Here is a 93,909-nt window from a genome sequence, read left to right as displayed (position 1 = left end):
GGATTGGTTTCAATACCTATAGGTGCAATTCAGACCCGTTACCTCTGGCCGGAGATGCTCCGCGTTATCAAAGGAGTTTCAATACCTATAGGTGCAATTCAGACAAGAGGGAAGAAAAATTGTAATTCCTCCTTCGGGAAAAGGTTTCAATACCTATAGGTGCAATTCAGACTAGAAGACGCTGATTTCGTGCTTGCAGAAATGGATGGTACGTTTCAATACCTATAGGTGCAATTCAGACTTCGGGAAAGACCCCGTAGCGGACGGATGCTGTAAATGTTTCAATACCTATAGGTGCAATTCAGACCGAAAGAACGGCGGAAGTGATTGACATCGTCAGATGTTTCAATACCTATAGGTGCAATTCAGACCGGGATATCGTCTCGAAAGATCTGGGAGTCGATATCTCAGTTTCAATACCTATAGGTGCAATTCAGACGCTGGAAGAAGAAGCTAGATTTCGTCGCGCGCGTCAGTTTCAATACCTATAGGTGCAATTCAGACCTAATGGTGAGCAAGAAGATCAAGCTGAACGATCGCTTGGTTTCAATACCTATAGGTGCAATTCAGACATAGCTTGGTGGAAGCGTTAATCTCCCATCTGGGGTTTCAATACCTATAGGTGCAATTCAGACGTAGCGGCACAGAAACAGCACATCTCCACAGACGGTTTCAATACCTATAGGTGCAATTCAGACGGTATCCGATTTCGGTCCCGTTTCGGCCTAAATAAGGCAAAAAACGGGGTTGAGTCAAGGGGAAAGCAACAAAAAAACCGTCGGGGTCAAAAAGGCCATTTTACCCGGGAGGTCGACGGCATGAATTAAGTTGTTTTAAAACAATATTTTATGTCGAACGAGAAAGGCCTTTTCGGCGCAAAAGAGGCGGCGAAAGCGCGCAGGCGGGGTAGGGCGACGGCGGCGAAATGGAGTTATGTTCTTTTTAATCAATGATTTGGATGAAGTGGGGCTGACGCCGGGCGGAAGGGCGATTGCCCGGCCGAGACGCGGCCGTTCAGACGATCTCTTTCCCGAAAGGCATCAGGGCGAGGCGGGCGAGCTTCAGGTGTTGCCGGGCGAAGGGGAGGCCGATAATCGTCAGCGCGCAGAGCAGGCCGAAGACGAGGTGCGTCAGCGCCAGCCAGACGCCGCCGAAGAGGATCCACAGCACGTTCATCGTCACGGCGAGGCAACCCGTGGCCGCAGGCGTCTCCCGGATCTCCCGCCCGAACGGCGCCAGCCCGAGCACGGAAAGCTTGATGCACTGCACCCCGAACGGGATGCCGACGATGGTCAGGCATAGCGCGAGACCGCCGATGAGGTATTCAAAGAAAATGAAGATGCCGCCCCCGAGGGTGATCCAGAGCAGGTTGGCCAACAGTCGCATGAAACCTCCGCGTTTGGGCTGGAAAGAGAGGGCCGGCGATACGACCCGGGGTGAAGATACGACCCCGGGCGAAGATACGGCCCGGGGCGGCAGGAGATGCGCCGGAGCGGGGAAGAAAACAGGGAAAACGCCGCGGCTCCGTGCGGATTCGGAGCGCGCGGCGTTCGGGAGGGAAGCCGGGGCCCTGACGGGACGGGAAAAAGCCTAGCGGAGCTTGAACAGGATCGGCAGGCTCATGCGCACCTTCACGGGGCGCCCACGTTGCTTGCCGGGCGTGAACCGGGCGGAGCTGATCACGCGGAGCGCCTCTTCGTCGCACCCGCCGCCTATGCCGCGGATGACGGTGGCGTTCTCCACGCGACCCTGCTCGTTGACGACGAACTGCACGATGACGCGCCCCTCGACGCCCGCCTTCTTGGCCATCTCCGGATAGGTGATCTTCGCCTGCAGGCCCTTCAGCCCGCCGATGAGCACGGGCATCTCCTCGACCACCACGAAGATCTCCGGCTCCGGCTCTTCGACCTTCTCCTCCTCTTTGGGAGCGGGCGGCGGCGGCAGTTCGGCCAGCGGCTCGTCGAAGTCGAGCGTGGCGTCGAGGTTGAGGTCCACGTCGTCGAGCACCACGTCGTTCGGCACCTCGACGGGCACCGGCGGGCGCGGCGGCGGCGGCGGCTTGACCTCCTGCTGCGTCTGTTTGATCTCCTCGACCTGCACCACCTCCTGTTGCGCCAGCGTGATATCGAAGCCCTCGTCGTCGGGCCGGATCGGGGCGCGGAAGAGGAGGATCAGCGCCGCGAGGGCCAGGATGAGGCCGATCTCCAGATAAAGCCCATAGTAGCGCCGGAGGTTGGCGCGCGGATTTTTTTTGTGCAGAAACCCTGCCCCCTGTGAGCGCCGGGGCGCGGGTGCGGCGGCCGGCGGCTGCGAAACGCGGGCGACTTCCCCGTAGTCGTTTGCCGCTTCCGCCGGATGCTCGATGACGTTCCCTCGTTGCATGGCGGCCTCCATGGTCTGTGGTGAACAGGGATCCGGTCCGCCTTTCCGCGTCGCGCTCCCTCAAAAGCGGCCGGACGGGGTGGAGGAGCGACCCTTCGAGGCCGGAAGCTCTTCCGGGTTTCCCTCACGATACCATAGTAAAAGAAGAGCGTTGAGGTGTTGACAGTAAAGGTCGATGCGCCGTGTAAGGTTTGCATTGTTGGCGGTGTAAGGGAATCTCCCGCGCCCGTCGTTTCCGCGGCCTCTTGAGAAGCGTCTCGGCGTTGGCTACCTTCCGGCAACCCTCGCCATGCACGCGTCCCATGAAACGCCGCGACTTTGTCCGCGCCGGCCTCGCCGCGACGCCGGCCGCCCTCTTTGCTCCGGCCCGGAGCCTGCCGCCCGCCGCGTCCGTCGGCGCGGGGCGCCTCCGTCAGTCCGTGTGCAAATGGTGCTATCCCGGCCTTTCGGTGGAGGAGCTGGCCGTCGCCGCCGCGGCGATGGGGCTGCGCTCGGTCGAGCTCCTCGGCCCGGAGGACTGGCCCGCCGTGATGCGCCAGGGGCTGATCTGCGCGATGGCCAACGGCCCGGAGGCGCCCGAGGGCCTGCACTTCCTCAGGCACGGCTTCAACCGCGTCGAACACCACGCCTGGCTCGTTCCGGGCTATCGCAAGCGCCTCGCGGAAGTGGCCGAGGCCGGCTTCCCGAACGTCATCTGCTTCTCCGGCAACCGCGACGGCCTCGACGACGAGGAAGGCCTCGAGAACTGCGCCGCCGGGCTCGAGCGCATCCTCCCGATGGCCGAACGTCTCGGCGTGACGGTGTGCATGGAACTGCTCAACAGCAAGGTGGACCACCCCGGCTATCAATGCGACCACACGGCGTGGGGCGTCGCCCTCGTCGACCGCCTCGGGTCGGACCGTTTCAAGCTGCTCTACGACATCTATCACATGCAGATCATGGAGGGCGACGTGATCCGAACCATCCGGAACCACCGCGACTATCTGGCGCACTTCCACACGGGCGGCAATCCGGGACGGCACGAGATCGACGAGACGCAGGAACTGAACTATGCCGCGATCATGCGGGCCATTGCCGAGGGCGGCTTCACCGGATACGTGGCGCAGGAGTTCATCCCCACCCGCGACCCGCTGGCGTCGCTGCGGGAGGCGGTGGCGATCTGCGACGTGTGAACCCCGGGCCGCCGTCATTCATCCGGGCGCGAGGAGGACTTTCCATGCTGTATGCGGTCGATTTGCTGGGCACGTTCGTGTTCGCCGTTTCGGGGGCGCTTCAGGCGAACCGTCATGAGCTCGATTTTCTCGGCTTCATGGTGCTGGCCGTGGCCACGGGCGTCGGGGGCGGGATGATCCGCGACGTGTTGCTCGGGGCGACGCCGCCGGCCGTCTTCGAGGATGAGTTGTATCTGATCGTGTGTCTCGCGGGCGGGGCGCTCGTGTTCTGGGCCGCCCCGCCGATCGCGAAGCGGTGGAACCGCGTCATGGTGGCGGACGCCGTCGGGCTCGGCGTCTTCGCGGCGATGGGCGCGGCGAAGGCGGCCGCGTTCGGTCTCGGCCCGATCGGCGTCGTCATGATGGCGGCGACGACGGCCACGGGCGGCGGCGTGGTGCGGGACGTGCTCGTGCGCGAGGTGCCCGCCGTCATCAAGGGCGGCTTCTATGCCACGGCGGCGCTGCTCGGAGGCGCGGCGTACCTCGGCGCGGAAGCGCTCGGCCTCGGCGAACCGTTCCGCCTCGCCGCCGCGATGGTCGTCACCACGGGCCTGCGCGCCTGGGCCATGGCGCACAAGGTCAGCCTCCCCACGGCCCGTCGGACGCATGCGCCGGACGGGCCGGGATGAGACGGCCCCCGCTCAGCCAAGCTCGCGCACGACGGACGCCAGCTTCTGAACCTTTGCCGCATCGCCGGAGGCGCGGGCCTGCGCCTCGAGCGTGTCGGCGAGCCTGGTCAGCGCCGCGCGCCGGGCCTCGCCCGAGGCGGCTTCGGCGGCGGAGAGGGCCTGTCGGGCCGCCGCGACCCGGTCGGCGGCGAGGCCCTTCGAGCGCTCCAGCTGGTCCAGATAGGCCCGCGCCAGCGCAAACGTGGCGGGCCAGACGTACTTCGGCTGGCCCTGGGCGTTGAGGTAGTCGAGGCGGACCGTGTTGGCGGCGGCGATCTCGTTTTCGCTCAGGTACGCGCTCGGCGTCAGTTCGAAGACGTCGAGCCCTCGGGCGATCTCCGAGCTGACGAGGAGGCCGTTGTACCAGTAGACGGACCAGCTTCCACCCATCTCCATGTGATCGGCCGCGATGGGGCCGCGGTCGTGGAAAGCGATCTCCACGGGATGCTTCGGGTCGGTCCAGTCGAAGACGGAGATGCCGCCCTGGTACCATGCCTGCACCATCACGTCGCGTCCGGGGATGGGGATGAGCGAGCCGTTGTGCGCCACACAGTTCTCCATCGGGGTCTGCGGGGCGGAGAGCTTGTAATAATTCTGGAACCGCATCTTTCCGTCCTCGATGGTAAAGATGGCGTCCGCCCCCCATTCTTTCGGGTCGGTGGCCCGGCATTTCGGTTGCCCGCCGCCGCCCCATTCGTCGGAGAAGAGGATCTTGCTGCCGTCGTTGTTGAACGTGGCCGAGTGCCAGTACGAGAAGTTCGAGTCGGCGACGGCATCCATGCGTTTGGGGTGGATGGGGTCGGTGATGTCGAGCAGGAGGCCGTAGCCTTCGCAGGCGCCGCCGGCCCTTCCGATCTCCGGATAGAGCGTGATGTCGTGGCACTGGGTGGGGCCGGGTTTCGGTGCGGCGTCCTCGCCCTGGTCGTCCTCCTTGATGCCGAAGCGCTGTTTGATGATCTCGGGAAGCGCTTCTCGGAAGGCGGCGCTGTCGGCGGCGGTGGGCGCGTCGTTGCCGCGCTGCTTGGCGAAGGCCGCGAGCATGGGGGCCACGAAGCCGTCGGGCAAGACGCGCTCCTGCCCGAAGATCTCGACGATGAACGCGCCGCGGGCCCGCGCGGCTTCGATTTCGGCGAGGTCGTCGGGGGCCATGCCGTGCCGGGGCGGGGCGACGAGGCCCTCGAAGATGCGAGGCGAGCTGACGACGGCGGCCTGCTCGGGATGCGCCAGCGGCACCTTGATGATCTCGATGCGGAAGAGCGCCGAGTTGGGGTCCTCATCCGGCGGGGCGGCGGAGCACCCCGGCAACTCCTCTTCCGGGCGCACCGGGGCGGAGCCGGAGACGTAGACGTACACGTTCTCGTCGTCGTTCGGGTCCTTGAGCACCGAGTGCGTGTGGGAGCCGCGACAGGTCTGCACGTTGGCGACGTATTGGGGATCGCGGATGTCGGTGATGTCGAAGATGCGGATGCCGCGCAGGCGGTCCTTGCTCACCGCCTCCGGCACGCCCTCGGTGCCGCAGTCCAGACGCCCGCCCAGCCCTTCGCCCGAGACGAAGAGGAGGTTGCCGTAGACCGAGACGTCGCTCTGTGAGGCGGGGCAGACGTATGCCGTGACCAGGCTCGGCGAAGCGGGGTTCGTCAGGTCCCACACCTGGATGCCGTTGTAGTTGCCCTGAATGGCGTAGTGGTCCTTGAAGGCCAGGTCGGAGTTGGTGACGCCGAGGAAGGCCTCCGGGGGCGGGGTCGAAGAGAGCTTGCGCAGGTTCCAGATGGCTTCTTCGGCGTCGAACAGGCCCGCACGGAGGCCTACGCGCGGATCGGGGCGGGGGGCCACGGCCGGGGCAGGAGCGGGGGCGGTCATGGCGGTGGAGGCCGTCTGTGCGACGGGCCGGGGCGCGCACGCCGAGAGGCCCAGAAGGGCCACGGCAAGCAACGAGAGGGTCCAGGAAATCGGGCGGCGAAGGAAGACGTGGCCTTTCATAAAGGGGGCACCAGGGGATTGGAATGGGAAAAAGGAAGCGCGCCGAAACCTCACCGATCCCGGCTTTCACCGGAGAGCCGACGGAGCATACGCTCCATCCGGGCGATTTCGGTGCGCTGATCTACGTTGATGTCGGAGGCAAGTTTGAACGCCAACTCGTCCTGACCGGCGCCGTCGGTTCGGAAGAGTTCATCGACCATGCTGACGGCGCCGCGATGATGCTGGATCATGTACTTGAGAAAGAGGCGGTCGAAGTCCGGGCCGCGCGCGGCGTCGAGCTCGCGCAACTGTTCGTCGGTGAGCATGCCGGGCATGTGCATCATGTGCTCGTCCACGCCGGAGACCTTCAGCGTGAGCCCGTCGATCTCGATCTCGGGCACGACCTGCCCGCGCGCGCGGAGCCAGTGCTGCATGGTGGCGATCTCGTCCCGCTGTGCGTTGAGGATCCGGGCCGTGAGCGTGCGCACTTCCGGGCCGGCGTCGTGCGTGGGGGCCAGCGCCGACATGACCAGCGCCTGCGCGTGGTGGACGATCATGCCGGTCATGAATCGGACGTCGGCGCTCGTGAACCGGGTGCGGGCGCTGTCGCGACGCGCCCAGTAGAGCGACTCCAACTCGGCCGTCGCGCCGGTTGCGGTGTCGGCCTCCGACGGGGGCGATGCGGCGGGCCCGGTAGCCGGCGGACGCGTGCTGCGGCATCCCCCCACCATTGATCCCAGAAGTATTGCCACCGCCATCCAACCCGCACGCCGTATGTTCATCGTTCTCTCATGCTCCATGTTGACGGGCGACAAGATACACATTTGTCGATGCGTTGGGAAGGGCAATCAGGGAGGAAGAACAACAGGGGCGAGGACCTCCACCCACCCCCGAACAATGGGCGCATGACGAATGGCGCTTTGCATCGTATGTCTCCTGGAGGTAAGCTCCGTTTTTCGCTCAATATCGACGATTTCTGAAGTCTTGCACGCGCCCAATGCGGAACCCCTTCCCTCCTTCGGAGGACTCCCCCCTGGGCAAGGGGAAGCATCACGGAGCGGATTGGAGGAGTGGGAGGCGGTTCATGAAAGCCCTGGAGATCCTCCCCTTGAGAAGGGGAGGTGGCCCCGGAGGGGTATTGTTTGCTTCGGTTTGCAGGGTCGTATGGGGAACCCCGTCCCTTCTTCGGAGGACTCCCTCTAAGGGGGAGGGTTGCGAGGCGGGGTTGGAGGCGGTCCATGCGCACGGTCAAACGCGCGTGCCTCGTCCGGCATGCGCAGGGAGTCGTTCCGGTTCGTCCATCTCCGGCTGTCCGACCGGCTCCGGAGTCGGTTCGTTGGCCGGGAGCCGGGAAGAGGAGGTCGACAGCGTGCGATGAAGCTGGTTGGCCAATCTCTTGAGCCGTTCCTTTTCGCGTTTCGTCCACGAGGAAACAAACGCTCGGGTGATTGCAAACGTCCCGATCACGCTTCCGGCGGCGAGCGCGAATTTCATGAGGTCGAGCGGTTCGGAGAGCAGGACGAGCGTGAAAAAGACGCTCAAAAGCAGGGGCGCCGCGTACAAGATCGCGAATGCCCCATAATGCTTTTTTATTTGGATCGACGTGCGGTCATCCTCGGGACGGATGACAACCTGCGTTTTCTGGAAATTGACGCCGTTCGGACCTTCCCCCGTATAGTGCGCCCACTCCCGCAGGCTTCCCATCCGGTCGATTTGCCCCTTCTTGCCGGTGAATGCCCGGAGTTCCATCACGACCTGCTTCCATTGCTCCTCGGTCATCGTCTCGTTGACGACTCGCGTCTGGTTGATGACGAAGGGACGACCCAGCAAGCTGAAGGCTCTGCCCGAACGCGGGCGGTCCTCGAACTCGAGCGCCGCCGTTCGTATGTACTCCGTCGGAAGACCCAGCTCCGCGGCGATGTGCTCGATCTCTTCCAGCGAGAGGCCGCGCTCCGGGGCGCCCGTCGCCTCTTCATGCAGCTCGGTCGCGCGCTGGATCAGTGCGCCGATCTCTTTTTCATTGTAACTGCGTCGGGCGGGGGGGCCGTGGTCCATGGATGGCGACTCTCTTCGTTGGTTGGAGGTGCTTCTACGGAGCGGCTCTCTTCCGGTTGCCCGGCGCGCGATCCCGCGACTGATGCGGCTGAGGGAGGGGCATTTCTGAAAACCGCAAGCAGCGTCATGCACGTCGCTCATCCAGGCCTACGCTCGAAAACGGATCTCCGGAGTCGGAGATGACCTGTTTTCGCGGCGTATGGTGGAGCGGTCGGGGCCGCTTCATCGGAGCAACCGAAAGCGGCCCGGAGGACGGGGTTCGACACGTCCTCCGGGCCGCCTTGTGCGGGGAAAGCATTCCCTTCAGTTCGCCTTGAGGGTTGCGAAGGAGGTGAAGCCTGCCGCCTCCAACACTTCATTGTCGAAAGGCTCGACGGCTGCATTGCGCGCCTGAACGCCGAAGTCCACCCCCACAACCGAGCGGAAAGGACGAGAACCGGCGTCCATTTCGACGAGTTCGACGAGCCGATCCGCGAGCAGGTCCGGATCGGTCGGGATGGACGGATCGCGGAACAACCCCTCGAACATCCCCTCCATCGCTGCGAAGGTTTCATGCACCACCTCGGGATAGCTGCCGGCGCGTCCCTCGGCATCCACCGGCCGCTGCATGCCGGGAAAGAGCTCCGTGGTAAAGGGGCCGGGTTCGACGACGACCACATCGATGCCGGATGACGCCAGCTCGGTTCGAAGCGCCAGGGAGTATCCCTCCACGGCCCATTTGCTCGCGTGATAGATGCTGTAGAACGGAACGCCGAAGCGACCGGCGATGGAACTGAGGTTGATGAACAGCCCGGATCCGCGTTCTCGCATGGCCGGCAGAAAGGCCCGCGTTACGCGATGTATACCCACCAGATTGACATTGAGCTGGTTCATTAGCTCCTCTGCCGTAAACGCTTCCGTGATCCCTACGAACATCTGTCCCGCGTTGTTGATCACGACGTCGGGCGCACCCGACTCCGCCAGCACTTGCGAGGCAGCCGCGTCAACCGACGGGGTCGAGGTCACGTCCATCTCCAGCACGCGCAGGTCAAGGCCTTCGGCGGCAGCCCAGTGCTTCAGCGTCTCGGCTACGGAGGCGTTTTTGCCTTCGACGCCGCGCATGGTGGCGTATACGCGATCCCCCTTCCGGGCCAGTGATTCCGACACCAGACGGCCAAACCCGGAACTGCTTCCGGTAACAACGATAGTCTTGCTCATTTAATATGCCTCATGAGGTTTGTGGTTGATGTTGCGCGGAGGAGCATCTGCGCGAAGGTGGTCTCTTGTGTCTGACAGGTTTATTTTCGAAATGCCTCTGAAGGTGTCCACGTCTCGCGCGGCTTCTCGGGCGTCAACGGCCGGATCCGGCGTCGGCCGTAGCGGCAGCTGTTGAGGGGGGCGTCCTTTTCGCAGAGTCGAGCGTCGGTTGCTCGGGGCGCTCGTTCAAAAACGCCCGGCGTCCACGTCGTGGACGAAGCGGATGACGCCGTCGACGTACGTTTGCTGGTCGTCGTACATCGCCATGTGGCTGCCGTTGGGGCAGAAGAGGTAGCGTCCCCGTTGCACCTTGTCCGCCATCATCTCCATGTGCGCCGGGTCCATCGTGTCGTACCGGGCGCCGATGACCAGCGTCGGCACGGCGATTTTTTCCAGATCGGCCGTTCGATCCCAGTGGAGGAGCTTTCCGCCGGCTCCGAGTTCGCTCGGTCCCTGCATGGGGACGTAGATCTTCGGATTGATGTGCGCGAAGGCCCGGTTCACCGGGTCGGGCCACTGGTCGGCGGGCATGCGCAGGATGTGCTGTTCGTAGTGATGGGGGACGAGCAATTCCATGTAGCGCGGGTTGTCGGTGTCGCCGGAGGCTTCCATCTCCTTGATCTCCGCCAGCACCTCCGGGTCCATGGCGGGCATGAGCACGTTTTCGGCGTATTCATTGTAGGCCGGGATGCTCGCCATCATGTTCGAGATGATGAGTCCCTTGAGGTTTTGCTGGTATTTCAGGGCGTACTCGATGGCCAGGATGCCGCCCCACGAGTGTCCGAGGAGGTAGAAGTTGTCGGCATCGAGGTTCAGGGCCTTCCGCACCTGCTCGACTTCCTCCACGAAGCGCGAGGTCTCCCACAGTTCCGGCGCGTCCGGCTGGTCGCTGTAGGCCGAGCCGAGTTGGTCGTAGTAGTAATACTCGATGCCGGCGGCGGGGAAGTAGCTGTCGAACGCTTCGAAGTACTCGTGGGTCGCGCCCGGACCGCCGTGGAGCAGCAGCACCTTTACGGTGGGGTTGTTGCCGATGCGTTTGGTCCATACGCGAAAGTCGCCGGCGGGCGTTTGCACGCGGATCAGCTTCACGCCTCCGCTGAGCACGTCGTCTCGGCCGGAGTAGTCGAGATACGCTTCGGTCGCGCCGCGATGCGGCTCGGAGCCGGGGTTGCAGGCCGCCCAGAAGAGCGCGACCACAGTGAACAGGGCAAATCGCTTCATGAAACACTCCAGCCTGGTTGATGCAACAAAAGAACCCATCCGGGCTTCACGGGCCGGGTAGACGGCCTTCTCTTCTTTAAACGATGCTCTTTCAAAATCGGCTCATCGGGAGGAAGAAGCAACGCCGATTCTGCCGGATCCGGGTCATGAGGCGCAGCGGGCAATCCCGGCTCAAGACGTGGTCAGCGCAAGGCGCTTTGCTCGAAGCGCTCGGGCATCATCGCTTCCGAGGGCGGACGCCGCACGTTTTTCATGGCGAACGCTTCCGCCCGGGGATGGTCCGCCGCGCGTCACCCGTCGAGCGCCCGGCTTCCCGAACGGCATCCCGACGCTCCCCACGTTCCCCACGCAGACCTTCCCGACCCGCCGGTCGAGCGGAATGTGCGTGTGACCGCAGACCACCACCGCGGCATCGACGGGCTCGAAAACTGCTCGGAGCCGGTCTTCAGGCGCCAGCCGGGTGAAGCGTTCGGCATCGCTTCGGGGGGTGTGGCAGAAGAGCACCACGCTCAGGTCGGGGACGTCGAGAGTGAGCGTTTGCGGCCAGCGCGCGTGATCGTCGGAGAGTTGCTCAGCCGTCCACCGCATGACCTCGTGGAAGGGCTCCGGGATGGTCTTGCTCATGGCGCCTTCCCGAGCGGCGAGCGCTTCCCGCGCGCCGTGGCCCCGGATGAAGCGGACGGGGCGTTCGAGATGCTTCAGCGCAGCCGGCGTCTCCCCGGCATGGGACCGGGGAGGACGTCCTCGCCCGACCACGACCGGGTCCACCGAGACTTCCCGAACGTCCCGGTGGGCTGCCACGAGCGCCGGGCGGTTGCCGTGGATGTCATAGAGGGCAGCATTGCGCATGGCCGGCGGGGAGGAATCGAACCGGCGTTCACTTCACCACTTCCATCATCCGGTACTGCACGAGCCGTCCGGCCTGAAGGCGATAGACATACACACCGCTGGGGAGGTGCGCCGCCGAGAAGTCGAAGATGTGCGTTCCTCCCGTGAAAGGGCGGTCCACCACCGTGGCGACGATTCTGCCCAGGACGTCGAAGATGCTCAGGTTAACGTGCATGGAAACGGGGATCGAGAAGGTAATCCGGGTGGAATGGTTGAAGGGGTTGGGATAATTTTGATTCAGACTGAGGTCGTCGGGTGGGGGCGCCGAGGCGGGATCTGTGTCGGTTCGCACCACCGGCGACCGCTTCCGGTAGTATACACGGAGGCCGGAGGAGGTCGGTTGTGTGCTCTCGTAATTGATCGCGTAGCTTCCGTCGGGCAAGAGTATCCCGGCCTTGAAACCGATTGTGAGCGTGTCGTGGTCGGTTGCAAACTCCGGCGCGCTCCAGGTGAGCCCGCGGTCCGTGGAATAGCTGAGCACGACATCGGCGCGCGCCTGCCCACTTCCGAAGTCGAAGTCTCGCTCGTCCTTCCACATGCACCACAGCGTATTCCGCACCGGATCGTACAGGTTGCCTTCGGTCAGGTGGCTGCGATACAGCGGGTCGGAGAGCGGGCGTTCGGTCCAGGTGGCTCCGAGGTCGGTGCTCACGGCATAGTGCACGCCGGCAGAGAAGGGACTGAAGACCGGATACCGATGAAAGAAGAGGTGGAAATTGTTTCGGTCATCAATGACAACGTCCGGGTCGCTGTCGGTGTGCGGTGTTTCAATCATGGGGACGGGCGGGCTCCAGTGGGCTCCGCCGTCGGTGCTTAGAGCCATGAGCACGTCCCACTGGTTTAGGGTGGAAACCGAGTCCCTCCACACGATGGCCAGGGTGTCCCCGGCGGCGTCGAACCGGCCCCGGGGGAACGCCGAGTGATGGCCGTCCTGGTCGCTCAAGGGGAGGGGAGGGCTCCAGGTTTGCCCTCCATCCGTAGATCGGGTATAGAACACCTCCATCGTTTCCCCGAAATTACCGTCTCCCTCATGCCACATCACATGGAGCCGGTTTTCCCGGTCGATTGTCAGGTGTGTGGACTTGAAGCGGTTGTACAGGGTATACGAAGCGACGCGGACGGTGTCCGAGAGGAGCGTGAGGCTCGTGTCATATCGGGCAATGAACAGCGCGCCGGGAAGATGGGACGAGAAGAGGACGTACAGGTTGTCGTCGGCATCCATCTCCAGCTTCGGACTCGCGCCGCCGATGACCTCGGACATGGGGGCGATAGGGATCGGCGTTTGCCAGAGGAGGCCGTCATCCGAATAGGTGAGGTAATAGCCCAGCGTGTTATGCGTATCCGGGTCTTCCTCCTCCGTGGCGATGAACACCCTGCCTCCGGAGGAAACGGCCATGTTGTTGTACAGGACGCCGCGCTGAGAGGCTTCCGGATTGGCGAGCGGGAGCGCAACTTCTTCACTCCACTCCGGCGCGACGCCGTGTTGTGCCAGCCCGCCGCGCGCGAAGAGGACAAGCTCCAGAGAAGCGACGAGCGCAAAGGTAAGAATCCGCATCGTAGAAACAACGAGTTGGGTGTGCCCGTCCCCCGAAGCTTCCCGGAGACCTCCAAGGTCGCATGTTTTGCACCGACGGCTCACACACCTTCTTGAGAAACGAGCAGCCGTGTCGATCGGGAGGAAGGGGCCTTTCCGGGGCCGGCGCCCTCCCCCTTTATCGCTCGGAACGGCCGAGACGGTTCGGGAGAACATCAACGAGTGTGCCGGTTCTTCAGCGAATGCTCCGGAGGTAAAATAAATATCATTTATCTATTAGAAACGAATACTTTTTGTTGTGAAAAGGGGAGGAGAGTTGATCAATGCCCTTCGGACAGGGTGTAATTTTTTCCGGGAAAGAGTTTCCGAATGACGGTCTCGAAAAGGGGCGAAGCATACCCGGTAGGCCTGCAGGCTTAGAATCCGCGCATCCGGTTCCGGAGTTCGTCTTGCGTACAAGGCGCTCACAGGCAACACATTCGCCCGATCCGGATGTTCGCTGACCGGATTGCATCTACGAGGCGTGGTCCGGGAGGCCTTCCTGGTTGCAATACGACGTGAGGGCGTCGATCCAGGCCGGGTGGTCGTTCAGGCAGGGGATCAGGCGCAGGTCTTCGCCGCCGGCTTTCAGAAAAGTCTCGCGCCCGCGCAGGCCGATCTCTTCGAGAGTTTCCAGGCAGTCGGCTACGAAGGAGGGGCATAGAACGAGCAATCGCTTGACGCCGCGTTGCGCCAGCCGTTCAAGTTCGCGCGCAGTGGCCGGCGCCAGCCAGGCATCAAGGCCAAGGCGCGATTGGAAGGCCACCGAGTAGCGCTCTCTGGAAATCCCCAGACGGGTGGTGAGCGCTTCCGTGGTGCGATAGACCTGGTGGCGGTAACACGTCGCGTGCGCTTCCGAAGGCACGATACAACACGCATCGTGCCTCAAGCAATGGACGCCGGTCGGGTCTGTTTTTGTGATGTGTCGCTCCGGCACGCCATGATAGCTGAAGAGCAGATGGTCGTAGTCCCATTTCAGGCTTTCGGCGGCGCTTTCCGCGAGCGCCTCGAGGTAGGCCGGGTCGGCATAAAAGGGCGGCATCACCTTCAGCCGAGCGTCCGTTCCCATGGCTTCCAGGACCGCCCGTGTTTGATCCACGACCGTTTGCACCGTGGCCATGGCGTAGTGCGGATACAGCGGCACGAGGAAGACGTCCCTGACGCCCTGATCGAGCAGTTCGGTCAATGCGGTTCTGATGGACGGTTTCCCGTAACGCATGCCGAGGGCAACCGGTCGATCCAACCGTCGGCGGATCGCCGGGAGACAGATGACTTAGAGACATGATCCTGTACGCATGGTTGCGGTACGGCAGTGCGTCGGGGTTTGTCTCGAAACGCTCCAGATCGGGGCCGTATCCGGGAGGCTCCGGAATCCTCTGAAAGATCACATTTTCGCTTCGAAAGGGGGCGTCGGGCAAGGAGTAGCGAGTTCGTTCGGTTTGACGAAAGGGACATCCGGGGATCGTCCGCCGCGCGTCACCCGTCGAGCGTCTCGAAGCTCAGGTTCAGGATGGGATAATGCCGCCAGTCCTTGTAGTCGAAGTGCCACCACTCCTTGTCGTAGACCGTGAAGCCGTTGGCTTCCATGGCGTCGCGGAGGAGTTCGCGGTGGCGGCGGGCGCGTTCGGAGCCGCCGGGATAGTCGGCATAGGCGCGGGGGGTGAACTCGTCGTATCCGCTCGGCATCGCCACGGGACGGCCCGTGGCGAGGTCGTAGAGTCCCACGTCGGCGGCGCAACCCCGGTTGTGTCGGGAGCCGTGGGCGGGGTCGGCCACGAAGTCCTTCAGTTCGTCCGGCGTGGCATCCCAGAACATTTTCGTCACGGCCCAGGGACGATAGGCGTCATGGACGATCAGGCCGAGGCCGTGGGCGTGGAGGGCGGCGTTGGCGCGGACAAGCGCCTCGGCGGCGGGACGCTGGAGGAAGGCGCGGGGCTCCTCATAGAAAGCCGCGCCCATGAAGTTGTTCGTCGTCGCATACCGGATGTCGAAGCGGAGCGAGGGATCGAGCAGGGCGAGGTCCACGAGGTCGGGCGTGCGGAAGTCGCCCGTCTCTTCGGGTGGGGTGGCGGCCAGGGCCTCGGCGCGCAGTTCGTCGATCGGGCGCACCGGGGTGATGCGGAACGTGTTGCCTGGATCGGGGGGCACGGCTCTCCGGTGAAAGACGACGCCTTCGAGCGAGGCGGCGGTGGCCCGCCCGGCGGCGTCGCGGGTGAAGGTGAGGGTCTCTCCCGTATACAGCCCGTAGTCGGGGAACTGGTACACGTCGGGGGAGACTTCGGTAAGGGGGTAATAGAAAAACCATTCGATCAGCGCCCAGGGCCGCCCCTCGCGTTCGAGGACATAGAGGGTGTTGTGGTCCCACCCGTATTCGCCGATGAGCCCTTCGAGGGCGGGCTTCGGCGGCGGAGGCACGGGCGTGGGGATGCGGTGGAAGACGCCGTCGTCGGCGAGGAGCGAGTCGCCGCGCGGCAGGAGGCGGTAGCCGTGCCCGAGGCGCGCGTCGGTCACGAGGGTGTCGCCGCGCGCGTGGAGGCGGAGGCGCTCGGTTCCGTTGAAGAGGAGGAGTCGGCCGTCGCGTTCGATGAGGTCGATCGTGTGGGGGCCGGCGTACCGTCCGTCGAGCCGCCGGGCACGGGCGGAATCGACGGGGTCGAGGCGCTCGAAGTCGGGAAGGGCGCGTCCGTCGCGCTCGGCGAGGAGGAGGCGGAGGGCATAGTCGCCGATGCGGTCGACGACGTCGTTCGTGGCGTCCATGTTGTCCACGAGGGCGACGCCGAGCTTACGGTCGGGGAGGGCATAGACGCGCGTGGCATAGCCGTACATGACGCCGCTGTGCTGCACGCGCCGCTCCCCTTCGAAGTCGGACACGTAGAACCCGATCCCGAAGCCGTTCGCGCGTCCCGGCTCGGCGAAAGCGACGGTCCACATTCGTTCGAGCGTCTCCGGCGCGACGATCCGCCCGCCCGGCCCCTCCCCGCCCGCGAAGAGCGTCTGCAGGAAGCGCGTCAGGTCGGTCATCGTCGTGTACAGCCCGGCGGCGGGCATCATGCCGAGTTCGAAAACCGGCGCTTCGAAGACGCGTCCGTCGTACGTCCACATGTAGCCGGTGGCGAGGGCCTCGCGGAGGTCGGGGCGCGGCGTGAAGGCGCTCTTCGTCATGCCCATCGGCCCGAGGATCTCCCGCGCCATGTAGTCGGCGAACGGTTCGCCCGTCACCACCTCGACGACCCGCCCCGCCACGCTCACGCCCGCATTCGAGTATTTCGTGCGCAGGGTGGGCGGATACACGATGCGCGAGCGGTTCAGGCTCTCGACGAGGGCTTCGAGCGAAGGCTCGGTGGGGTCGAAGTAGTGGCCCACGGGCGGCTCGCGGACGAGCCCGGAGCGGTGCGCAAGCAGTTGCCGGAGCGTGATCGGCGTGCCGAAAGGGTTCGCCGGGTGGAAGTCCGGGAGGTAGTCCGTGATCGGCGCGTCGAGGTCGAGCGCGCCTTGCTCGACGAGCCGCATGACGGCCGTCGCGGTGAAGAGCTTCGACACCGAGGCGACGCGGTAGACGGTCTCGCCCGTCGCCGGGATTGCCCGCTCGGGGTCCGCCTGCCCGAAGCCCTTCGCCCAGAGTATCCGCTGATCTTCGACCACGGCGATCGAGAGCGTGGGGATATCTTTGTCCGCCATCTCATAGGCGATGTAGGCTTCGAGTTTGTCGAAGACCGGGCTGTGCTCCGGCGCCTCGGCGCACCCGCCGCCGAAAAGCATGCAGATGAGAACGGGCAGAAACAGGCGGAGACGCATGGGCCGAGGGGGATGATGAGCGGTGGAAGAGGATAACGATTCCTCCGGCATCATGGCAAGGGAGAACAGGATCGGCGTCCTGGAGCTTCCGGCGTTGGGCTCGCGTCATGGGGCGCACTGCCTTCGCCGTCATGGGCTCGCCCTCTTCGGCCGTTCGGGGCGCGGAGCGTCCCCGGTGGCGTTCCCACGCAGCGCATGGGAACGAGCGCTTCAGGAAGGATGTCGCCATTCTCCGAATGAGCGTCCGCAGGGGCGACCGGCGGTTCGCCCGATGCGTCACGAATGGCGTATCGCCGGGAAACGAGCGCTTATGCAGCCTGCACCGTGACGGCGTCCGGGTCCAGTTCGACGCGTTTGACGGACAGGCCAAGCGACCGCGTCTTTTCTATGGCATTGCGGATGGCCTCCTCCATAGAGGGCGCGTCGAGATGCACGTAAAGAACCGGCGTTCCATTGACGAGAGCCGGGGAAACGCGGCCTTCGAAATGGGTGAACACCCGTTCTTCTTCCGCTTCGGTAGGAGGAGCCTCCAGGATCAGTTCGAAATGATACGTTTTCATGGCCGCCTCTTTTTAGCAGTGTGCACAGCGATCCACGGTGCGTCGTAAGTCTTGGGCATGCGCTTCGGGAATGGCCGGTGTTCCATAAATCGTAAACCGGCAACCCTCACGGTTTTCAAGCGGGCAATAAAGCTTTCCCCACGCATGGCCTTTCCCGGTGGCTTTCTCGAATCGCCATCCCTTGCTCACGGCATATTCAATGGCCGCGCGAATGGTTTTGTTCTTGTGCTTCGGGATGGCCGCCATATGCTCCCCATCGTTTCGAAGAAGAATAACGAACGTCCTTGCTTCGTTTCAAGACTGAGCGCGCATCAAACACACACCCTCGCATTGCTTCGACGTCTTCGGACGTTCGGGACGCGGGTATGTGTTTAGCGCAGGGTATTTTTCATTGAAGTCCCATTTCAGCCGTTTTTACCCCCTTCCGTGTCATGCTGAACTTGTTTACTTCGTCAGTCGGCTGCGCCTCGTGTCAGCATCTCCGCCTCACCCGAGATCCCGAAAGATCCCGGATCAGGTCCGGGGCAGGGTTCGGGATGACGCTCCCAAACAAACGAATGAGGCGTAAATGGGCCTGTTTTCGAATCCAGCCTCACGCTAAACACATACGGACGCGGAGCGTCCCCGGTGGGCGTTCCCGCGCAGCGCATGGGAACGAGCGCTTCAGGAAGGATGTCGCCATTCTCCAAACGAGCGCCCGCAGGGGCGACCGGCGGTTCGCCCAATGCGTCACGAATGGCGTGTCGCCGGGAATCGAGCGCCGAGACCCGGGACGTGGACCCTCCCCCGTGGACGTTCCCCCGCAGCGCCGCCGGGTAGAGGCGACCGGCCGGTCGCCCCTTTGAGGAGCGCCGTCACCCCCCGAAATCCTTCCTGCTCAGGCTTTCCCGGACGGCGCCTATGCCGGGAAACGAGCGCTGATTTCCGTGCGAAGCGTAGGAATGGGAGAAAGCATTTTATTTGCCTCATAAAATCGTTTAATTCCACTTTCGAACGGAGTGAGTTCAAAAGGCCGCCGCGAACATGAAGAAAATCACCATCGATGAGGTCGCCAGGCTGGCGTTTGTCTCGCGTTCGGTTGTCTCGCGGGTGCTGAACAACCACCCGAACGTGAGCAAGGAGGCGCGGGCGCGGGTGCTCAAGGTCATCGAGGAATACAACTATCGCCCCAGCTCGGTGGCGCGCAGCCTGGTGACGGACCGCACGTTCGAGTTGTGCGTGCTCGCGCCGCGCCGCCGCGACGACGTGCTGGCGACCGGCTACTGGACGCTCGTCCTGCTCGGCATCTCCGAGCGCAGCCTTCAGCGCGGCTACTTCGTCTCGATCACGATGGTCTCGGCGGATATGGGCGACGAGATCAACAACCGGATGCTGGCCAGCCACGCTTTCGACGGCTTCATCCTCATCGCGCACGACGTGATCAAGCTCGTCGCCAACGGCCTTCGGTCGCGCCGGACGCCCATCGTGCTCATCGGACACGATCCCAACTTCCCCGACCTGAACTCCGTCGACGGCGACAACTTCGACGGGGCGTATCAGGCGGGCGCGCACCTCGTCGGGCTGGGCTACCGGCGCATGGGGCTCATGCTCGGGCCGCTCGACCTGCAGGAGACCATCGACCGCCGCGACGGGTTCGTCAAGGCGCTTCGGGAGGCCGGGCGTTCGATCACCGAGGAGCACATCGCGGTGGGCGACTACTCACAGCAGAGCGGGTACGATTTGATGCGTCGGTGGATCGATACGGGCCGCCCGCCCGAGGCCGTCTTTTGCACGAGCGACGTGCAGGCCATCGGCGTCTTGCTGGCGCTCTACCGGGCAGGGCTGCGTGTGCCCGAAGACGTGGCGCTCGTCGGCTTCGACGACCTGCCCAACTCGCGCTACACCACGCCCCCGCTGACGACGGTGCACCAGCCCGTCTACGGCAAGGGCGAGCAGGCCGCCAACATCATCATCGACCAGATCGAGGGGAAACGGAGCGGGGTGGTGCACGAGAACCTGCCCGTCCGGCTCGTGGTGCGCGAAACGTGCGGCGCGCGGCAACGGGTCGTGTGAGACGGGCGGTTTATTCGAAGCGGAGACGGGGCCAGAGCTTGTAGATGCCCAGGAAGGAGCCCGCGGCGACGGCGACGAAGAACAGCCCGGTGAGCGGTCGTTCGTAGAGGAAGAAGCCGGTGGCGAAGAGCACCGAATAGATGCCGAGTGCGCCGCAGACCGCCGCCGCCAGCCCGTAGGGGAGGTCGGACGCTTCGCTCTCCACGGCGACGCCCTCGCGACGGAGGGCGGCCTGCACCGCGCGCCAGCCCGGCCCGCCCGGGCGGATGCGCCGGTAGAAACGCATCAGCACCTCCGGGTCCGTGGGCGCCGTCGTATAGGCCACGATCACCCACGCCGCCGTCGTCAGCGCCACGATGTAGAGCAGCCGTTCCCAGTCTTCCAGCCCGCCGCCCGGCCATCCCATGCGTCCCGCCACCTGAAAATAGACGGCCAGCAGGAACGAGACGACCATCGCCGTCAGCTCGGTGGCCGCGTTGATGCGCCACCAGAACCACCGCAGGAGGAAGAGCAGCCCCGTGCCCGCGCCGATCTGGAGCAGGATGTTGAAGACCTGCAGGGCGTTCTCGAGGAAGAGCGCCAGCGTGCACGCCACCACCATCAGCGCCACGGTCGCCGCGCGGCCCACCCACACCTGCTGCCGTTCGGTGGCCTCCGGGTTGAGAAACCGGTGATACACGTCGTTGACGATGATCGACGACCCCCAGTTGACCTGCGTGGACATCGTGGACATATAGGCCGCCGCCAGCGAGGTGACCACGAGCCCGAGGAGGCCGGAGGGCAGAAACGTGAGCATGGCCGGATAACCGAGGTCGTTGCGGATCACCTGCTCGGACAGGTCCGGGAAACGCTCGGCCATCATGCTCAACTCGGGGAAGACGATCAGCGAGGCGAGTCCGACCAGGATCCACGGCCACGGGCGCAGCGCATAGTGCAGGCCGTTGAAGAGGAGCGTGGCCCCCACGGCGTGCTTTTCGTTCTTTGCCGAGAGCATGCGCTGCACGATGTAGCCGCCGCCGCCCGGCTCGGCCCCCGGATAGTACGCCGCCCACCACTGCACCGCGAGGGGGATGAAGAAGACCGGCAGCATCTCCTGCCACGTCAACTCCTCGAACGAAGGCCAGAACGAGAGCGCCGACCGCACGTTCTCGTGCGAGAAGAGCCCGTCGAGGCCGCCGACCTCCGGCATGTTCAGGATGTAGACCGCCGCGGCGATGGAGCCGCCGATGGCGATGACGAACTGCACGAGGTCGGTCAGCACAACCCCGCGCAGGCCTCCGAGTGCGCTGTAGATCATCGTCACCGTGGCCGCCACCACCACCGTCTCGAGGGCCGACCACCCCATCATCACGCCTCCGATCTTGATGGCCGCCAGCGTCACCGACGCCATGATGATGATGTTGAACAGGATGCCGAGGTACACGGCCCGGAAGCCGCGCAGAAAAGCCGCCAGCTTGCCCGAATACCGGATCTCGTAGAACTCGACGTCGGTCAGCACCTCGGAGCGCCGCCAGAGCTTGGCGTAGAGGAATACCGTAAGCATGCCCGTCAGGAGGAAGGCCCACCACGTCCAGTTGCCGAAGATGCCGTCCGTTCGGATGATGTCCGTGACCAGGTTCGGCGTGTCGGTCGAGAAGGTGGTGGCGACCATCGAGACGCCGAGGAGCCACCACGGCATGTCGCGTCCGCCCAGGAAGAAAGCATTGAAATCTTTCCCGGAGCGACCGGAGACGGCCAGGCCGATGACGAGCGAAAGGGCAAAGAAGACGGCCATGATGGCCCAGTCGATACCGCCAAGCTGCATGTGCGTATCCCCGTTGAGTGACGTGTGCGGTGGAGGGACGAAGCGAGGACGGCGGAGGCGCCCCGCGAAACGATGCGTGAAAATAGGGCACGGAAGGGGAGGAGACCGCATGGAAACGCTTCCAGTTTGCCGTGGAAGCGTTTCCTAAGTGGGGGCGATGGTTGTTCCAACACCGGAAGGAGGCGTATCATATTGGCAATCAACGTGATGCCTCGCCGCGAAGCGCGAGGTGCGAGGCACAAGAGGTCGGCGTCCGTGGGACAAGGGAGGCGTCCCACGACGCGATGCGCAACGGGACGCTCTCCCTTCCGGCCCCTCCTCTGATCCACATGCGTCCGTCCCTCCTCGCCGCCGACACGCGCCCCCGCAAACACCGAAAACGTACAAACCTCTCGTAATCCATATGGTGACCCTTCCCTCCGCTCTTCCCACCCTCGTCCCGGAGCCGCTGGATCCTTCCTCACATACCGGCAACAGACTCGAACGCGTGCCGACGTTCATCTTCGAGACGCCCGAGCAGGTCGCCTATCAGGTGGCGCGGCGCGTGGCCAACCTGATCGAAGAGCGGCAGGCCGTCGGCAAAAACGTCGTGCTCGGACTGCCCACCGGCTCGACGCCCATCGGCGTCTACGGCCACCTCGTCCGGATGCACCGGGAGCAGGGACTCGACTTCTCGAACGTCGTCACGTTTAACCTCGACGAATATTATCCCATGAACCCGGACAGCTTGCAAAGCTATCACCGGTTCATGTATGAACATTTTTTCAACCACGTGAACATCCCCCGCGAAAACATCCACATCCCGCGCGGGGACCTTCCCATCGAGGAGGTGGAGGACTACTGCCTGCACTACGAGCGCGCCATCGTGAAGGCGGGCGGACTGGACCTCGTGCTGCTGGGCATCGGGCGGAGCGGACACATCGGCTTCAACGAGCCCGGCTCCGGCCCCGAGACGCGCACGCGCCTGGTCATGCTCGACGAGATCACGCGGAAGGACGCCGCGAGCGACTTTTTCGGCGAGGAGAACGTGCCGAGGCGGGCCATCACGATGGGGGTGGGCACCATCCTGGACGCCCGTGAGGTGATCCTCATGGCCACCGGCGAGCACAAGGCGCTCATCATCCGCCGCGCCGTCGAAGAAGAGCCCACGCGCCAGGTGACGGCCTCGTACCTGCAACTCCACCGCGACGCCACGTTCTATGTGGATCGCCCCGCCGCCGGCGAACTGACCCGCGAAAAAACACCGTGGCTCGTGCAGGAGGTGACCTGGGACGAAGGCCTCTCCAAGCGGGCCGTCATCTGGCTCTCGGAGAAGCTCGGCAAGGCGATCCTCCAGCTCGAAGCCGCCGACTTTTACCGCCATCATCTGCAGGGCCTCCTGCACGCCGCCGGCGACGTGGATGCGCTGTGCCTCCGGGTCTTCGAGGATCTCCGGCAGCGGATCCGCTATCCGGATAGCCTGGCCAGGAACGAGCGCGTGATCGTCTTCAGCCCCCACCCGGACGACGACGTCATCTCCATGGGCGGCATGCTCGACAAGCTCGTGCGCAACCGGAACGACGTCACCGTGGCCTACATGACCAACGGCTCGATGGCCGTCTTCGACGCGGACGTGCGCCGCATGCTCCGCTTCGTGGAGATGAGTGTGCCGGCGCTCGGCATCGACGAGGCGAACCGGGAGGCGTTTCGAAAGACGAAAGAGCGTTACCTCCGCTTTCTCAAGAAGAAAAAACCCGGCGAGGTGGATCTGGAGCCGATTCAGCAGATCAAGGCTCACATCCGCTATGCCGAAGCCGTGGCTGCCATCGAGGTGCTGGGCCTCGACGACGCCAACGCGCGCTTCCTCGATATGCCCTTCTATAAGACGGGTACGGTGCGCAAGGACCCCATCGGCGAGGCGGACGTGCAGGTGGTGCTCGGCCTGCTCCGCGAGATCGAACCGGCCCATATCTTCGTGGCGGGCGACCTGTCGGATCCCCACGGCACGCACCGGATGTGCTACCGCGCCATCGAAGAGGCCCTGCTTCGGTACAACGCCGAACGCGGCGGCGAAGCGGAGACGACCCCGCACAACGGCGAAGCCGCCGGGGCCGAGAAACCGAAGAAGACCCGGAAAGGACGGAAGCGGCAAGCCGAACGCCCGCTCGTGTGGCTCTATCGGGGCGCGTGGCAAGAGTGGGAGATCGACAAAACGGACATCTTCATCCCGCTCTCGAAGGCCGACCTCGACCGGAAGATCGAGGCCATCTTCAAGCACGAGAGCCAGAAGGACCGCGCCATGTTTCCCGGAGCGTACGACGAACGGGAGTTCTGGGAACGCGCCAAGGATCGCAACCGCGAAACCGCCGCGGCGCTGAACCGATTGGGCCTGCCCGAGTTTTACGCCGCCGAGGCCTTTGTCACCACGTATGAGATGCCCTAGCCTTCGAGAGGTCCCGGCCTCATCCTCCGTCCGGAAGCATTGACGAAAAGCAGCATGTCCCTTTCTTCGCCGCCCCGGCTTCTGGCCGGCATTGACATCGGAGGCACGAACGTACGGTGTGCGCTGGCGCCCGTGGACCACCCGCAGGAGATCCTCGTCCGGAAGACCGGAGCCACGCCGGAGGTGCCGGAGCCGGAGCGCTTCGTGGCGTTCATCGCGGAGGAGGTGCGCGGGTGTCTCCGCTCGCTCGGGCGGGAGCCGGAGGCGCTCGCGGGCGTCGGCTGTGTGGCGCCGGGCATCACCGACGTGGGCGCGGGCGTGGTGCTCTATGCGGCCAACCTGGACTGGTCGGACGTGCCGCTGACGGCGCTGCTCGAACAACGCCTCGACGCCCCCGCAACCATCGAGAACGACGTCAACGCCGCCGCCATGGCGGAGTATACCTTCGGCGCCGGGCGGGAGGCGCGCTCGCTCGTGTACCTGACCGTGAGCACGGGCGTGGCCGCGGGCATCGTGGTCGAGGGGCGGGTGTGGCGCGGCGCGCATCACGCCGCGGGCGAACTCGGCTTCTTCGTCCCCGACCCCGATCATCTCGGCAGGGACTGGGGCCGCAACGGCTGCCTCGAACTGACGGCGGGCGGCGTCGGGCTGGCCCGCACGTGGGCCAAACGGCACGGCGGCAACGGCGCACCCGGCGAGGCCGTGGAGGTCTTCGCACAGGCCCGCGACGGCAACGCCGAGGCCATCGCTCTCGTCCATCGCGCCGCCGACTATCTGGCGCAGGCGGTGGTGGCCGTCGGCGCGCTCCTCGACCCCGAGGTGCTCGTGCTCGGCGGCAGCATCGCGCAGAACGAGGCGTGGATCGCCGGGCGCATCCGCGAGGTCGTCGCCGGAACGCTTCCGTTCCCGATGAAGATCGTGCACTCCAGGCTCGGCGGCGACGCTCCGCTCCTCGGCGCGCTGGCCCTCGCCGCCCGAAACACCCCCGCCGAAACGCCGCGCGTCGCCTCGTGACGCCGCCCGCGCGTGACCTCGCGCAGGGCAAACGCATGTTTTCGAGAGGTTCTCGCCGCCCGGCACGCGCGCCTCGGCGGGGCGTTCCTCATCCGCACACCCACACAAACCCTACCCACCCCGTGAACCCCCTTCGTCTCGCCTGGATGCTCGCCGCGCTCGGGAGCCTCGTTCCGGCGCTCGCGGTCGTGGCGCAGCCCGCGCCCCGGCAGTACGTCTGCTACCGCGCGCCCGCGCCGCCGGTCATCGACGGGCGCGTGGACGAGGCGGCGTGGGCCGAAGCGCCGTGGACGGAAGCCTTCGTCGACATCGAGGGGGACGCGCGGCCCGCGCCCCGCTTCCGCACCCGCGCCAAAATGCTCTGGGACGACGACTACTTCTACGTGGCCGCCGTAATGGAGGAGCCGGACGTCTGGGCCACGCTCACCGAACGCGACGCCGTCATCTTCCACGACAACGACTTCGAGGTCTTCATCGACCCCGACGGCGACACGCACGACTACTATGAGATCGAGGTCAACGCCCTCGCCACGGTGTGGGATCTGATGCTCCTCAAACCCTACCGCGACGGCGGTCCGCCCCTCGACGCATGGGACGTGCGCGGGCTGAAGACGGGCATCGACATCGACGGCACGCTCAACCGCCCCGGCGACGCGGACCGGGGCTGGTCGGTGGAGCTGGCGATCCCGTGGCGCGTGCTTCGCGAGGCCGCGCCCGAACGCCGAAGGCCGCGCCCCGGCGAACAGTGGCGCGTCAACTTCTCCCGCGTCGAGTGGCGCGTGGAGGTCGCCGACGGCGCGTACGTGAAGCGCCGCGACCCGGACACGGGCAAGCCCCTGCCCGAGGACAACTGGGTGTGGTCGCCGCAGGGGGCCATCGCCATGCACCGGCCCGAGCACTGGGGCTTCGTGCAGTTCTCGGGCCTCGTCGCCGGGACGGGGGAGGAGCTTTTCGCGCCGGATTCGAACGAGCGGGTGAAACGGGCGCTCCGGAGGCTGTACGAGCGGCAGCGCGCCTACCGGGAGGTCCACGGGCATTATGCCGCCGACCTCGCCGCGCTCCATGCCGGGGACCTCACGGTGGAGGGCCTCGCCTTCGCGCCGAAGCTCTTCGTCACGGCGAGCCTGTACGAGATCGTCGCCCCCGGCTTCGGCGGCGCGACGGTGCACATCCGAGACGACGGAAAGGTGTGGGTGGACGAACACGAACCTGTGGAGGACACACGATGAATCGAAAGCAGTTTCTGGCGCTCATGGCTTCGGGCGCGCTCGGTGTGGCGGGGCGGCGGCTGCCGGCCTTTGCGGCTCCGACGGGCGCGGCTCCGGCCGATTTTCCGCAAAAAAACTGGGCCTGGGTCGGCGGCGATTTCTCGGATATAGAGTCGCTGAAGCCGAAGTTCGCGCAGTGGCGCGCCGCCGGCATCGACGCGCTCCTCGTGCACGTGCGTGAGCCGGACGCGCTCGCGGGGGTGGCGCCCGTGGCCGAGGCGGAAGGGCTGGAGACGCATGCCTGGATCCCCACGATGATGCGCGGCGGCATGGAGGAGACGCACCCCGAGTGGTACGCCGTCAACCGGCTCGGGAAGTCCACCGCCACCGACCCGCCGTACGTGCCCTATTACAAGTTCCTCTGCCCCACCCGCGAGCCGGTGCGCGCCTATCTCGCCGAAGACTACCGCCGCATGGCCGAGGTCCCCGGCGTGACGAGCCTCCACCTCGACTACATCCGCTACCCCGACGTCATCCTCCCCGTCGCGCTGTGGGAGAAATACGACCTCGTTCAGGACAAGGAATACCCCGAGTTCGACTATTGTTATTGCGACGTGTGCCGCGCATCGTTCAGGGACGAGCACGGCGTCGATCCGCTCGACCTCGAAGACCCGCCCGCTTCGGAGGCCTGGCGGCGATTCCGGTACGACCGCATCACCGAGGTGGTGGCGCGCCTGGCGGACGTGGCGCATGCCGGAGACCGGCAGCTCACGGCGGCGGTCTTTCCCACGCCCGACATCGCGCGGCGGCTCGTCCGGCAGGACTGGCCCCGGTGGGACCTCGACGCGGTGATGCCCATGATCTACCACAGTTTTTACGAAAAGCCCGTGGCGTGGATCGAGGAGGCGACGCGGGAAGGCGTGACGGCGCTCGGCGGCCGCATCCCGCTCTATGCCGGGTTGTTCGTCCCCGCCCTCACCCCCGACGAACTGGCCGAGGCCGCCCGGCGCGCGCGGGCCGGCGGCGCCTCCGGCATCGTGATCTTCGAAGCCAATGCCCCCACGCCCGAACACTGGACCAAACTCTCCGCGGTGATCCAATCATGACTCCCGCACAGACCACGGCCCCTGCCTCCACGGCGGCTCCGGCCTCCGAGGCACTCGCGGACAGCCCCCTCCTCAAAAAGCGCTTCGTCGCGCTCGACGCCTTTCGCGGCCTCACCATCGCCGGGATGATCCTCGTCAACACCCCGGGAAGCTGGTCGTACGTGTACGCGCCGCTTCGCCATGCGGAATGGCACGGCGCCACACCCACCGACCTCGTCTTCCCCTTCTTCCTCTTCATCGTCGGCGCGGCGATGTGGTTCTCTTTCGCCAAATACGACCACCGGCCCACTCCGGCGGCGCTCAAGAAGACGGCGCGGCGTGTGGTGATCATCTTCGCCATCGGGATGCTCGTCCTCAACGGCTTCCCGTACGTCCGCGACTATGCGACGCTCCGCATCATGGGCGTGCTTCAGCGGATCGCGCTGGCGTACGGCCTCGGCGCGTTGCTCTGTCTCTACCTCAAGCCGAAGCAACTCGTCGTGGCGGCGGCGGGCATCCTCGTGGGGTACTGGCTGTTGCTGTGGGGCTTCGGCGGGGCGGACCCGTACGGGCTGGAGACGAACCTTCCCCGGCGCATCGACCTCTTCGTCTTCGGAGAGAACCACGTGTACAAAGGCTTCGGCGTGCCGTTCGACCCGGAAGGGCTGCTCAGCACCCTCCCCGCCGCCGTGACGGTCGTCCTCGGCTACCTCACCGGGCGGCTCATACAGTCCGAGGCCCGGCTCGAAGACGCCGTGCTCAAGATGTTGCTCGCGGGCACGGCGCTGATCTTCGGCGGGCTGGTGTGGGACCTTGCCTTCCCCATCAACAAGCCGCTGTGGACGAGCTCGTACGTGCTCTATACCGGCGGCATCGCGATGGTGTGCCTGGCATGGTTCGTCTGGCTGATCGACGTGAAGGGGTACAAGGCATGGACGCACCCGCTCCGGGTCTTCGGCATGAACCCGCTCTTCGTGTACGTGCTCTCGATCTTCTGGGTGCTCGTGCTGATCTACTGGGTGCGTGTGCCGACCGGCGGCGGCGAGACGACGAGCGCCTACGGATGGTTGTACCGGAACGTCTTCGCGGCCCTCGCCGGTCCGATGAACGGCTCGCTCCTCTTCGCCCTCGCCCACGTCGTCCTCTTCTGGTTTGTCGCCTGGGTGCTCTACCGGCGACGCATCTTCATCAAGATATGAACGGCAAAAGACGACCTCTGCGGGCGGTGGCCTGCGCGTTCGCCCTGACGGCGCTCGCCGTCGGCCTGACCGCGTGCGACGAGGCGCGGGAAGGTGGTGCGCCGGCGGAGACCTACCGGCTCGTCGGCTACCTCTTCGGCCCGCGCGGGGGGGACGTGCGCGAGGCCGACGCGGCCCGCCTCACACATATCAACTATGCCTTCGCCAACGTGCGGAACGACTCCGTGGTGCTCGAAAACCCCGACGACCCCACCCGTCTGGCGACGCTCCGGGCCGGGCATCCGGAGCTCAGAATTCTGCTCTCCGTCGGCGGATGGGCATGGTCGGAAAACTTCTCCGACGCCGCGCTCACCGAGGCGTCCCGCGAGACGTTCGCGCAAAGCGCCGTGGCGCTGATGACCCGCTTCGCACTCGACGGCCTCGACATCGACTGGGAGTATCCGGGGCAGCCCGGCGAGGACAACGTGTATCGCGAAGCGGACCGGGAGAACTTCACGTTGCTCCTCCGGACGCTCCGCGAGCACCTCGACCGGCAGAGCGTCCGCGACGGTCGCGCCGAAGGGCGCCGCTACGAACTGAGCATCGCCGCCGGGGCGGGCGAGGAGTATCTGGCGCACACCGACCTCCGCGCCGCCGTCGCCTACCTCGACTTCATCAACCTGATGACGTACGATTTCCACGGCCCGTGGACGGAGCGCACGGGGCATCACGCCAACCTGTATCCGCCCTCGGGCGTCGCGGCGCCGTCGGGTGCGGAGGCGGTGGAGGCGCTGCTTCGGGCGGGCGTTCCGGCGCGGAAGGTCGTGCTCGGGGCGGCCTTCTACGGCTACGGATGGCACGGCGTCCGTCCGGAGAACGACGGGTTGTATCAGCCTTATGAGGGCCGGGTCGAAAGCTATCCCTACCACGTTCTCGCCGACCGGTACATCGGCAAGAACGGCTACGAGCGGCACTGGGACGACGCCGCAAAAGCGCCGTATCTCTGGCAGCCGGACTCGCTCGTTTTTATCTCCTACGAAGACGAGGCCTCGCTCCGGGAGAAGGCCCGGTACGCGCGGACCCGCGGGCTGGGCGGCGTCATGTACTGGGAGCACACCGGCGACGCGAACGGGACGCTCCTGAAGGCGCTGTATGAGGCTCTTCGGGGCTAGCCACGCCGGCTTTTGTGGGGCAGGCTTGCCATTCTCCGTTCGGCATTTCTTATATAGACCAACAAGCAAGTGGTTTTTCCATTCCTCCGCTGCCGCTTCTCATGTGGAATCCCGTCCTTGCGGTAACCCTGCCGTTTCTCGGCGAGATCGTGGCGCTCCTGACCGGGAGCGTGCTGATCGCCTACCTGTGTTATCGCATTCGGTTGGTGCCCATCGTTGGATTTCTGCTGGCGGGCGTGGTCATCGGTCCGACGGCGCTGGGACTGGTAACGAACCAGGCCCTCATCGACGGGATGGCCGAGGTGGGGGTGATCCTGCTGCTCTTCACCATCGGCGTCGAGTTCAGCCTGGAGCGGCTCAGCCGCATCCGTCGCCTGATCTTCTTCGCCGGCGGTCTGCAGGTGGGACTGACGGTGTCGGTGACGGTGCTTCTTCTGCTCATCATCGGAGTGGCCTGGCCCGTGGGCGTCTTCACGGGCTGTCTGGTGGCGCTCAGCAGCACGGCCATCGTGCTCAAGTTGCTCGACGACCATGACGAAACGGACACCCCTCAGGGACGAGTGGCTCTGGCCATCCTCATCTTTCAAGACCTGGCCATCATCCTTATGGTGCTTCTCGTGCCGACGCTCGGGGGGCAGGGCGGCACGCCGCTGGCGCTCGTCCGGGCGCTCGTCGAGGCGGTGCTGTTGATCGCCGCGGTGCTGGTGGTGGCCCGCAAGCTGCTGCCGCCCCTGCTCGAGCGCATCGCCCGCACGGAGCGGTCCGAGTTGTTCCTCCCCACCGTGGTGACGATCTGCTTCGGGACGGCGTGGCTGACGAGTCTGGCCGGCGTGAGCCTGGCTCTGGGCGCCTTCCTGGGCGGGCTCGTGGTGAGTGAGAGCCGCTACAGCGCCTACGCCCTGAGCGAGATCCTGCCGCTGAGGACGCTGTTCAACGCCGTCTTCTTCGTCTCCGTCGGCATGCTGCTTGACCTCGGTTTTCTGGTGGATAACCTGCCGCTGGTGCTCGGGGTGGCGGGGGTGGTGCTCCTGGTGAAAGCGGGGTTGACGACGGCCACGGTACGGTTTGTGGGGTATCCGATGCGTGTGGCGGTGGTGGCCGGGCTGGGACTGGCTCAGATCGGCGAGTTCTCGTTTGTGCTGGCCCGGGCCGGAGAGCGCGTCGGGCTGACGCCGGCGGGTCTGGGCGTGGAAGGCGTGCAAACATTCATCGCCGTGACGGTGCTGCTGATGGCCGCCACGCCCTTCCTGATGAATGTCGGGCAGGGTCTGGCCGGGTGGATGATCCGGACGGACCGTTTTTCGGACGACCTGTCGGGTGGAGGGGAGGCTTCTGTGCCGCCGCTGGAGGACCATGTCATCATTGTCGGGTACGGTCCTGCCGGCGAACGCCTGGCGCAGGTGCTCAAGGACACGGGCCTTCCGTTCGAGGTCATCGAGATGGACCCGGTGCTGGCGGATCGTGCCGAGAAGGCCGACATCTACGTGGTGCGGGGCGATGCCGGTCGCCCCCACCTCCTCGAGCACGCGGGCATCAACCGGGCCAAACTGCTCGTGGTAGCCATCAACGACGAGGCGGCCACCCTTCGCACCGTCGAGGTGGCCCACTACCTCAACCCCACCGTCCAGATCATCGCCCGCACCCGCTTCCTCGACCACATCGAACGGCTTCACCGGGCCGGGGCGGACATCGTGGTGCCGGAAGAGCTGGAGACGTCCGTGCGCATCTTCACCAATGTGCTGGCGGCCTACATGATTCCTCCGGACGAGATCAATCGGAAGGTGGCGGCTCTCCGCTCGGGGGACTATCAGGTCTTTCGCAGCCAGCTTCAGGAGGCCCACATGATGGTGCTGCAGGGGCTCGATGAGGAAGGGCTGCATACCCGCGCCGTGGCCGTGCGCCCGGGCGCCCCCGTGGCCGGCAAGACGCTCGCCGAGGTGGGCTTGCGGCAGCGCTATAACCTCACCGTCCTGGCCGTCCGCCGCGACGGTCGCACCATCGCCAACCCCTCGGGCGACTTTCGCATCGAGCCCGGTGACCGGCTGGTGCTCATCGGCGAGGCCGAACGGTTTGCAAGGTGTGCCGATCTCTTCCGGGACCTACCGCCGCCGGATGGGTCAGCCGTCTGAAGTTTCGTAGCCCTCCGGTCCAACAGGCGACGATGACGGGAAAGGCAGCGCCCTTTCCGGGGCCTGTCGTCAGAGGTCGCCCCTCAGAGGTTCGTTCCGGATTCATTTGGTCGGGAAAAAGTCAATCAGATGATTGAATCAAACGGTTGGTTCGCTTAACTTGGATGCGAAAAATGGGGCATATGCTACCGGACGATGGCACAGGAAACCGAGAAGAAGATCTTCGAAGCGGCGAAAGCGATCTTTCACGAGCGCGGTTTTCACGGCGCGCGGATGCAGGAGATCGCGCGGCGGGCGGGCATCAACCAGTCGATGCTGCACTATTATTTCCGCAGCAAGGAAAAGCTCTTCGAGGCGGTGTTTCAGGCGACGGCCAGGGAAGTGCTCTCCCCGGTCCTCGACGTGCTCAGGGCGGATCTGCCGTTGTTCGAGAAAATTGATCGGTTCATCGAGGTCTACCTCGATCAGGTGTTTGCCAATCCGGACGCGCCGGCGTTCATCCTGGAAGAGTTGAACCACCATCCGGATCATCTGCGGCGATTCGGGGAAACGTTTGCGAAGGGCGCCTTTGCAAAGCTTTCGGGGGAAGTGCGGGAGGCGGTGGTGCGCGGAGAGATCCGGCCCATCATGCCGGAGCATCTGTTCGCCAATCTGGTGGCGCTCTGCCTGTTTCCCTTCATCGCCCGCCCCATTTTGCAGACGGTGACCGGCCTCGACGATGACGCCTATCTTGACTTTTTGCAACAGCGCAAGCGGGAAGTGCGCCGCTTCATTCACCATGCTTTGAAGCCATGACCTTTTTACTCGTCCTGATGCTTTTCACGACGCCCTCCGATACGTTGCGGCTCGACGTGTGCTACCGGGAGGCGGAAGCGCATCATCCGTTGCAGGCGGAAGCGCCGCTTCGCGCGTCCATCGCCGAGCTGAAGGTGCGGAACCTCAACGCGCGATTTCTGCCGGGGGTCTCGCTCAGGGGGCAGGCCACGTATCAGTCGAGCGTGCCGGAGTTTCCTCTGAGCGCGCCGGGCTTCACGCTGCCGACGATCAGCAAGGATCAGTACCGCGTCTCGTTCAACGTGGAGCAGTTGATCTATGACGGCGGCCTGACGGCGAGGCAGCGGGCGCTCGAATACGCGCAGCGGGATCTGGCGCAGCAGTCGGTGGCCGTGGAGGTGTACAAACTGCGGGATCAGGTGAACGCGGCGTTTTTCGGCGTGCTGGTGCAGCAGGCGCGCGCGGCTTCGCTGGCGGTGCTGGAAGAAGATCTGCGCGCGCGGCTCCGTCGGGTGGAGGCGCAGGTGGCCTCGGGCGTCGGGATGCGCGCGAACGTGGACGTGCTGACGGTCGAGTTGCTCAAGGTGGCGCAGCAGCAGGCGGAGGTGGACGCGCAGCGCCGGTCCGCGCTGGCCGTGCTCGGCACGCTGCTCGGACGTCCGCTGCCGGAGGACACGGTGCTGGAGCCGCCGTCGGTGAGGGTCGAGGGCGCGCGCCCGGAGGCACACCGACGGCCCGAGTACGGGGCGTTCGAGCTGAACCGGACCCTGCTGGTCGAGCAGGAGCGCCTGGCGGAGCGGCAGACCCGCCCGCGCGTCTCCGGCTTCGCCGAAGCCGCCTACGGACGTCCGCCCGGCCTCGACATCTTCGAGAACACCTTCCAGCCGTTCTATTCGTTCGGCGTGCGGGTGCAGTGGAACTTCTGGGACTGGCACATGAGCCGTCGCGACCGGGAGGCGCTGGCCTTGCAGCGGCAGGTCGTCAACGCGCAGGAAGCGGCCTTCACGCAACAGATCGACGTGGCGGCCGAGCAGATGCGGCACGACCTCGAGCGGCTGGAGGAACTGCTCGAACGGGACGACGAGATCATCACGCTTCGGGCGCGCATCACGGCGCAGGCCGCCAGCCAACTCGAAAACGGCGTCATCACCGCCACCGACTACCTCATCGAACGCAACGCCGAACATCAGGCGCGGCTTACCCGAAGGCTGCACCGGTTGCAGCTCATCCAGGCCCGCGTCCGGTATCTGACCACGATAGGAGCATCATGAACAGACCTCACTTTTTGCCCGGCCGCCTGCCGGTGAACCTCCTTCTCCCGGCGTTTCTCATGTGCACGGGACTCCTTGCGGGTTGCCGGAACGACGAAGCCACGTCCGACGCCTACGGCAACTTCGAGGCGACGGAGACCCTCATCTCCTCCGAGGCGACGGGTCGGCTGCTCGCCTTCGACGTCGAGGAGGGGCAGCGGCTCGAGGCCGGCGCGGTCGTCGGCCTCGTCGATACGACGCAGCTTGCGCTTCAGCGCGCGCAGCTTCGCGCCGGCCGCGAGGCGGTGCGGACGAAGCGGCAGGGCGTGCGCGCTCAAATCGCCGTGATCGAAGCGCAGAAAAAGGTCGCGCTCACCGAGAAGGCGCGTCTCGAGAAGCTGCTCAAGAGCGAGGCCGCGCCCCGCAAACAGTGGGACGACATCCTCGGGCAGATCGACGTGCTCGACCGCCAGATCCAGTCCGTGCGTACGCAGACGGCCACCATCGAGGCCGAACTTGCGGCGCTCGACGCGCAGATCGACCAGGTGGAGGACCGCCTCGCGCGGAGCCGCATCGTCAACCCCGTGGCGGGCACGGTGCTCGTCACCTTCGCCGAGCCGCACGAGATGACGGCGGCCGGCAAGCCGCTGTACAAAATCGCCGACCTCGACGCGATGGACCTCCGGGCATACGTCAGCGGGGCGCAGTTGCCGCATCTGCGCCTCGGGCAGCGCGTGACCGTGCTCATCGACGAGAACCGGACGGAGAACCGCGCGCTCGAAGGCGAGGTCACGTGGATCGCCTCCGAGGCCGAGTTCACGCCGAAGCTGATCCAGACGAAAGAGGAACGCGTCAACCTCGTCTATGCCTTCAAGGTGCGCGTGCCCAACCCGGACGGCGTGCTCAAGATCGGCATGCCGGGCGAGGTCCGCTTCGCCGCCGAGTCGTCCACCCCCTGATTCCTCCGCCCGAACCTGTGGTCGCCATGGATGCCGTCGTCGTCAGGGATATCGTGAAAAACTTCGGAGCGGTGCGGGCCGTCGACGGGGTCTCCTTTTCCGTCAGGGAAGGCGAGCTTTTCGGCTTCATCGGTCCCGACGGCGCGGGGAAGACGACCCTCTTCCGCATACTCGTGACGTTGCTGCTGCCCGACGCCGGGGAGGCGTTCGTCGATGGGCTGCACGTGGTGAACGACTACCGCAGGCTCCGGCCCCGGCTCGGCTACATGCCGGGGCGCTTCTCCCTCTATCCCGACCTCAGCGTGGAGGAGAACCTGAAATTTTTCGCCTCCGTTTTCGGGACGACCGTTGAAGAGAACTACGACCTCGTGAAGGGCATTTACGCGCCGCTCGAACCCTTCCGGGACCGGGCCGCCGGCAAGCTCTCGGGCGGGATGAAACAGAAGCTGGCCCTCTCGTGCGCGCTCATCCATCGTCCCCGCGTGCTCTTCCTCGACGAGCCCACCACGGGCGTCGACGCGGTGTCTCGGCAGGAGTTCTGGGAGATGCTCGGGCGGCTGAAGGCTTCCGGCATCACCATCGTCGTCTCCACGCCATACATGGACGAGGCGCGGCTGTGCGACCGGGTGGCGCTCATGCAGGGAGGGCGGCTGCTCAGCGTAGACACCCCCGCACGCATCGAGGCGACGTACGATCGACCGCTCTTCGCCGTGCGCGGTTCCGACCGCTACCGGCTCCTGAAGGCGCTCCGGGCTTATCCGCACGCCTTTTCCGTGTATGCCTTCGGCGACTCCATCCACTACACCGACGCCCGGGAAACCGCCGACCCGGACGAACTGCGGCAATACCTTCGGGGCAGGGGCTTCGAAGACGCCGAGGTGGAGCCGATCCGGGCGGGCATCGAAGACGTATTCATGGCGCTGATGCAGGCGCAGGAGGAGGCGCACGATGGCCATCATTGAAGTGAACCGGCTCACCCGCGCCTTCGGAGACTTCATCGCGGTGAAGGAGGTCACCTTCTCCGTCGAGCGCGGAGAGATCTTTGGCTTCCTCGGGGCCAACGGCGCGGGCAAGACGACGTGCATCCGTATGCTCATCGGCCTGCTCGCACCCACCTCCGGCGAGGCGCGCGTCGCCGGCTTCGACGTGTACACACAGCCGGAGCAGATCAAGCGGAACATCGGCTACATGAGCCAGCGCTTCTCCCTCTATGAGGACCTGACCGTGCGCGAGAACATCCGATTTTACGGCGGCATCTACGGCCTCTCGAACCGCGCCATCAAGGAGAAGACGGCGGAGCTCCTCGAAGAACTCGGCCTGACCGGCGTCCGCGACGAGCGCATCCGCGCGCTCCCGCTCGGGTGGCGGCAGAAGCTGGCCTTCTCCGTAGCCATCCTCCACGAACCCGAGATCGTCTTTCTCGACGAGCCCACCGGCGGCGTCGACCCGATCACACGGCGGCAGTTCTGGGACCTCATCTATGAGGCCGCCGCCGGGGGCGTGACGGTGTTCGTCACCACGCATTACATGGACGAAGCCGAATATTGCGACCGCGTGAGCATCATGGTCGACGGGCGGATCGAGGCGATGGGGCCGCCGGGCGAGTTGAAACGGAAATTCGGCGTGGACACGATGAACGAGGTCTTTCTCCGACTGGCGCGGGGCGGGGCGGAGACGGCCGGGGAAACAGCGGCGCAGGGAGGGGGCGGATGAACGCATTCAGGGGGTTCGTGCTCAAAGAGTTCTATCACATCCTCCGCGACCGGCGGACGCTCGTGATCCTCTTCGGTATGCCGGTGATTCAACTCGTGCTCTTCGGCTTTGCCATCCGGAACGAAGTCAACGACGTGCGTGTGCTGCTCGTCGATCCCTCGGGCGACTACGTGACGCAGGCCATCAAGAGCGAAGTGCTCGCGTCGCCGTACTTCGAGGGGGTGGGGCATCAGACGCGCGAGATCGGGATCGAACGGACCTTTCAGAAGGGGCGGGCCAAAGAGGCGATTATCTTCGAACCGGACTTCGCGCATCGCCTCGCCCACGACGGCGTGGCCCGGGTGCAGGTGCTCACCGATGCCTCCGATCCGAACATGGCGAACACCACGCTCGCCTATACGACGTCCATCCTTCAGGATTATCAACGGCGGCTCGCCACCGGTCCGGCGGGCGGTGTGCGCATCGTGCCGGAGGTGCGGATGCGGTACAACCCCGAGCTCAAGAGCGTCTTTCTGTTCGTGCCCGGCCTGATCGCGCTCATCCTCATGCTCGTGTGCGCGCTCATGACGTCCATCACCATCACGCGCGAGAAAGAGACCGGGACGATGGAGGTGCTCCTCGTTTCGCCCCTGAAGCCGGCGCAGATCATCGTCGGCAAGGTGATCCCGTATCTGGTCATCTCGCTCGCTATCGTCAGCGTCATCCTGACGCTCGCGCGCACGGTGTTTCAGGTGCCGATGCGCGGCAGCCTCACGTTGCTGATGCTCGAATGTCTGCTCTTCATCGGGTGCGCGCTTTCGCTCGGCATCCTCATCTCCACGCGCAGCCGCACGCAACAGACGGCGATGATGGTCTCGCTCTCGGGCCTGCTCCTGCCCACGGTCATCCTCTCCGGCTTCATCTTCCCCGTCTCGAGCATGCCCCTCCCGCTTCAGATGGTCAGCCACATCGTCCCGGCGAAGTGGTTCCTCATCATCGTGCGGGGGCTCATGATCAAGGGCGTGGGCTTTGGCGACATCTGGCAGGAAACCCTGGTTCTCGCCGGGATGACCCTGTTCTTCCTTGCCGTCAGCGTCAAAAATTTCAATGACCGCCTCGCCTGAGGGCGCCGCAGCCATCCTACGGATCCGTTATGCGCACCATCCTGTTCCTCTTGCAGAAAGAGTTCTTGCAGATCTTCCGGAACCGGGCGATGCTGCCGATCATCTTCGTGCTTCCGATCATTCAACTGCTCGTGCTCTCCTTCGCGGCCACGTTCGAGGTGAAAGAGACGCCGGTGAGCCTGATCGACGAGGACGGGAGCACGACCTCGCATCGCCTCGTCGAGCATTTCACGGCGTCGGGGTACTTCACCATCCGCCATCGGACGTTCTCGACGGCCGATGCCGACGCGGCCATGCAGCGCGGCGACGTACGGATGATCCTTCACATCCCGGCAGACTTCGAGCGGGACCTTCGGCAGACGGGCACGGCTCCCGTGCAGATCATCCTCGACGCACAGGACGGCGCGGCGGCGGGCGTCGTGCAAGCCTATGCCGTGCGCATCCTCTCCTCGTACAATCGGGACCTCCAGATCGATTTCGGGACGCCGCCCCCGGACCCGTTCGCGCAGCCGATCCTCGAGGTGGTGTTCTCCCACTGGTACAACCCGGACCTCAACTATCAATTTTACATGGTCCCGGGCATCCTCGTGCTTCTCGTGACGATGATCGGCACGTTCCTCTCGTCGATGAACGTGGTGCGGGAGAAGGAGATCGGCACCATCGAACAACTCAACGTGACGCCGATCCGGAAGCGGGACTTCATCATCGGAAAGCTCCTGCCTTTCTGGCTCCTCTCGTTCGTCGAGTTGGCGGCCGGGCTGGTGGTGGCGAAAGTCGTCTTTCACGTGCCGATGCTCGGCAACCTGTGGCTCATCTTCGGGCTCACCGGGGTGTACATGGTGGGCATGCTCGGCCTCGGACTGTGGATCTCGACGATCACGGAGACGCAACAGCAGGCCATGTTCATCGCGTGGTTCATCATGGTCGTCTTTATCCTGATGAGCGGGCTTTTCACGCCGATCGAGAGCATGCCGGGGTGGGCGCAGAAGCTGACGCTCCTCAATCCCATCGCCTATTTTATCGAGATCATGCGCCGGGTGCTCCTCAAGGGAGCGGGCTTCTGGGACGTGCAGACGCAGTTCTGGGCGCTCGTCGCGTTCGCCGTCGTCCTCGTCACGCTTGCCGTGCGGCAGTATCACAAGGTGAGCGCGTAGCGTGCTGGTGCGCGGGAACGTCCCACGGGGACAATGACTCACGGGGATGCCGTGCGTCCGTTCGGGTGCACTCGAACCGCAACGTTCGAACCTTCAGACGCTCATGACCCTTTTCACGATAGAGACCGGGGCGGTGCGGCTGGTGTGGAGCCGGGCGCGGGCGAAGCGTCCGGTGACCCCGCCGGTGGGGGAGGCGTCCGGGCCGGAGGTGCGCGCCCTGCAGCCGGGCGTGGCGCCGAGGGTGGAGACGCGGGCGGAGGCGCGTCTCTTCGAGCAGACCGACTATATGCTTCTCGTGCGAAGCCGGAAGGGGGCGCGTGTGGCCGTGCGCCATCGAGATCCGGCGCTCGTGCGTGGACTGCATGCCTCCGAGGACGGGCGCATCGTGCACGGAGCGGTCAACTTCGGGGGACAGGTGGGGGAGAGCCGCTTCGTCGTCGAGGTGGACGGCGTGCCGCACGTCGCCTTCACCGTCGAGGTGTTTCCTTCGAAGCTCGACTACCGCCGCGACTATGAGGCGATCCGGGCCGACGTGGAGGAGATCGCCGAGGGGCTGGCGTTCGAGTACCTGCGGGCGACGGTTCGCCCGGCGCACCCCGCGGCGCGGCGGCGTCCGGAGGCCGCCGCATGGGCGACGCTCCTTCGCCACGTTCTCGGCGACCTCGAGCAGGCGCTCGACTACGTGGCGCGGCATCCCCGGTGGGGGCTGGCCCGGGTCGCCGAGCCTGTGCGCGTCGAGCGCATCCGCCGTTCGGACACCGCCGTGCGCCGGGCCGTGCGCAAAGGCGGCGGGCACGGCGATTTTCAGACGATACGTGGCGGCCTTCCGGTGCGGCGGCGGCTCCCGGCGCGCCGGGCCGTCTATACGCGCGACACGCCCGAGCACCGGTGGTTCGCGGCGCAGCTCCGGCAGGTCCGGGCGCGCCTGGCCCGCCTCTCGGCCGAAGAGCGCCGGCGTCGTCCGGGCCTTCGCCATGCACAGGCGCTCCGGGAGCTCGACGACATGGGCCGGCGCGTGGCGCGCCTGGCCGCCCTCGAGCCGTGGCGCGACCTCGAAGCGGAAACGCCCGCGCCGCCCACGCTCCGCCTCCTGACCGCGCCCGGCTATCGCGAGGCCTATCAGGCCTGTCTGCTCCTGCGCCGGGGACTCACGCTCGAAGGCGGCCCGCTCGCGCTCAGCCTGAAAGACCTGCACCTTCTCTACGAATACTGGTGCTTTCTCACGCTCGTCCGGCTTGCGGCGGAGGTGACGGGTGCGGGTCTGCCCGCCGCACAGCTTCTCACCGTCGAGCGGCACGGGCTGCGGTTGCGGCTCCGGCGCGGGCAGGCGCAGACCGTCGCGTTCCCGCTCGCGGGCGGGCGCCGGCTCGCGATCACGTACAACCCGCGTTTCGGCGGCAAGGGCTACCTCGTGCCCCAGCAACCCGACCTCGTGCTCACCCTCGGGGGCCCCGGCGCCTCGCGCACCCGGTACGTCCTCGACGCCAAGTACCGCCTCGACGCCTCGCCCGCCTACGTCCGTCGCTTCGGCGTCCCCGGCCCGCCCTCCGACGCGCTCAACGCGCTCCACCGCTACCGCGACGCCATCCTCGACCGGGACCGGCAGGGGCGCACCGTCGTGCAGGCGGTGGCGCTCTATCCGTACCGCGAGCCGGAGCCGGGCGCGTATGCGGCCAGCCGCCACGGGCGGGCCCTCGAAGAGGTCGGCGTCGGCGCAATCCCGCTCTTGCCCGGCGCGACGACGCACCTCGAAGCATGGCTGCGCGGCGTCCTCACAGGCAATGGCTGAGCGTCCTCACTGCGTGGGCAGCATCGCATAGCGCTCCACCGCCCGGGCCGCCAGCGGCACGTTGTCCGTGGCGATGACGTCGACGCCCCGATCGAGAAGCGCCCGGTAGACGACCGGCCCGGCGTGCGCGGCGCGCCCGTCGATCTCGCCGAACGTGCCGAGCATGGCGCGGATGCCGTGCGCGTGCAGCCCTGCGATCACCTCGGGATGCACCGCTCCGACGCCCGTGAACGCGATGATCCGAGAACGATCGACGCCGCTCGCGAGGAGCGCTTCGAGGTCGGCAGGCGTCTCGACGGTGGCGGAGAGCATCATCTCGGGCGCGAGGCGATGATACGTGAGGAGCCGGTCCAACGTATAGGCAATGAGCACGACCCGGTTCTCGGCGCGCATCCGGCGGATGGCGGCCACGAGGTCGCGGGGCGGGACGTCGTCTTTGGCGTCGAGCGTGAGGACGGCGCGGCCCTCGGCCCAGGCGAGCGCCTCGGCGAGCGTGGGGATGCGGAACGGCGTCGTGACGCCCCGGTCGTCGACGAGGAGCAGGCGGCGGAGTTCGTCGAGCGTGTGGTCGCGGACGGGGCCCGAGCCGGTGGAGGTGCGGTCGAGCGTCTCGTCATGCATGAGCACGAAGACGCCGTCGCGGCTGCTGCGCACGTCGCATTCGATGAGGGCGGGAGCATACCGGAGCGTGTGCTCGAACGTGGCGAGGGCGTTCTCCGGATAACCGGACATCGGCCCGCCCCGATGGGCGCTCACGAGCGGCCCGGCGTCGGAGCCTGCGCGGAGATAGGCCGAGAGCGCCTCGGCGTCGGCGAAGCTGCGGTAGTGCTCGGAGCTTCGCGTATAGGCGGGCACGTCGCGCCGCGCCGCGTCGAGGGCGGAGCCGCATCCGGCCCCGAACAACAAGAGGAGCAGGAAAGACCACCAGCGGAACGTAAGCATGGGTCGGCTGCGTGTCGGGTGGAGTCAGGAAAAAGAGAAGGGGGCGGAAGATGGGCGCCCCGCAAGGTACCAAAGCTGGAGAGAACCTTTCAAGCTTTCCCGCGCGCGCCCCGTCTTTCACACGAAATCAGTGGATGCGCACCACGTAGGCGGCGCCCGGCTCCTGCTCCGAAGCCTGACCGATGAGCGCGTACGGATCGCCGAGGTCGATGGACGAGCCGAAGGCCACGTGACCCACGTCGATGATGTGCGATTGCTCCCACGCCTCCGTTTCCGGCTCGTACCGGAAGACGTACACCACGCGGTCGATGTTGAATTCGAAGCTGAGCTGTTCGTCATAGCCGACGACGAGCGCGCGGTCGCCGTGGATGGCCACGTCCGTGCCGAAGCCGCCGTCGTCATACGGCTGTGCGGGGAAGAGCGTCGCTTCGGGCTCCCAGCGTCCTTCGGGGTTGCGGCGGAAGATCGAGGCTTTGCCGGAAGCCTTGCGCCCGCCTTTGCTCTCGCCCACGATGACGCGGTTCTCGTGGATGTCCACGGAGATGAAGAAATCCTCGATGTCCCCGAAGCGGGCGACTTCCTTCCATGCGCCGGAGCTCGCGCCGCGTTCGAAGATGTAGACCGAGCCGGGCTTTTCGGCGAAATAGGTCGAGGCCGAGACGACGGCCCGGTCGCCGTCGAGCGCGCCGTCCGTGCCGAAGATGCCGTAGCGTGTGCCGCCGCTCCCGGTCAGGCGCGCCTTCTGTCGCCATCGTCCGTCGGGTTCACGCTCGAAGATGTAGGCCGCGCCGCCGTATCGGCCGCCGGAGGGGTCGCCCGCGGCGGTGATGAGCGCCCGGTCGCCGTCGAGCGAGACGGTGGCGGCGAAGGCGCCTTCCTCCTCGGTGTTTCGGGTCGTGAGCTTGGCCGTCTCGCGCCATGCGCCCGTATCCGGATCGCGTTCGAAGACGTAGGCTGCGTTCGAAAGCGCCGTGCTGAAAAAGGGCCGGTACGCCGTGACGATGGCATGGTCGCCGCTCAGGGCGACGGCGCGTCCGAAGAAATGCCCCTCCTTGCAGTCGGACGGCGTGAGCTTCGCCTGCTCCACCCACTCGCGGGTCTCCGGGTCGAGCTCGAAGAGGTACGCCGCTCCCGAATTCACGCCGCACACGTTTTCGGCGCTCGCGCCCACCAGCGCCCGCGTTCCGTCGATCGATACGGAGACGCCGAAGAAGTTGCCGGCGGTGGTGTCGGGTTGGGGAAGCTTGAAGATCTGGGCGTGGGCGGACCATGCGCCGGCGCCGAGGAGCGTGCCGAGGAGCGCGCCGAGGAGCGCGCGGGTCGAAAGGATGGTCCGGTTGCTCTTGGCCATGAGGTTCTGAAAGCGAAAAATTTGGGACAGGGCGTTCTATGAGGACGGGCGGGGTTTGGTCCTCGGAGCGGGGCGCAGGTTACGAAGGCAAAGCGTATGCCGTCCTTCTTCGGTCGCCCTTTCGACGGTTTCGGCTTCCGTCGCGCGCGGGGCTGTATGAAATAAGGGACGGCGCGGCGGGACGCAAGCCCTCCCGTTCCGCCGCGTGCGTTCCTGCCCGGAAAGGGGCCGGAAATAGGATTGCGCCGGACCGGAAGGCCTCGTAACGTGCGAGAATCAGGGGAAACGGAAGGACGTCGGAGCAGGCGTTCCGGCTTCTCGTTCCCCGCCTTTCCCGCCGCGCCCATGCCTTCTCTCCTGCGTGCGAAGATAGCCTCCCGTATCCCGGCCTTCGTCCGATTCGGCCTCCTCGCGGGATGCGTGTGCGTCTGCGCAGGCGGCGCGTTCGGGCAGACCGTGGTGACGGCGAAGGATGCGACGGGCAACCCCGTGCGGTCGGTCGTTCCGAAGGGCGTCATGGCGGCGCAATGGCGCCGCGGCGACCGCGTGGCGGCGGAGTATACGCTCGACATGAACGAGGTCGTCGGCGTGATCGTGCAGTTCGAAAGCCCGCCGCTGAGTCTCATCGAGGACGGTGCGGGCAAGGCGAATGCCCGCGCGGCGCTCGCGGCGGAGCACGACCGGTTCCGCGCCGACGTGGCGGCTCTCGAAGCCGGCGGTGCGGCCAAGGCCGGCGGCGCGCTCGCTCCGGCGCGCACCGTGTTTCGCTTCGAGTACCTCACCGCCCTCGACGGCATCGCCCTGACGACGCGGCGGTGGGTCGTCGAGCGCATCCGCCGGCTGCCGTACGTTCGCCGTGTCCATCCCGACGTCGCCGTGCGCGCCACGGACGCGCCGAGCAACGCCCTCATCGGAGCCGACCGCGTGCACGCCGAGCTCGACGTCAGCGGCCGGGGCGTCGTCATCGCCGTCATCGACACCGGCGTCAACTACGAACACCCGGACCTCGGCGGCGGCTTCGGGCCCGGCTTCAAGGTCTTCGGCGGGTACGACTTCGTCCACGACGACGACGACCCGATGGACGACCACTGGCACGGGACGCACGTGGCGGGCATCGCCGCGGGCGACGGCGAGAGGGTCAGGGGCGTCGCGCCCGGGGCCCGGATCATGGCCTTCAAGGTGCTCGACGAGAACGGAGGCGGCATGATCTCGACGGTCATCGCCGCCGTCGAGCGGGCGATGGACCCCGACGGCGATCCCGGCACCGACGACGCCGTGGACGTGATCAACCTCAGCCTCGGCGGCCCGGGCAACCCCGACGACGCCGCCTCGCAGGCCCTCGACAATGCCGTGGCGGCGGGCATCGTATGCGCCGTGGCGGCAGGCAACGGCGGTGATTATCAGACCATCAACTCGCCCGGCACGGCGCGCCGCGCCCTCACCGTCGGCGCTTCCGACGAGACGGACCACGTGGCGTCCTTCAGCTCGCGCGGACCCAGCGCGGTCACGCTCGGCATCAAACCCGAAGTGACGGCGCCGGGCGTGCAGGTCGAGGCGCCCTGGATCGGCGGCGGGTACACCCGGCGCAGCGGCACCTCCATGGCGACGCCGCAGGTGGCCGGCGCGGCGGCCCTCCTGCTCGAAGCGCATCCCGAATGGACCCCGGACGACGTCCGGGAAGCGCTCATGAACACCGCCGTGCCGCTCGGCGAGAACGTGTGGGCCGAAGGCGCGGGACGGATCGACGTGCGCGCCGCCGTCGAACGCTTTGCCGGAGTGCGCGAGCCGGCCCTCGAGTTCGGCACGGTCGACGCCTCCTCGCCGGTGTGGAGGCGCGCCGACACGCTGTGGGTGCGCAACCCCGGCGCGGAGGCGCGGCTCTTCTCGGCGGTGGTCGAAGGGCCGGAGGCGCCGGGTGTGTCGGTCTCCGTCAGCCCGGGCGTGCTCACGGTGGCGCCGGGGGCGGAGCAGCCGTTCGTCGTCACCGCCGAGGTGGACAACGCGACGGCGGGCTTCAGCGGCCTGCCGCCGCCGCTGACCGGGCGCGTGCGCTTCTCCTCCTCCGCCGGGTCGGTCGCCGTCCCCTTCGCCGTCCTCAAGGCGCATCAACTCCGGCTTTCTTTCGACGAAGCGCCGCTCCTGCTCGCCGTGCTCGGCGCCGGCTCGGCGACGTTCCTCACACCCGGCCCGGAAGATGCGTTCCTCCTCCCCGAAGGCACGTACGACCTGATGGCGCTCTATCAGGACTTCGGCGATGCCGCCGGAACTCCGGCGCGCCGCACCGTCGTGGTGCGCGAGGGCGTCTCCGTCTTCGGAGCGACCCCCGTGCACCTGTCCGCGACGGAAGCCGTCCACACCCTCGCTTTCCGCCCCCTCGGAGACGCCGGTCACCCCCTCACCCCCACCTTCGACTATGAGCTGTGGAGCCGGGACGACGGCTTCTCGCTTCTGCTCGTCACCGATCCCCTCTATGACGAAATGCGCACGACGACGCTCTCCGGGGCCTACGAGTATCAGCGCGTCGTCTATGTCTACGGCGATCCCTCCGGCGACTACATCATCCCGTTTCGCTTCAAAGGCGTCTCGGGTTCGCAGGTCCTCGAAAACGACCCCGCCGCCTTCCGGCGCATCGATTACACGTATGCCGTGGACGAGACCACGACGTCGCTCGCCTTCATCGACGTGCAGGATTTGTCGAGCGGCGGCGAGCTCTCCTTCTTCGATCCGGAGGCGCCCCATCAGAAGCTTGCCCCGCCTTTCGAACGCACCGTCTTCCTTGCCCCGAAGCCGTCGGAGACGTTCGCCTTCCCCGCCGTTTTTCAGGAGGTCTATGACCTCTCCACGACGCCGGAACCGGACCGGCTGACGAAAGCCAACCTGGTGTACACCACCGCCGCGCTCGAAGCGACGGAGGACGGAATGAACGTTTATCGGAGCTTCGGAGGCGCGCCCGACGCGCAGTGGACGAGCTCCGTGATCCCTCTGCATATCGGTTCCGGGCCGCCGTTCTGGTCGGGGGAAATGCTGGAGTTCGTGCGGGACCGCATCTATTTCGCCCGTCCGCCCTTTTTCTTCCATCCGGGCTTCGAGGCGCGGAGCGCGCCGGCTTCGTATCAGCTTTTCTTCGGAGATGAACTGCCGCTCGTGGTGGCGGAGGGCCGCGTCGTCAACAACCGCTTCGCCTCGGTGGGGAAGACCCTCCATTTCACGCCGGGGCCGCACGTGTTGGTGTGGACGTTCGAGGGCTATCGCGTGGACGGGCTGCCGGGGGTCGCCACGGCCCGGCTCGTCTTCGACTCCAACCTTCAGTTCCGCGAGCCGTCGAACCTTCAGCGGTTCGAGATCACGACGAACGGGGAGGTGCGGGACGTGCTCGAGCCCGGCGCGGACAACCGCATCGTCTTCGCCGCGCAGTTCGACGACGTGACGGCGGAGGCGGCGCACCGGAAGGTGGGCGCTTCGGCATGGGAGACGCTCCCCGTGACGACGCTCGCGCCGGGACTCTTCGAAGCGACGCTCCCGACGACGATGGCGGGGGGCTATCACGAAGTGCGCCTCGTGCTCGAAGCGCCCGAGGGCGGGCGGCTCGAATACATGGTCGACCCCGCGTTCCGGTGGGGCGCGAAGAACGCCGCCGCCAACGCCGCGCCCACGCCGCCGCGCCTCGCCGCGCCCGCCGACGGCGCCGAGATCGACCCCGTGGCGCTCGGCCCGGCGCTCCGCTTCGTGTGGAACGCCGCCGCCGACCCGGACGCCGAGGACGTGCTCCGGTATACGTTTTCGCTCGCCGGCCCCGGCCTCGACACCACGCGCACCGTCCGCGCCGACACCGTGCTCGTGCTCGACCTCCGCGACCGTCTTCTCCCCGGCGCGACGTACACGTGGTCCGTGCGCGTCTCCGACGGCGTGGCCTCGGTGGAGAACGAGCGGGCCTTCGTCTTCCACACCCCCGCCCTCGTCACCGCCACGGACTCCGGCGGCGACCTGCCGACGACGTACGAACTCCGCCAAAATTATCCCAACCCGTTCAACCCCGTCACCACCATCCCCTTTGCCTTGCCCGAGGCGGCGGCGGTGGAACTGACCGTCTTCGATGTGATGGGCCGCCGTGTGGCGACGCTCGTCTCGGAACGGCTGCCCGCCGGGGAACACACCGCCGTATGGAACGCCGGGCCGCAGGCGAGCGGCGTATACGTGTACCGCCTCCGCGCCGGCTCCTTCACCGAGACCCGACGCATGGTGGTGATGAAATAGCCGCCGCACATGCGAAAACATCCACATAAGACGCACGCCTGAGTTAAATCATGCGTGCCATGTCTGTTGGGAAAAATACTTTGTGGTTTGATGAGGGCAAGAGGGGCATGCCTCCGAATCATCGATAGGCATTTCGTCTCTGCAATTTGCTTCAAAAAACAAGTTGTCTCCGACCCCGATCGGAGATCTGTTTTTGAGCATTGTTCGGGAGGTCCACTTTCGTGGGAATGACTTGATGAGGGCGCATGAGAGAACGCACAAAGATCCCGTGTCGGGATCGTGTGAGTCTTCAGGAATCGGCGATAGGAGTCCTCTGAAGGGCTTCACGTCATGAGGCTTATTCCGAAAACGTGCAAGTTGTCATGCGCCCCTTTGTGGGCTTCCTTCAAGTCCTTTGATCTACTTGCTTTTGTGATCTGACGCTGCTTTTTTGCATAAAGGGAGGAATTATTATCATCGATGAGCGCGTGGTAGTCTTTGATGTATTATTTTGACGGTAGGATCGTCGGGGCGCACGATTATTCGAAGGCATTTCTGCTTCCGCGAGGCGAGCGGAGTAAAGGTGTCGATGCCTTTTCGGACGAATCATTCATGTCCCATAAATCGGCAAACATCTGATGGCCGGGTTCGATGGGGGAACCAAACGGTGGCCCCCTTAAGGTTTCGGAGGAGCATTGCCCTGGAGGAAGCCGTCATTCATTTAAAACTATGAGGGGTATTATGGATTTCATCGACGAGATCGCTGCGTTGAGTTCGCGAGCGCGAAAAATGCGGGATCACATCCAAACGGAAGAGGCGACCAAGAATGCCTTCATCTTGCCTTTCATAAGCGCTCTGGGGTATAACATTTTCGATCCTACCGAAGTCGTTCCGGAGTTTACGGCCGATGTGGGAATCAAAAAAGGCGAAAAAGTGGACTATGCCATCATGATGGAAGGAAAGCCCATTATCCTGTTCGAATGCAAATACGTCGGCGTCAACCTGGACGAGGTGCATGCTTCCCAACTATTCAGATACTTTACGGTCACCCCCGCACGGATCGGGGTGCTTACGAATGGCATCTTCTATCGCTTTTATTCAGATCTGGAAGAACCCAATAAAATGGACGCCCGGCCTTTTCTCGAGTTCGACGTGCTCAACACTGGAGACGGCGTGGTGCCCGAACTCAAGAAGCTCACGAAATCCACTTTTAACCTTGAAGAATTGCTCTCGGCGGCCAACGAGATGAAATATACCAAGGCCCTGAAGCAATACCTTGCTCATCAATGGAGTGCTCCATCGGATGACTTTGTGAAGTTTTTCACCAAGCAGGTCTACAGCGGCCCTTTTAAACAGTCGGTGCGAGAGCAATTCACCGACATCGTAAAGCGTGCGCTGAGTCAGTTTATCAACGATCGGGTCAACGATCGTCTCAAATCGGCATTACGGGCTGAGGAACAGACGGAATTCACGGACGAGGTTGCCGCTGACCGGCGCGAAAAAAAACCGGAAAACGGGATAATAACGACAGAGGAAGAAATGGAGGGGTTCCGGATCGTGCGGGCCATTCTGCGAGAGGTGGTGGATGTTTCCCGTGTGGCTCCCCGGGACGTAAAGTCTTACTTCGGGATCCTGCTCGATGACAACAACCGGAAGCCGATTTGTCGCCTGCATTTCAATACGTCTCAGAAGTACCTCGGCCTCATTGGCGAAAACAAGAAAGAAGAACGGGTGTCGATTGATTCCCTGGATGAAATTTACACGTTCGCCGATCGGCTCAAGGCGACTATTGGGTACTACGAATAAAGTGAGCAGGTGGTTGGCCCTCACGTTTACCGTGGCCGCCCCGGTTCACCCCGAGACCTCTTCGCGGGCGGCCATCTCCCCGGCGATGGCTTCCCACGTTCGGTACAGTGCGGCGAGCGTCTCTTCGACGGCGGCGAGCGCCTCGGTCGTCGCCTGCACGCGGGCGGGGTCTGCGTACAGCGACGGGTCGGCGACGGCGGCTTCGAGTCGGGCTTTCTCCTCCTCCTTTTCGAAGATGGCGGTCTCCGTCTCGTCGTGCACCTTTTTCAGTTGAAACGCATTGAGGAGGCTGAAGTCGGTCTGTCCGGCGCGGCGGCTCTCCTCGTACCGGCGGCGGCGCTCCTCGGCTTCGCGGCGCTTCTGCTCCTTCGACTTCGGCCCGCGCGCCGTCTCGGAGGCGGCTTTGGGCCGCCCGTTCGTCGCACGGGCCTCGGCCTTCGCCGTGGCAAGGCGGCCGGCCGTCCCATGCTCGATCTGCCACCGGTATTCCGTAAAATTGCCGAGGTACGGCCGCACCGTCCCCTCCTCCACGCGCCACACCTTGTTGATGATCTGATCGAGGAAGTGGCGGTCGTGACTGACGACGACGAACGTGCCGGAATACTGCCGGAGCGCTTCGATGAGCACGTTGATCGACTGGATGTCGAGGTGGTTCGTCGGTTCGTCGAGGATGAGGAAGTTGGCCGGGAGGAGGAGCGTTCGGGCCAGGGCGACGCGGCTTTTTTCGCCGCCGGAGAGCACGTGGACGGGTTTGAACACATCGTCGCCCCGGAAGAGGAAGGCGCCGAGGAGGGAGCGGAGTTCGGTGTCGCTGTGGCCGCGCGCCTTCTCGCGGAGGGCCTCGAGGACGGTGTGGGCCGGGTTGAGTTCGTCGGCCTGATGCTGGGCGAAGAAGGTGAGGTCCACATGATGCCCGAGCGTGCGCGTGCCCTCGAACGGCTCGACGCCGTGGAGGATGCGCGCGAGCGTGGACTTGCCCGCGCCGTTCTTCCCGATGAGAGCGATCTTGTCGCCGCGCTCGATGTGGAGCGGCCCGGCGCGATCGAAGACGCGGATCTCGCCGTCGGGCGAGGGGTAGGTTTTCGAGAACGTCGAGAGTTCGAGCACCACGCGGCCCGAGCGACGGGGTTCGGGGAAGCGGATCGAGATGGCGGCCTCGTCGGAGGGCGGCGGGGCGAGCCGCTCCATCTTCTCAAGCATCTTGACGCGGCTCTGCACCTGGCGCGCCTTCGAGGCTTTGTATCGGAAGCGCGCGATGAATCGCTCCGTCTCGGCGATCTGTTTTTGCTGATTGAGATAGGCCGCCCGCTGGATCTCCCGCCTTTTTTCGCGCTCCCGGAGGTAAAAGGCGTAGTTGCCCGCGTATTCCGTGATCTTCCCGTTCGATAGCTCGGCGATGGTGGTCACCATGCGGTCGAGGAAGTACCGGTCGTGCGAGACGATGACGACCGTGCCGGGGTAGCTTTTGAGGTAGCCTTCGAGCCAGTCGATGCTGTCGATGTCGAGGTGGTTCGTCGGCTCGTCGAGGAGGAGGACGTCGGGGCGGCGGAGGAGGAGGCGGGCGAGGGCCACGCGCATGCGCCATCCGCCGGAGAAGGTGGCGAGGGGGCGGTGGAGGTCCTCGGCCTCGAAGCCGAGACCGCCGAGGACGGCCTCCGTGCGGGGGCGGATGAGATGGGCTTCCCGCGTGACGAGTTCGGCGTGGACGCGGTCGAAGGCGTGGAGGAGCCGGTTGTACGGCTCGCTCTCGTGGTCGGTCTCGACCTCCATGGCGTGGGTGAGGCGCTCTTCTTCGCGCTGAAGGGCGAGCGTCTCTTCGAAGGCCTCCATGGCTTCTTCGAGCACCGAGCGTCCGGAGACGCTCTCCTGCACGTCCTGCGCGAGGTAGCCGAGGCTCGTGTCGCCCGCCATGATCGTGCCCTCGTCGGGCGTCTGCCGTCCGGCGATGACGCGGAGCAGGGTGGACTTGCCCGCGCCGTTTGGCCCGATGAGTCCGATGCGCCGGTCGAGCCGGATCGTCCACGTCAGGCGGTCGAGCACCGGCTGGCCGCCGAAAGCAAGCGAGATGTTGTGAAGCTGGATCAAGGAATTCGGGGTGGGGAGAAAAAAGCATCAGGTCAGGCGCTCTGAAAAGCCGAAGCCCCCCTTCGGGTTTCGAGAGGGGGCCTCGGCAACGGGTGTTCTCTCCGTCGAACCCTTTCCGACGCGTCATCAGCATGATCCTTTAATCGAGCGTGAGCGCCCCGCGCCGAATGATGTCGCCCCGGTTGATCGGACGGATGCCCCCCATCGTAGAAGTCGTCGTCGGGAGCCTGCTCGTGATGCGATGACAAGATCACCTTTGGAACCTTGCCATGCCCGGCTTACGTTGAAGCCGTGGTCGATTCCGTGGCTCCTGTCGACCCCGCACAGATCGCCTTTTCAGACTGGAGACGGCCCTTACCACGCTTTCCGGTTTTGATGAAACGGCTCGAAGCCCTGGAGCAAAGCGTCTCGGCTCTCAAAGAAGAAAGCCGGCGCCCCGGGGCGAGCGTCCGCGCCTCGAAGGCGACCTTCCTCCGGCCCTCCCTCCTGCGTTGGTTCTAAACGAATTCCCCATGCGACGACTTCTTCTGGGCTTCCTTGTCCTCACGCTTTCGAGCCCCGCGCTCGCACAAAATGCCCCGCGTGCCCTCGAAATCGACGATTACTTCCGGATCAAGAACGTGGCCGACCCGCAGGTCAGCCCCGACGGGCAGTGGGTGGCCTACCTCGTCACCGAAACGAAGCTCGACGACGATGCGCGCGAGACGAGCCTGTGGATGATCCCGGCGACGGGCGGCGAGGCGCTTCGGATGACCGCCGAAGGGTACTCGGCGAGCCGTCCCCGGTGGAGCCCCGACGGACGGTACCTCTCCTTCATGGCCTCGAAAGGGGAGAAGGCGAAGACGCAGGTATGGGCCTTCGACCGGCGCGGCGGCGACGCGCAGCCGCTGACCTCGGTCAAACAGGGGGTGAGCGGTTATGAATGGTCGCCCGACGGCGCGCGCCTCCTCCTCTCGATCCGCGATCCCAAACCCGACGACGACAAGCCCCGCCCCCGGGTCATCGACCGGCTTCAGTTCAAGCGCGACTACGTGGGCTACCTCGACGACCGCCACACGCACCTCTACCTCGCCACGCCCGGCGACTCCACGCTGACGCAGATCACCTCCGGGCCGTACGACGAGAGCCAGGCCGTGTGGAGCCCCGACGGCAAACGCATCGCCTTCGTGAGCAACCGCACCGACAACCCCGACGGCAACGACAACACGGACCTCTGGATCGTCGCCGCCGACAACACGGACCAGGGACAGACGCTCCTTCAGGTGACGACGAACCCCGGCGCGGATACCTCCCCTGCCTGGAGCCCGGACGGGCGGACGCTCGCCTACGTCACCGTCACCGAGCCGGACAAGATCTGGTATGCTACGAACCACCTCGCCGTCGTCCCGGCGGCGGGCGGCGAGGCGCGCGTGCTCACCACGAAGCTCGACCGGAACGTGAGCGCCCCGCGCTTCGCCGCCGACGGCCGCTCGATCTTTTTCCTCCTCGAAGACAGCGCCGAGCGCCACCTTGCCCGCATCGGTGCGGATGGGCAGGGCCTGAGCCGCCCCGTGGCCGGACACCGCAGCGTGCGTGACTACGATCTGGCGCCCGACGGCGCGCCGGTGGTGCTCGTCAGTGAGCCGCACCTGCCGGGCGAACTCTTCGCGTCCGAAGACGACGGCCTCCGCCGCCTCACCACCGTCAACGACGACCTCCTGGCGGGCCTGCGCCTGGCCGAGGTGCGAAACATCCACTTTCCGAGCCGGGACGGAACGGAGATCGAAGGCTTCCTTTTCCTCCCGCCCGGCTATGATCCCGCGCTCCGGTATCCGACGCTCCTCCGCATCCACGGCGGCCCCGTCTCGCAGTACGACTTCCGCTTCAACTTCGAGGCGCAACTCTTCGCCGCCAACGGCTACGTGGTGGTGACGACGAACCCGCGCGGCTCCTCCGGCTACGGGCAGGCGTTCTCCTATGCGATCTGGGCCGACTGGGGGAACAAGGACTTCGAGGACGTGATGGCCGGCGTCGACTACGCCGTCGCCGAAGGTTATTCCGACCCGGAGCGGCTGGGCGTGGGCGGATGGTCGTACGGCGGCATCCTGACGAACTACGTGATCACGAAGACGGACCGTTTCAAGGCCGCGGTCTCCGGCGCGAGCGAGGTGCTCTACCGGGCGAACTACGGGCACGATCACTATCAATATTACTGGGAGAAAGAGCTCGGGCTGCCCTGGCGGAACGCCGAAGCCTGGGAGCGCATCTCGCCCTTCAACGACGTGGAGAAGATCGTCACCCCGACGCTCCTCATGGGCGGGGAGAAGGACTGGAACGTGCCGATCCTCAACTCGGAGCAGCTCTATCAGGCCCTGAAACGACTGGGCCGGACCACGGAACTGGTGGTCTATCCGGGCGAGCACCACGGCATCCGCAAGCCGTCCTTCCAGAAGGACCGTTTCGAGCGGTATCTGGCGTGGTACGGTCGGTACGTGAAAGGCGTCGCGCCGGAAACGGCCGGCGCCGAGTGATGAGGGTGCGGGATTTCCGTACGAACGGGGTGTTGGATAGCATCAATATCCGACATGTTCGATAGTCAACCCGTGGCATGAGCATGATGTCCATAGGGGCTTGTTTTTGAAACACATGCTTTGCAATTCACGCACGGGTATTGTATGGTAGGGGGTAGAGGTATTGGATAACGACTGGCGATCATCGGCGACGCGGAGCGTTGTCCGTTGTATCGCCGTTTCATCAATGCCGTCCTCCGGATCGCTCGCACCGGCGCGCCCTGGCCTGACCTTCCCGAACGCTTCGGAAAGTATAATTCCGTTTCCCAACGCTTTAACCGATGGGCAAAAAGGACCTCTGGCAGCAGATCTTTGAACAGTTGCAAGAACCCGACTTGGAGTGCTTGATGATCGACTTGACTGCCATTCGCGCGCATCAGCACGCAGCCGGTCAAAAAAAGCACCGCCGAAGACGAGGCTTGCCGAAGGCAGGTCTTTAGAGGAGCGAACGCCGTTGAGATCCGGTTGTCCGTGATTCGGCAGATCAGGGCGCTTCACTGAAACGAATCGCAGCTCTTCGCCGCCCTCAGGCAGGTCGTTGAGCTTTCTAAGGAACGCCTCAACCGGCGGTACGTATAGAACACGTGTTAAATACGTGCGATGAAGGTGTGATATGCAGAAGAAGCTCACGATCACGATAGACGAGCAGGTTTACGAAGGCCTCTACCGAGTCGTTGGCTCCGGACGAATCAGCCGGTTTATCGAGAGACTGGTCCGCCCCCATGTGCTTCCACACGAACTCGAGGATGCCTACGCTCAGATGGCGCAAGACCATGAGCGCGAGGCAGAGGCGCTGGATTGGTCGGAAGCGTTGATCCCGGATGCGGACGATGAAACGCGGTGAAATCTGGTGGGTCACCTTCGATCCGTCGGTTGGCGGAGAGATCCGGAAGAAGCGCCCGGCAATCATCGTAAGCAATGACGCGGCAAACAAGTTTTTGAACCGCGTTCAGGTTGTGCCACTGACGTCGAAAACGGGACGGCTCTATCCAAGCGAGGCGTATGTGACGGTCGGTAGTCGGATGAGTAAAGCAATGGCGGATCAACTCACGACGGCGAGCAAACGGCGTCTTCTGAACAAGATAGGGGAGGTCACGGCTTCAGAAATGGAAGCGGTGGAGCGAGCCATTCGTACCCAACTCGATCTGAAATAGCCGTAGCTGAGGCCTGACGATGCGTTCCATTGGACGCCACGCCGGGCCTAAAAAGCGAAACGCCTGCCTCGACAGCGGTACAGGCGTTTCAGGAAGGCGGTGCGGGGGACCTTCCGTCACTTCAGCACCGTCATCCGACGGGTGGCGGTGAAGCGGCCTGCCCGGATGCGGTACAGGTACACCCCCGCGTTCAGGCCCGAGGCATCGCCCGCCCGGCTTCGGGGAACGAATGGCGGATCACCGTCTTCCGCTCTCAACAATGCTCCTTCTTCAAAGCGCTTTACGCAGCCCGAAATGCTTTACGAAGGGGAGAAAGTCCCGGTCCGAGAAAAGCAGCGGGTGGTCTTCTTCTATGCAATACGTTGCGATGATCACGTCAACCGTCTTGCGGATCGTGAGGCCGCGTTTGCGCAGGGTTCGGAACCGTTCGGCGCTGCGAAGCGCCTGCGTCACGCCCAGCATTTCGAAGACGGTCAGAGAGAGCAAGAGTTCTTTCGCGGTGGCATGATCGGCGTCGGTGCGGAAGCCCTGGAGCACTTCCGTCAAAATCAGGTCGCCGATGGCCAGCGGCTCCACGCCCAGCAGATCGTCGAGGCGGGTCGTCTCCGGGGTGTCCCGGCCGTTGAAATAATCCACCCACACGCTGGAATCGACGATGATCATGGATCCGTCCTCATGGCTTCGAGGTCGCCCTCCCAGCGCAACTTTCCCTTGAAATCCTTGATACGCTCCTGTTTTTTCAGACGCAGAAGGGTTTTCAGGCCGAGCTCGACCGCTTCGCGCTTGGTCTTGATGCCGGTCACCTTGAGGACCTCCTCCATCAGCGCGTCATCGATGACGATGTTCGTTCGCATGAGATGCTTGCCTCCCGTAAGAAAGATTGGATGTGTATAATATGTTGATTTTATACACACGTAGACGAATGGTTTCCCGGGAGCCGGGAAGCATTGCCGGGACGGTTGACGAAGACGGCGTTCCCGACACGGCATAAAAAGCGAAACGCCTGCCTCGAAAAAGAGACAGGCGTTTCGGGGAATGGCGGCGATGGGATGGACCTCCCGTCACTTCAGCACCGTCATTCGTCGGGTGGCGGTGAAGCGGCCCGCCCGGATGCGGTACAGGTACACCCCCGCGCTCAGGCCCGAGGCGTCGTACGTCTGCAACGTCACCCGCCCGGCTTCGGGGAGCGCATAGCGGATCACCGTATGCGGGTTGAAGGGGTTGGGGTAATTCTGGTCCAGCCCGTATTCGGCGGGCGTCTCGGCGGTGAGGCTCGCCGTCAGGGCCGCCGGGCTCTCCGCCGCTTCCTCCACCGACAGCGCACGTCTCCGGTCAGGGTCCGCTCCCAGTTATCGACCGAACGGCGGCGGTCGGCTCCGGCCTCCTTCTCGAACGTGAAGCCGTCCGAGTCGTCGATGGTGTCCGGGAAGGCGCCCACGTTGCCCGTTACCGTGTACGTCCCTGCCGGGAGGGCGCCGGGGACGAACTGCGTGACCGTGTGCGAGAGGCTGTCGCCGGGCGCGAGGGTGGCGGAAACCGGCCCCAGCGTCTTGCCGATGTCGCCCTTGCTGATGCGGATCCACACGTCGACCGTCTGCGCGACGGCGCTCTGGTTGATGACAAAGACGTCGAAGGCGAACGTGCCGCCTTCGGGAGGGATCACGACGGGTTCTTCCTGCGGTGTCAGGGCGATGCTCACGGGCGGCGCCTGGGTCACTTCGAGCACGATGTCGTTGGGGTTCACCAGCACCTGAAAGTCGTAGCCGGGCGGTGGGTTGACGGCATCGAACGTGCCGGCGCATCCCCCGCCACAGGTCACGATGGTGAACAGATCGCCGACGTTCGGGAAGTAGTCGTGGGCGACGGACACGTCGAGCGTGCCGCCGGTCAGCGTGACGGCCACCTGCCGCCTTCACTGTGCTGCCCGTGCGCAGAGAAGGCAACCTGCCTTTCGTGCGCCTTGTCTCGTTTGTCCTTCAGATACGGTAACTCGAGACCTCTGTTCTTCTTCCGTACAACGCATAGCGACCCGCTATGAGAAGGCGACGCACTACTACTTGTCGATGGTCTGGTTTGCCTCAGCCACGATTTGGCTGCTTTGAATGTCAATTCAACCTGATCATAGCAGAGGTGCGAGGGAAAGGGAAGGCCGCGTCGGACGAGGTTCAGGAGAGCAGGTAATGGTCGCGGCGGAGGAGGGTGCGGACGGCGCGGAGACGGCCTCGGAGCGCGTCTCGTGCGTCCGGTCGGCTCGAAAGGCCCGCGACGAGGAGCTTGCCGAAGACGGACCACCAGAACGCGGGTTTGCGAAGCGGGCTCCGGAGGTTCTTTTCGAGAAACCAGTACCGATGCACGAGCGCGTCGTGCGCCCGGCTTTCGAGCGCGTCCCGCCCCACGGGGGAGACGTGGTGGAAGAGCATCGCGCGCGGCTCGACGACGAGGCGGGCCTCGCGTCCGAGGCGGAAGGAGAGGTCGAGGTCCTCGTCGAGGGCATAGCCTTCGAGGCGGTCGTCGAAGCGGTGTCGGTCGAGGAGGGTGCGGCGGTAGGCGCACGAGCAGCCGCTCAGCCATTGGACGGGGCGCGGCGTCGGGAGCGGGAGGGTCTGCGCGGGGGAGGTGACGCCGGAGAGGAGCACGCGGCCGGGCGCCGGGTGGTCGAGGAGGAACAGGCGGCGGAGCGCCATGAGTCGACGCGGGCGAGGCGGCCCGGGTTCGATCACGCGCCCCCCCACACCGCCGACCGACGGATGGGTGAACCAGGCATTGAGAAAATGGAAATAGCCGGGCGCAAGCGTCACGTCGTCGTCGAGGAAATGGACGATCTCGATCGATGGGGGGAGATGGTCGAGCGCGAAGTTGCGTTGCCGGGCGAGCGAGGGCGCGCCGGGGAACGGGAGGTGGCGGAGGGGTGCGGCGGTGAACGTTTCCGCATGGGCGGCGTTTTGAGTGCGCGCGGGGGGATCGCTCGCGTCCACGATCATCACGCGCATCCCCGGCCCGGCCTCGGCGGCGATGCTCGCGAGCGCCCGCGTCAGGTCATCCGGACGGTTGCGGGTGCAGACGATGACGGCGTACGCCGGCGCGGAGGAGGACATGGCGGGGGGGAGCGCGGGGGAGAGTCGTGTCGTAACTTACGAAACGCGGCGTCGGGCGGAAAGGGGAACCGCGCCCGCTCGTTCGCACCCGCCCTCAGCGAAGGCGAAGGAGTCAAACACCCGGCGTACGATGAAGCGATTCAAGGCAGGTCTCGTGGTTCTGAGCCTCCTCGCCGGGGCGTCGGTGCTCATCGCGACGATGCGGTACGGCCCGGGCGTCTCTCCGGACTCGGCGATGTACGTGGCTGCTGCCCGGAGCCTCCTCGACGGCGCGGGGTTCCTCGGCTACGACGGACGGCCCGTCGCGTTCTGGCCGCCGCTCTATCCCGCCGTGCTCGCTGCCCCGGGCGCGCTTGGCTTCGGCGTGCTCGCGGCCGCCCGGTGGCTCGGCGCGGTCGTCTTCGGCCTCATCGTCTTTTTCTCGGGGAAGCTCTTCCGGGAGACCTTCCGCTCGCCCGGCCTCGTGTGGGGCGCGACGTTCGCGGTGGCGGCGGCGATGCCGCTCGTTCAGGTGAGCGTGAAGGTGTGGTCGGAGCCGCTTTTCATCCTCTTCGTCGTGCTTTTTCTCCGGGCGCTTCCCGCCTGCCTCGAAGCGCCGTCGCGCGCGCGGCTCGGCGGCCTGGCGGCGGTGACGGCGGCGGCGATGCTCGATCGGTATGCCGGGGCGGCGCTCCTCCTGACGGGCGCGGCGTTCCTCCTCGCGCATCGGGCATGGCCGCTCCGCCGGAGGCTCGGGCGGACGGTGCTCCTCGGCGCGGCTTCGGGCCTCCCGCTCGCTCTGTGGCTCCTCCGAAACGTCCGGGTGACGGGCACACTGACCGGCGCGCGCGGGGGGACGGGGCCACAGGCGTTTCCGGACGTGCTCGCCGAGAGCGCGCACACCATCGCCGCGTGGCTTATCCCCCCGGCGATGCCCGGATGGGCGCAGGCGGCGGCCCTCGTCGGCCTGGCGCTGCTCGTCGCGGCGGCTTTTTTCTCTCGCAGCGGAGAGCGGTCGGTGCGGGTTCGGCTCCGGGTCGCGCTCGGCTTCACACTTGTCTATGCGGCGTTCGTGACGGCGGCGGGCGCGGCGGGCTTGAGCGACGCGCCGAACAGTCGCCTGCTCGCGCCCCTTTTCGTGCCGCTCGTCCTCATGGCGGCCCACGGTCTCGAAGAAGCGCTCGCGGCGATGCGGCGGGCCGGTCGGCGGCGCCCGGCGCTGGTCCTCGGGGTGTGCGCGGGGCTGTGGCTCGCCTATCCGCTCGCCTCGACGGCGGCGTACGTCTACGTCCGGGCGAAGCTCGGAGGCGGAGGCTATCACACGGAAGCGTGGCGCACGTCCGCAATGGTCCGGTGGCTCGAAAAACATCCGCCCGAGGGCGTCGTCTACAGCAACCTGCCCGCCGCCGCGTACCTTTTCACCCGTCGGTATGCGCGGGCGTGGTCCCCCGCCGCCGCGCCCGAACCCGGCGCCGTGGTGCTCTGGTTCGATGACGCGGACCGCGCTGCCCGGAGCGCCGAAGCGGCCCTCGCCGAGATCCGCACGCGGCTGAACCCGGGTTCCGAAAGCGGGACCGATGCAGCGACACGGGCGCGCGTCCCGGCGGATCCGTCGTGCACCGGCGCGGCGTTCGACGCCGACATGCGGGTGCGCCTCGAACGCGTGCGCGCCTTCGCCGACGGATGTGTCTATCGCCTGAAAGACGAAAACGCCCGATGACGCCTCGAAAAGCCCGAATCGTTCACCTCACGACGGTGCATCCCCTCCGGGATCCTCGCATCTTCGACAAGGAGGCGTACACGCTGAAGGAGGCAGGCTTCGACGTGCGCGTGGTGGCTCCGCATGCCCGCTCCGAGGGGATCGCCGGGCTGCCGGTGACGGCGCTCGACCCGGCCGGGGGACGCCTCCGGCGCGTGGCGCGGCTGCGCGCGGCCTTCCGAGTCGCCCGGGCACTGGAGGCCGATGTGTATCATATCCACGACCCCGAACTGATCCCCGTCGCGCACCGGCTTCGGCGCGTCACGAAGGCGCGCGTGGTCTACGACATGCACGAGGATTACGGCGCGCGCGGCGGCGTCGAGGGGCGCGCGCTTCGGGCGCTCGAACGGTGGTGCTTCCGGTGGGTCGATCACGTCGTCCTGGCCGAGGAAAGCTATCGCGCCCTCGTCCCCGCAGCCTCCGTGCCCGCGACGGTCATCCTCAACTATTTCCGCCCGCCCGAGACGCCGCCGCCGCTCCCGAAGACGCCGCCGAAAGATGCATTCGAACTGCTCTATACGGGGACGCAGGGCCGGGCGCGCGGCCTCGACGTTATGCTCGACGTGGCGAAAATTGCCCGGGAGGAAGGATTGCCGTGGCGGCTCACGCTCGCGGGCGTCTGCCGTATCGCTGCCGACCGCGCCGCCGCCGAGACGCGTATCCGAGGCGAGCGTCTGAGCGGGATCGTCCGCCGCGACGGATGGGAAAGCTATCTTCCGTGGGTGCAGATGGAGCCGCATTACCACGCGGCGCACGTGGGGCTGGCGCTCCTTCGCCCGGAGCCGAACTACGTCGAGACGATCCCGACGAAGTTTTACGAGTACCTCCACTACGGCCTGCCTATCCTGTGTTCGGACTTTCCCCGGTGGCGCGCCTTCGTGGAGCGGCACGGGTGCGGCGCCGTGGTCGATCCCCGGGATGCGGAAGCCGTGGTGCGGGTGCTCCGGTCGTGGTTCGAGCAGCCGGAGCGGTATGCCCTTCTCTCCGCCGCCGCCGCGCGCGCCGCGCCCCGCTATCACTGGGATGCCATGGGCGAGCGGCTCGTCTCGCTGTACGTGCGGCTGTTGGCGTCGCCTCCCCGCCCGCGCCGGTCGCCGGACCACGAGAAGCCCGCCCCGGGAGCGTTTTAGACCGGTGTGGATGGCGTCTCGTATGCGGGAAATTGGTTCCGGCGTCGGCATCTATCCCTGACGCCGGACCGAAGGCGCAACGAGTTTTTCGAGCGTGTAAGGGCTCGCCCGACGCGTTCTTTCGGCGGTTCCCCCACGGCCGTCGGTGGAGGTCGCTCGGCAGCCGGAGCCGGGGTGGAAGGCTATACTGTGGGTCCCGGATACACCATCGGATCGGCGAAGCGGACCTCGAAACTGGAAGGCCCATGAAAGACCTCCTCATCATTGACCTTGACGGGGGCGAGGAGACCCTCACGACGACGTTCCTCGGCCACAAACTCCGGCTCCACCGGGTCGGGAGCGGCGGCGAGTTGGAACGCATCCGAGAACGGATCGCGGCTTTCGACGGGGCGGTGGACGCCATCGCGCTCGACGGCATCCCGGTGTGGCTGAGCCTCGGACGCGCGCGCGTCCGGCATGCCGAAGGCGGCGAGCTTCCCGCGCTCGCGCGCAAGACGCCGGTGGTGGACGGAAGCGGCATCCGCGCCGGACTCGAACGGTGGGGCGTGCTCCTCGCCGACCGGCGCGAACCGGGCATCTTCAGCCAGAAGCACGTCCTCATGACGCCCGGTCTCAACCATTCGGGCCTCGCCGACGCACTTCGGAGGCGCAGCCCGCACGTCCGCTATGCCGACCCGGCGCTGTTCTTCGGGCTCCCGCCCGCGCCGGGCGTGGGGAGTCCCCGGACGCTTCCGAAAGCCGCAGCCCCGACGCTCGAACACCTCAAGGACGCCCCGTTCGATCGCCTCGGCTTCCGCGCGGGCAGCCTCGCGCAGGCGCGGGCAGCCTCGCTTTTTCGGTGGGCCGACGTGCTCGCCGGCGATGTCGCGGCCATCCGCCGGTCGGCGCCCGAGCGCCTCGCGCACAAGACCGTGGTGGTGGAATCGGCGACGGAGGCGGACCTCGACGACCTCCGCCGGCGCGGCGTCGACATCGTGGTGACGATGATGCCCCCCTTCGGAGCGGCCGACGGCCTCGGCCGGCACTCCGCCGCCGTCGTGGAGGCGGCCCTCGCGGCGCTCCGTCCGGATCCGGGCCTCCCGCTCTCCGAAGACACGTACCTCGACCTCATGGCCGAATTGACGTGGACGCCCCACATCCGCTACCTCCAGCCCGAAACCGCCGGCATCAACCGGTTCGCCTTCGTCATCCATCCCCTCAGCGTCGACTTTATCCACAAGGACCCCCGTTTCCGGTGGACGCGCCTGCTGCCCGACGCCCTCGTCGAGGCGGTGGCGGCGTATCTGCCGCCGTTGTATCTCTCGAAGATCACCGGCATACGGTCGCCGGCGACGGGCCGGCGCGCCGAGGGGTTTCTTTTCGCGCTCGGCGCCACACCCCGACAGATGCTCCGGCACGGCGAACGCTTCACGTACAACCGGCTGAACAGGGCGGCGAAGATGGCCCAACGCCGGGGGGCGCGGCTGATGGGGCTCGGCGCGTTCACGAGCGTCGTCGGAGACGCGGGCATCACCGTGGCGCACGAAAACGACATCGCCATCACGAGCGGGAACAGCCTGACCGTGGCCGCCACGCTCGAAGCCGCCAAAGAGGCCGTGCGGAAGATGGGCAAGACGGACCTTACGCAGGGCAAGGCCATGGTCATCGGCGCGACGGGCTCCATCGGCGCCGTGTGCGCGCGGCTGCTCGCGCAGGCCGTCGGCGACGTGGCGCTCGTCTCCATCGAGCCCGAACGCCTCATCGACCTCAAACGGAAGATCCTCGCCGAGACCCCCGACGCGCGCGTGGCCATCGCGACGAAGGCCGACGACCTCGTGGGCGACTGCGACCTCGTCGTCACCGCCACCTCCGCCTTCGGCCGGCGCGTCCTCGACGTGACGCAGTGCAAGCCCGGCGCGGTCATCTGCGACGTGGCCCGCCCGCCCGACGTCAACCCCGCCGAAGCCGCCCTCCGCCCGGACGTGCTCGTCATCGAGAGCGGTGAGGTGCTCATCCCCGGCGACGTCGACTTCGGATACGACATCGGGCTCCCGCCCGGAACGGCGTATGCCTGCCTCTCCGAGACGGCCCTCCTCGCCCTGGAAGGGCGTTTCGAGGACTATACCCTCGGGCGAAACCTCGAGATCGAAAAGGTGAAGGAGATGTACCGCCTCTTCAAAAAACACGACTTCCGGATTGCCGGGCTCCGGTCCTTCGGGAAATACATCACCGATGCGGACGTGGCCGAGAAGCGCGCCCTCGCCGAGCGGCTCCGGAACGACCCGGCCCTTTTCGAGCGGACGAAGGCCGAGGCAGCGGCGCGGCTCGCCCGCATCCCCGTCATGGCGAAGGGCGTCCGGGCGCGGCGGAAGCATGGCGCGCGCCCGTGGCTGCTGGCCGCCGCCCTCGGAGCAGGCGTGTTCCTTGCCCGGAAACGGCGTCGGTGAGCAGCCCGGGCTTCCGGGGTCATCGGCCCGCGCGGCCCCGGAACTCGTCCATCGTCTTGTTGATGCCGAAGAAGGAGAGGAGCGTGTCGAAAAGACCGACGGGGAGCAGGCGGAGCGGGTACACGGAATAGACGAAGCGCGGCATGATGAGCCGCCCTTTCTTCTTTCGCACGGCCTCGACGATGCGCCGCGCGGCGTACTCGGGCTTGAGGATGGGCAACAGCCACGGAAAGCGCGTCTTCACCCCGGCGAACATGCCCGTGTCGATGTAAAACGGGCACACGACCGTCGTGTGGATGGGATAGCCGAGGCGTTTGCATTCGAGCCGGAGCGACTCGTCGAAGCCGACGGCGGCGAACTTGCTCGAGCAGTAGTCCGTCATGCGCGCCGTGCCGACGAGGCCGCCCGCCGAAGCGATGGTGACCACGTGCCCGCCGCCGTGCTCGATCATGCCCGGCAAAAAGGCTTTCGTCGTCCAGAAGAGCGCCAGTGTGTTGACGGCGAAGGTCCGCTCGATGTTTTCGTCCGGGATCTCGAGGAGCGGTCGTCCGGAGACGATGCCGGCATTGTTGACGAGCACGTCGACGTGGCCGAAGGCGTCGCGGACGGCTTCGGCGGCGGCATAGACGGCCTCGCGGTCGGTGAGGTCGCACACGAACGTGCCGTGTGTGCCGGAGAAGACGCCGAGTTCGTCTTCGAGCGCCGCGAGGCCCGCCGCGTTGACGTCCCATGCGATGATGTTCGCGCCGCCGCGGGCGAAGTCGAGCGCCATGAGCCGACCGATGCCGCTCGCCGCGCCCGTGATGAGGATGTTCTGGTTCTGGAAATCGGACAAGGGTGTGTGGGGTTGTGTGGGGGAAAGAGCGAGGGAGCGCCGGTCGCGCCTCCGGTTCATGCTCCGAGGAGCTTGAACATCGCGTTGATCAATTTTCGGGTCGTCTTCGTGTACGGGGGGTAGAAATGCTTGAACGGGCCGTTTTTGAGCTTCTGCCGGAGGACGGGCCGCTCGTTCGTGAAGGCGAGGAAATTGTGGTAGCCGTGCGCCTGTCCCATGCCGCTCGTGCCGACGCCGCCGAAGGGCAGCTCGGGGTGCAAGAAGTGGAGCAGGGTGTCGTTGATGCACGTGCCGCCCGCCGTGGTGTGGCTGAGGAGGTACTCGATGTTTCGGTCGTTGTGGCTGAAGATGTACAGCGCGAGCGGTCGCTCGTGATCGTCGAGCGCGGCGACGACCTCGTCGAGCGTGCGAAACTTGAGCACGGGCAGCACCGGACCGAAGATCTCCTCGCGCATGACCTGCGCTTCGGGCGGCACGTCGGTCAGCACGGTCGGGTCGATGAAACGCTCTTCGGAGCGGCTCGTCCCGCCCGTGGCGGCCGTGGCGCCCTTCTCGATGGCCTCCTCGTACATCTCCGTCAGCCGCGCGTGATGCCGGTCGCTGATGATGCGCGCATAGTCCGCACTGGAGGCCCGCGCCTCGGCGCTCTCGCCGTAGAACGCGTGGATCTTCTCCCGAAGCGCCTCCACGAAAGCATCATGGATCGACTCGTGGACGTACACGTAGTCCGGCGCGATGCACGTTTGCCCTTTGTTTGTGAACTTGCCGTAGGCGATCTTCGCCGCCGCCTCCCGGACGTCCGCCGTCTCGTCGAGGATCGTGGGCGATTTGCCGCCGAGTTCGAGCGTGACGGAGGCGAGGTGCTCGGCGGCGGCGCGCATGACGATCTTGCCGACCTCGGTGCTTCCGGTGAAATAGATGTGGTCGAAGGGAAGTTCGAGCAGGGCCTGCGCCACCCGGTGGTCGCCTTCGAAAAGCGCCACCTCGTCCTCGGGGAAAACCTCGGCGAGGATCGCCTTCATGAGCCGCGTCGTCTCCGGGCAGTATTCGGACGGTTTGATGATGGCCGTGCATCCCGCCGCCACCGCGCCCACGAGCGGGCCGAAGGTCAGGTTCACCGGGTAGTTCCACGGCGAGATGATCAGCCCGCGTCCCTTCGGCTCATATCGGATCTCGGAAGAGGTGCCGAGCAACGTCAGCGGCGTGCGGACCTTCTTCGGGCGCATCCACTTCCCGAGGTGTTCCACGGTATGCTTGATCTCCACGAGCACCGTTCCGATCTCGGTCAGGTCCACCTCTTCGGGCGCTTTGTGGAAGTCGGTGAAGAGGGCGTCGCGGAGGTCCTGTCGGTGGGCGAGGATGGTCTTGCGGAACCGTTTGAGCTTGGCGATGCGCTCTTCGGCGCTGGTGTTTCGGAGGCGCTGGAGGCTGCCTTTCTGAAGCTCGAAGATGCGCCGGATCTCCGTCGTGGGTACGTCGGGAAGGCTGCCGGCGGGAGAGGGGGGCTGCGTGATCGTTTCCATACTGCTCTCGGTTGATGATCGTCCGTCGCGCCTTTTTCTCGGAACCGCGCGACGCGCGCGCGTCGTCCCCTGCTATGGGAGGGCCACACGCATCAGTTTTGTACGTCGGGGTCGGGAGCAGGCTCCCGGTAGAGCACCTCGTCGAGGGACTGGCGGCGGGCCTTTTCGAGCCGGACGAGGCGTTTTTGAAACTGGTTCATCGCGTAGTCGGCGAATTCTTCCGGGTCGAGGTCGAAGGGGATGTGGCCGTGCACGCGCTCGAGGCGTTCGAAGCCCTCGACGAAGACGCCCACCGCCACGGGCATGAGCGCGGTCATCTTGGCCTGGATGGCCTGCCATAGAGCGTCGCCGTGCGCGGCGATGAGGCGGGCGAGGAGGTAGACGCCATACCGGATGTGGCGGCCTTCGTCCCGTTGCACGTGTTCGATGCCCTCGCGCATGCCGGGCATGATCCCGCGGCGGCGCAGGATGGTGTACCAGCTGTGATAGCCCGTCTCGGCCAGCACCCCCTCGACGATCATGTTGTACACGACGGAGGCTTCGGCCTGGGCTTCGGGCGAGGCGTCGACGTAGAGGCGGCGCATGGCGCGGGGCAGCTCGTGGCCGAAGAGGCGGCGGTAGTTTTCCCCCTGATAGTGATGGAGGTCCTCGTGCCCGCCCACCACCTCGGCGAAGAAACGGTCGAAGAGATCGACGTGTTTGGCCTCCTCCCAGAGGAAAGAGGTCAGGTAGATTTCGTCTTCGAGATAGCCGTCTTCGGCGACGGCCCGAAGGAGCGGCAAGAGGTCGAGCGTGACGGCCTCCTCGCCGGCCATGAAGAGCGCCGCCAGTTGCATGAGCATGTCGCGCTCGGGCGGCGCGAGGCCCCGCCAGTCTTCGGCGTCGCGTCCGAGGTCGAAGTCGTCCGGGTTCCAGACGCCGAGGCGTTTGGCTTTGCGCCAGAGCCGAAGGGCGGTGTGCCGACGGTCGAGGCCGCCGGAGGTGAGGGTGCGATAGGTGGTGCGGGTCGACATGAGATCAAGGGATCGAGTGAGCGCGTTTCGGAAAGTACGACATCACCGAACCATCTGCCCGCCCGGGGCGTCGCCGGTGGAAGGGCGCTGCGAAAAAACGACGTCCGGTGGTCGAATGGTGGCTTCGGTTCCGGCGAGGCCCTACCTTGCGGCGTCGTTTTCATCCCCCTGGCCCCTTCACGCGATGCCTTCCGACGTTTTGCCCGGCAAAGCCTATCCCCTCGGCGCGACCGTCCGGGACGGCGGGGTGAATTTCTCCGTCCATTCGAAGCACGCCACGGCCGTCGAACTGCTCTTTTTCGACGACGTGGACGACGGTCGTCCGAGCCGCGTCATCCGCCTCGATCCCAGGGTCAACAAGACGTACTATTACTGGCACGTCTTCGTGCCGGGCATCGCAGCCGGACAATGCTACGGCTTCCGCGTCTACGGCCCCTATCGCCCCGAACAGGGGCTTCGGTTCGACGGGACGAAGCTGCTCCTCGACCCCTATGCGCGCGCCATCGACGTGGGCGAAAACTACGAGCGGGAGGCGGCCATCCGCCCCGGCGACAACTGCGCGCACGCCATGAAGAGCGTCGTCGTGGATCCGGATGCGTACGACTGGGAAGGAGACGAACCGCTCAATCGCCCGTATGCGAGCACGGTCATTTATGAGATGCACGTGGGCGGCTTCACCCGGCATCCGACCTCCGGCATCGCGCCTGAACGGCGGGGCACGTACGCGGGGCTCGTCGAGAAAATCCCTTATCTGAAAGCGCTCGGCATCACGGCGGTGGAACTCATGCCCGTGCAGCAGTTCGACGAACAGGACGCGCCGCCGCCGCTGAAAAACTACTGGGGCTACAACCCGGTCGGCTTTTTCGCCCCGCATGGCGGATACAGTTCCCGCCGCGACCCGCTCGGTCCGGTGGAGGAGTTCCGAGACATGGTGAAGGCGCTTCACGCCGCCGGCATCGAGGTCATCCTCGACGTGGTCTTCAACCACACCGCCGAGGGCGATCACCGGGGACCGACGCTCTGCTTTCGCGGCTTCGAAAACCTGACGTACTATCACCTCATGCCGGACCTCCGGTATTATGCCAACTATACCGGCACGGGCAACACCTTCAACGCCAACCACTCCATCGTGCGGCGGCTCATCCGGGAATGCCTGCGGTACTGGGTGATCGAGATGCACGTGGATGGCTTTCGCTTCGACCTGGCCTCCGTGCTCGCGCGCGACGAGGACGGGAAGCCGCTCGAAAACCCGCCGATCCTGTGGTCCATCGAGTCCGACCCGGTGCTGGCCGGGACAAAGATCATCGCCGAGGCGTGGGATGCCGGGGGGCTCTATCAGGTCGGTTCGTTCGTCGGGCACCGGTGGGCCGAGTGGAACGGGCCGTTCCGCGACGACGTGCGGCGCTTCGTCCGGGGCGATGAAGGGATGGCCGGCAAGATGGCCGCGCGCGTTTCCGGAAGCCCCGACATCTTCCGGGAAAAGGACCGCGACCCCAACCGCTCGATCAACTTCGTGACCTGCCACGACGGCTTCACGATGAATGACCTGGTCTCGTATAACCGAAAGCACAACGAAGCCAACGGCGAGGACAATCGCGACGGCATGGACGAGAATTACAGCTGGAATTGCGGCGTCGAAGGACCGACCGACGACCCGGCGGTGGAGGCGCTCCGGCTGCGGCAGATCAAGAACTTTTTCACCATCCTCCTGCTCTCGCAGGGCACGCCGATGCTCCTCATGGGCGATGAGGTCCGGCGCACCCAGCGGGGCAACAACAACGCCTATTGCCAGGACAACGAGATCAGCTGGTTCGACTGGCGCGGCCTCGAACGGCACGCCGGATTGCTCCGCTTCGTTCAGGGACTGATCCGGCTCAACCTCACGCACGAGGCGTTTCAACAGGAGCGCTTCTGGACGCAGGACCACCGTCACAAAGGAGAAAGCCTGACGTGGCACGGCGTCAAACTGCACCGGCCCGACTGGTCGTATTTCTCGCACACGCTCGCCTTCACCCTGCGCGACGGCGAGCATCTCCACTTCATGCTCAACGCCTTCTGGGAGCCGCTCGCCTTCGAACTGCCGCCGTCGCTGGGGGCGCCCTGGCGTCGCATCGTGGATACCGCCCGCGCCGCCCCGGATGACTTTTGCGACCCCGAAAAGGCCCCGCGCGTCGAGGGTGCGACGTATGAGCTCGCCCCGCGCTCGGTGGTCGTTCTCATGGCCGTGTGACGTTCCCGACCCCCGCTCCCATGCTCGACCCGAACCTCATCGACGAAGCTTCCGCCTTCCTCCGTCCGCTCGTTCGCCGCACCCCTCTGGAGCCTTCGCCGGAGCTCTCGGAGCGGCTGGGCGTGCCGGTCTCGCTCAAGCTCGAATGCCTTCAGGTCACGGGCTCGTTCAAGGTGCGCGGCGCGCTCTTCGCCCTCTCGAAGCTCCCCGAAGATGCGCGGCGGCGCGGCGTGGCCACGTGCTCGGCAGGCAACCACGGTAAAGGCCTCGCGTACGCCGCGCGGCGCATGGGCATCCCGGCGACGATCTACGTGCCCGCGAGCGTGGACGCCTCGAAACACCGGGCGATGGTGAAGATGGGCGCGCGGGTGATCCGCTCCGCCTTCCCCGGCTACGACGATACCGAAGCGTGGGCGCTCGAAGAGGCCGCCCGCGCCGGGCTGCCGTTCGTGAGCGCGTACGACGACGACCTTATCATGGCGGGCAACGGCGGCTCGGTGGCCGTGGAGGTGTGCGAGGAGGCGCCGGAGGCGACGACGTTCGTGCTGCCGGTGGGCGGCGGCGGGCTCGCGGGCGGCTTTGCGTATTTCGTGAAAGCCCACTGTCCGGAGGCGCGGGTCGTCGCGTGCCAGCACGAGGGTTCTCCGGCGCTGCTTCGCTCGCTCGAACGTGGGGCGGCGGTGACGGAGATGCCCGCCGTCGAGACGCTTGCGGCGGGGCTCGAAGGCGGTCTCGGGGCGCGACCCTTCGCCGTGCTCCGGCGCCGCGTCGACCACGTGGCGCTAGTCTCCGAGGAAGCCATCCGGGCAGGCGTCCGGTGGATGCTCGACCGGCATCAATACCTCGTCGAGCCGTCGTCCGCAGTCACCGTCGCGGCGTGCCTCGCGGGCGACCTTCCCGCGCCCGACGGGCCGGTGGTCGTCGTTCTCTCCGGGCGAAACGTGAGCCTGCCGGTGCTTCGGGACCTCCTGAACGACGCGCCGGACGCCGCCTGAGACGACCGCTTATCTCGGAGCCATACGGATGGCCCCGTCGAGGCGGATCGTCGTGCCGTTGAGCATCACGTTTTCGAAGATGTGCGCGGCGAGGGCGGCGTACTCCGAAGGACGTCCGAGGCGCGGGGGGAAGGGGACCTGCTGTCCGAGCGAGGCTTTCACGTCGTCCGGCATGCCGGCCACCATCGGCGTTTCGAAGACGCCCGGCGCGATGGTCATCACGCGGATGCCGTGGCGGGCGAGGTCGCGGGCGAGCGGGAGCGTCATCCCCACGACGCCGCCTTTCGAAGCCGAGTATGCGGCCTGTCCGATCTGCCCGTCGAAGGCCGCCACGGACGCCGTATTCACGACCACCCCGCGTTCGCCTTCGTCGTTCGGCGTGTTCTCGGCCATTCGGGCGGCGGCGAGACGGATCACGTTGAAGGTGCCGATGAGGTTGACCTGAATCACCTGTGTGAAGCTCGCGAGGTCGTGCGGCCCGCGCTTGCCGAGGATGCGCCGTCCGAGCACGATGCCCGCGCAGTTGACCACGCCGTCGAGCCCGCCGTAACGCTCGTCCGCCGCCTCGACGGCCGCCCGGACGCTCACCTCGTCCGTCACGTCGGTCTCGACGAAGAGCGCCCGCTCGCCGAGGCGGTCGGCCTGTGCGGCGCCCGTCTCGGGGTTTCGTTCGGCGATGACCACGTTCCCGCCCCCGGCGACCAGGCGCTCTGCCGTCGCCGCCCCGAGGCCCGAACCGCCGCCGGTCACGAGGAAGGTATGTCCCTGAATCTGCATGATGGTCTCTCGGATGATGGAGGAGAAAAGCGCTTCCGGATCGAGGCAAAGATACGATCCGCTCCGGTGAAGGACGGGCGAAAAAGGCGACGCGGCGCCGGTTCGGAGGGACTCGTTGCGAGTGGCAGATCAAAGACGACGAGCCGGCCGAGTCACGCGATCCGAAGCACCTTGGCCCCGCGTATTTTCCGGGTCTTGAGTTCGTACAGCGCGCGGTTGGCTGCTTCGAGCGGATAGATCTGCACCTCGGGCTTGATGGGGACCTCGGCGGCGAGGGCGAGGAATTCGCGCACGTCGCGCCGGGTCACGTTCGCCACGCTCTTGATCTCGCGTTCCATCCACAGGTGCGTCGCGTAGTCGAGGCGGAGCAGATCGTGCTTGTCCGCATCCTCTTTTCGGATGGCGTTGATGACGAGCCGCCCGCCGGGCCGGAGGTTTTTCATGGCTTCGACGACGGGCTTCCACACGGGCGTCGTGTCGATGATGGCGTGGAGTTTTTCGGGAGCTTCGTCGGTGGTGTCGCCGGCCCATACGGCGCCGAGTTCGAGGGCGAAGGCGCGTTCGGCGGGGTTGCGGGCGAAGACGAAGACCCGGGCGTTCGGGAAGCGATGGCGCGTCATCATGAGCACGAGGTGGCCCGAAGCGCCGAAGCCGGTCAGGCCGAGGTTTTGTCCGTCTTCGAGGCCGGTGAGGCGGAAGGCGCGGTAGCCGACGGCCCCGGCGCACAGATGCGGCGCGGCCTCGGCGTCGGTGAAGACGTCGGGGATGGGATGGGCGAAGCCGGCGGGGACGGTCATGTATTCGGCATACCCGCCGTTGGCGTCGCGGCCGGTGGCGCGGAAGGCGGGGCAGAGGTTCTCCCGCCCGCTTCGGCAGTACGCGCAATGCCCGCACGCCGAGAAGATCCACGCCACGCCCACGCGGTCGCCTTCCCGCAGTTCGGTGACCGCGTCGCCGCGCTTCGTCACCGTGCCCACCACCTGATGACCGAGCACGACGGGCAGCTTCGGCGGCGGCGTGCGCCCCTCGATCTCATCGAGCTCCGTGTGACATACGCCGCACACGGAAACCTTCAGGAGCACCTCGTCGGGACCGGGTTCGGGTGTTGGGAGCACGGCCGGCTCCAGTGGCTCCGGGTTCCGGAGCACGTCGGTCAGCTTCGTCAAGATCATCGCTTTCATGGACGGCGCCTCTCTCTGGAACAGTGGTTCGGTGCTTTAACCCTCAAAGAGGAAAAATGGATCAGGGAAATTCGGAAAAACTTTCATATTCGTTCAAAAAAGAAAAGAATAGCGCGAGGCATTTTTCTCATCCGGAGCTTGCGGCTTCGCGTTTCCAGATCAGGAGCACGAGCCAGAGGAGGAAGATGCGGACGGAGACCGGGAGATCTTCGGGGAGGTCTGCGAGCGTGCTCCGGGAGAGGCGGCGGGCCGGACGTATGACACCGATCTCGCTTTCGCCTTCGGTCAGGACAAACCGCCTTCGAAGGATCGAAGCGGCTCGGAGCACGTACGTGCTCCCGTCGTGCTCCACTACGAATTTCCGGGCGAACACGCTCGGTTTCTCGGCAGTGGCGAGCATGGAGCCGTCCTCGTGTTCGAGCACGAACCGTCCGAAGACGACCCCTTCCCGGCACATCGTGTAGGTGGCCTCTTCGAGGATGAGCCGGGCGGCTTCCCGCATCCGATCCGCCTCGAGTACGGCCACGGGTGCGTCTCCCTCGAAAATGCGGTATTTTGACGAGAGCCAGAATCGGAGTTCCGCGCGAAGCATGGGGCAGGAGGGTTTGACGGGTGCGATCGCCGTAGTTGGTGTGCGGTCCGTACGGGGCCGTGATAGGATACGCATTTTGGAGAAAAATGAGGGGTCGTCATGAAAACAGGAAGGTGGATCGTGCTCGGGGTGGGTGTCATCGTGTCGGGGTATCTGGCGTTCTGGCCCGTGCCCGTCGATCCGGAGGCATGGGACCCGCCGGAGGCTCCGCCGCTCGAAGGGGTCTATGCGCCGAACGCGTATCTCGCCGGCATCGAGCGCATCGACCTACCTTCGGGATACGGGCCGGAGGACGTGGCCGTGGACAGCCTCGGGCGCATCTATGCGGGGCTGGCGGACGGGCGTCTTGTCCGCATGCCGAACGACGCTTCCACCCTGGAGACCTTCACCGAAGGCGGACGGCCCCTCGGCCTCGACTTCGACGCCGGGGGCAACCTGCTCGTCGCCGACGCGAAGCGGGGGCTGATCGCCTATGCCCCCGACGGCGCCCGCACCATCCTTTCGACCGAAGCCGGCGGCGTCCCCTTCGGCTTCACCGACGACGTGGACGTCGCTCCCGACGGCAAGGTGTATTTCAGCGATGCCTCGTACAAGTTCGGCATGGAGGACTACGTGCTCGATCTCGTCGAGAACCGTCCGAACGGGCGGCTCCTCGAATACGACCCGGCCACCGGCGCGACCCGCGTCCTGCTCGACGATCTGTATTTCGCCAACGGCATCGCCGTCAGCCCGGACGGGGCGTTCGTGCTGGTGAACGAGACGGCGCGGTACCGCGTGCGCCGGTACTGGCTCGCCGGGCCGAAGGCGGGCACGTCCGACTTCTTCGCAGAAAACCTCCCGGGCTTTCCGGACGGCATCTCCTCCGACGGAGCCGGGACGTTCTGGGTGGCGCTCGTCTCTCCGCGCAATCCCGTCGTCGACGCGCTCGGGCCGTGGCCGTCGCTCCGGAAGGTGCTCGTGCGCTTGCCGGAGTTTTTGCAGCCGGCGCCGAAGCGGTTCGCCTTCGTACTCGGGCTCGACGCGGAAGGGCGGGTCGTGCACAACCTTCAGGATCCCGCCGCCGAGCGCCTGGCCACCATCAGCAGCGTGGAGCGCTATGGCGAGATGCTCTATCTCGGCAGCCTCGAAGAGCCGGCCCTCGGCCGCATCGAAGCCCCGGAGTGAAGCGCGAAGGCGGAATCAGGCGGGCGCGCGGGTCGTACAAGGGCGCAAGAAAGTCGCCGCACACCGTATTCGTTGCATGAGCTACGCCGTCAAGGAAATCTATTATACGCTTCAGGGGGAAGGAGCGCAGGCGGGGCGTCCGGCCGTCTTCCTTCGTTTCGCCGGGTGCAACCTGTGGACGGGCCGTGAGGCCGATCGGGCCGCAGCCGTCTGCCGCTTCTGCGACACCGACTTCGTGGGGACCGACGGGCCGGGCGGCGGCAAGTTTCGCGCGGCGGAGGCGCTGGCGCAGGCCGTCGCTGGAGCATGGCCCGCACCCCGCGGCGCGCGCGACCGGCCGCTCGTGGTGTGCACGGGCGGGGAGCCGCTCCTCCAACTCGACGCGCCGCTCGTCGATGCGCTCCATGCCGAGGGCTTCGAGGTGGCGGTGGAGACGAACGGCACGCGTCCCGCGCCGCCCGGCCTCGACTGGCTGTGCGTCAGCCCGAAAGCGGGAGCGGACCTTGTCCTCACCACGGGCGATGAACTGAAGCTCGTCTTCCCGCAGCCCGGCGCGCCGCCCGAGCGTTTCGCCCATCTCGCCTTCGCGCACTTCTCGCTTCAGCCCATGGACGGCCCGGACCTCGAAGCCAACACCCGCCGGGCCCTCGCATACTGCCTCGCGCATCCGCAGTGGCGGCTCAGCCTTCAAACGCACAAAATGCTTCGAATTCCTTGAAAGGCGCGTTTCGCCGCCGCGCGCGCCTGTATGTTTGACCCTCCGGTCGTAATTTGTCGCCCGTCCCCGTCGGTCCTCCTCCTCACGTCCGGAAACGTCTATGTCCTGGTTCACGCAAGCAGATTTCGATCGCTGGCTCGCCGGTGAGCACTTCGACTGCTATCACAAGCTCGGCGCGCATCCGGTGGCGGGCGGCGTGTGGTTCGCCGTGTGGGCGCCGCACGCGGACTACGTAGCCGTCATCGGCGACTTCAACGGGTGGGATCCGGGCGCGCATCCGCTCCGGAAAGTCGGCGGCTGGGCGGGGTTGTGGGAAGGCTTCGTATCCGATGCGAAGCCGGGTCAGCACTACAAATACCGCATCCAACGCGGCTACTTCCACGCCGACAAGACCGACCCCTACGCCTTCCGCATGGAAGCGCCCGTCGCCGACGGCAATCCGGTGGCGGGGCTGTCGTCCATCGTCACCGAACTGGACCATGCCTGGGGCGATGAGGCGTGGATGAAGCATCGGAAAGGGCCGGGCTCGCTCGACGGGCCGGTGTCCGCCTATGAGGTGCACCTCGGTTCCTGGCGAAGAAAGGCCGACGGCTACTCCCCCGGGTACCGGGAGATCGCCGAGCCGCTGGCCGACCACGTCGAAAAGCTCGGCTTCACCCACGTCGAGCTGATGCCTGTGATGGAGCACCCGTACTATGCCTCGTGGGGGTATCAGGTGGTCGGATACTTTGCGCCGACGCATCGGTACGGCACGCCGCAGGATCTGATGTACCTCATCGATTACCTCCACCGGCGCGGCATCGGCGTCATTCTCGACTGGGTCCCGGCGCACTTCGCCACCGACCCGCAGGGCCTCGTCTTCTTCGACGGCTCGACCCTCTATGAGTACGACGACCCGCTCATGCGCTATCACCCCGACTGGGGCACCTACGTGTTCGACTACAACAAGCCGGGCGTCCGCAATTTCCTCCTCTCGAACGCGCTCTTCTGGCTCGACTATTACCACGCCGACGGCCTGCGCTTCGACGCCGTCGCCTCGATGCTCTATCGCGACTATTCGCGCGACGAGTGGCATCCGAACCGCTTCGGCGGGCGGGAGAACCTGGAGGCCATCAGCCTGCTCAAAACCCTCAACGAACGCACCTATGAACGTTTTCCCGAGGTGATGATGATCGCCGAGGAATCGACGGCGTGGCCGAAGGTGACCCACCCGACGTACGAGGGCGGCCTCGGCTTTCTGTACAAGTGGAACATGGGCTGGATGCACGATGTGCTCGACTACATGCAGCAGGACCCGCTCTTCCGGAAGGGGATGCACGACGCCTTCACCTTCTCGATGGTCTATGCCTATTCCGAGCATTACGTGCTCCCGCTCTCGCATGACGAAGTGGTGCACGGCAAGGGGTCGCTCTGGGGCAAGATGCCGGGCGATCCCTGGCAGAAGGCGGCCAACCTGCGGCTGCTCTATGCGCATCAGGTGGGCCATCCGGGCAAGAAGCTCCTCTTCATGGGCGGCGAGTTCGGGCAGGAGCGCGAGTGGAACCACGACGGCGCCCTCGACTGGCCCCTCCTCGACGATCCCCTTCACGGCGGCGTCTTCCGGTGGGTGACGGACCTCTTCGGCCTGTACCGCGACCATCCCGCCCTGTGGAACGACGCCCCGGGCGGCTTCGAGTGGATCGTCCTCGACGATGTGGAGCAGAGCGTCTTTGCGTACCTCCGACGGAGCGAGGACCGCACGCTCGTCTTCGTGTTCAATTTCACGCCGGTGACCCGGGAGAACTATCGCATCGGCATGCCGGAGGCGGGGCGGTGGCGCCGGGCGCTCGACAGCGACGCCGAACGGTACGGCGGCAGCGGCGCGGGCGGGGCGGCGCGCGTGGAGACGGAGGCCGAGCCGAAGCACGGACACGCGCAGTCCGTCTCGCTGACGCTTCCGCCCCTCGGCGCGCTCGTGTTCGAATACGAGGGGCCGGTCGAAGGGAAAACGCGGTCGCGGAAGAAGACGAAGAAGAAAGGGGCGAGCGCAAAGGCGACGCCTTCGGGGGGGAAGGGAAAGGCGCGCGCGGCGAAAGACGGCGGGTGAGCCGGGACGGGGCTATTCAACGACCACCCGGTACGAGACGCTGCGGTTTTGTGCCCGTTGTTCTTCCGTCGTCGCATGGGGGAAACGCGGCTGACCGGTTCCGACGGCTTCGAGCGCCTCGGCGTCGATGCCGCGCGCGAGGAGCGCCGAGCGGACGGCTTCGGCGCGTTGGCGGCTCAAACGCAGGTTGACGGCGGGCGGGCCGTCGGCGCTGGCATGGCCGAGGATCTGGAGCCGCACGTTTTTGCCTATGGCGCGGGCGTCGTCGAAGAGCGCGCGGATCTCGGCGGCGAGCGTGTCGAGGGTGGCTTCCTGTCCGGGGATGAGGCGCGTCGTGCCGGCAACGAAGCGGAGGCTCTGTCGTTCGAGCGCGGCGATGCGGTTCCGGAAGACGGATTCGTCGGGGGCGAGGGCGGCGTCGTCGTAGCCGGAGATGCCGGGGAGGAGCGCGGCGCGGGCGCGGGCCTGCTCGATCCACGCGGCGGGCGCCGTTCCGGCGGCATGGAGCACGCCGTCCTCCACGTGGAACGTGACCGTGGGCGGCGCGTCGAGCAGGCGGGCGGCACGCCGGGCAAGGATCGGCGGCGCGAGGGCCTGATACGGCTCCCATGCTTCGACCACCTCGGCGTCGCGGAGGGGCGTCCCGGCGCGGAGCGCGGCGGGGTCGGCGGCGAGGGGGTCGCGAAGGCCGCGCACGTACCAGGCGCCGCGGCTTCGCCCGGCGTCCGTCACCACGATGCCCGGCTCGGCGTCGAGGCGCGCCACGTAGTCGTTCCACCACCGCCGTTCGCGGATCGTGAAGAAGAGCCATACGCCGAGCACGACCACCGCCGCGCCGAGCACGATCCACGGCAGCGCCGACGACCGGCGCGCCGGCGCGTCCCGGGTCTCCGAGATGAGGGCGCTCTCGAGGAGTGGACGCGCGCGTTCGAACGGCGCCGGGTCGCCGTCGAAGGCTTCCAACGCTTCCCGAAAGCGGAAGTGGATCGTCTCGATGAGGTCTTTGAGCGTCTCGCGGAGCGCGGGCGACGGCACGCCCCGGATGACGGCGGCCACGAGCGCCTTCGGCCCCTCCTCGATCCACACCGTCAACTCGCCCATCTCGATGGCGTCGAGCACCTCCTCTTTCTCCGCGCCCAATGAGTCCTGCACGAAATCCTGAAGAGCCGTCAGCATTCCCGAGACGAGCGAGCCGTCCCGGGTCTCGATGGATGCATCGAAGAGGTGGAGGATGGGCAGCCCCGTCTGCCGGTCGATGAGAAAAATCTGCTCGACGCGGTAGAGGAGCGTATGGCTGAGCACCACCTCCGAGAAGCTCCGTCCGGTCCGGAGCGCTTCGAGCCGCCACCGGAAGCTTTTCGGCGAGAGGCTGTGTTCGAGCGTCCGGTTGACCGATTCGAGGAACGACCGGAGCGCCTCGGCGATGCTCTTCCGGATGGCCGGGCCGATGACGGGAAAGAGGGCGTCGACGAGCGGCTTCGGGTTGCGCTCGACGGAGAGCTTCAGCGTCTCTTCGATGGTGGGGGCGAGCGCTTCGGCGAGGCGTCGGTCCCGGCGGCTCTGCCGCGCCACGGCTTCAGGCAGCGCTTCGGCCACCCGTTCGACCCGTTCCTCGTGTGCGTCGAGGCGTTCGAGGCGCTCGCGCACCTCGGTCAGGTGGGACTGCTCCGGGGCGAGGAGCAGGCGGCGAAGCTCTTCGAGGTCCTCCTCGCGGGGAGGCGCGTGGTCCGGAGCGCCGGCGGCAGGCTCGGCGGCTTCCGACGGCGGGCGGGCCGCTTCGGGTTCGGGGCGGGGACGATCCGGCATACGCCTACCTCCATCCGGGAAAAACGCGGGCGGACGGGGCCGGGCTATTCATCGAACGGCAGCTTGAAGTCGTCCCGGAGCCGCGCCGAGAACTCTTCGAAGAGGTCGGCCAGTGCCCGGCGGTCGGTCTTGTCGTCCTGAAGCGTATCGACGGCGTCGCGGATCATCGCCGAGAGCGTCTGGAACTGCCGCTGCATCTCCTCGGAGAGCTCTTTCGACTGGCTCAGAAGCCGTTCGCGCAGGGCCCGTTCGGTCTCGGTGTGCCGGGCGTCGACCTCGGCCAACGCCGTGCGCGACGTCTCGGCGAGCGTTTGCCGTTCGCGGGCTGCCTCCTCTTCAGACTTCTTGCGCAATTGCAGTTCGTTCGCCAATCGTTTGTTCAGCGCGTCGTTCTCTTCCTTGACGTACGCCTCCAACTCGTCGAAGCGCCGCCGCACGTTCTCGCGGATGGCTTCGATCTCCCGTTCGAGCCGACTTTCGAGGCGGGAAAACTTCTTCTCGAACTCCCGGATCTGCGTGCCGAAGAGAATCGTGCGGATTTTGTCGAGGTTGCCGGGGTCGTGCGTCGGCGGCGCGGCGGCGGTTTCGGCTGCGTCTCCGTTGGAGGAGGAAGCCCCGGAGGGCTCTTTCGTCTTTTGACTTTTCGATTTTTGGGCCATGAGAAAAGGGGAACGAAGTGAGGGAACAAGGCATGCGGCGCCGGGACGTCTCGAAAAGATACATAATAATCGTCAGTGACGCTGTGTTTCCGGCGCGCAGGTCCGAAGCTCGAACGCGAGCCTCACGGAGGGTTCGGTTGCGGAATAATGAGACAGTGGCGTATAATGAGACAGACCGATCCCGAGGAATGGGCGCGGCTTCAGAAGATCGCTTTCCATGACGGGCGTATCCCCCTCAGTATGCGCCACGCCCGCGCGCCGCACAGATCCGTCGCAGAGTTTTTGTGCGTGAGGACTACCGCTGCCCGATATAACCGTATGATGAAGAAGATTTGCATGCTGGGCGCTTCCGCCGTGGGGAAGACGAGCCTGGTCAAACGGTTCGTCGAGGGGATCTTTTCCGAGCGGTATCTGACCACCGTGGGCGTGAAAATCGACAAGAAAAGGGTCCGGGTGGGGGATCGGGCGGTCGATCTGGTGTTGTGGGATCTCAACGGAGAGGATCGTTTTCAGAAGCTCTCGATGAGTTATATGCGGGGCGCGGCGGGCTATCTTCTCGTGGTCGACGGCACGCGGAGAGAGACGCTCGACACGGCGATGGTGCTCCACCACAAGGTGCGCGCCGTGCTGGGCGAGACCCCCTTCGTGATGGTGTTCAACAAAGCCGATCTGGAAGAAGACTGGGCGTTTTCGGACGAAGACCTCCGCGCTCAGGCCGCGCGCGGATGGACGATCCTCAAGACGAGCGCGAAAATGGGTACGGGAGTTGAAGAGGCTTTCTTGCAACTCTCCGCGCGACTCCTCGAACCTTGAGTGGATCGGTTATGAAACGTACGATGCCTCCCACTCGATTGCAGCCCTCCTCCCTTCCTCAGAGCCTCCCGGCGCACCTCGACATGGCCGTGCTCGAAGCACGGGGCGACGGCGCCTTCCGGCTGCTCGGCAAAGCTCCGGCATGGCTTCGCGCGCTCTGGCCCGAGTCCGTCGCTGCCGGGGACCTGCGTCCGGCGGCGGCTTTTCCTTATCTCGATCACTTCATGGAAGATGCGCGCGGCGTCTGGGCAAGCAAGGAAGATGGGATGCTTCGCTCGGAGCCCTGGATCGAACAGGACCGGGACGGACGCGAGTGGACGCTTCAGGCCACGGCGATGCGCCTCGAAGGGCGGCGGCTGCTCCTGATCTCGTTTCCCCTGACGGACTTCGAGACCGTCCGGCAGCTTTTGCAGGAAGCGCGCAACCAGAACCTGCAGCATCACCGGATGCTCAAAGAGATCGACAGGCGCGAGGTCCTTTTGCATTGCATCATCCACGACCTCTCGACGCCGCTCGCCGGCATCAAGGGCAGCCTGACCCTGCTCCGGGACGACGGACAGGTGCGTCCCGAGGGCGAGGGGCTGGTCCGCATCGGGCTCAATCAGGTGGAGAAGATGCAGCGCCTGATCCGTGAGATCCTCGCGACGTTTTCCGCCGAGGTGCAGCCGCTCCTGCCGACGCTCGTGAGCTGCGATGCCGCCCCGGACCTGGCGCGCCTCCTCCGTGAGGTCGCCGCGTCGATGCGGCCCGTGGCGACGCTCAAAGACGTGCGCCTCCGCGTCGACGCCGCCCCGGGCGCCGTGTGGCAGGTGGCCGCCGAGCCGACGCGGCTGGAACGGGTGCTGTTCAACCTGGTGGAGAACGCGCTTCGACATACGAGACCCGGCTCCGAGATCCGGCTTCGCCTCGACGACGAGGGCGGCTTCGTCCGGGCGTCCGTGGAGGACGAAGGCGAAGGCGTGCCCGAAGAACTCGCGTCGGCGCTCTTCGAGAAATTCGCGAAGGGTGGACCGCAGGCGGGAAAGGTGGGGCTGGGGCTGTATTTTTGCCGCCTGTCGGTGGAAGACTGGGGCGGAACGATCGGCTATGAGCCGCGTCCGGAGGGCGGAGCGTGTTTCTGGTTTCGCCTGCCCAGACCGGCGGCGGGGGGCGGGGGTGGTTCGTAGACGCGGCGGGTGCGCCTGCCCCGGGCGCGACGGAGTTTCATGAACGACGGAAGAGAGGGACGAGGCGAGTCTATGCGTTTGAACATCTTCGTGATCGATGACGACCCGGACTACGGGGAACTGCTTCGGTATCACCTGAACCGGCGCGCGGACGTGACCATCCGGCTGTTCCTCACAGGCGAGGAGGCCGTTGCCCGCCTCGACGAGGGGGTGGATCTCGTCCTGTGCGACGTGGTGATGCCGGGACAGGGCGGGCTGGAGACGCTCCGGCAGATCAAGGCGCAGCGTCCGGAACTGCCGGTGGTGATGGTCTCGGCGCAGGCCGCCGTCAGCGTGGCGCTCGAAGCGATGAAGCTCGGCGCGTACGACTACGTGACGAAAGGGCACGACGACACGGTCAAGCTTCAAACCATCGTGGCGCACGTGGCCGAGCGTCTGCGCCTGGCGCGCGAACTGACGACGCTCCGGGAGCGACTGCCCGCCATGCAGGGCCTGCGCGGCATCATCGGCGAGAGCGCGGCCATGGCGCGGGTCTTCAGCCTCGTGCAAAAAGCCCTTCGCGGCGACCTCACGGTCGCCATACAGGGAGAAAGCGGCACCGGGAAAGAGCTCATCGCAGAGGCCATTCATTATAATTCGAAACGTCGGCAGCGGCCGTTCGTGGTGGTCAACTGCGCCGCCATCCCCCGCGAACTGATGGAAAGTGAGTTTTTCGGCCACGAGAAAGGCTCCTTTACCGGCGCGCACGCCCGGAAGATCGGCAAGTTCGAACAGGCCGACGGCGGGACGATCTTCCTCGACGAAATCGGCGAACTCGACCTCGGCCTTCAGGCCAAGCTCCTCCGGGTGCTCCAGAATCAGGAAGTGCAACGCGTCGGCGGCAACGAGACGATCCGGGTGGACGTGCGCGTGCTCTCGGCGACGAACCGAAACGTGAGGGAGATGATCCGTGAAGGCAAGTTCCGGGAGGATCTGTATTACCGGCTCTTTCAATACCCGATCAAGCTGCCGCCCCTGCGCGAACGCGATCAGGATGCGTTGCTGCTGGCCGACCACTTTAGAAAGGTCTTTCTGGAGAAGCATCCGGACGTGGAGCCCCGGCCGTTCTCGGCGGACACGCGGCGGCGCCTCCTCCGGTATCCCTGGCCGGGCAACGTGCGCGAGTTGAAGAACGCCGTCGAGCGCGCGTTGCTCATTGCCGACTTCCCCGAGATCACCCCCGCCGACCTGATGCTCGAAGAACTGGCTCCCTTCGCGCGAGAGGCCGCGCCGGAACCGCCGCCGGAACCGGCCACGAATCACCCTGCCGATCAACTCAGCCGCATCACCGACCCGGATGAGATCATCCCGCTGGAGACGCTCAAGGTCAGGGCCGTCGCGCACGCGTACGAGGTCTGCGGGGGCAATATCAACAAGACGGCGGCTCGGCTCGGCATCACGCGCTCGACGGTGTATCGCCTTCTGAAGAAGCGCGAGGAGCCGTCGGCCTGAAGCGGCTCACTCGGTGGTTTCGCCGTGGAGCGTGAGGACGAGGCGGCGCGGGCCGCCGTGGTTGCGGTGCTCGCAGAGATAGATGCCCTGCCACGTGCCGAGGTGGAGCCGCCCGTGCCGGATGGGGAGGGAGAGGCTGGAGCCGAGCATCACCGTCTTGATATGGGCAGGCATGTCGTCCGGCCCTTCGAGCGTGTGGCGGAAGTACGGCGCGTTTTCGGGGACCGCCCGGTCGAAATATGCTTCCATGTCGCGGCGCACGTCGGGGTCGGCGTTTTCGTTGAGGGCGAGCGAGGCCGAGGTGTGCCGGAGAAAAAGATGCGCAAGGCCGACGGCGAAGCGAGAGATCTCGGGAGTCTGGTCGAGGATCTCGCGCGTGACGAGGTGGAACCCGCGCGGGCGGGAGGCGAGGACGATTTCACGCTGGATCCAGGCCATGACGGTCGGTGGTTCGTGACGACAAAGGGAGGCTCATCGTTTCGGCACGAGGAGGTCGAGCCATACGGGGAAGTGGTCGCTTTCGGCGGGGGCGTCCGGGTCCTCGGGGCGTGCGATGCCGCCGTCCCGGATGTCGAGGTTCACCGAGGGCAGCACATAGTCGGCGCGGAGGCCCCATCGGGCGGTGTCGTCGGGGTCGAGGTCGGGGAAGGCGGCACGGCCGGCAGGCGTGGCGCTCGGCACGAAGTCGCCCCGGATGCGCGGGTGGGCGAGGAGGAACGTGCCGATGGGGTCGTCGAGAGCGGAGCCCTTGTCGGGGTCGGCGTTGAGGTCTCCGAGGATGACGAAGGCGGCGTCTTCGGGCAGGCCGCCGGACGCACCGTCGTCGTCGACGAGGTAGTCCGCGCCGTCGAGGTAGTCGGCCCAGAAGCGTATTTCGTCGTGGTTTCGGCGTTTGTTCCGGCCTTCGGGACCATCGAACGCGGGAGGAGTGGGGTGGCTGGCGAGGAGGTGGATCACGCGTCCGTTCGGGAGGCGCACGGGCACGTCCCAGTGGCTCTTGGAGCTGAGGCGGAAGACGGCCCACACGTCGTCGGCATACCACGGCCGGCCCGTGGCGGGGTCGAGGGGTCGGAGCGCGCCGGGCATACGGCTCCACGGCATCATGCGGAAGGTGCGGGCCTCGTCGGCGAGGAGGTCGAGGTCTTCACGGACGAGGAGCGCCATGGCGTACTGTCCGGGAAAGGCGCCGAAGCCCCAGCAGTCGTTGCCGTAGGCGCGGCCCTCATCGGTCTGCGGTCCCGGCGCGCCGTCGGGACCGGCGGGCGGCGGCGGCGGCGGCGTGGTGACGGCGCGACCGTCGTGGTCGAGGTCGAAGCCGCTGGGGATGCCCGTATTGGTCGGGGCCATGAACGCGCGGTAGCGGAGGGGGGCGAGCCCCGGTCCCTGGCTGACGGCGAGGAACGTGTCGGCGAAGCGCTGCCCGTTCCGTCCTTCCGGCTCTCCGTCCGTATAGCCGGGCGCGCCCGGCCGGTCATAGGCGATCTCGTTGATGAGGAGGACGTCCGGGCGCAGGCGCTGTATCCGCGCGGCGAGGCGGCGGAGTCGGGGATGCGCCGGGTTCTGAAGGTCGTCCGTTCGCACGTCCTCGACGTTGAACGTGGCGACCCGGAGGGCGACGGTGTCGCGGGGCGCGTCGTCGCCGCCCTCGTGCGTCTGAGCGGGGAGTTCGCTCGGGGTCATCGCGAAGAGGAGCGTCATCACCAGGAACAGGGAAAGGCGCGCAGGCATGGGCGTAGAGCATCGGTCATGAGGATTCGGAAAGAACGAACCGGGGACCTCTCGAAAGGATCCGTACGCGCTTCCTTCGCCGGCGGTCCTCCCGAGTTAACATCCCCGGGAAGCCGTCGATCCCAGAGAAGGAGGCCGGTGCGACGCCGGGTTGGGCTGCGCCGCCGGGGGCTTCGCGCGGCGAAATTCAGGGCCATTTGAAGATCATGAATGGTATATTGGCGACGAAAGCCATCACTCTCGATCAAGCGGAGACCGTCGCGATGCGTCCGGGCAAACCCTATCCGATGGGCGCGCTGTGGGATGGCCTCGGGGTCAACTTTGCGCTGTACAGCCCGCACGCCGAGCGGGTGGAACTGGTCCTTTTCGACCACGTGGAGGCCCGCGCTCCGTCGCAGACGTACGAACTGCCCGAACGGACGGGGCCGATCTGGCACGGCTACCTGCCCAACCTCCGGCCCGGCCAACTCTACGGCTATCGCGTCTACGGTCCCTATCGCCCCGAACAAGGACACCGCTTCAATCCGAACAAGGTGCTCCTCGACCCTTATGCGCGCGCCATCGGTCGGCCCCTTCGCTGGCACGACAGCCTCTACGGATACCGACCCGGTGATCCGCACGCCGACCTCTCGTTCAGCGAGGAGGACAGCGCAGCGTATGCGCCGCTCGGCGCGGTCGTCGGCTCCGGCTTCGCCTGGGGCGAGGATCAGCCGCTCTGTATCCCGTGGGAAGAGACGATCATCTACGAGACGCACGTCAAGGGCATCAGCCGCCTCCATCCCGAAGTGCCCGAAGCGTTGCGGGGCACGTACCTCGGTCTGGTCTCCGAGCCGATCCTCGAGCACCTCCGGCGGCTCGGCGTCACCACGATCCAACTGCTTCCGATTCACGCCAAGGTGAGCGAGCGTCACCTCGTCGAGGCGGGGCTGGTGAACTACTGGGGATACAGCACGCTCGGGTATTTTGCGCCCGAACCCTCGTATTCGACGAACGGTCCGATCACGGCGGTGCAGGATTTCAAGATGATGGTCCGCGCGCTCCATGCCGCAGGCTTCGAAGTCATCATCGACGTCGTGTACAACCATACCGGCGAGGGCAACCACCTCGGCCCGACGCTCTCTTTCCGGGGCATCGACAACAAGGCATATTACAAGGAAAGCGAGACGAATGGCCGTTTTCTGGCGGATTTCACGGGCACCGGCAACACGCTCAACGTCGGCAACCCGCACGTGCTTCAACTCATCATGGACAGCCTGCGCTACTGGGTGCAAGAGATGCACGTAGACGGCTTCCGCTTCGACCTGGCGGCGGCGCTGGCCCGCGACCTCTACGAGATCAACATGCTCTCGGCGTTTTTTCAGGTGATCCAGCAGGATCCGGTGCTCAGCCAGGTCAAGCTCATCGCCGAGCCGTGGGACGTGGGGCGGGGCGGCTACCAGGTGGGTGAATTCCCCTGGCTATGGGCCGAATGGAACGGCAAATACCGCGATGCCGTCCGCCGTTTCTGGCGCGGGGATGCCGGCGTCGGCGGGGAGTTCGCCACCCGCATCGCCGGCTCGAGCGACCTCTATGAACATTCCGGGCGCAAACCCTTCGCGTCGATCAACTTCGTCACGGCGCACGACGGCTTCACGCTCGAAGACCTGGTCAGCTATGAGAAAAAGCACAACGAAGCCAACCTCGAAGAGAACAGGGACGGAACCGACGCCAATTACAGCATCAACTGCGGCGTGGAAGGCCCCGCGGTCGATCCCGAGATTGTGGCCTGCCGGGAGACGCTCAAGCGGAGCCTCGTAAGTACGCTGTTGCTCTCGCAGGGCGCGCCGATGCTCCTCGGCGGCGATGAGCTCTCGCGCACCCAGCGCGGCAACAACAATGCGTACTGCCAGGACAACGAGATCAACTGGTACGACTGGAACCTCGACGACCGAAAAAGACGCTTCCTCGAGTTCGTGCGCAGGCTCATCGCGTTCCGGAAGGCGCATCCGAATTTCCGTCGCCATCGCTTCCTCACGGGGAAGGCCGACGCGGCGGGCGTCAAGGACGTGACGTGGTGGAGCCCCGAGGGCCGCGAGATGACCGACGCCGACTGGCGCGCGCCCGACCTCCACGCTTTCGGCATGCTCCTCCGCGGCGACCGCATCGCCGACCGGGATGCGCAGGGGCATCCCATCACCGACGACACGTTCCTGCTTCTTTTCAATGCCGGAGACGCCACGGTCTCTTTTACGTTGCCCAATGCGCCCGCGGGCTCGCCCCGTATATGGGAGGTGATGCCGGAGTTTTTGGAGAGTCTGCCGCTTCCGGACTTCGCGCCCGAGGAGGCCGCGCCGCTCAAAGCGCATCGCATGGCCGTGCTTCAGGCGCGGCGGTGAGGCCGGTCAGCTTCGCCGCGCAGCCTTGAGCGTGTTCTGGAGGAGCATCGCGATGGTCATCGGTCCCACACCGCCGGGCACGGGCGTGATCCAACCCGCCTTCTCCCGGACGGCGTCGAAATCCACGTCTCCGACGAGGCGGTAGCCGCGCGGCCGCGCGGCGTCCTCGACCCGGTTGATGCCCACGTCGATCACGGCCGCACCGTCGCGCACCATGTCCGCCGTGATGAAATGCGCGCGCCCGATGGCGGCCACGAGGAGGTCCGCCTGCCGCGTAATCGACGGCAGGTCGCGCGTGCGGCTGTGGCAAACCGTGACGGTGGCATCGACGCCTTTTTGCAGGAGCAGGTTCGCCATGGGCTTGCCGACGATGTTCGACCGCCCGACGATGACCGCGCGCGCGCCCCGGGTCTCGATGCCGGTGCGCCGGAGCATTTCCATGATGCCGGCGGGGGTGCACGGCAGGAAGTGCGGCTCCCCGATCATGATGCGTCCCACGTTGGCCGGATGGAAACAGTCCACGTCCTTGTCGGGGTTGAGCGCATAGATGACCTTTTGCTCGTCGATGTGGGCGGGCAGGGGCAGTTGCACGAGGATGCCGTCGACGCCCGCGTCCCGGTTGAGCCGGTCGATGACGCGGAGGAGTTCGGCTTCGGAGATGTCGCTTTCGTACGTGAGCGTGTCGGCGTCGATGCCGACTTCGAGGGCGGCTTTTTGCTTGCCGCGCACGTAGGAGGCCGAGGCCGGATCTTCGCCTACGAGGATGACGCGGAGGCACGGCGGGCGATGGCCCAGCGCCGTCCATGCGGACACGGCTTCGCGGATCTCGCCGCGCACCTGTGCCGCAATGGCTTTGCCGTCAATGAGTTGTGCCACGGAGGTATCGGGAAGGCTGGTGAGGGAGGTCGTGCGGAGTGCACCGGGCGCTCCGGAAGCAAGGTACGCACCCCCTCTCAATAGTTTTTTCAATCCCGCACGAAAACAGCACGGCCCTGCCGATCCGCTTCGGTCGACGGGGCCGTGTAGGTTTGGGGGTTTCGGCTCGGGAGCGCGTCTCGGTTGGAGGACGTGGAGCCGGTTCGGACGCGAGGGGGCTATTCGCAGAGCATCCCGCAGCGCGCCCGAAGCTGGGCAATAGTGCGGTGGAGTTCCTTCTTCCGGGTCATCAACGCATGGTGCTCGTCCGCCGAGAGATACTGACACGCCTTGGCGACGTTGAGCCAGTGCGAGAGTTGATGACAGGCATTGAGCGCTGCGTCGAGATCCTGCGTGAACGCGCAGGGATCGTGGCGTTGATGCCAGCCCCGCGCGATGGCGTCCGGGATGGCGTGCGCGTGACGACGCATCTGGTCGCTGAGCGTGTTCTGCCCGTCGCGCGGGAAGCGGCGGGTGATCCAGAAGATGTCCGAGGCCAGCGCTGCGGCGCGGCGGTAGGCCCGCAGGTTACGGTAGGAACGGAGCGTGAGGGTCTGTGAGGTCATGATCGGCACTCAAGGGTTTCGAGGGTTTCGACACTTGGTGATGTAATAAAAACACACGGACCCGTGCGATTATAACCTCAAGGTGAAAATATTTATTGCGGGGTCTCATATTGAGACAGAGACGGAGGGGGAGCCGGGGTTTAAGGTCGGCGGGGGAAAAGAAAAGGAGGCACGGCTCCGGTGCGGGAAAGGAGGCCCGGGAACGTTGTGGAGAAGGCCATTTCGACCACGAAAAAGGGGATGCGAACAGGAGCCGTCTCTGAGGCGTTGCAGGGGCACGCACGCCGGGGACGCCCCTTCAGCGGGGCGTCCGGTTGACGTGAGCGAGAAAAGCCGAAATGCCCGGATGAACCCATCAAGCCGTATCATAGCGCTGCTCTTCGGAGGAGTCGCGCTCCTCGCGCTCGGCGCGGGATGTGAACGCCGCGCCCCCTCGCCGGTGGCCGTCGATCAAATCCGCGTCGACCTGCCGGACCACGAAAGCTGGCGGGCGCGCTTTTACGTCAGCGAAGACGGGATCCCCCGCATGGAGATCGCAGCGGCGTACATGGCGGAGTTCGAACGCGAGGACAGCACGTACATGGTGCTCACCGGCCTGCCCGACAGCCTCGGACCCCGCGTGACGGTGTATCTCTTCGACGCCGAAGGCGATTCGTCGGCGACGCTGACGGCGGATCAGGTCTATTACTTCGAGCAGGAACAGCGCTTCGAGGCGCAGGGGAACGTGATCGTGGTGACGCGGGAAGGGCGGCGACTCGAAAGCGAGGACCTCCACTGGGACGAGCGCGCGCGGAAGGTGCGCACGCCCGGTTTCGTCCGGATCACCACCGAGGCGGAGCGCATTCAGGGCTATAACCTGGAGGCCGACGAAGACCTGGCCACGTACCGCCTGGTGCGGGTGACGGGGCGGCGGCTGGTGGAGGACGAGCAGTGAACGCGCGGCAGACGATACGAACCCTCGGCCTCGTGATGGGGCTGATCGCTGCGCCCGGGCCTCGCGCCGCGGCGCAGGCCGTTGCCGACACCACGGCGCACGCCGCTACCGACACCACGAACGCCGAGCCGAAAGAGGTCGAACTCCTGCATGCCGGAGAACTGCTCAAGGAAACCGCCGACGCGCTCGAACTCATCGGAGACGTGCGGCTGCGGCAGGGCGATACGGGCCTGCGCGCCAACCGCGCCACCGAGTACGCCGACCGGGACGAGTTCCTCTTCCTCGGAGATGTGCTCATCATCGAGCGGGGGGATACGCTCCGCGCCGAGCAGGTGCGGTACGACAAGCGCACGAAGATCGGATACGCTACCGGAAAAGTGCGCCTCTCCGACGGCGACGTGGTCGTGTATGCGCCCTCGGGCCGGTATCACACCGAAGAGAAACGAGCCGTCTTCGAGGACGGCGTCACCCTCGTCGACAGCGCCACGGTGCTCACGAGCCGCGCAGGGGCGTACTGGTCCGATGAAAAGCGCGCCGAGTTTTACGACGACGTGCACCTCTCCGGCGACCGGACATACCTCGAAGCCGACTCCGTCACGTATTTCCGTGAGACGGAGGTCTCCGTGGCCCGCGGGAACGTGTTCATCGAACGCCTCGGCGGCGACGAAGACGAGACGGCGGCCTCCGACTCGACCACGCGAACGTTCCTCTTCGGCCAAAGCGCCTTCAACGACAACCGCGCCGCCGTCAGCCGCATCCGGGGGCGACCGCTGCTCATCCAACTCCGCGCCGACTCCACGGGCGCGCCGGCGGACACGCTCCTCATTCGCGCCGGACGCCTCGACGTCTTCCGGCTGGATTCCCTTCAGCGTCTGGTGGCCCTCGATTCGGTGAAAATATGGCAGCGTGATTTCGCCGCCGTGGCGGACTCCGTGGTGTACGAGCGGTTGCGACGGAAGGACCGGCCCGTCCGGGAAGAGAGCCGGCTCTTCCGCGAGCCGACGGCCTGGTTTCAGCGGGCGCAGGCCCACGGCGACACCCTCCGCGTGACGGCCCGCGAGAGCGCCGTCGATTCGCTCTTCATCGTCGGGAACGCCTTCGTGGCGCAGCAAGACACCTCGCTCGATCGCATCTCACAACTGCGCGGCCGGACGATGCTCGGCCTCTTCGAGCGCGATACGCTCCGCACCCTCTTCGTCCGCCCGAACGCCGAGGCGATCTATTTTCTCCAGGACGACGAGACCCACGCGCTCAAGGGCGCCGTCCGCGCCTCCGCCGACCGCGTCGTGTTCGACGTGCAGGGCGCAGGCGAACTCAAAGACATCCGCTTTTATCGCGGCGTGGAAGGAGCATATTACGATGTGGGGCTGATTCCGGAGCCGTTTCGGCTCGAAGGCTTCCGGTGGGAGCCCGAACGTCGCCCTGAGAAGCTGCGCCTTTTGCCCGCCGACGTGCTCGAACGTCTCACCGCGTGGACCGACCGTTTTCGAGCGGCGGCGTCCCGTGTCCCGGCCCCCGGCGTCACCGGAAGCGAAGAACAAGAGCGCCGGCCGGATCATTGAACGTCCCGGCGCTTTCATGGGAGAAAGCAACGGATTCGGCCGGACGCCCTCACGCCGCTTTTCCCTCCACCGAAAGATTTCGACCCCCGTTCGTCATGCCGATTTCAGAGATCGAACAGGCCCTCGCCCATTTCAAGAGCGGCGACCCGGCGAAGGCGATTCCGATCCTCGAAGAGCTGGTGCGCATGGTGCCGACGTACGTGATGGCGTATGTGCTTCTGGCGCAGGCGTACGAGGCGATTCAGCAGGAGGATAAGGCGATGGCGGCGTGGCATCGCGCGCACAGCGTCATCCCCGGCAGTCCGGTTCGCCCCTCTACCGCGTTCGAATGGCCCGACCTTCCGGAGAGTGATTTTGCACCGGGCGCGGGGGATCGAGAGGCCGAGCATGGCGACGGCCTCGCAGAATCCCTGCCTTCCGATGTGCTCATGCTTCGGGCGGAGGCCCTCATCAAGCGATACAAGAAACGCACGGTCGTCAAGGCGGTGAGCCTGAACGTGGGGCAGGGGGAGATCGTCGGGCTGCTCGGGCCGAACGGCGCCGGCAAAACGACGACGTTCCACATGATCGTCGGCCTCGAACGCCCGGACAAGGGCAAGGTCTTCATCGGTGAGAACGACATCACGACGCTGCCCATGTATGCGCGCGCCCGGCGGGGCATCGGGTATCTGGCGCAGGAGGCGTCGATCTTCTCCCACCTCACGGTCGAAGACAACCTCCATGCCGTACTCGAGTACCAGCCCATGAGCCGCGAGGAACGCCGGCTGCGGGTGGAGGAACTCATCGCCGAGTTCGGGCTGGAGACGGTGCGGCGCTCGCGGGGATACATGCTCTCCGGCGGCGAGCGGCGACGCACCGAGATCGCCCGCGCGCTCGCCACGCGCCCGGCCTTCTTCCTCCTCGACGAACCTTTCGCCGGCGTCGATCCCATCGCCGTGGAGGATATCCAGTCTATCGTGGCGGGCCTGAAGAGGCGCGGCATCGGCGTGCTCATCACCGACCACAACGTTCACGAGACGCTCGCCATCACCGACCGGGCCTATCTCCTCTTTGAGGGCAAGATCCTCAAACAGGGCACCGCCGAGGCGCTCGCCTCCGATCCGGAGGTGCGCAAACGGTATCTCGGCGAGAAGTTCACCCTCGAACGGTATCAGTGACGAGGCTTGCGGGGACGGCCCGCGTCGCGCTCATGCTCGCAAATTACCCGTGAATCATGGGCGCGGGCGGTTTTTCGGCCTTTCAATCGATCCCAATTAATCGTTTTATCCGGATCCGCTGCCTGCCGGGGGAATAGAAAGGCAACGGCGCGCCGGGGCGACGCCCCGGGACCGTGACCCATCAATACAAGCGCGATTCGAGTTCATGTCTACGATCTCTTCCGAAAGCACCGAAGCCGAAACGACCAGGGCCCTGAGCCTCTACGACGAGTACGCCTGGCGCGAGATGGTCTATCACGTCACACCGGAGGCGGCGGAAGCGCTCGCCACGGAGAAGGTCACCGCCTACATCGGCTTCGATCCGACCGCGGCGAGCCTGCATGTCGGCTCACTGCTGCCCATCATGGCGCTGGCCCGGCTTCAGCGCTTCGGCCACACCCCCATCGCCCTCGTCGGCGGAGGCACCGGCCTCATCGGCGATCCGAGCGGGAAAAGCAAGGAACGCCCGCTTCTCACCCGGGAGAAAATGGAGGAGAACCTGGCGGGCATCGAAGGACAACTTCGGCGGTTTCTTGACTTCGAGACGGCGGCGAACCCGGCTCGCATGGTCAACAACCTCGAATGGCTCGGCTCGATCTCGCTCCTCGATTTCCTCCGCGACGTGGGCAAATACTTCACGGTGAACTACATGCTCTCCAAGGAGTCGGTCAAGCGCCGGATCGAGTCGGAGGACGGCATCTCGTATACCGAGTTCACGTACATGCTGCTTCAGGCGTACGACTACCTCGTGTTGCATGATCGGTACGGATGCACGCTTCAGATGGGAGGCAGCGATCAGTGGGGGAATATTCTGGCGGGGGCCGACCTCATCCGCCGAATGCGTTCCGAGAAAGCCCACGGGCTGGTTTTCCCGCTCGTGACGAACGCCGCCGGCACGAAGTTCGGAAAGACCGAGTCCGGCACGGTGTGGCTCGATCCCGGGCTCACGTCGCCGTATCGGTTCTATCAGTTCTGGCTGAACACCGACGATCGCGACGTGGTTCGGTACCTGAAATTCTTCACGTGGCTCACGCGGCCCGAGATCGAGGAGCTGGCGGCGGTCACCGAAGCGGCTCCGGAGCGGCGAGAGGCGCAACGGCGGCTGGCGCGGGAGGTGACGCGGATGGTCCACGGCGAGGCGGAACTGGCGCGCGCCGAACAGGCGTCGGAGGTGCTCTTCGGCGGGGCGATGGACGCCCTCTCGCCGGCCGACATTCTCGACATCTTCGAGGACGTGCCGTCGGCGGAGCTGCCCCGCGCCCGCTTCGAGGGCGAAGGCGTCGGCGTGATCGACCTCCTGGTCGAAAGCGGCGCGGCGGCGTCGAAGGGGGAGGCGCGGCGGCTCGTGCGGAGCGGCGGCGCGTACGTCAATAACCGCCGTGTGGCCGGCGAAAACGCTCGCATCACGCTCGAAGACACCATCGAAGGCAAGGCAGTCGTCGTTCGCAAGGGGCGGAAAAATTATCGCCTCGTCCTGATCCGGTGATTCGGAGGGATTGCGGCATCTTTTCGGGAGTCGTATACTGCCGGGTCCAGGGAGGAAACGGCTCATACGCGATAAAAACAAGGTGATAGGTATGGTAGTGGTGATGAACGTGGGCGCGCCCGAGCCTCAGATTCAGGCCGTCATCGAGCGGCTCAATCAGTACGGGTTCGACGTGCACCGTTCAAGCGGGGTGCAACAGACCGTTCTCGGCGCCATCGGCGTCAAGCCCGACTTCGACGTGCGGCACATCAAGGTGCTCGAAGGCGTGGCGGACGTGTATCGCGTCACGGAGCCGTACAAGTTTGCGAGCCGTTCGTGGAAGCAGGAGAACACGGTCGTCGACGTGCGCGGCGTGGGTGTGGGCGGCGAGGAGGTGGTGGTGATGGCGGGGCCGTGCTCGGTCGAGAGTGAGGAGCAGATGGAGGCTTCGGCGGCGCACGTGGCGGCGCACGGCGCGACGTTCCTCCGGGGCGGGGCCTTCAAGCCGCGTTCGTCGCCGTACTCGTTTCAGGGCCTCGGCGAAGAGGGGTTGCGCATCCTCCGCGCCGCCGCCGACCGGCACGACCTTCGCGTGATCACCGAGGTCATGGAGCCGGCGCAGATCGACGTCATCTACCCGTATACCGACGTCTTCCAGATCGGCGCGCGCAACATGCAAAACTTCTCCCTGCTCAAGGAGATCGGCAAGACCGACAAGCCGGTGTTCCTCAAGCGCGGCCTCTCGGCGACGGTCGACGAATGGCTCATGAGCGCCGAGTACGTGATGGCGCAGGGCAACCCGCACGTGATCCTGTGTGAGCGCGGCATCCGCACCTTCGAGACGTACACGCGCAACACGCTCGACCTCTCGGCCGTGCCGGTGGTCAAGGCCAAGAGCCACCTGCCCATCGTCGTCGATCCGAGCCACGGAACGGGCCTCCGGAACAAGGTGCTCCCGATGGCGCGCGCCGCCGTCGCCGCCGGAGCCGACGGGCTGATGGTGGAGGTTCATCCGGACCCGGCCAACGCCCGGAGCGACGGCCCGCAGTCGCTCTTCTTCGAGCAGTTCGTCGAGATGATGCGACAGATCCGGCTCATCGCCGACGCCATCGGGCGCACCGTGCGCGCCCCACAACGCGTCTCGGTTTGAGATACATTCTCCCGGGGAACCATGCGGCGCGGGAATGTGGTCATTTGACGGAAAATGGTTTTTTTCTTCGAAACGGTTCCATACCGACGGGCGCATGGCTTATTTT

The 93,909-nt window shown here is 65.9% G+C and carries 74 protein-coding genes, 1 pseudogene and 1 CRISPR repeat array; of the genes and pseudogenes, 42 read left to right on the top strand and 33 right to left on the bottom strand.

The features are described from left to right. Positions 1–6: 6 nt before the first annotated feature. Positions 7–698: a CRISPR direct-repeat array (repeat unit 29 nt; unit sequence GTTTCAATACCTATAGGTGCAATTCAGAC). 316 nt (positions 699–1,014) lie between these two features. Next, the gene (locus AC1HIY_RS12675) at positions 1,015–1,386 is read right to left on the bottom strand and encodes a YccF domain-containing protein (protein WP_479577112.1); all 372 of its coding nucleotides are present in this window, start codon (positions 1,384–1,386) and stop codon (positions 1,015–1,017) included. 204 nt (positions 1,387–1,590) lie between these two features. Continuing rightward, positions 1,591–2,382 (bottom strand): energy transducer TonB, encoded by a 792-nt coding sequence (locus AC1HIY_RS12670; RefSeq protein WP_479577111.1) that lies wholly within the window; start codon positions 2,380–2,382, stop codon positions 1,591–1,593. A gap of 302 nt (positions 2,383–2,684) precedes the next feature. Here AC1HIY_RS12670 and AC1HIY_RS12665 point away from each other — a divergent pair, with 302 nt between their 5' ends. Beyond that, positions 2,685–3,554, top strand: a complete 870-nt coding sequence (locus tag AC1HIY_RS12665; protein WP_479577110.1) for a hydroxypyruvate isomerase family protein — start codon at positions 2,685–2,687, stop codon at positions 3,552–3,554. A 44-nt stretch (positions 3,555–3,598) separates the two neighbouring features. After that, on the top strand, positions 3,599–4,222 hold the full coding sequence (locus AC1HIY_RS12660) for a trimeric intracellular cation channel family protein (RefSeq protein ID WP_479577109.1): 624 nt from the start codon (positions 3,599–3,601) through the stop codon (positions 4,220–4,222). 12 nt (positions 4,223–4,234) lie between these two features. Here the strand turns inward: AC1HIY_RS12660 and AC1HIY_RS12655 are convergent, their stop codons facing one another. The 10 genes from AC1HIY_RS12655 to AC1HIY_RS12610 form a co-directional block, all read right to left on the bottom strand. Continuing rightward, positions 4,235–6,241, bottom strand: coding sequence for an LVIVD repeat-containing protein (locus tag AC1HIY_RS12655; RefSeq protein WP_479577108.1), 2,007 nt, complete (start codon positions 6,239–6,241; stop codon positions 4,235–4,237). A 50-nt stretch (positions 6,242–6,291) separates the two neighbouring features. Beyond that, entirely contained in the window at positions 6,292–7,002 is a 711-nt protein-coding gene (locus AC1HIY_RS12650) for a DUF305 domain-containing protein (protein ID WP_479577107.1), read from the bottom strand. A 466-nt stretch (positions 7,003–7,468) separates the two neighbouring features. Beyond that, a complete protein-coding gene (locus AC1HIY_RS12645; protein ID WP_479577106.1) occupies positions 7,469–8,275 on the bottom strand; it encodes a hypothetical protein in 807 nt (268 codons plus the stop codon). Positions 8,276–8,578: 303 nt separating this feature from the next. Continuing rightward, positions 8,579–9,472 carry an SDR family oxidoreductase gene (locus AC1HIY_RS12640; RefSeq protein WP_479577105.1) on the bottom strand — a complete coding sequence of 298 codons (894 nt, stop codon included), beginning with the start codon at positions 9,470–9,472 and terminating at the stop codon, positions 8,579–8,581. Positions 9,473–9,697: 225 nt separating this feature from the next. Next, complete coding sequence (locus AC1HIY_RS12635; protein ID WP_479577104.1) at positions 9,698–10,732, bottom strand: proline iminopeptidase-family hydrolase; 1,035 nt, start codon at positions 10,730–10,732, stop codon at positions 9,698–9,700. A gap of 171 nt (positions 10,733–10,903) precedes the next feature. Then, positions 10,904–11,581: a metallophosphoesterase family protein gene (locus AC1HIY_RS12630; RefSeq protein ID WP_479577103.1), complete on the bottom strand. Its 678-nt coding sequence runs from the start codon at positions 11,579–11,581 to the stop codon at positions 10,904–10,906. 28 nt (positions 11,582–11,609) lie between these two features. Continuing rightward, the gene (locus AC1HIY_RS12625) at positions 11,610–13,175 is read right to left on the bottom strand and encodes an exo-alpha-sialidase (protein ID WP_479577102.1); all 1,566 of its coding nucleotides are present in this window, start codon (positions 13,173–13,175) and stop codon (positions 11,610–11,612) included. A 493-nt stretch (positions 13,176–13,668) separates the two neighbouring features. Then, positions 13,669–14,436: a ferrochelatase gene (locus AC1HIY_RS12620; RefSeq protein ID WP_479577101.1), complete on the bottom strand. Its 768-nt coding sequence runs from the start codon at positions 14,434–14,436 to the stop codon at positions 13,669–13,671. A gap of 233 nt (positions 14,437–14,669) precedes the next feature. Beyond that, the gene (locus AC1HIY_RS12615) at positions 14,670–16,988 is read right to left on the bottom strand and encodes a serine hydrolase (RefSeq protein WP_479577100.1); all 2,319 of its coding nucleotides are present in this window, start codon (positions 16,986–16,988) and stop codon (positions 14,670–14,672) included. A gap of 308 nt (positions 16,989–17,296) precedes the next feature. Further along, positions 17,297–17,548: a hypothetical protein gene (locus AC1HIY_RS12610; RefSeq protein WP_479577099.1), complete on the bottom strand. Its 252-nt coding sequence runs from the start codon at positions 17,546–17,548 to the stop codon at positions 17,297–17,299. A 1,023-nt stretch (positions 17,549–18,571) separates the two neighbouring features. On the opposite strand from AC1HIY_RS12610, the gene AC1HIY_RS12605 reads away from it, so the two are divergent. Continuing rightward, entirely contained in the window at positions 18,572–19,600 is a 1,029-nt protein-coding gene (locus AC1HIY_RS12605; RefSeq protein WP_479577098.1) for a LacI family DNA-binding transcriptional regulator, read from the top strand. A gap of 10 nt (positions 19,601–19,610) precedes the next feature. On the opposite strand, the gene AC1HIY_RS12600 is transcribed toward AC1HIY_RS12605, so the two are convergent. Then, positions 19,611–21,404 (bottom strand): sodium:solute symporter family protein, encoded by a 1,794-nt coding sequence (locus AC1HIY_RS12600; protein WP_479577097.1) that lies wholly within the window; start codon positions 21,402–21,404, stop codon positions 19,611–19,613. A 403-nt stretch (positions 21,405–21,807) separates the two neighbouring features. Between AC1HIY_RS12600 and nagB the strand changes: the two genes are divergently transcribed. The 15 genes from nagB (at position 21,808) to AC1HIY_RS12525 (ending at position 40,354) form a co-directional block, all read left to right on the top strand. Further along, positions 21,808–23,826, top strand: coding sequence for a glucosamine-6-phosphate deaminase (gene nagB / locus AC1HIY_RS12595; protein ID WP_479577096.1), 2,019 nt, complete (start codon positions 21,808–21,810; stop codon positions 23,824–23,826). Between the two features lie 54 nt (positions 23,827–23,880). Further along, positions 23,881–24,840 (top strand): ROK family protein, encoded by a 960-nt coding sequence (locus AC1HIY_RS12590; protein WP_479577095.1) that lies wholly within the window; start codon positions 23,881–23,883, stop codon positions 24,838–24,840. A gap of 122 nt (positions 24,841–24,962) precedes the next feature. Continuing rightward, positions 24,963–26,069: a carbohydrate-binding family 9-like protein gene (locus tag AC1HIY_RS12585; RefSeq protein ID WP_479577094.1), complete on the top strand. Its 1,107-nt coding sequence runs from the start codon at positions 24,963–24,965 to the stop codon at positions 26,067–26,069. Beyond that, positions 26,066–27,154: a glycoside hydrolase family protein gene (locus AC1HIY_RS12580; protein ID WP_479577093.1), complete on the top strand. Its 1,089-nt coding sequence runs from the start codon at positions 26,066–26,068 to the stop codon at positions 27,152–27,154. The genes AC1HIY_RS12585 and AC1HIY_RS12580 overlap by 4 nt, the downstream gene beginning before the upstream one ends. Next, positions 27,151–28,332, top strand: a complete 1,182-nt coding sequence (locus AC1HIY_RS12575) for an acyltransferase family protein (protein ID WP_479577092.1) — start codon at positions 27,151–27,153, stop codon at positions 28,330–28,332. Before AC1HIY_RS12580 ends, AC1HIY_RS12575 begins: the two co-directional genes overlap by 4 nt. Next, positions 28,329–29,483 carry a glycoside hydrolase family 18 protein gene (locus AC1HIY_RS12570; protein ID WP_479577091.1) on the top strand — a complete coding sequence of 385 codons (1,155 nt, stop codon included), beginning with the start codon at positions 28,329–28,331 and terminating at the stop codon, positions 29,481–29,483. The genes AC1HIY_RS12575 and AC1HIY_RS12570 overlap by 4 nt, the downstream gene beginning before the upstream one ends. Before the next feature lie 101 nt (positions 29,484–29,584). Next, on the top strand, positions 29,585–31,612 hold the full coding sequence (locus AC1HIY_RS12565) for a monovalent cation:proton antiporter family protein (RefSeq protein ID WP_479577090.1): 2,028 nt from the start codon (positions 29,585–29,587) through the stop codon (positions 31,610–31,612). Positions 31,613–31,807: 195 nt separating this feature from the next. Next, positions 31,808–32,407: a TetR/AcrR family transcriptional regulator gene (locus tag AC1HIY_RS12560; RefSeq protein ID WP_479577089.1), complete on the top strand. Its 600-nt coding sequence runs from the start codon at positions 31,808–31,810 to the stop codon at positions 32,405–32,407. Continuing rightward, positions 32,404–33,657: a TolC family protein gene (locus tag AC1HIY_RS12555; RefSeq protein ID WP_479577088.1), complete on the top strand. Its 1,254-nt coding sequence runs from the start codon at positions 32,404–32,406 to the stop codon at positions 33,655–33,657. The genes AC1HIY_RS12560 and AC1HIY_RS12555 overlap by 4 nt, the downstream gene beginning before the upstream one ends. Further along, positions 33,654–34,595 carry an HlyD family secretion protein gene (locus AC1HIY_RS12550; RefSeq protein WP_479577087.1) on the top strand — a complete coding sequence of 314 codons (942 nt, stop codon included), beginning with the start codon at positions 33,654–33,656 and terminating at the stop codon, positions 34,593–34,595. The genes AC1HIY_RS12555 and AC1HIY_RS12550 overlap by 4 nt, the downstream gene beginning before the upstream one ends. Positions 34,596–34,621: 26 nt before the next feature. Then, entirely contained in the window at positions 34,622–35,557 is a 936-nt protein-coding gene (locus AC1HIY_RS12545) for an ABC transporter ATP-binding protein (RefSeq protein WP_479577086.1), read from the top strand. Beyond that, positions 35,544–36,308: an ABC transporter ATP-binding protein gene (locus tag AC1HIY_RS12540; RefSeq protein ID WP_479577085.1), complete on the top strand. Its 765-nt coding sequence runs from the start codon at positions 35,544–35,546 to the stop codon at positions 36,306–36,308. Before AC1HIY_RS12545 ends, AC1HIY_RS12540 begins: the two co-directional genes overlap by 14 nt. Further along, positions 36,305–37,411: an ABC transporter permease gene (locus tag AC1HIY_RS12535; protein ID WP_479577084.1), complete on the top strand. Its 1,107-nt coding sequence runs from the start codon at positions 36,305–36,307 to the stop codon at positions 37,409–37,411. Before AC1HIY_RS12540 ends, AC1HIY_RS12535 begins: the two co-directional genes overlap by 4 nt. Positions 37,412–37,440: 29 nt before the next feature. Further along, positions 37,441–38,565 (top strand): ABC transporter permease, encoded by a 1,125-nt coding sequence (locus AC1HIY_RS12530; RefSeq protein ID WP_479577083.1) that lies wholly within the window; start codon positions 37,441–37,443, stop codon positions 38,563–38,565. 103 nt (positions 38,566–38,668) lie between these two features. Further along, complete coding sequence (locus AC1HIY_RS12525; protein WP_479577082.1) at positions 38,669–40,354, top strand: DUF2357 domain-containing protein; 1,686 nt, start codon at positions 38,669–38,671, stop codon at positions 40,352–40,354. A 6-nt stretch (positions 40,355–40,360) separates the two neighbouring features. Here AC1HIY_RS12525 and AC1HIY_RS12520 read toward each other — a convergent pair whose 3' ends face one another. After that, a complete protein-coding gene (locus tag AC1HIY_RS12520) occupies positions 40,361–41,296 on the bottom strand; it encodes a glycerophosphodiester phosphodiesterase family protein (RefSeq protein WP_479577081.1) in 936 nt (311 codons plus the stop codon). A 127-nt stretch (positions 41,297–41,423) separates the two neighbouring features. Beyond that, positions 41,424–42,647, bottom strand: coding sequence for an FG-GAP repeat protein (locus AC1HIY_RS12515; protein ID WP_479577080.1), 1,224 nt, complete (start codon positions 42,645–42,647; stop codon positions 41,424–41,426). Positions 42,648–42,992: 345 nt separating this feature from the next. Here AC1HIY_RS12515 and AC1HIY_RS12510 point away from each other — a divergent pair, with 345 nt between their 5' ends. After that, the gene (locus tag AC1HIY_RS12510) at positions 42,993–46,901 is read left to right on the top strand and encodes a S8 family serine peptidase (RefSeq protein ID WP_479577079.1); all 3,909 of its coding nucleotides are present in this window, start codon (positions 42,993–42,995) and stop codon (positions 46,899–46,901) included. 720 nt (positions 46,902–47,621) lie between these two features. Beyond that, positions 47,622–48,686, top strand: coding sequence for a type I restriction endonuclease (locus AC1HIY_RS12505; RefSeq protein WP_479577078.1), 1,065 nt, complete (start codon positions 47,622–47,624; stop codon positions 48,684–48,686). 45 nt (positions 48,687–48,731) lie between these two features. Here AC1HIY_RS12505 and AC1HIY_RS12500 read toward each other — a convergent pair whose 3' ends face one another. Beyond that, positions 48,732–50,771, bottom strand: coding sequence for an ABC-F family ATP-binding cassette domain-containing protein (locus AC1HIY_RS12500; protein ID WP_479577077.1), 2,040 nt, complete (start codon positions 50,769–50,771; stop codon positions 48,732–48,734). 512 nt (positions 50,772–51,283) lie between these two features. Here AC1HIY_RS12500 and AC1HIY_RS12495 point away from each other — a divergent pair. The 4 genes from AC1HIY_RS12495 to AC1HIY_RS12480 all read left to right on the top strand — a co-directional run bounded on the left by AC1HIY_RS12495 (position 51,284) and on the right by AC1HIY_RS12480 (position 54,474). Continuing rightward, a complete protein-coding gene (locus AC1HIY_RS12495) occupies positions 51,284–53,281 on the top strand; it encodes a S9 family peptidase (protein WP_479577076.1) in 1,998 nt (665 codons plus the stop codon). 207 nt (positions 53,282–53,488) lie between these two features. Next, entirely contained in the window at positions 53,489–53,668 is a 180-nt protein-coding gene (locus AC1HIY_RS12490; RefSeq protein WP_479577075.1) for a transposase, read from the top strand. A gap of 265 nt (positions 53,669–53,933) precedes the next feature. Continuing rightward, positions 53,934–54,164, top strand: coding sequence for an addiction module antitoxin (locus AC1HIY_RS12485; protein ID WP_479577074.1), 231 nt, complete (start codon positions 53,934–53,936; stop codon positions 54,162–54,164). Further along, positions 54,151–54,474 (top strand): type II toxin-antitoxin system PemK/MazF family toxin, encoded by a 324-nt coding sequence (locus tag AC1HIY_RS12480; protein WP_479577073.1) that lies wholly within the window; start codon positions 54,151–54,153, stop codon positions 54,472–54,474. Before AC1HIY_RS12485 ends, AC1HIY_RS12480 begins: the two co-directional genes overlap by 14 nt. 270 nt (positions 54,475–54,744) lie before the next feature. Here AC1HIY_RS12480 and vapC read toward each other — a convergent pair whose 3' ends face one another. From vapC to AC1HIY_RS12455, 5 genes are all read right to left on the bottom strand, one after another. Further along, on the bottom strand, positions 54,745–55,137 hold the full coding sequence (gene vapC / locus AC1HIY_RS12475; RefSeq protein WP_479577072.1) for a type II toxin-antitoxin system VapC family toxin: 393 nt from the start codon (positions 55,135–55,137) through the stop codon (positions 54,745–54,747). Next, positions 55,134–55,328 carry a type II toxin-antitoxin system VapB family antitoxin gene (locus AC1HIY_RS12470; RefSeq protein ID WP_479577071.1) on the bottom strand — a complete coding sequence of 65 codons (195 nt, stop codon included), beginning with the start codon at positions 55,326–55,328 and terminating at the stop codon, positions 55,134–55,136. The genes vapC and AC1HIY_RS12470 overlap by 4 nt, the downstream gene beginning before the upstream one ends. 207 nt (positions 55,329–55,535) lie before the next feature. After that, positions 55,536–55,787, bottom strand: a complete 252-nt coding sequence (locus AC1HIY_RS12465; protein ID WP_479577070.1) for a T9SS type A sorting domain-containing protein — start codon at positions 55,785–55,787, stop codon at positions 55,536–55,538. Further along, on the bottom strand, positions 55,754–56,377 hold the full coding sequence (locus AC1HIY_RS12460) for a hypothetical protein (RefSeq protein WP_479577069.1): 624 nt from the start codon (positions 56,375–56,377) through the stop codon (positions 55,754–55,756). The genes AC1HIY_RS12465 and AC1HIY_RS12460 overlap by 34 nt, the downstream gene beginning before the upstream one ends. A 262-nt stretch (positions 56,378–56,639) precedes the next feature. Continuing rightward, positions 56,640–57,569, bottom strand: coding sequence for a glycosyltransferase family 2 protein (locus tag AC1HIY_RS12455; protein WP_479577068.1), 930 nt, complete (start codon positions 57,567–57,569; stop codon positions 56,640–56,642). Positions 57,570–57,699: 130 nt separating this feature from the next. Here AC1HIY_RS12455 and AC1HIY_RS12450 point away from each other — a divergent pair, with 130 nt between their 5' ends. The 3 genes from AC1HIY_RS12450 to AC1HIY_RS12440 all read left to right on the top strand — a co-directional run bounded on the left by AC1HIY_RS12450 (position 57,700) and on the right by AC1HIY_RS12440 (position 62,863). Then, a complete protein-coding gene (locus AC1HIY_RS12450) occupies positions 57,700–59,268 on the top strand; it encodes an ArnT family glycosyltransferase (RefSeq protein WP_479577067.1) in 1,569 nt (522 codons plus the stop codon). Continuing rightward, positions 59,265–60,437 carry a glycosyltransferase gene (locus AC1HIY_RS12445; protein ID WP_479577066.1) on the top strand — a complete coding sequence of 391 codons (1,173 nt, stop codon included), beginning with the start codon at positions 59,265–59,267 and terminating at the stop codon, positions 60,435–60,437. The genes AC1HIY_RS12450 and AC1HIY_RS12445 overlap by 4 nt, the downstream gene beginning before the upstream one ends. Positions 60,438–60,682: 245 nt before the next feature. Continuing rightward, positions 60,683–62,863 carry a serine carboxypeptidase gene (locus AC1HIY_RS12440; protein ID WP_479577065.1) on the top strand — a complete coding sequence of 727 codons (2,181 nt, stop codon included), beginning with the start codon at positions 60,683–60,685 and terminating at the stop codon, positions 62,861–62,863. A 19-nt stretch (positions 62,864–62,882) separates the two neighbouring features. Here AC1HIY_RS12440 and AC1HIY_RS12435 read toward each other — a convergent pair whose 3' ends face one another. The 3 genes from AC1HIY_RS12435 to AC1HIY_RS12425 all read right to left on the bottom strand — a co-directional run bounded on the left by AC1HIY_RS12435 (position 62,883) and on the right by AC1HIY_RS12425 (position 66,234). Beyond that, positions 62,883–63,698, bottom strand: coding sequence for an SDR family oxidoreductase (locus AC1HIY_RS12435; RefSeq protein WP_479577064.1), 816 nt, complete (start codon positions 63,696–63,698; stop codon positions 62,883–62,885). A gap of 56 nt (positions 63,699–63,754) precedes the next feature. Then, entirely contained in the window at positions 63,755–65,221 is a 1,467-nt protein-coding gene (locus AC1HIY_RS12430) for an aldehyde dehydrogenase family protein (RefSeq protein ID WP_479577063.1), read from the bottom strand. 92 nt (positions 65,222–65,313) lie between these two features. Continuing rightward, on the bottom strand, positions 65,314–66,234 hold the full coding sequence (locus tag AC1HIY_RS12425; protein WP_479577062.1) for a R2-like ligand-binding oxidase: 921 nt from the start codon (positions 66,232–66,234) through the stop codon (positions 65,314–65,316). 184 nt (positions 66,235–66,418) lie between these two features. On the opposite strand from AC1HIY_RS12425, the gene glgX (AC1HIY_RS12420) reads away from it, so the two are divergent. Together glgX (AC1HIY_RS12420) and AC1HIY_RS12415 are read left to right on the top strand one after the other, a co-directional pair. After that, positions 66,419–68,464 carry a glycogen debranching protein GlgX gene (glgX, locus tag AC1HIY_RS12420; RefSeq protein WP_479577061.1) on the top strand — a complete coding sequence of 682 codons (2,046 nt, stop codon included), beginning with the start codon at positions 66,419–66,421 and terminating at the stop codon, positions 68,462–68,464. A gap of 20 nt (positions 68,465–68,484) precedes the next feature. After that, positions 68,485–69,459 carry a threonine ammonia-lyase gene (locus tag AC1HIY_RS12415; RefSeq protein ID WP_479577060.1) on the top strand — a complete coding sequence of 325 codons (975 nt, stop codon included), beginning with the start codon at positions 68,485–68,487 and terminating at the stop codon, positions 69,457–69,459. Between the two features lie 9 nt (positions 69,460–69,468). Here the strand turns inward: AC1HIY_RS12415 and AC1HIY_RS12410 are convergent, their stop codons facing one another. From AC1HIY_RS12410 to AC1HIY_RS12400, 3 genes are all read right to left on the bottom strand, one after another. Continuing rightward, entirely contained in the window at positions 69,469–70,236 is a 768-nt protein-coding gene (locus tag AC1HIY_RS12410) for a 3-hydroxyacyl-CoA dehydrogenase (protein WP_479577059.1), read from the bottom strand. Positions 70,237–70,388: 152 nt separating this feature from the next. Continuing rightward, positions 70,389–71,417 carry a zinc-dependent alcohol dehydrogenase family protein gene (locus AC1HIY_RS12405; RefSeq protein ID WP_479577058.1) on the bottom strand — a complete coding sequence of 343 codons (1,029 nt, stop codon included), beginning with the start codon at positions 71,415–71,417 and terminating at the stop codon, positions 70,389–70,391. 127 nt (positions 71,418–71,544) lie between these two features. After that, positions 71,545–72,009 (bottom strand): hypothetical protein, encoded by a 465-nt coding sequence (locus tag AC1HIY_RS12400; RefSeq protein ID WP_479577057.1) that lies wholly within the window; start codon positions 72,007–72,009, stop codon positions 71,545–71,547. A 99-nt stretch (positions 72,010–72,108) separates the two neighbouring features. On the opposite strand from AC1HIY_RS12400, the gene AC1HIY_RS12395 reads away from it, so the two are divergent. From AC1HIY_RS12395 to glgB, 3 genes are all read left to right on the top strand, one after another. Further along, positions 72,109–73,173 carry an SMP-30/gluconolactonase/LRE family protein gene (locus AC1HIY_RS12395; protein WP_479577056.1) on the top strand — a complete coding sequence of 355 codons (1,065 nt, stop codon included), beginning with the start codon at positions 72,109–72,111 and terminating at the stop codon, positions 73,171–73,173. Positions 73,174–73,249: 76 nt separating this feature from the next. Next, positions 73,250–73,891 (top strand): 7-carboxy-7-deazaguanine synthase, encoded by a 642-nt coding sequence (gene queE, locus AC1HIY_RS12390; RefSeq protein ID WP_479577055.1) that lies wholly within the window; start codon positions 73,250–73,252, stop codon positions 73,889–73,891. Between the two features lie 100 nt (positions 73,892–73,991). Further along, positions 73,992–75,977 carry a 1,4-alpha-glucan branching protein GlgB gene (glgB, locus tag AC1HIY_RS12385; protein ID WP_479577054.1) on the top strand — a complete coding sequence of 662 codons (1,986 nt, stop codon included), beginning with the start codon at positions 73,992–73,994 and terminating at the stop codon, positions 75,975–75,977. 12 nt (positions 75,978–75,989) lie between these two features. Here the strand turns inward: glgB and AC1HIY_RS12380 are convergent, their stop codons facing one another. Beyond that, positions 75,990–77,783 carry an OmpA family protein gene (locus tag AC1HIY_RS12380; RefSeq protein WP_479577053.1) on the bottom strand — a complete coding sequence of 598 codons (1,794 nt, stop codon included), beginning with the start codon at positions 77,781–77,783 and terminating at the stop codon, positions 75,990–75,992. A gap of 44 nt (positions 77,784–77,827) precedes the next feature. After that, the gene (locus tag AC1HIY_RS12375; RefSeq protein WP_479577052.1) at positions 77,828–78,442 is read right to left on the bottom strand and encodes a hypothetical protein; all 615 of its coding nucleotides are present in this window, start codon (positions 78,440–78,442) and stop codon (positions 77,828–77,830) included. Between the two features lie 318 nt (positions 78,443–78,760). Here AC1HIY_RS12375 and AC1HIY_RS12370 point away from each other — a divergent pair, with 318 nt between their 5' ends. The 3 genes from AC1HIY_RS12370 to AC1HIY_RS12360 all read left to right on the top strand — a co-directional run bounded on the left by AC1HIY_RS12370 (position 78,761) and on the right by AC1HIY_RS12360 (position 81,912). Then, a complete protein-coding gene (locus tag AC1HIY_RS12370) occupies positions 78,761–79,255 on the top strand; it encodes a Rab family GTPase (RefSeq protein ID WP_479577051.1) in 495 nt (164 codons plus the stop codon). Positions 79,256–79,266: 11 nt separating this feature from the next. Then, positions 79,267–80,421 (top strand): sensor histidine kinase, encoded by a 1,155-nt coding sequence (locus tag AC1HIY_RS12365; protein WP_479577050.1) that lies wholly within the window; start codon positions 79,267–79,269, stop codon positions 80,419–80,421. A 72-nt stretch (positions 80,422–80,493) separates the two neighbouring features. Then, on the top strand, positions 80,494–81,912 hold the full coding sequence (locus AC1HIY_RS12360) for a sigma-54-dependent transcriptional regulator (RefSeq protein ID WP_479577049.1): 1,419 nt from the start codon (positions 80,494–80,496) through the stop codon (positions 81,910–81,912). A gap of 6 nt (positions 81,913–81,918) precedes the next feature. On the opposite strand, the gene AC1HIY_RS12355 is transcribed toward AC1HIY_RS12360, so the two are convergent. Continuing rightward, positions 81,919–82,350 (bottom strand): secondary thiamine-phosphate synthase enzyme YjbQ, encoded by a 432-nt coding sequence (locus tag AC1HIY_RS12355; protein ID WP_479577048.1) that lies wholly within the window; start codon positions 82,348–82,350, stop codon positions 81,919–81,921. A gap of 33 nt (positions 82,351–82,383) precedes the next feature. Further along, on the bottom strand, positions 82,384–83,640 hold the full coding sequence (locus AC1HIY_RS12350) for an endonuclease/exonuclease/phosphatase family protein (RefSeq protein WP_479577047.1): 1,257 nt from the start codon (positions 83,638–83,640) through the stop codon (positions 82,384–82,386). Between the two features lie 206 nt (positions 83,641–83,846). Here AC1HIY_RS12350 and glgX (AC1HIY_RS12345) point away from each other — a divergent pair, with 206 nt between their 5' ends. Continuing rightward, positions 83,847–86,015, top strand: a complete 2,169-nt coding sequence (gene glgX / locus AC1HIY_RS12345) for a glycogen debranching protein GlgX (RefSeq protein ID WP_479577046.1) — start codon at positions 83,847–83,849, stop codon at positions 86,013–86,015. 6 nt (positions 86,016–86,021) lie between these two features. On the opposite strand, the gene folD is transcribed toward glgX (AC1HIY_RS12345), so the two are convergent. Further along, a complete protein-coding gene (gene folD / locus AC1HIY_RS12340; RefSeq protein ID WP_479577045.1) occupies positions 86,022–86,891 on the bottom strand; it encodes a bifunctional methylenetetrahydrofolate dehydrogenase/methenyltetrahydrofolate cyclohydrolase FolD in 870 nt (289 codons plus the stop codon). Between the two features lie 218 nt (positions 86,892–87,109). After that, positions 87,110–87,496, bottom strand: coding sequence for a four helix bundle protein (locus tag AC1HIY_RS12335; RefSeq protein ID WP_479577044.1), 387 nt, complete (start codon positions 87,494–87,496; stop codon positions 87,110–87,112). A gap of 346 nt (positions 87,497–87,842) precedes the next feature. Here AC1HIY_RS12335 and lptC point away from each other — a divergent pair, with 346 nt between their 5' ends. From lptC to aroF, 6 genes and pseudogenes are all read left to right on the top strand, one after another. Then, complete coding sequence (gene lptC / locus AC1HIY_RS12330) at positions 87,843–88,430, top strand: LPS export ABC transporter periplasmic protein LptC (RefSeq protein ID WP_479577043.1); 588 nt, start codon at positions 87,843–87,845, stop codon at positions 88,428–88,430. Beyond that, positions 88,427–89,992 carry an OstA-like protein gene (locus AC1HIY_RS12325; RefSeq protein ID WP_479577042.1) on the top strand — a complete coding sequence of 522 codons (1,566 nt, stop codon included), beginning with the start codon at positions 88,427–88,429 and terminating at the stop codon, positions 89,990–89,992. Before lptC ends, AC1HIY_RS12325 begins: the two co-directional genes overlap by 4 nt. A 95-nt stretch (positions 89,993–90,087) precedes the next feature. Next, positions 90,088–90,246, top strand: a pseudogene (locus AC1HIY_RS12320) (tetratricopeptide repeat protein); the annotation flags it as partial. Between the two features lie 174 nt (positions 90,247–90,420). Further along, positions 90,421–91,149 carry an LPS export ABC transporter ATP-binding protein gene (gene lptB, locus AC1HIY_RS12315; protein ID WP_479577113.1) on the top strand — a complete coding sequence of 243 codons (729 nt, stop codon included), beginning with the start codon at positions 90,421–90,423 and terminating at the stop codon, positions 91,147–91,149. A 205-nt stretch (positions 91,150–91,354) separates the two neighbouring features. Further along, entirely contained in the window at positions 91,355–92,674 is a 1,320-nt protein-coding gene (gene tyrS, locus AC1HIY_RS12310; protein WP_479577041.1) for a tyrosine--tRNA ligase, read from the top strand. Positions 92,675–92,765: 91 nt separating this feature from the next. After that, positions 92,766–93,803, top strand: a complete 1,038-nt coding sequence (gene aroF, locus AC1HIY_RS12305) for a 3-deoxy-7-phosphoheptulonate synthase (RefSeq protein ID WP_479577040.1) — start codon at positions 92,766–92,768, stop codon at positions 93,801–93,803. Positions 93,804–93,909: the final 106 nt, after the last annotated feature.

Source organism: Rhodocaloribacter sp. (assembly GCF_056451265.1).
The sequence above is the reverse complement of the archived record's forward strand: the minus strand, read 5'-3'. Positions and strand labels throughout refer to the sequence as shown.

Coding starts and splice junctions, on each gene's coding strand:
- AC1HIY_RS12455 (WP_479577068.1), bottom strand. CDS start 57,569: ATGTCCTCCTCCGCGCCGGCGTACGCCGTCATCGTCTGCACCCGCAAC.
- AC1HIY_RS12610 (WP_479577099.1), bottom strand. CDS start 17,548: ATGAAAACGTATCATTTCGAACTGATCCTGGAGGCTCCTCCTACCGAA.
- AC1HIY_RS12665 (WP_479577110.1), top strand. CDS start 2,685: ATGAAACGCCGCGACTTTGTCCGCGCCGGCCTCGCCGCGACGCCGGCC.
- AC1HIY_RS12335 (WP_479577044.1), bottom strand. CDS start 87,496: ATGACCTCACAGACCCTCACGCTCCGTTCCTACCGTAACCTGCGGGCC.
- AC1HIY_RS12555 (WP_479577088.1), top strand. CDS start 32,404: ATGACCTTTTTACTCGTCCTGATGCTTTTCACGACGCCCTCCGATACG.
- AC1HIY_RS12540 (WP_479577085.1), top strand. CDS start 35,544: ATGGCCATCATTGAAGTGAACCGGCTCACCCGCGCCTTCGGAGACTTC.
- AC1HIY_RS12635 (WP_479577104.1), bottom strand. CDS start 10,732: ATGAAGCGATTTGCCCTGTTCACTGTGGTCGCGCTCTTCTGGGCGGCC.
- AC1HIY_RS12605 (WP_479577098.1), top strand. CDS start 18,572: ATGAAGAAAATCACCATCGATGAGGTCGCCAGGCTGGCGTTTGTCTCG.
- AC1HIY_RS12640 (WP_479577105.1), bottom strand. CDS start 9,472: ATGAGCAAGACTATCGTTGTTACCGGAAGCAGTTCCGGGTTTGGCCGT.
- AC1HIY_RS12350 (WP_479577047.1), bottom strand. CDS start 83,640: ATGCCTGCGCGCCTTTCCCTGTTCCTGGTGATGACGCTCCTCTTCGCG.
- aroF (WP_479577040.1), top strand. CDS start 92,766: ATGGTAGTGGTGATGAACGTGGGCGCGCCCGAGCCTCAGATTCAGGCC.
- AC1HIY_RS12650 (WP_479577107.1), bottom strand. CDS start 7,002: ATGAACATACGGCGTGCGGGTTGGATGGCGGTGGCAATACTTCTGGGA.
- AC1HIY_RS12520 (WP_479577081.1), bottom strand. CDS start 41,296: ATGCTTACGTTCCGCTGGTGGTCTTTCCTGCTCCTCTTGTTGTTCGGG.
- AC1HIY_RS12625 (WP_479577102.1), bottom strand. CDS start 13,175: ATGCGGATTCTTACCTTTGCGCTCGTCGCTTCTCTGGAGCTTGTCCTC.
- AC1HIY_RS12370 (WP_479577051.1), top strand. CDS start 78,761: ATGATGAAGAAGATTTGCATGCTGGGCGCTTCCGCCGTGGGGAAGACG.
- AC1HIY_RS12580 (WP_479577093.1), top strand. CDS start 26,066: ATGAATCGAAAGCAGTTTCTGGCGCTCATGGCTTCGGGCGCGCTCGGT.
- AC1HIY_RS12510 (WP_479577079.1), top strand. CDS start 42,993: ATGCCTTCTCTCCTGCGTGCGAAGATAGCCTCCCGTATCCCGGCCTTC.
- AC1HIY_RS12450 (WP_479577067.1), top strand. CDS start 57,700: ATGAAGCGATTCAAGGCAGGTCTCGTGGTTCTGAGCCTCCTCGCCGGG.
- AC1HIY_RS12630 (WP_479577103.1), bottom strand. CDS start 11,581: ATGCGCAATGCTGCCCTCTATGACATCCACGGCAACCGCCCGGCGCTC.
- glgB (WP_479577054.1), top strand. CDS start 73,992: ATGTCCTGGTTCACGCAAGCAGATTTCGATCGCTGGCTCGCCGGTGAG.
- AC1HIY_RS12425 (WP_479577062.1), bottom strand. CDS start 66,234: ATGTCGACCCGCACCACCTATCGCACCCTCACCTCCGGCGGCCTCGAC.
- AC1HIY_RS12530 (WP_479577083.1), top strand. CDS start 37,441: ATGCGCACCATCCTGTTCCTCTTGCAGAAAGAGTTCTTGCAGATCTTC.
- AC1HIY_RS12495 (WP_479577076.1), top strand. CDS start 51,284: ATGCGACGACTTCTTCTGGGCTTCCTTGTCCTCACGCTTTCGAGCCCC.
- AC1HIY_RS12600 (WP_479577097.1), bottom strand. CDS start 21,404: ATGCAGCTTGGCGGTATCGACTGGGCCATCATGGCCGTCTTCTTTGCC.
- AC1HIY_RS12440 (WP_479577065.1), top strand. CDS start 60,683: ATGAAAGACCTCCTCATCATTGACCTTGACGGGGGCGAGGAGACCCTC.
- AC1HIY_RS12480 (WP_479577073.1), top strand. CDS start 54,151: ATGAAACGCGGTGAAATCTGGTGGGTCACCTTCGATCCGTCGGTTGGC.
- AC1HIY_RS12365 (WP_479577050.1), top strand. CDS start 79,267: ATGAAACGTACGATGCCTCCCACTCGATTGCAGCCCTCCTCCCTTCCT.
- AC1HIY_RS12380 (WP_479577053.1), bottom strand. CDS start 77,783: ATGCCGGATCGTCCCCGCCCCGAACCCGAAGCGGCCCGCCCGCCGTCG.
- AC1HIY_RS12485 (WP_479577074.1), top strand. CDS start 53,934: ATGCAGAAGAAGCTCACGATCACGATAGACGAGCAGGTTTACGAAGGC.
- lptC (WP_479577043.1), top strand. CDS start 87,843: ATGAACCCATCAAGCCGTATCATAGCGCTGCTCTTCGGAGGAGTCGCG.
- AC1HIY_RS12400 (WP_479577057.1), bottom strand. CDS start 72,009: ATGCTTCGCGCGGAACTCCGATTCTGGCTCTCGTCAAAATACCGCATT.
- AC1HIY_RS12505 (WP_479577078.1), top strand. CDS start 47,622: ATGGATTTCATCGACGAGATCGCTGCGTTGAGTTCGCGAGCGCGAAAA.
- glgX (WP_479577061.1), top strand. CDS start 66,419: ATGCCTTCCGACGTTTTGCCCGGCAAAGCCTATCCCCTCGGCGCGACC.
- AC1HIY_RS12550 (WP_479577087.1), top strand. CDS start 33,654: ATGAACAGACCTCACTTTTTGCCCGGCCGCCTGCCGGTGAACCTCCTT.
- AC1HIY_RS12545 (WP_479577086.1), top strand. CDS start 34,622: ATGGATGCCGTCGTCGTCAGGGATATCGTGAAAAACTTCGGAGCGGTG.
- AC1HIY_RS12675 (WP_479577112.1), bottom strand. CDS start 1,386: ATGCGACTGTTGGCCAACCTGCTCTGGATCACCCTCGGGGGCGGCATC.
- tyrS (WP_479577041.1), top strand. CDS start 91,355: ATGTCTACGATCTCTTCCGAAAGCACCGAAGCCGAAACGACCAGGGCC.
- AC1HIY_RS12360 (WP_479577049.1), top strand. CDS start 80,494: ATGCGTTTGAACATCTTCGTGATCGATGACGACCCGGACTACGGGGAA.
- AC1HIY_RS12535 (WP_479577084.1), top strand. CDS start 36,305: ATGAACGCATTCAGGGGGTTCGTGCTCAAAGAGTTCTATCACATCCTC.
- nagB (WP_479577096.1), top strand. CDS start 21,808: ATGGTGACCCTTCCCTCCGCTCTTCCCACCCTCGTCCCGGAGCCGCTG.
- AC1HIY_RS12560 (WP_479577089.1), top strand. CDS start 31,808: ATGGCACAGGAAACCGAGAAGAAGATCTTCGAAGCGGCGAAAGCGATC.
- AC1HIY_RS12590 (WP_479577095.1), top strand. CDS start 23,881: ATGTCCCTTTCTTCGCCGCCCCGGCTTCTGGCCGGCATTGACATCGGA.
- queE (WP_479577055.1), top strand. CDS start 73,250: ATGAGCTACGCCGTCAAGGAAATCTATTATACGCTTCAGGGGGAAGGA.
- AC1HIY_RS12615 (WP_479577100.1), bottom strand. CDS start 16,988: ATGCGTCTCCGCCTGTTTCTGCCCGTTCTCATCTGCATGCTTTTCGGC.
- AC1HIY_RS12445 (WP_479577066.1), top strand. CDS start 59,265: ATGACGCCTCGAAAAGCCCGAATCGTTCACCTCACGACGGTGCATCCC.
- glgX (WP_479577046.1), top strand. CDS start 83,847: ATGAATGGTATATTGGCGACGAAAGCCATCACTCTCGATCAAGCGGAG.
- AC1HIY_RS12645 (WP_479577106.1), bottom strand. CDS start 8,275: ATGGACCACGGCCCCCCCGCCCGACGCAGTTACAATGAAAAAGAGATC.
- AC1HIY_RS12565 (WP_479577090.1), top strand. CDS start 29,585: ATGTGGAATCCCGTCCTTGCGGTAACCCTGCCGTTTCTCGGCGAGATC.
- lptB (WP_479577113.1), top strand. CDS start 90,421: ATGCTTCGGGCGGAGGCCCTCATCAAGCGATACAAGAAACGCACGGTC.
- vapC (WP_479577072.1), bottom strand. CDS start 55,137: ATGATCATCGTCGATTCCAGCGTGTGGGTGGATTATTTCAACGGCCGG.
- AC1HIY_RS12355 (WP_479577048.1), bottom strand. CDS start 82,350: ATGGCCTGGATCCAGCGTGAAATCGTCCTCGCCTCCCGCCCGCGCGGG.
- AC1HIY_RS12405 (WP_479577058.1), bottom strand. CDS start 71,417: ATGAAAGCGATGATCTTGACGAAGCTGACCGACGTGCTCCGGAACCCG.
- AC1HIY_RS12670 (WP_479577111.1), bottom strand. CDS start 2,382: ATGCAACGAGGGAACGTCATCGAGCATCCGGCGGAAGCGGCAAACGAC.
- AC1HIY_RS12430 (WP_479577063.1), bottom strand. CDS start 65,221: ATGGAAACGATCACGCAGCCCCCCTCTCCCGCCGGCAGCCTTCCCGAC.
- AC1HIY_RS12395 (WP_479577056.1), top strand. CDS start 72,109: ATGAAAACAGGAAGGTGGATCGTGCTCGGGGTGGGTGTCATCGTGTCG.
- AC1HIY_RS12570 (WP_479577091.1), top strand. CDS start 28,329: ATGAACGGCAAAAGACGACCTCTGCGGGCGGTGGCCTGCGCGTTCGCC.
- AC1HIY_RS12575 (WP_479577092.1), top strand. CDS start 27,151: ATGACTCCCGCACAGACCACGGCCCCTGCCTCCACGGCGGCTCCGGCC.
- AC1HIY_RS12375 (WP_479577052.1), bottom strand. CDS start 78,442: ATGGCCCAAAAATCGAAAAGTCAAAAGACGAAAGAGCCCTCCGGGGCT.
- AC1HIY_RS12470 (WP_479577071.1), bottom strand. CDS start 55,328: ATGCGAACGAACATCGTCATCGATGACGCGCTGATGGAGGAGGTCCTC.
- AC1HIY_RS12655 (WP_479577108.1), bottom strand. CDS start 6,241: ATGAAAGGCCACGTCTTCCTTCGCCGCCCGATTTCCTGGACCCTCTCG.
- AC1HIY_RS12415 (WP_479577060.1), top strand. CDS start 68,485: ATGCTCGACCCGAACCTCATCGACGAAGCTTCCGCCTTCCTCCGTCCG.
- AC1HIY_RS12660 (WP_479577109.1), top strand. CDS start 3,599: ATGCTGTATGCGGTCGATTTGCTGGGCACGTTCGTGTTCGCCGTTTCG.
- AC1HIY_RS12515 (WP_479577080.1), bottom strand. CDS start 42,647: ATGGCCAAGAGCAACCGGACCATCCTTTCGACCCGCGCGCTCCTCGGC.
- AC1HIY_RS12410 (WP_479577059.1), bottom strand. CDS start 70,236: ATGCAGATTCAGGGACATACCTTCCTCGTGACCGGCGGCGGTTCGGGC.
- AC1HIY_RS12525 (WP_479577082.1), top strand. CDS start 38,669: ATGACCCTTTTCACGATAGAGACCGGGGCGGTGCGGCTGGTGTGGAGC.